Source organism: Pseudomonas sp. B19125 (genome assembly GCF_044218855.1).
GTDB classification, from domain to species: Bacteria; Pseudomonadota; Gammaproteobacteria; order Pseudomonadales; family Pseudomonadaceae; genus Aquipseudomonas; species Aquipseudomonas edaphica.
In genome coordinates, this window is the sequence record NZ_CP162589.1 from 3,958,106 (window position 1) to 4,073,448 (window position 115,343).

The following is a 115,343-nucleotide window of genomic DNA, read 5'->3' on the forward strand; positions in this document are numbered from 1 at the left end:
CCGTTGAGGCAATAACCGCATTGTGCCGCCTGCTCCTCGATAAAGGCTTGCTGCACGGGGTGCGGCGCCTGGCGTGTGCCGAGCCCTTCAAGGGTGACAATCTCGCGCCCGGTTGCACCCGCCAGCGGAAACACGCACGAGCGCGCCGCCACACCATCGATGATCACGGTGCACGCACCGCACTCGCCCAGGCCGCAGCCGTACTTGGGGCCGTTAAGCTGCAAGTCATTGCGCAACACCAGCAGCAGCGGCGTATCCGCCATCGCACTGACTTCGCGGATGTGGCCGTTGACCTTGAGGGCAACGGTGATGGGTGGGCTGATCATTCGCTTCGCCTGTATCAGTTGATGAAGCAATCACTACACGAAACAGCCAAAAAAAAGCGCCGCGGAGTTGGGGCCTCGCGACACACTTGGCACGTGAAGTGACTACTACATGAACTCAGAGCAAAAACGATGCCAGCGCCGGTTTATTCCTGCGGGTCGTCGATCATCTTGCGCAGCAGAAACAGCACCGCCACGCGCTCGGCGGGGTTGAGGTTGCTCATGGTCAGCTCGCTGATCTGCGCGGCGCGCGGCGCGGTTTGCGCGACCAGTTCGGCGCCGGCTGGCGACAGGTCAACCACCACCTTGCGCTTGTCCTGGGGGTCTGGTTCCAGGGTAATCAGCGCCTTGGCCTTGAGCCGCTCGACGATACCGCGAATGGTCGCCTGGTCGACGGCCGTGGCCTTGACCAGTTCGGTGAGGGAACTTGCACCGTGATCGCGCAGCGCACACAGGGTGACGAACTGCACGGCGGTGAGTTGTGAGTCGCCGACATTCTGCTGAAAAATCGCCAGGTGGCGCTGGTAGGCCTTGCGCAGCAGGTGGCCAACTTGTTCAGAGAAAACGTAGGAATCAGGCACGGCGTGGCTCGGTGGGTGATTAGCGATGGTGGGCATGATGGCGGGGATAGTGAACGGACTCAAGCCTCAAACTAAAGGAGCACGCTCAAACTGTGGGAGCTGGCTTGCCTGCGATAGCGCCGGATCAGCCAGCCGTGATGTGCCTGCCAAACCGCTATCGCAGGCAAGCCAGCTCCCACACTTGAACACTCAGCGTGCCAGGGAGGCTTGCGGTGCAACGACATCGCCGCCGATCACCACCGCCTCATCATTCAGGTACACATCACAATTACGCAGCGGAATATCCATATGGCATGGCGTCTTGCGTGTGCCGCCCACTTCGGTATTCGGCCCGGTGGAGAACAGGAAGTTGCCGTAGAACGCCCGCGCATCCATGCACATGCCATCGTTTTTGTCGTGCAAGCCCATGGCCGTCCACTGCGCCTTTGGCTGCAAGCCCCAGCCGATATGAGAGATGCCATACACCTCCGGGTCATTGAAATACTTCATGTAATCGCGCAGGTACTCGGCCTCGAAACCGCCGTGGATCTTGGTGATAAAGCCCTTCTCGATCTCGAGGGTGATCTTCTCGCGGGTGTAGGTCTTGAACGGCAGCAGGATGTCACCGATATCCAGCACCAGCACACCTTCGGCGGTTTCTTCGTTGGGCCAGGAGAACAGGAAACCACTCGGCCAGTGGTCCCAGCGCCCAGGCTCGTCGGCAAAACCGTACTCGGTGACCGACGGGTATTGGCCCAGCGCTGCACGGAAATCACTGCCTGCGCGGGATTTGACGTGGATCGAGCGCGCCTTCTTCAGCAACTGCTCGGCCGCCAGCACACGCACCTTGTCGGCTTCGGTGGGCAGCATGCGCGCCAGCACTTCCGGCGGTTCCACCGCCAGCAGGATACGCGTGCCGGTCTTGAGGATCTGCTCCTGCTCCGGCGAGTGCAGCAGCATCATGGTGTCGACGATCAGGTCGGCGGCCTCCAACGCGCGCTGGGCAGCGATATTGCCGGTGAGTGCGGTGTCGCCGCAGTAGGCGGTCATGTCGTTGCCCATCGCTTTGGGATGGTTGAACGACGGCAGTTCCACCGCATACACCTTGGCCCCCAGGCGCTGCGCCGCGTCCATCGCAGCACGCACAGTGCGCGGGTCCGAGTAATGGCTCTTGAGCACGGCGACGCTCTGGGTCGGGTCGACCTTCGAGAGTTTCAACACGTGTTCAAACATCTGGGTCAGTTCGCAATCGCTTACCGGCATTTTCCTGTCTCCTGTGGGGCTGCACCAAGTTCAAGCACCGCGCTTCACTCCAGTGCATTTTTATAGTGTATACGCCAATTAATACCGATAAGACCCGAATTGAAGACGAACTGCAAGTAGCACACCAAAACGTTACCAAACCACACAAACACTACAGATAAAGGAAAAAACCCGTTACACAGGATAAATACGGCCAAAAAATAAAATTATGAACGTAGGCTTCCCATTTCAAAAAATGAGCGTATACACTTTAAAAACCTTGCGGACAGATGCCGCCAAAAATCAAAAAGAGAGAGGTTCACGCCCCATGGGAAGCACACAAAAAATCGCCATCGTCGGTGCCGGCCTGGGCGGCGCGGCGGCGGCCACACTGCTGCAGCAAGCCGGTTTCGATGTCGATATCTATGAACAGGCACCGGAGTTTTCCCGCTTGGGTGCAGGCATCCACATGGGGCCTAACATCATGAAAATCTTCCGCCGCATGGGCATCGAAAAACAGCTGGACCTGATGGGCTCGCACCCCGAGCACTGGTTCAGCCGTTGCGGCGAAAGCGGTGACTACCTCTCGCGTATTCCACTCACCGGCTACGGCGCTTCCTACATCACCGTGCACCGTGGCGACTTGCATGCACTGCAGATGTCGACCCTCAAACCTGGCACCCTGCACTTCAACAAGCGCCTGGAAAACCTCGAAGAAACCGATACCCAAGTGCGCCTGACCTTTGCCGACGGCGAAGTGACCTACGCCGATATCGTGATCGGCGCCGACGGCATCAACTCCAGGATCCGTGAAGAGCTGCTCGGCGTGGAAAAACCGCTGTACAGCGGCTGGGTCGCGCACCGTGCGCTGATCCGTGGCGACCAGTTGGCCAAGTACGACTTGAAGTTCGAAGACTGCATCAAGTGGTGGACCGAGGACCGCCACATGATGGTCTACTACACCACCGGCAAGCGTGACGAGTACTACTACGTGACCGGCGTGCCCCATGCCGAATGGGACTTCCAGGGCGCGTTTGTCGACAGCAGCCGCGAAGAGATGTTTGACGCCTTCAAAGGCTACCACCCCACCGTGCAGGCGCTGATCGAGTCCACCGAAAGCGTGACCAAATGGCCGCTGCGCAACCGTAACCCGTTGCCGCTGTGGAGCCGTGGCCGCCTGGTGTTGCTGGGTGACGCCTGCCACCCGATGAAACCGCATATGGCCCAGGGTGCCGGCATGGCCATCGAAGACGCGGCCATGCTCACCCGCTGCTTGCAGGAAACCGGTATCAGCGACTACCGCACCGCCTTCCAGCTCTACGAAGCCAACCGCAAGGAACGTGCGTCCCGCGTACAAGCGGTGTCCAATGCCAACACCTGGCTGCGCACCCAGGAAGACCCGGCCTGGGTCTACGGTTATGACCTGTACGCCCAGGAACTGAAATCGGGGGTGGCCGCGTGAGTACCTTCCTGTATGGCGCCAATGTGCAAGCCAATGGTATTCGCCAGCACTACCTGCGCTACGGCGGCAAAGGCCCGGCGCTGATTTTGATCCCGGGCATCACCAGCCCGGCGATTACCTGGGGTTTTGTGGCTGAGCGCCTTGGCACCCGGTTCGACACTTACGTGCTGGATGTGCGCGGGCGCGGCTTGTCGTCCACAGGGCCGCAATTGGACTACAGCGCAGACACCTGCGCCGAGGACATTGGCGCGTTTGCCGATGCGCTTGGGCTGGACAGCTACGACCTGGTTGGCCATTCCATGGGCGCGCGGTTTGCCGTGCACAGCGCGGTCATGCACCCCCAGGGTGTAAACCGCGTGGTGCTGATCGACCCGCCAGTATCCGGCCCCGGCCGGCGTGAATACCCGAGCAAGCTGCCATGGTACGTCGACTCGATCCGCCAATCGCGGGTCGGCATGGACGCTGACGCGATGCGCGCCTTCTGCGCCACCTGGACCGTCGAGCAACTGCAGCTGCGCGCCGAATGGCTGCACACCTGTTATGAGCCCGCCATCGTGCGTGCTTTCGATGACTTCCACACGGTCGACTTCCACCAGCACCTGCCCAAGCTCAAGGCCCCTGCCCTGTTGATGGTGGCCGGGCGCGGCGGCGTGATCCTGGATGAAGACATCGCCGAAATCCAGGACCTGCAGCCCGCTATCCAGGTCGCCCGTGTACCGAACGCCGGGCACATGATTCCGTGGGATGACCTTGAAGGCTTTTTTGCCGCCCTCGACGGCTTCCTCACACAAGAATAAGGGAACCACCATGCTCAAGCCTTACCGTATCGGCCAGATCGTGCCGAGTTCGAACACCACCATGGAAACCGAGATCCCGGCGATGCTTAACGCGCGCCAGGCGATCCGCCCCGAACGCTTTACCTTTCACTCCAGCCGCATGCGCATGAAGCAGGTGCGCAAGGAAGAACTGGCGGCCATGGACGGCGAGTCCGACCGCTGCGCCATCGAGCTGTCCGACGCCAAGGTCGACGTGCTGGGTTATGCCTGCCTGGTGGCGATCATGGCCATGGGTCTGGGTTATCACCGCAACTCCGAACAGCGCCTGCGTCAAGCCACCGCCGATAACGACGCCAACGCCCCGGTGATCACCAGCGCCGGCGCCTTGATCGAAGGCTTGAAAGTGATGGGTGCCAAGCGCATCGCCATCGTCGCGCCGTACATGAAGCCACTGACCGAGCTGGTGGTGAACTACATCCGCGAAGAAGGCTTTGACGTGGTGGACTGGCGCGCCCTGGAGATCCCCGACAACCTCGAAGTGGCGCGCCACGACCCGGCCAACCTGCCGGGCATCGTCGCCGGCATGAACCTGGAAGGGGTGGACGTGATCGTGCTCTCTGCCTGCGTGCAGATGCAGTCGCTGCCGGTGGTGGCCAAGGTTGAAGCGCAAACCGGCAAACCGGTGCTCACCGCCGCCATCGCCACCACCTACGCGATGCTCAAGGCGTTGGACCTGGAACCTATCGTGCCCGGTGCCGGTGCCTTGCTGTCCGGCGCTTACTGACACTCGTGGTGAATGAGCTTATGTGGCGAATGAGCTTGTTGTGGCGAGCGAGCTTGCTCGCGCTGGGCTGCGAAGCGGCCCCAAAAAAGCGGGAGCGCTGCGCACTCCAGCGCGAGCAAGCTCGCTCGCCACATAAGCTCGCTCGCCACACAAAAATGAGGGGTTGAGAAGATGAACAACCAATCCGCCGACGCCAACTACCAGGGCGTCTGGGGCAATCGCATCGGCTTCGGCAAAAAATCTGCGCTGCTGATGATCGACTTTATGCAGGGTTACACCACCGAAGGCGCGCCGCTGTATGCCCCCGAAGTAGTGGTGGCCGTAGCTGAAAGTGTCGAATTGCTGGCCACCGCTCGCCGGCACGCAATTACGGTGGTGCACACTAATATCCGCTACCATCCCGGCCATTTCGCCGATGGTGGTATCTGGGTTAAGAAAGCCCCGGTGATGAAAGACATGGTCGAGGGCAACCCGCTCGCAGCGTTCTGCCTCGAGGTATTGCCCCAGGCGGATGAAGTGGTGATCACCAAACAGTACGCCAGCGCCTTCTTCGGCAGCAGCCTGGCCCCGATGCTGCACGCCCAGGGCATCGACACTGTGGTGCTGGCCGGCTGTTCCACCAGCGGCTGCATCCGCGCCACGGCCGTGGATGCGGTGCAGCATGGGTTTCGCACCATTGTCGTGCGCGAATGCGTCGGCGACCGACACCCGGCGCCCCATGCAGCCAACCTGTTCGACATCGACAGCAAGTATGGCGATGTCGTGAGCAAGCAGGAGGCGATGAGCAAGTTCAGGGAGCAATAAAGGTTACGAAGAACTGCGCCATAGAGCGCGGTCTTGCACAAAACTGTGAGCCGCCCCCGCCCAACGGTGGGAGCTGGCTTGCCTGCGATGACGGAGTGTCATGCAGCATAATTGTTGCTGATCCACCGCTATCGCAGGCAAGCCAGCTCCCACATTAAAAAGCCGGTGCAGCTTTCAGTCTTCTGACACTGCCTTTGGATGTCGCTTTTACAGCACTCCGAAGTGCTGGAAAAAAGCGGCTGTATAAAAACCATAAGTCACCGCCAGGAGACACCCCAATGCCCATTGCGAATGCAGCGCCCGCGACCACGGTCGCCGACCCCGTTACCACGCTCTACCACAAGATCACCTGGAAGCTGATTCCGTTCCTGTGTTTCTGCTACCTGGCCGCCTACCTGGACCGCATCAACATCGGCTTCGCCAAGTTGCAGATGCTCGACCAGTTACACTTCAGCGAAACCGCGTTCGGCCTCGGTGCCGGCTTGTTTTTCGTCGGCTATATCATCTTTGAGGTGCCCAGCAACCTGGTACTTGAACGAGTGGGCGCGAAGATCTGGATCGCGCGCATCATGATCACCTGGGGCCTGCTCTCGGCCTGCACCATGCTGGTCACCTCCACCACCCAGTTCTACATCCTGCGCTTTCTGCTCGGCGCCGCCGAAGCCGGCTTTTTGCCGGGGGTTTTGTATTACCTGACCACTTGGTTCCCGACGCACCGACGCGGGCGCATCATCGCGCTGTTCATGATCGGCCTGCCGCTGTCGAGCGTCATCGGCGGCCCGCTGTCGGGCTGGATCATGGGCCACTTCGACAACATGGGCGGCCTGCGTGGCTGGCAGTGGTTGTTCCTGATCGAAGCGGTGCCCAGCGTATTGCTCGGCGTGCTGACTTTCTGGGCGCTGCCCAACACCTTCCAACAGGCCAAATGGCTGTCGGACGAAGAAAAGGCCCTGCTGGAAAGCGAACTGCGCAAGGACGAAGCCGGCGCCACCGGCAGCAAGCACAGCTTCCGTGACGGCTTCTTCAACCTCAAAGTGTGGATGCTCGGCGGTATCGACTTCTCGATCCTGCTCAGCGCCTATGCCATGGGGTTCTGGATGCCGACCTTCATCCGCAATGCCGGGGTCACCGACACCTTCCATATCGGCGTGCTGACTGCATTGCCCAGCGTTGCGGCGCTGCTGGGCATGCTGCTGATCGGCGCCAGCTCCGACAAACACCGCGAACGCCGCTGGCACATCATCGTGCCGTTCTTCATCGGTGCGGCGGCCATGGCCACCAGCACGTTCTTTACCCACAGCGTGGTCGCCACCGTGTTGCTGTTCGCCATTGCCTCAGCCGCGATCATCGGCGCCGTGCCGGTGTTTTTCAGCCTGCCGGCAACCTTCCTCAAAGGCACCGCAGCGGCGACCGGCTTTGCCCTGGCCTGTTCGGTGGCGAATATCGCAGGCTTAGTGAGCAACTCGTTGATGGGAGTTGCCATCGACGTCACCGGCAGCAGTGCGGGTGCCTTGTGGTTTTTCGCCGGCTGCCTGATCCTCAGCAGCTTCCTGGTCATCGCCTTGCCGGCGAAACTGGTGAACCGTTAATAACAACAATTTTTTGCGGATGAATCACCATGCAAGGTTTTCTTAAAAGCTGCGCGTTGCTTGTCGCCGTCGGCCTGTGTGCCGGCACGGCACAGGCAGCGCAAACCGCGCCTGAAAAAGTCATCTTCGACACCGACTTCAACGTGCTCAATGATGACGGCCAGGCCTTTATCATGCTCGCGCAGTTGCACGCGCAAAAACGCATCGACCTGCTGGGCATGACCCTGGTCAGCGGCAATGCCTGGGTCGACCAGGAACAGGTCGACGCCCTCAAGGCCGTAGAGCGCATGGGCGTGGAAAAACAGGTCGGCGTCTACTCCGGCGCCGCCTACCCGTTGCTGCATGACTACGCCACCTACGAGGCAGAAAAAGCCCTGTTTGGTTCGGGCTGGCCGGGCGCGTTCAAACACCCGCGCCCGACTTCACCCGCGCAGCTGGTCGCGCCACCGGATGGCCTGGCCACCCACACCCAGCTGCGCAGTGAAACCGCCGCGCAGTTCATTGTGCAAAGCGTGCGGGCCAACCCGCACCAGGTGACCATTCTGGCCGTCGGCCCGCTGACCAACATCGCCCTGGCGATTCGCTCGGCGCCGGATATCGTGCCGCTGATCAAGCGCATCGTGTACATGGGCGGTGCCCTGGAGATTCCGGGCAACACCACGCCGGCGGCGGAATTCAACTGGTGGTTCGACCCGGAGGCCGCGAAGATTGTGTTGCGCTCACCCATCGAACACGTGATTTTCCCCAACGATGTGTGTGAGAAAGTCACCTTCGACAAGTCGGTGTACCAGCGCGTGATAGCCCACAAAGGTGCGATTGCCGATCTCTACAAGCACGAGTTCGGGCCGCTGTTCGACAAAGACCCGAGCTACCACAGCTTTACCTGGGACAGCTTGCCGGCGCTGTTTCTGGTGAGCCCGGAGATTGTCACTGAGTCTCGCGACCTGTGGGTGGATGTGGACGCCACGTTTGGCGCCGACTACGGCCGGGCGCTGGGCTACAAAAAAGGCGCGCCGGTGGGCACGCAAAAAGCCAAGGTGGTGTTTGGTGTCGACCAGCAAAAATTCTGGGATGGCTACGTCAACCTTGTAACCTTGCCAACACCCGTAAAACCCTGACGTTTTAAAGCTGAACACGATCTAAATGTGTGGGCGGGCTTGCCGTGGCGAGCAAGCTTGCTTGCGCTGGGGTGCGAAGCGCCCCCAAAAAAGCCGGCTCCCACACTTTACGGGTGACATGCCCGCAGTATCTGCAGCAGCCTCAATGCCAGTTCATTGGCCTGTGCGGCCGTCGCCACATTGGTAAAGCCCATCAACAACCCCTGCCCACCTCCCGGCTCAAGGGTCCACGCTGACAATGCGTTAACCGCCAACCCCGCCTCATTGGCTGCCATGGCAACTACCTGATCCGGAACAGGCACCCGCAACCGCGCCAACAGGTTAATCCCCCCGGCCTGTTCATCCACGCGTAAAAAATCCGCGCAATGGGCCTGTAACGCGGCGACCAAAAAGCCCCTTCGCAGCGCATACAACTGACGCATCTTTTTCAAGTGCCGGGTGAAATGGCCCTGCTCGAGAAAATCCGCCGCGGTCAGTTGCAACAACTGCGCACCGCGCTGCTGCAAGGCCTCGGCGCTGCGCCCAAACACCTCCACCAAGGCTGCCGGCACCACCAGATAGCCCAGGCGCAAGCCCGGAAACAGCATTTTGCTGAAGCTCCCGGCATGGATCACTCGGTCGTGCACATCCTGGCTCTTGAGCGCCGCCAATGGCTGGCCCTGGTAGCGAAACTCGCTGTCGTAATCATCCTCCAGCACCCAACTGCCCTGCTTCTGCGCCCAGGCCAGCAAGGCCTGGCGGCGCGTCAGGCTCAACGCCACACCCAGCGGGCTCTGGTGGGCCGGCGTCACAATCGCCAGCCGTGCTTGCCGATCACGCTGGATGCCCTGCTCAACATCCAGCCCTTCACGGTCGACCGGTACCGGCACCAGCTCAACCCCTTGATGCCTCAATAACTGCCGCGCATGCACATAGCCCGGGTCTTCGTACCAGCAACGTTGCCCGGCCATTTGCAGTGCATCGCACAACAGCGTCAGGGAGCCGGCATACCCCGAACAGATAAATACCTGCTGGGGCGTACACTCCACGCCTCGGTACAACGCGAGATAGCTGGCAATCGCCACGCGTAACGCCTGGGCGCCGCGCACATCGCCCATGGCCAGGCTGTCGGCGTCGGTGCGGCGCACTTGCTGGGTGACCAGCCGTGCCCATAGCTTGCGCGGGAAGGCATCCAGCGCCGGCTGGCCCATTTGCAAGGCTGGCGGCGCCGATGTCGGCGGTGGTGCGACGGGCTGGGGCTTCATCGCCACCTGCGGCAATGTCCGCGCAATCACGGTGCCCGCCTGCCCACGCGCCTCAAAAAACCCCTCACTGACCAGCAACTGGTAAGCCGCCTCCACGGTCCCGCGGGCGATCTTGAGTTCCAGCGCCAGGCTGCGCACCGACGGCACCCGATCACCGGGGCCGAGTTGGCCCTGGTCGATGGCCAGCCGGAAGCGGCGGTAGATTTCCTGATATTTGGGCAATGACGACATCACAAGGGGGCTCGGCAGGACGACAAGGTGGAGTCTGATCATGTCCCAACCCACTTGTCCAATCATGCCCCTGTCGAGCAACCCGGCCACCACCGAAAATGGCGCATCTCTTAACGCAACCCAAGGATCACCCATGAAACACCGTCTCGATTACGGCAACGCCGCCCCCGCTGGTTACAAGGCCCTGGGCACCGTGCACAGCTATGTGCATGGCTGTGGCCTGGAGAAAGAACTGATTGAACTGGTGTACCTGCGGGTTTCGCAGCTCAACGGCTGCGCCTATTGCCTGGACTCCCATTCCCGCGGCCTGCTCAAGCAAGGCGCAAGCCTGGAAAAGATCATGCTGCTGGCCGCCTGGCGTGAAGCCTTGCCGTTGTTCACTGTGCGTGAACAAGCCGCCCTGGCCTGGGCCGAAGTGGTCACCCAGGTGGCGCAAACCCACGTGCCGGATGCCGACTACGCCGCCGTGGCAGCGGTGTTCAACGAGAAGGCAGTCGCCGACCTGACCCTGGCCATTTCCTTGATGAACGCCTTGAACCGCGTGGCCATCAGTTTTCGTAAAGTACCGGAGGCGATCAAGGCCCATCTGGAGAACCTTGATGAGCAATGAGCCCATTGAGTTCGCCCTGATGGAAACCGAGACCGACTGCCTCGCAAGCTTTGCCGTGATGCAGCAACTGCGCCCGCACCTGACCGACGCCGCCAGTTTCGCCGCGCAGGTTCAACGCCAGCGCCAGAACGGCTATCATCTGCTGGCCGCACGCGAACACGGCAAAGTCATTGGCCTGGCCGGCTACCGCCTGACGGAAAACACCCTGTACGGCAAGTTCATCTACGTCGATGACCTGGTGGTAGACGCCACCTTGCAGCGCCGACGCCTGGGCGAGCAGTTGCTCGACCGCGTCCGCGAAGAAACCCGCGCACGCGGTTATCGTTACCTGGTGCTGGACACCGGCCTGCATATGGCCCTGGCCCAGCGTTTCTATTTCCGCCAAGGCCTGCTGCCGCGAGGCATGCACTTTTCCCAGGACCTGAGCCAATGACCCGCGCCCTGCTCCTTAGCTTCAGCCCCCACGGCAAGGCCGCGCAGACCTTCAAGCTGGCCCGTGCCTTGCTCAACGACCTGGTGCCTGGCGCAGAGGTCATCGAACGCGACTACGGCAGCCAGGCGCTGGCGCCGCTGACCCGTGAATACGCGAATGCACTCACTACGCCTGGCGGCTTGAGTGGCAGCGCCACGGCGTTGTCGGAACAGCTGATCGTCGAACTGGAAGCCTGCGACCTGTTAATCGTCTGCACGCCGGTGCACAACTTCACCGTACCGGCGGCGCTCAAGGTCTGGATCGACCATGTGGTGCGCATCCATCGCAGCTTTACCATCAATGCGCAGTTCGAAAAAGTCGGCCTGCTCAAGGACCGCCGCACCTTCGTGCTGGTCAGCAGCGGCAATGCGCGCAAGGGGCATGAACCGGACTTTCTCACGCCTTACATGACCACCATCCTGTCTACGGTGGGCATCCACTCGGTGGATTTCGTCTACCTGGGCGCCATGGTGCGCGGTGAAGAAGCGGTCGCTCGGGCCGTGGAACAGGCACACCTGCAGCTATCGGCGGCAATCAGCACTGGCCTATAAAATTAATGGCGCTAGAATCAGCGCCATTCCTGCACCTGCCTCCCTGATACGAGCCACCCATGAGCTTTGATTTCGACACGATCCACCCCCGCCAAGGCACCGGCAGCACCAAGTGGAACCGTTACCCGCAAGACGTTCTGCCGATGTGGATCGCCGACATGGATATCGCCGCGCCACCCGCCGTCCTGCAAGCCCTGCACGCACGCCTCGACCAGCAGGTGCTCGGCTACAGCGTGGCTGGCGCGGATGTGCGCGAAGCCATCATCGCGGACCTGTGGGCCAAGTACGCCTGGCGCGTACAGCCTGAAGAGTTGCTGTTCCTGCCCGGTGTCGAGCCTGGTTTCAATATGGCCCTGCATGCGTTCGTACAGCCGGGCCAGCCCGTGGTGCTGCAAACCCCCAACTACCGGCCGATTCGCCTGGCACCGGGCCACTGGAACCTGCCGCGTATCGAAGTGCCGTTCGAGTTGATCAACGGCGAGTACATGACGCCCATGCCCGCCATGCGCCAGGCGCTGAAGGGTGCCGGTGCGCTGCTGCTGAGCAACCCGCACAACCCAGTGGGCAAGGTCTTTGCGCGTGAAGAACTGTTGGCCGTGGCCAACGCCTGCGTGGAGAACGGTGCACTGATCATCAGTGACGAAATCCACGCCGAGCTGTGCTTTGACGGCCGTCGCCATATTCCCACCGCCAGCCTCAGCCCCGAGATCGCCCAACGCACCATCACCCTGATGTCGGCGAGCAAGGCCTATAACGTCGCCGGCCTGAAGACTTGCTTTGCCGTGGTGCAAAATGCCGAGGTGCGCGAGCGCTTCAACAATGCCCGCTGCGGCATGGTCGACAGCGTCAGCCCGTTGGGCCTGGAAGCCACCCGCGCCGCCTACAGCCAGTGCAGCGAATGGCTGGATGCGCTGGTGCAGTACCTGCAAGCCAACCGCGACTACCTGCTGCACGCCGTGCAAACCCGTTTGCCCGGCGTGGTGATGCACGCGCCACAAGGCACCTACCTGGCCTGGCTGGATTGCAGCGCCCTGGGCCTTGCCGACCCGCAGCAGTTCTTCCTGGAGCAGGCCAGGGTCGGCCTGAGCGCAGGCATCGAATTCGGCGATGACAGCCAGCAATTCGTGCGCCTGAACTTCGGTTGCCCACGATCGATGCTCGAAGAGGGTTTGCAGCGCATGGAACGTGCACTGCGTCACCGCTAAAACGCATTTCACAACGTTTCGCAACGAGTGCCGAACCCCTGCTGTTACTGTTTTTGCCGACCCGTCCCACCGGCAACAGCAGGAGTTCCATGGCATGTCGACCCAGCCGCTTGATCGCTCGTCCGAGCCCAAAAGCCTTCCGCGCACTCTATCAACATCGGGCGAAGCATTTGCTGTGCTGCTCAAGAACAGCGCCCATAAAAAAGTCGAACCCCATGACAAGTCGCCATCGGGGCTCGATGCGAGCAAAAAAGACGGTTATGAACTCGCGGCCAAAGACGCCACGCCGCCTGCTGCCCTGGCCGACTACAAGGCCATCGGCCCGCCCGATGAAGTGGGTCCTGGGTTGATTCGTTATGAAACCCAGGACGGCAAGAAGATCATCGTCAGCGAGCACGACAGCCCGGAGCTGTTCAAGCAGGTCAGCCAGGACTTCAAGTCGCTCTCTGGCGTGGTCGCCAGCCAGAACGCCGGTTATCAGAGCCTGGGCGCCGAGGGCACAGCGCCGGGTGCATTGGCCGATTACAAAGCCCTCGGCCCGCCCGATGAAACCGGCCCTGGCGTGATCCGCTACGAGACCCAGGACGGCGGCAAGTTCGTGATCAGCCAGCGTGACAACCCCGAGGCTTTCCAAAAGGCCAAGGAAGCTTATGAAAGTTTCTCCGGCCTCTCCAGCAGTGAAGATGCCGGTTACCGTCGCGCCACCGACAACGAAGTATGGCCACCCTACGGCGGCACTGCGGTAGGCCCGGTGGACGAAGTGGGTCCCGGGCTGATCCGCTACGAAAGCAACGGCGAAAAAGTCGTCGTCGCCCGTGAAGACAACCCCAAGTTGTTCGACTACCTGGCGGGCCTTAACACGGTGTACTCCGACCCCGGCAAAAAAGCCGTGATTGAAGGCGAACTGAACAACGGTGCAGCCCTGGCCGACGCCAACACGCCCGTGCCCGGGCTCAACGACTACAAGAACTTCAGCTGGAACAACGACCAGAAAGACAGCGTCCTCACCTACGAACTGCAGGATGGCACCAAGGTGGTGGTGTCTGCCGACGTCAGCCCCGAGCTGTTCAAAAGCGTGGCCACGGCGAACGATACCTGGGCCAAGATCCACACCAGTGAAGACGCCGGGTACAAACTGGCCGGGCCGAATGACTTCCTGAAAAACACCGACATCACTTTCGGCTCTCCCGATGAGCTGGGCGACGGCCTGATCCGCTATGAAACCAGCGAAGGCAAGGTCATCGTCTCCAAGGAACTGAGCCCACAGCTCTATGATGACGTGCTGGCCAAATGGGAAGCCTTCAGCGCCAGCTCCATCGACGACACCCGCGCCAAGCACAACCTGCCCAAGGCCGGTGACCTGGATGTGTTGAACATGGACACCGGCGTGCATTCGGACCCCAAGGACGACAAGTCGCCGACCATGAGCGTCAGTGAGTTGGCCACCACCCAACTGATCGACACCTACCGCGCCGGCGTCAAGGACGGCTCGATCCCCAAGGATGACCCACGGGCCAAGCTGGTGCGCGCCCTCGAAGCCCAGGCTGCCTACCAGAACGGCCATGGTATCACCGGCTATGAAGAAGCCAAACGCCCGTTCAACACTACTTGGCGCGAGTCGGATGACAAGCAAACCGAGCTGAGCGCGGCCGACATGCACGACATCATCGACGGCAAGGCCGTGCAAAAGCAGATCGGCGAGCTGTTCAACGACCCGACCATCCAGGCTGACTACAAGTCGAAAATGGACGACGCGCTCAACAAGTTGCCCAACAAGGATGAGGTCAAGCAGAAGCTGCTCGATCTCACCGCCAACCCCGACTACGTGCTGTACCTCAAAGACCTGCAAAACCAGGGCAAGTCCAGCGACGCGCAAAAGGACTTGAGTGACACCCTCACCTCGCTGTCGCTGTTCGACCCCGAAGCCGCCAGCAAGGCCGCGCAAAATATCCAGGCCGACGGCTTGACCACCGACCTTAATGCGATCCTCTCGGACCCGAGCAAAATCTCCGACGACAACAAGGAGCTGGCGACCAAAGACTTGTTCGGCCTGCTCAAGGGCGTGCTCAAGGGCAACCTGCTCGACCTGCCGCGCCGCACCCAGGAAACCCTGGAGAAGTTCCTCAACGAGGGGTTGCAAGGCAAGGAGAAATCGGCCGGTGTCACCAAGGCCCTGGAAGAACTCGGCGAGGTCTACAAGAACAGCGGCACCATCAGCGAAGCCGACGTCAAAAAGGCCCTGAGCAAACCCTATATTGCGGTAGCGGATCGCGGCATGCTCGGTGAGGTGTTCAACACCCTTAACAGCAAAGGCATCCTGGGCTCCCTTGGCGCGGGTGTGACGCTGTTTTCGGCGATTTACCAACTGGTGGGCAAAGGCGGCAAACTCGGCGAAACCCCGGCGCAGCGCATGAGCATCGCCAAGGACTTCCTGAGTTTTGCCGGTGGTTCCAGCCACTTCGTGCGCCTGGGTGACAAGATCGGCGAGACCCTGGGCAAGGGCGGCCTGGTGGACTTCCTGGGCCTGGACAAAACCTTGCCGGAAATCTGGGGCAAGGAAGGCGTGACCGGCAAAATGCTGGATTTTGGCCCCGGCGGCGAGATCGACGCCAAGGTCAGCAAGGAAATCTCCGCGGCGCTGGATGCGGTGCCTGACAGTCAGTACGACGGCATCGGCAAGTTGTTTGGCGAAGGCGATACGGCGGTCAAGCAAGCCACCGATGGCCTGGCCACGCACCTGGATGACGGCCTGGCTGCCGCCGGTGCGGCCAAGTTGGGCGCGTCCAAGTCTGCGAAAATCGCCGGTTCCGTGATCAAGGTGCTCGGCCCGGCCACGGACATCGTCGGAGGGTTTGCCGATATCGTGCTCGGCGCCTTGGCGATCAAGAGCGGCGTCGACAGCAAAGACCCGCTGGCTCAGGCCGCCGGTGGCCTGCAAGTAGCCGGGGGCGCGTTCGGTGCCTCGGCCGGGGTCCTCGGGGCGGCGGCACTGTTTGGCGCAGGCACCGCAGCGGCATTGACCGGGCCGCTGTTTCTGGTCGGCGTGGTGCTGGCGGTGGTGGGCGGGATCATCGGCTACTTTGTCGACCACAACAAAAAGCAGAAGGCCACCAACGCGGAAAACGATTGGTATCGCGGCTTGGCCAACGACGGTTTATTGCAAAACGACTGGGCGGAAAAGGTCGAGTACGCCCACTACGAAATCCACCACTATCACGGCCGCGACACGCCGACCGATGACAGCATCTTTCGCTTCCAGCAATCGGAATGGCAGCACTTTGAGGAGACGCCGAGCAAAGGTGGCTCCTCGAGCAATCGGCTGGATGGGGATTTGCACAAGCACTACGAAGACCCAAACACACCGCCAAAGAACCTGCCCAGCGATGCGCCACCGGACAAACCGCAGCCGCACCCGCCGGGCGGTGGTGGGCCGCGCATCAACTGATGCATTGGGCAGGCTCCCACACATCAATGTGGGAGCTGGTTAATGTGGGAGCTGGCTTGCCTGCGATGCAGACACCTCGGTGTGTCAGGTACACAGAGTTGATGGCATCGCAGCGGTGCGACGATTCGACAAGCCAGCTCCCACATTAGTCCGAGTATGGCTTTGCTGTTGCAGTGGCCCTTACATCCTTTTCGATGACGAAGTCAGCGGTCTTTTGATCTGTGCTTTTGATCTTGATCTGAAATCGCCCCCCAAATCACTGGCGGATTGCGGGCATGCCGAGCCATAGCGAGGCACCGAGTGTTGGGGCGAAGACTTTTTGGTTACTTTTGACTGGGCCGGCATTCCGGTCCTTGCAAAAGTGACCCGCTGTAAGAGCTGAACCATAGGCAGCCGTTACCGCAGCAACAGATATGTACCCCGCCAAAAGACCGCCATCACAGGCACCCCAGCTCTCACACTTGCGAACACATTTACAGCTTGGCAATCGACACTTCAGTCGACTTCACAAAGGCAATCACTTCACTGCCCACTTTTAATTCCAGGTCACGCACCGAGCGGGTGGTGATCACTGATGTGACGATACCGGACGCGGTTTGCACATCAATTTCGGACACCACTTCCCCCAGCAAAATTTCCTTGATCACGCCCTTGAACTGGTTGCGCACGTTGATCGCTTTAATGGTCATGTCGGCTTTCCTTTTGGCTGTTGGGTCAATCCGCACGAATGCGCAGGCCCTCAAAATGCGTTATCGGCACCAACATTAAAAGGAATAAATAAGTCTTTATTTATACGATAAAGGTATATATGAGGTGTTCGCCTGCCAACAGCCATTCAACACTTTGCCCTCTCCCGCCACAGCCGCCCCCATAGAAACCCGCGTAAAGACGCTGCGCACAAGGTGGCACAGAGACTGCATATTCCTTTAAAGCATGATGGAACATGCCGTTTCAATTTTCTGAATATAAGAAAAGCCTTCTCTCAACGCCTTGTCTGGAGCTGTTCCATGAAACCCTTTGCTTTATTGAGTGCCTGCGCCCTCGCCCTGTGCCTGCAACCCCAGGCCTTTGCCGCCGAAACCGACCCCGCCCAGGTCAACCTCGATTACGCCTACTATTCGCCCGTGAGCCTGGTGCTCAAGCATTTCGGCTGGCTCGAACAGGCGCTTCCCCACACCAAGGTCGGCTGGGTGCTGAGCCAGGGCAGCAACCGCTCGCTGGAATACCTCAACAGTGGCGGCGTCGACTTTGCCTCGTCTGCCAGCTTGTCGGCGGTGTTGAGCCGCGCCAATGGCAGCCCGATCAAATCGGTGTACGTCTACAGTCGTGCTGAATGGACCGCACTGGTGGTGCGCAAAGACTCGCCGCTCAACACCGTCACGGAACTCAAAGGCAAAAAAATCGCCGCCACCAAAGGCACCGACCCGTACCTGTTCACCCTGCGCAGCCTGCAACTGGCGGGGCTGAAAAAGGATGATGTGGAGTTGGTGCATTTGCAGCATCCGGACGGCCGCACCGCCTTGGAGAAAGGCGACGTAGACGCCTGGGCCGGCCTTGATCCACACATGGCCGCGAGTGAAATCCAGGCCGGTTCGCGCTTGCTGTATCGCAATAAAGACTTCAACAGCTACGGCGTAATCAGCGTCACCGAGCAATACGCCAAACAGCACCCACAAACCATCACCAAGGTCCTCGGGGCCTATGAGAAGGCGCGTGATTGGGCCGTGAAGCACCCGGATGAATTCGTCAAATTGCTCGCAGACGAAGCCGGCTTGCCGCTGGAAGTGGCCAAGCTGCAATTGTCGCGCACCGACTTGAGCAACCCGCTGCTGAGCGCCAGGGACGTGGCGTCATCCAAGGCCGCCGCGCCGATCCTGGTGTCTGAGGAATTAGTCCGTCGTGGCGTGGATGTCGACCCCGTGATCGATCAGTTGATCGACACTTCGTTTGGCCAAACCCTGCCCAAGCCTTAAGGGAGGCGTGATGACCGATAAAAGCCAAGCACTGCCGCTACCGGCACCCGTGGTGATCAACCGAAGCGCCTGGCCAAAACGGCTCAAGGGCCTGGTGCTGCCGGTACTGATCCTGCTGGTACTGGAGGGCGTGGTACGCATCGGCTGGCTGCCGTCCTACCAGATGCCGGCCCCCAGCGACATCGCAGTGACCCTCACCGACCTGGCCGAAGGCGCGTTGTGGAAACACATCAGCGCCAGCCTGCTGCGGGTACTAGCGGGGTTTGCCATCGGTGCCAGCCTGGCCCTGGTGTTTGCCACCTGGGTGGGGTTGAGCCGTGAAGCCGAAGCGTATCTGGAGCCGACCTTCGCCGGGCTGCGCTCGATTCCGAGCCTGGCCTGGGTGCCGCTGTTGCTGCTGTGGCTGGGTATCGATGAAACCTCCAAGGTCGTGCTGATCGCGATTGGCGCGTTCTTTCCGGTGTACCTCAACGGTGTCGCGGCGATTCGCGATATTGATCGCAAGCTGGTGGAAGTCGGGCAAATGTACGGTTTCAGCCGAGCACGCCTGGTGCGCCGGATTCTGCTGCCCGCCGCCCTGCCCGGCCTGTTCACGGGGCTGCGCAGCGGCTTGAGCCTGGCGTGGATGTTCCTGGTGGCGGCCGAACTGATCGCGGCCACCAAGGGTCTCGGTTACTTGCTCAGCGATGGTCGGGAAACCTCACGGCCAGACATCGTGCTGGCCGCCATTACCGTGTTGGCACTGCTGGGCAAGCTCAGCGATGGCCTGCTCGCAGCCTTGGAGAAACGCTGCCTGGCCTGGCGCGACACCTTCACAGGCGAAGGCGCGGAGCAATGAGTATGAAAGCGTTATTGGAGCTTCGCGTGGCGCGCAAAAGCTTTGCCGGCATTACGGTGCTGAACAACGTGCAGTTGGCGCTGCAACCGCGCGAAACCGTCAGCCTGCTCGGGCCCAGCGGTTGTGGCAAAAGCACGTTGTTGCGCATCGTCGCCGGCCTGGAGACCGACTTCCAGGGCGAACTGCGCAGCCCCGAAGGCGAAGTTGCCTTTGTGTTCCAGGAACCACGGCTGATGCCCTGGCTGACGGTGGAACAGAACATCGGTTTGCGCGATGACAACCACTATGACAAGGCCTGGGTTACCCAGTTGATCGCAGAAGTCGGCCTCACCGGCTTCGCCCAGGCGCTGCCCAAAGCCTTGTCCGGCGGCATGGCGCAACGCGTGGCCATTGCACGCGGGCTGTATTCACGCCCGCAGGTGTTATTGCTTGATGAGCCGTTCAGCGCAGTGGATGCCTTTACCCGCATGAAACTGCAGGACTTGCTGCTGCAACTGGCCGAGCACCATGGGATTGCCTTGCTGCTGGTGACCCACGATGTCGACGAGGCGCTGTACTTGAGTGACCGGGTGCTGGTGATGGACAACCGGCCGAGCAGTATTCGCCGGGAACTGGCAGTCGACCTGCCACACCCAAGGGACCGGCGTGACCCGGCGCTGGCGCAACTCAAGGCACAGTCTTTGACCGAATTGCAGCGCGCGCATGTGATTTAGGTCCCTGGAAATGGATTAACTTCCTGTGGCAAGCAGGACTGTTATGCCAAGCCCACCTGTTGTGGCAAGCCTCTGCCACTAGGAGCCTGATGGCCAGCGTGAAGCGTCAAGCCAGGGTTCGGCTGAGTGTCACCCAATACCGCGTGCGCGCTCGCACCTCAAACCCCAGGGTCTGGGCCAGCAGTGTGAGGATGCGGTCGGTGTCATCCAGGCGAAAGCTGCCGGTGACCCGCAGCGTTTCCAGGCTCGGGTCCCAGCGCAACACGCCAGGGCGGTAACGTTCCAGCTCACGCAGGAAATCCCCAAAGGGTTGGTTCTGTGCGGTCAATACACCGTCACGCCAGCCCAGTTGCTGCACATCAAACGCCGCCCTGGCACTCAGCCCGTGAGGCTTTAACGAGGCTTGCTGACCGCTGTTCAACGTCGTCAATTGCCCGGCCAGATCACGCACCTGCACCGCGCCCTTGAACACCGACACGCGGCAGCCGGACGCCAATTGCCGTACGCACACTTCAGCCTGGCTCACCTCTACCTGGCCGTAGCACGTGTGCACACTGATCGCTGCCGCGCCCGGCACCGTCAGCGCCAACTCGCCGTCCACCAGCGTGATGCGCCGCTGCGCCAGGTCAACATCCACCGCCGTCGCCGTGTTGAGTTGCAAGCTGCTGCCATCGGCCAACGGCAGGCGTTTGCGCTCGCCGGTGGCGGTGTGCAAATCAGCCCGCCACGCCTCGATGGGCAACTGACGGCTGATCAGCCAGGCGGTCGGCACCAGCGCCGCTACGCCCAAGGCCCGCTTGAGCAACGCACGTCGCCCCGGTTGCGGGCGGTCGAGGCTGGCCATCGCCACGGCCTGGGGCAAGTCACGCAAGCGCTGGCGTAGCGACTGGGCTTTCTGCCAGGTCTGTTCGTGCTGAGGGTGGCTGTCGCGCCAAGCCTGCAAATTGGCGTGGTCACGCTCGGTGGCCGCTCCGGACTCCAACAACGCCAACCACTGCGCCGCAGCACGCGCAACCTCGTGACTCATAGGGCCACCAACAGGCAATGTTCATAGGCCTGGGCCATGTAGCGCTTGACCGTGCGCTCAGAGACGTCGAGCCGCTCGGCAATTTCGCGATAACCCAGGCCTTCCAACTGGCTCCACAGAAACGCGCGCCGCACCACCCGCGGCAAACCGTCGAGCAACTCATCCAGAGCGTGCAAGGTCTCCAGCACCAGCCAGCGTTGCTCGGGCGACGGCACGCAGGTTTCGGGCAAATTCGCCAGCGCCTTCAGATAGGCTTGCTCAAGGCTGCGGCGCTGATGAAAGTTGGCCAGCAAACGCTTGCCGACCGTCACCAGATACGCCCGTGGCTCCTGCATCTGCGCAATCGGCTGGGCACTGGCCAGCACCCGCACAAAGGTGTCCTGGCTCAGGTCCGCCGCATCCCAGGCATTGCCCAGGCGCCGCCGCAACCAGCTTTCGAGCCAGCTGCGATGGTCGCGGTACAAACGCGACAGGGTCATTTCGCCAGTGTGGGTCGGGGCAACAGCATCAGTCATGAAAAGCAACCTGCGCAGCGCGAGTGAGTCTCAAATGAGATTCATTCTATTTAATATCGCTGCTGATCACCACGCTCTTTTCAACATTGCGTTTATGCACTGGGTGACAAGCCGACCTTTACTATTTGTCTTGATATAGATATTTTATCCAAGTCCGCCCACGAGGTCCGCCCATGCAATTGCCTGACTATTCAGATGTCGTCGCCGCCGCCCAACGCCTGCAAGGCTTTGCCCATCAAACGCCGGTGTTTACCTCACGCACCCTCGACGCTGAAACCGGTGCCCAGGTATTCATCAAGTGTGAAAACCTGCAACGCGCTGGCTCGTTCAAGTTTCGCGGTGCGTTTAATGCCCTGTCGCAGTTTGACGCACACCAGCGCAAGGCCGGGGTGGTGGCGTTCTCTTCCGGCAACCATGCTCAGGGTATTGCGCTGGCCGCCCAATTGCTCGGCATGCCGGCGACCATCGTGATGCCCGCCGACGCGCCCGCCGCCAAGGTCGCCGCCACCCGGGAATATGGCGCCAGCGTGGTGCTGTATGACCGCTTCAACGAGGACCGTGAGCAAATCGGCCGCACCTTGGCGGTTGAGCATGGCATGACGTTGATCCCGCCTTACGACCACCCACACATCCTCGCCGGCCAAGGCACGGCCGCCAAGGAACTGCTGGAATTCACCGGCCCTCTGGACGCCCTGTTCGTCGGCCTGGGCGGTGGCGGCATGCTCTCGGGCACCGCGTTGTCGACCCGTGCGCTGGCACCCGATTGCCAACTGTTTGGCGTTGAGCCCGAAGCAGGCAATGACGGCCAGCGTTCATTCCAGACCGGCAGCATCGTGCACATCGACACCCCGGCGACCATCGCCGACGGTGCGCAAACCCAACACCTGGGCAACTACACCTTCCCGATCATCCGCGACAAGGTGACCGACATCCTCACCGTCTCCGACGCGCAATTGGTGGCCTCGATGAAGTTCTTTATGCAACGCATGAAAATGGTGGTCGAACCCACCGGCTGCCTGGGCCTGGCGGCGTTGCGCCAGCTGGGCGAGCGGTTCAAGGGCCAGCGCGTGGGCATTATCGTCACTGGTGGCAATGTCGACATCGCGCGCTACGCCGCGTTGCTCAGCGAGGCGTCATGAACATCATCCACACCGAGGCCGCCTCGGCGCCCGCCGGGCATTACTCCCAGGCCGTCAGCCACGGCGACACGCTGTATATCTCCGGGCAATTACCGGTGAGCCCGCAGGGGCGCCACAACCTTGAAGCATCGTTTGCCGAACAGGCCCAGTTGGCGCTGGCTAACCTGCTGGCCATCTTGAAAGCCGCCGGCGGCTCGCCCCAGGATCTGGTGAAGGTCACGGTGTATGTGGCCGGGGTTCAGCATTGGCCGCAATTCGACCGTATTTACGCCGCCGCGCTGGGCGAGCACCGCCCTGCCCGCGCGGTGGTGCCGGTGCCCGAGTTGCACCACGGTTATCTGGTGGAGATTGAAGCTGTGGCGCGCTACTTGGCGTAGGTGTAGACCGCCGCCCGTGAAACGCCCAGGTGCGCGGCCACGGTCTCCATGGCCCGGCGAATGTCCATGCAGCCCGAGTCCTTGAGCTCTTGCAGCAACAGCCGTCGATCCGCCGCCTTGAGCGCGCGCGGGGTGGTGGCCAGGCGTGCGGCGAACTGGTCGATGCGGGTGCGAATCACATCGGCGCCGGACGGCTCCAGGGATTCGATAAGGGTGTCGCCAGTGACCGAGCCAAATTGCTCAAGCATGCCCTGCAGGCCACGAAACAATGAGAGATCGACGTTCATGCACAAGGCCGCGACGTACTTGCCACTGGTGTCCTTGATGCCGATCGAGGTGCTTTTGACCTGGCGCCCATCGCTGAATTGGTTGCGGTAGTTGGCAATGATCTGCGGGTAGTCGGGGTCGGCAATCCGCGCCAGGCCCAACTCGGTGGTCGGGTCGCCCGGCGAGCGCCCGGAGAGGTTGTTATGGATCGCCAGGATCGCCTGCTGCGGGTCGCGCAAATCGTGCAGCACGACCTCACAGAACGGGCTGAAGGTTTTGCTTAAGCCTTCGGCAATCTGTTCGAGCTGGCTGATCAGGGTGGTTTCTTCGGGAGAGGTCTTTTTCATGCAAGACAACATATCCAGTCCTGGACAGGCCGTCAATTTGGCCGCTGTCCGCCCTTGTGGAGCGTTAACCATGGACACCCCAGCAGCATTGCTAGACAGCGTGAAAATGCAGCGCAACATCCAGCGCATGCAACAGCGTGCCGACAGCCTGGGTGTGCATTTGCGCCCCCATGTCAAAACCCACAAGTGCGCCGAAGTGGTGGCCGCGCAGATAGCGGCCGGTGCCCGTGGCATCACCGTATCGACGCTCAAGGAAGCCGAATATTTCTTTGAGCTGGGCATCCAGGACATCCTCTACGCCGTCGCCATGGCCCCGCACAAACTGCCCCAGGCCCTGGCGCTGCGCCGCCGGGGTTGCGCGCTGACGCTGATCACCGACAGCCTCGCCGGCGCCCGGGCCATCGTCGATTTCGGCGGCGAGCAGGGTGAAACCTTTGCCGTGATGATCGAGATTGATTGCGACGGCCACCGTTCCGGGGTCAAGCCGCAGGACGCGTTATTGCTCGACATCGCCCGACTGCTCGGTGACAGCCTCGTCGGCGTATTGACCCACGCAGGGGAAAGCTACGGCCTGGATACGCCTGAAGCGTTGCAGGCCATCGCCGAACAGGAACGCGCACGCTGCGTTGAAGCGGCGCAACGTATCCGTACCGCCGGGATGGCCTGCGATCAGGTCAGTGTCGGCTCCACGCCTACCGCGTTGTCGGCCGTAAGCCTTGAAGGCGTGACCGAACTGCGCGCGGGTGTGTATGCGTTTTTTGACCTGGTGATGCACAACATCGGCGTATGCCGCACCGAGGAACTGGCCTTGAGCGTGCTGACCACAGTGATCGGCCATCAAGCGGAAAAAGGCTGGATCATCACCGATGCCGGCTGGATGGCCATGAGCCGGGATCGCGGCACGCAAGCGCAAAAACGCGACTTTGGTTATGGCCAGGTGTGCAATGAGCACGGGGAGTTGATCGACGGCTTGCTGTTGAGCAGCGCCAACCAGGAACATGGCGTGGCGCGGTTCGAAGCGGGCGGCGTGGATGTGGTGACGCAATTTCCGCTCGGTACGCGCCTGCGTATTCTGCCCAATCATGCCTGCGCCACGGGGGCGCAGTTCGGCAACTATAACGCCGTGTTGCACAACGGTGAAGTGCAACGCTGGGAACGCTTGCGCGGCTGGTAGTCGACCTTTCAAGGGCTGCTATAGCCCCTGTGGGAGCTGGCTGTATTTCAAATCAAGCTCGACGCGGCTGTCACAGACCCTGTAGGAGCTGGCTGTATTTCAATTCAAACTCTGCGAGGCTGCCACAGACCCTGTGGGAGCTGGCTTGCCTGCGATGGCGGTCTCCCAGTAGCAAATGGGCCAGCTGACCCGACGCTATCGCAGGCAAGCCAGCTCCCACAATTCTGGCTGTATTTCAAATCAAGCTCGATGCGGCTGTCACAGACCCTGTAGGAGCTGGCTGTATTTCAATTCAAACTCTGCGAGGCTGCCACAGACACTGTGGGAGCTGGCTTGCCTGCGATGGCGGTCTCCCAGTAGCAAATGGGCCAACTGACCCGCCGCTATCGCAGGCAAGCCAGCTCCCACATTCAGGCATCCTCAAGAATGAGGTCGGCGCCCTTCTCCGCCACCATCAATACCGCCGCATGGGTGTTACCCGAGGTCACATTCGGGAAAATCGACGCGTCCACAATGCGCAAGCCGTGCAACCCGTGCACCTTCAAGCGCTTGTCCACCACCGACATCTGCGGGTCCGAGCCCATCGCACAGGAGCCGCACAGGTGGTAGATCGAGCCGCTGTTTTCGCGGAAGTATTGCAGCATCTGCTCGTCGCTCTGCACGGCCGCGCCGGGCAACACCTCGGCCACCGTGATGCCTTTGAGCGCAGGTGCCTGCATGATCTTGCGCATCAAGCGGCTGCCCTGGATGACTTCGTCAATGTCCTTTTGCGTACTCAGATAGTTCGGATCGATCAACGCCGCATCCCGCGGGTTGTTCGAGGCGATGCGGATGGTGCCACGACTGGTCGGCCGGCACGGGTTGAAGCACAGCAGGAAACCGGAATACGGCTCGGGCTTGAGGCTGGCCTTGTTGTTTTTCGGAATCTGGTACGACAGCGGGTTAAAGTACAACTGCAGGTTCGGGTCCGCCTGCTGGTCGTTGCCGCGAAAGAAACCACCGGCCTGGTTGACGCTCATCGCCAACGCGCCCTTACGAGTGAACAGGTATTTCAGGCCCAGTTTCAGCTGGCCGAACAAAGAGCTGAGTTCGTCATTGAGGGTGGGAATATTGGCCTTGTAGTAGTAGCTGGCGCACAAGTGGTCCTGCAGGTTTTCACCTACGGCCGGCAGGTGCTTGACCAGTGGGATGCCGTGTTCAGCCAGCAGTTGCTGATCGGCCACGCCGGACAGTTGCAGGATCTTCGGCGTGTCGACGGCACCCGCGCAAAGGATCACTTCCTTGCGTGCCTTAAAGGTGCGCACCACGCCCTTTTGGGACACGCGAATCCCGCTGGCGCGTTGCTGGTCATCAAACAGCACACGATCAACCAGTGCATGCAACTCCACGGTCAGGTTCGTGCGACTGAGCGCCGGATGCAAATGCGCAAAGCTGCTTGAGCAGCGCTCGCCATTGCGGGTGTTGACGTCATACAGGCCCGCGCCTTCGAAATGGGGGCCGTTGAAGTCATCACTGAGGCCGTAGCCGAGCTGTTCGCAGCCCTTGAGGAACACGTCACAAATCGGGTGGGTCTGGCCCTTCATCGGTGTGATGCTGATGGGGCCGCTGCCACCGTGGTACTCGGTGTCGCCCAGCGGGTGATTTTCCAGTTTGCGGAAGTACGGCAGTACATCCTTGAAACCCCAACCGTCGTTACCGTTGGCCGCCCAGTCATTGAAGTCATGGGCCTGACCGCGCACGTAGATCATGGCGTTGATCGAACCCGAACCGCCCTGCACCTTGCCGCGCGGCGCATAGATTTCCCGGCCAGCCAAGTGTTTTTGCGGCTGGCTGTAGTACATCCAGTTAAAGGTCGGGTTGTAATACATCTTGGCGAATCCGACCGGGATCTTGAACCACCAGGAACTGTCTTTGCCACCGGCTTCCAGCAGCAACACCGAGTATTCGCCCGAAGCGGAAAGCCGGTTGGCCAGAACGCAGCCGGCAGCACCCGCGCCGGCGATGATGTAGTCATATGTCATTCACGGTTACCGCGTAAGTCGTTTTTATCAGCCCTTGGCGGGCGAAGTGTCTTTGACGTCAGCTGGCGTCGGCGCCATCTGCAGGTGCAAACGCTCGCCGGTGTACGGCGTGTGTTTGCGCACCACGTCCATGTTCAGCTCCACGCCCAGGCCCGGTTCGGTGGACGGGATGATGTAGCCGTCCTCCCATTGCAGCGGCTTGGTCAGCACTTCGGCGTGGAAACCGCCCCAGGTCATGATGCTTTCCTGGATCAGGAAGTTCGGCGTGCACGTGGCCAGCTGGAAACTCGCCGCCGCGCCGATCGGCCCGTTGTACAAGTGCGGCGCGATTTGCGCGTAATAGGCTTCTGCCATGCTCGCGATCTTCTTCGCCTCCAGCAGCCCGCCGCAACGCGCCACGTTCATTTGCAGGATCGACGCGCCGCCGGCCTGCAGCAGTTTGAAAAACTCGTACTTGGTGGTCAGGCGCTCGCCGGTGGCAATCGGGATGCTGGTCTTGGCCGCGACCTGGGCCATCGCGTCTTCCTGGCCAGGCGGCACCGGTTCTTCGAACCACAGCGGGTCGTATTTCTCCAGGCGCTTGGCCAAGCGGATCGCCGATGACGGCACCATCTGCCCATGGGTGCCGAACAACAGGTCGCACTTGTCGCCCACCGCCTCGCGGATCTTGCGGCAGAAAGTCTCGCAACGCTCCAGCACTTCCAGCGAAATCTGGTGGCCGGAGTACGCGGTGTACGGGCCGGCCGGGTCGAACTTCACGGCGGTGAAGCCTTTGTTCATATTCTCGATGGCGCACTCGGCGGCCAGGTCCGGGTCGTCGTAGTCGTACTCGCCCTTGCTGTTGACCGGGTACAGGTAGGTGTAGGAACGCAGGCGCTCGTTGACCTTGCCACCCAGCAGCTCATAGACCGGCTTGTTGGCGGCTTTGCCGATGATGTCCCAGCACGCCATTTCCAGGCCGCTGACCACGCCCATCATGGTCAGGTCCGGGCGCTGGGTGAAACCGCTCGAATAAGCCTGGCGGAAAAACCGCTCGATGTGGTGCGGGTCGTGGTTGAGCAGGTAGCGCTCGAACACATCCTCGATGATCGGCAGCATGGCCTTGGGACCAAAGGTGGCGGCGTAAATCTCACCGACACCTTCAATGCCGCAGTCGGTCTTGAGTTTGACAAACAGCCAATACATGCCACCGATATGCGGTGGTGGGACGGCAACGATATGGGTTTCAAGGGCGACGATTTTCATCTCAGGCACCTGTCTGGTTGATTTTTTTACGATTGATTCGAGCGCGCAGCGTCAGGGCCGCAAGCGTCCCGAGCACGCCGATAAAGGCGATGTAGCCGAAATACAGGTTGTAACCGGCCTTGCCTGGGTAGGTATCGGTCAGGTAGCCATTGATCAGCGGGATAAAGGTGTCGGGCAGGTAACCCACCACCGAGACGATGCCGATGGCCAGGCCGGTGATGCGCAGCGGAATGTCGCAGCTGTCGAGAATCGCCCAGTACAGACCGCGAATCGCATAGGTCATCAGGCCGATAAAGATCACCGTGCCGATCAGCAGGCCGAGGCTGTTGAGCGCCGGGAGCACGATCAGCCCGACCATCGCCAGGGTCACCAGCACCAGCGCGACGATCAGCACCGAGATGTTCGAGAACTTGTCGCCCAGCCAGCCGCCGCCGATGCCGCCGATGGGGCGCATCCACAGTTTGATGGTGGTGATGGTGCCGGCCATCACCGCAGTCATGCCGCTGCCTTGCAAGTAGTCGGAGAAGCTGTAGGTAGCCCAGAACATGTGATAACCGCAGAACACGATGGCGGTCACCAGCCACAGCTCGGGGATTTTCACCAGGGTGGTCAGGTCGGCGATCAGGTTGAACTTGCCCTTCTCTACCGCTGGCGTCTCGGCCAGAGACTTGGGATCTTTGAGCAGTACCAGCCCGCAGCCAATGGCTATACAGATAAACGAGTACAGGTACACCACGTGCTTGAAGCCTTGGGCCGCCGACTGGCTTTGAGTTTCGGTGGCATAGGCAAACAGGCCCAGGGCCACGGTCGCCAGCAAGGCTTCCACCAGCCCGCGACCGCCATCGAGAATGCCGAAGAACCGCCCCTGCTCACTCTGATGAGCAATCATCTTCACGCGCTTGAGCACCGAGGCCCAGAACGTCAGGCCAGTGGTCAGGCCCCAGCAACCGAAAATGATCATCAGGCCGGTCATTGACGGCACGCTGGCGTACCACAGGCCCAGTGCGCCGGTGGCGACCAGCGAGAAGAAGATCAAAAAGCGTGGCGGCAAACGGTCGGCCAGCCAGCCGCTGGGCAGGTAGCTAAGCAAAAAGATCGTGCCGAGCATGGAGTACAGGTAGCCCAGTTGACTGTGGTTGATCTGGAACACGTCGAGCATGGTGGTCTGGTAGACCTGGCGCAGGTAGAGGATCGGGTAGATCGCGCCGGCGGCGAGTACCAGCAACAGCAATTGGAAATAACGGCTGGCAGTGTCGTTTGCCGCGGGCACGGCAACGGAAACCTGGGCAACGGGTGCAGGCTTGGACATCATGTGGACCTCAGGCACCCGCTGCGCGGGCGCCCTGATAATTGTTTTTATTAAAGGTGCAACAGGTGCGCGTGGATCAGTACTTCATGACCACCAGGCGGGTCTGGGTAAACTCAAGCATCCCGTGCTTACCGTCATCGCCGCCCAGCCCTGAGCGTTTCCAGCCGGCGTGGAAGCCCTGATACGGGTCTGCCGGCGTGCGATTGACGTACAGCTCGCCGGCTTCGATGGCATTCGCCACTTTCATCGCCGTGCGGTAGTTCTCGGTGTAGAGCACTGATGACAGGCCGAACTGATGGTCGTTGGCCATGGCCAGCGCTTCGTCGATGTCGCGGTACTTGAGCACCGGCAACACCGGACCGAAGATTTCTTCCTGAATGATTTCCATGTCCTGGCGGCAACCGCTGAGCAAGGTCGGCGGATAGAAATGGCCCGGCCCGGCTGGCAGCACACCACCTGTTTCCAGTACAGCACCGGCAGCGACGGCGCGCTCGACCATGGCGTGGATATTCTTTTGCGAGCTGGCGTTGACCAACGGGCCCATCAGGCTTTCGTCCGTGGAACGGTCACCGAACTTCACCGCGCTGATCTTGGTTTTCAGCAATGCGAGGAATGGGTCGTAAATGCTTTCGTGCACATACACGCGTTCCACCGCCGTACACAGCTGACCGCAGTGGGTGGTCTTGGACGCAACGATAGCGCTGGCGGCTGTTTCCAGGTCGGCATCCGGTTCGATGATTACCGGGGTCTTGCCGCCCAATTCCAGGGATGGCTTGGCGATATTGGCCTTGCAGTAATCCAGCACGATACGCCCGGCGTTCACGCTGCCGGTGAGGGTGATCAGGCCGACGGCCTTGTGCGTGCAGACGCTGGCGGCGGTGGCGTGGTCCATGGTCAGGATGTTGATCACACCGGCTGGAATACCGGCTGTCACCACTGCCTTGGCAATTTCAAACGCCGACAGTGGCGTGTTGTTGCTGGGCCGCACCACCACGGTATTACCCGCGATCAGCGCCGGGGCAATCTTGCGCAACAGCGTGTAGACCGGGTAGTTGAACGGGATCAGACAGGCCACCACACCAATCGGCTCGCGGTGCAGGAACAGGTTTTCGTCCGAGGTATCGCTGGGGATGATTTCGCCTTCGATGCGGCGGGCCCATTCGGCGTGGTAACGGGTAATTTGCGCGGCGTAGCGGGCTTCGTTGCTGGCGTCAGTGACGCTCTTGCCGGACTCGCTGGCCAAAGCCGTGCCGATGGCTTCGGCGTGGCTGTCCAAGGCATCAGCGAAGGCACGCAGGTGCTCGGCGCGTTCGATGCTGGTGAGCGTGCCCCAGGTTTTCTGGGCGCGGGCGGCGGCGTCGACGGCGGCAATGGCCTCATCGGCGGTGGCGGCGCTGACATGGCCGACCAGGGATTCATTGGCAGGGTTGTAGACGGCGATCAGGGCGTCGCTGGCGGGTTCGACGAATTGACCGTTAAAGAAATTGCGCTCGAATTGCATGTGGTTTGCCCAACGTTGTTGTTTTGCGAGTGACATGCAGTTTTGTCGTTGTTAGGGGGGCGGGCAAACGACTTATTGGGTGGGGTAACGTGAGGAAAATGCAGGTTAGCAGTGATGAGTGTGGATTTGAGCGGCGTGCAGATGACTACTGTTCAAGTCAACACTCAACACGGGTTACAAAGCCCAAAACCCCAGACGACCAAGACTGGCCGCCAACCTCAGGCGTGACGTCTGCCAGCGGCTGAGGGTTTGAATATGCTCTTGCTCGGCACCGGAATACGCGGTCAGGGCATTGAGCAACTCAATCATGCTGCCCACCCCGGCGTGATAACGGCCCTGGATGACCTCCAGCGACTGGCGTGATTGATCGACCAACTCGCTGGTGCGCTGCAGACTTTGGGTCTCAATATTCAACGTCTGATAACTGGCCCATAGGTCTAGCGCGACCTCTTGCTCAACCTCAGCCAGTTCTGCTCGGCCCGCGTCGACACGAGCTTGTGCTTGGCGGATCTGGTAGGTCCGGCCAAAACCGTCAAAGATCGGGATGCTCAACTGCAAACCGATACTGCGGTCCCGCTCACGCTCATCGCCATTGAATATCTTCGATTGCTGGCTACGTGCGTACGTCAGGTCGGCGGTCAGTGCCAGGCTCGGAAGGTTGGCAGCGCGTCGCTCATCAACGGCCGCCTGAGCGGCCCTGAGCCTAGCATGTGCGGCGAGTACTGCCGGGTGATCCTGACGCGCCTGGGTCAACAACTCATCGACCGCCTGCAGGAACTGAGTGTCCGGCAGTGGAGTGAGGTCACCCGCCAACTGCAGAGGCGTTTGGGGTGATAGCCCCATGCGCAAGGCAATCACACCCAAAGCGTTATGCAATGCTCCACGGTCGCGGATCTGGCGCAAATTAGCCTGGGAAAACGCTGTTTGCGCCTGCAAGCGATCAGAAAGTGCGGCCGCACCGGCTTTGTATTTGGCATCCGCCGCTTCCAGGTTGCGAGCCGCCAATTCGGTGATCTGCACCGAGGCGGCCAAGCTGCGCTGAGATGACAAGGCATCGTAATAAGCCTGCGCTGCCTCAACAAAAGTACGCTGCAACATGGCGTCCTGGGTAGCGTTGGCAGCCACCAGCAACTGGCGGGCATTGCGCAAGGCGGCCCCGCGTCGACCGAAATCCACCAACACCCAACTGAGCTCAAGACTGGCGCTGTCGCGCCGCCGGTGCCCTTCACCAGAACGTAAGGCCGGTTCATCGTAGTCAACCCGACCATTGCCGCGATTACTGCCAACGCGCCCATCCAGGCGCGGCAGATACGACGACTGGCTGAGCCCAACCTGGGCAGCCTGAGCCTTGGCATTGGCCCAACTGATACGCGTCTGTGGGTCGTGGCACAAAATCCGTTCGACCACCTGCTCTAACGGCAAACGTTCAGGTAACCGGCCAAAACTACACGACAGCTCGCCACGTGCATCGTCATACACCGCTTGCCGGGAAACGTTGCGTGCAGTGTCAAAAACGTCTGGCTCAAAGGCCCATGCAGAACGTGAACAACACAACAAGGCCATCATCAAGATCGAGGATAATTGCTTCATACCTGGCCCTGTTTCATCTCTGGCGAAGTGTTCGCGGTATGTGCGCTATTCGTTGGTCCGTCAGCATCGCCATGTACCACCCTACCGGCCAGAATCCGGATGACACGGTCCGCAGAGGCGATGGTTTCAGGGCGGTGGGCAACCATGATGCGCGTAATTCGCAACCCCTGAATGGCCTGATTCACACGCTGTTCACACGCGACATCCAAGTGACTGGTGGCCTCGTCCAGAAAGAGTATTCGCGGTTTCTTATACAGGGCCCTGGCCAGCAGCACGCGCTGCTTTTGCCCACCGGAGAGCACCGTGCCCATGTCTCCCACCAAAGTGTTGTAACCCATCGGCATGGCTTGGATATCACTGTGAATCGACGCGATCCGGGCACATTCGATCAACCAGGACTGATCCACGTTGAGGTCGAAGAAACTGATGTTATCGCGCAAAGATCCCGCAAACAGCACATCGTCCTGCGTCACAGTACCTACCAGTTGCCGCAAACCATCCAGGCCCAGTTGCGCCAATTCAATACCGGCGATACGAATCTGCCCCCGAGTGGCCGGCAGGATACCGAGCATGACGTTCATCAGCGTGCTTTTGCCGCAACCCGACGGACCAACGATAGCCACCGATTCACCCGCAGCAATGTGCAGGTCGAGGTTGTCCAGCACCCAGGGCTCCTGCTCGGCATAACGGTAGTGCAATCCCTGGATTTCAATGCTCGCATCACAATCCATGAGTGTCTGCAGGTCGACACTGGAAGCGGTTGCTTCCGGTGGGTGCAGAACAATATCTGCCAGCCGTTCGCCCTGCAGTTGCAACATACGCAGCTCGAAAAACTTGTCTATCAAGTTACCTACTCGGGTATCAAACTGCGTTTTATAGGCGATAAACGCGATCAACAGCCCGACGCTGAACTGGCCATCCATCACCATGCTTGCGCCAAACCAAATCACCAACAAGTTCTCAATGCCAAACAGCAACCCATTCAATTGTTGATAGAGCAACCGCAGCTTTTGCGTGCGCAATCCAGCGTTGATCTGCTCCACCAACAAACCAAGCCAGGCTGAACGACGCTCTTCCTGGCGCTGAAACAGTTTCAAGGGGCGAATGCCACGCACCGTTTCCAGAAAATGGCTTTGCTGACGTGCGGCATGGATGATTTGCTCTTCGGTCGCATTGCGCAGCGGTCGATACCAAAGGCAGCGTCCAACGGCATACAGCAGCATAGTGGCGATCGCAATAGCGGCCAGGGCCGGACTGTAGAGCAGCATCATTGCAAGGGTCGCGACGGACATAAGACCGTCGAGAATCGCCGATAGGAACGCCGCCGTCAGCGTCTGCTGAATAGTGTCTACGGCGCCGAAACGCGACACCACATCTCCCAAGTAGCGCTTCTCAAAGTATTGGCTGGGCAACCGTAACAAGTGGCTGAAGACATTCGCACGCCACTGCACGGAAAGCAGCGTACTCAAATGCATCATGACCCAGGCACGCACGCCGCTGACCGCTTGTTGCATCAACAATAACAAGGTAAAGCCCAGTACCAGTGTACTGAGCAGATCGTGGTCGGCGCTGATAATGACGTTGTCGATCGTCCACTGAAGCAAGAACGGGGTGATCAGGGAAAAGACCTCGAGCGTCAGTGCCAGCAGCAGTACTTGCACCAACGAGCGATACAGCCCGCTAATACGCCCCATCATGTTCAGGAGTTTGATTCTTGGTTTGTCTTCTTGCAGCTCGAAACCGCTGTCCGGCCACAATTCCAGTGCTACGCCGGTGAAGCTTTGAGATAAACCTTCATGATTGATCCGGCGCAACCCTCGCGCAGGATCATGTATAACCACGCCTTGCCGATCGACGGACTTGAGTACGACAAAGTGGTTGAAGTTCCAGTGCAGAATACAAGGCAGCTTGAGCTGGCCGAGGCCGTCCACATCCAACGTGACAGCACGAGCACCCAGTTGCAGTTGCTGAGCACTGTTGATCAGTTGTTTGAGGGCAATACCTTTGAGGGAGACGCTGCAACGGCGGCGCAAATCCAGCATATCGACCCGATGCCCGTGGTATCCAGCAATCATCGCCAGGCAAGCCAGGCCGCATTCAGTCGCTTCGGTCTGCAATACCACGGGCAGACGACGCCCGGGACGCAAGGCTATGGCGTCAAGAAAAGTCATGGGAGGGGTTCCTAGAATTTGCCGGTGAGGCTGTAGAGAGGCTCCAGCACCCATTCATAAAGGCGGCGGCTTTCCTGCAGGATGTCGGCATCCAACAGCATTCCGCTTTGCAGCAACTGAGGCTTGCCATAGGCCATAACGGTCTGCTCGTCGAGTTGTACACGCAAGCGGTAGAGCTGTTCGCCGTTGCGCGAAAGCCCCGGTACCTCACCCGTCATAATGGCAAGATCCGCAGAGGGCACGGCAGTGCGCGAAATAGACACCACTTGAGCGTGATATTGGCCAAACTTCTGATAGGGATAGGCCTGATAGCGGATCAGCACGGCGTCCCCCGGCCTGATAAACCCCACCGCTTTGCTCGGGGCGTAGAGCTCAGCCTGCAGTTGGGCGTCACGGGGCATGATGCTCAACAACGTACGCGACGGGTCCACTGTCTGGCCGACTTCCGTCAGAACTGCCGTTGCCACACCGTTTCCTGGAGCGGTGATCAATACCGTACGCTTGGCTTCACTCTCTGCCAGCTCTTGTTCGATACCCGACAGTTGTCGATGTATCGGCGCCAGTGCATTGGCTTGGCGTGTTTCAAGCCCCGCCAACTCGTTGTTGCGCTCGGTGAATTGTTGGGTGATTGAACTGCGCTCGCGATCCAGGCCCTGTAGGGCTTGACGCTGTCCCAAAAGCTCGGCTTGCCGCTGCTGGAACTGGTCCATAGAGATATAGCCCTTTTGCATCAATCCCTGATAGCGATTTGACGCATCCCCCGCCAGCGCCACGCGCTCGCGCTGGCTGACCAATTGCGCAGCCAGGTTGGCTTGCTCATCACGCAGTGTGCTCACCTTACTGGTCAAACTGTCGCGCTCGGCCTGTTGCAGTTGCCGGGTTTTATCGAGTTCCTGCTCCAGTGACTCCCTCCGTTGCTTGAGCTGATAACTCACGCGTGCCTGCACCGGGTCGGCGCCGGCATCATAACGTTCACTGGAAATAGTCAGCAGAGGATCACCCATGACAACGGACTGCCCTTCGACGACAAACTTTTGCAGCACCACTCCGGTTTGCGGCGTCCGGACCTTTATCTGGCCGTTGGCTGGAACCAGTTGACCACTCACCGTGCTGCGCTTGGTGTAAGAGCCCCAGATAAAAAAGCTGCTTACCAAGACCAGCATTCCCAAGGCGAACATAATGAGAAAAGTGAAGGATGTCGGCCGGATCAGCACAATCTCCCCCAGCCATTTGACGCGCTGCGCTTCAGACGCGGCCCTGCGAAATATCCTGTCGCCCACAAATCACTCCTGACACCCCTGCACGCCCGATGCTTTACTCAGCATCCGTTCATGGTTGCTTTCACTTATTGATCATTAGCCCGCGCCGGTTATTGTTATCGTTGATGAACATTTGTATTTGCTTTCGCCATGCAGCTTTGGTCTGCTCGTCGGCAGCATCACTGAGAGTGGGCATTTGTTTCTCGATAACTTCCAGGCGCTTGCCGGCTTCGGGAACCCGTGCACTGGCTAGCCAATACCACTTGTAGGCTTCGGGTAAATTGACTGCCTGACCAAGCCCTTTCTCGAAGATATAGCCAAGATTCGCTTGCGCCTGAGGCACGTCAAGCATCGCTGCCTCTGTGTACCATTGGGTGGCCATGGGCAGGTTTTTGGGCATGCCAACACCCGTGGCGAAACATTTACCAGTTAGAAAAGCGCCTTCACCAAGTCCGGCTTTCGCTGCCTTTTCATAGTATTGACAAGCCGACTCAGGGCTAGCGTCCGCGATCAGGTGGTTAGCACTCAAGGAGCCCAAGCGAAATAATGCTTTTGAATAATTTAGTTGTGCCGATTTTTTATAGTACTCAATGGCTTGGGGCATGGACTTGCTTACCCCCAGACCGGACTCATACATAAAACCTAAATTGTAGATAGAGGTCGGGTCTTCATGTGCTGCCGAAAGTTCCAGATAATGCTTGGCCTTAACATAGTCAGTTGCGCCAATCGCCTGTCCGTCCAGATACAAGGCGCCCAAAGTCGCTTGTGCAGCGGCATAGTTTTGCTGGGCCAAGTCAGTCCATAAGTTTAGGGCGGCGTTGACATCGCGGTTGTGCCCCTTTCCCGTGAACAGCAATCCGGCGAGCATATTTCTAGCATCAGGATCGTTAGCTTGCTTGGCTAGCGTAGAAGCCAGAGAATAGGCACTTGCATAGTCATCACGGTTATAGGCCGCCCGCGCGTCATCTATATTTGCCGCGTGCGCGACTGAAAGAAACAGGGCACAGCAGGCAGCCATCAGCCGCTTATTGAACTGGGATTTTTTGTTTGTAGCAAGCTCTTGATTCATGTGTATTCCATATCAATTCGTAGTCTTGAAACGCTGGCCATCCCAAGACATAGGGCGTCAGGTACTTTTGCTCGGCCAGTGTCGTATAGGAAACATCTTTCGCCCCCCCTCCAATGTTCAGATTGATTGTGGCCTGGGTGATGGTTCGGGGAGAGGTACCACTCACATCGGTCATTATTTTGCTTTGCTGATCATTCCCCGCTGAACCGACCTTGGCTTCGCCACCACTTAAGTAGTAAAGATTACCGGTATCAAGGGAAGCAGCGGTTTGTTGACCGTCCACATTAGCGAGCACATATAAAAACTGAGTTTGTCGTGAATAAGAGCTGCCTAGAAATACGCTGCCCACGCACTGTTTTTCAAGTGCCTCTATTTCCGCTGGGGTTACGTTCAGTGTGATATGCTCACTTCCAACAATGACATTGTCGAAGCCAGACATCAGGTCCAAACCAAACAAACTGAGCGACCCGCCCACTACAACCAGAACGTTCCTGAGTTCAATGCCCGAAAGGTTAATCTCCCTGATCAAGCCGTACTGGGCATTCACCGATTGCCGGCTGTAATAACTATTGATTTCCACCGGCAACTTAATCAATTCAACGCCATATCGGAGGGCATCAGACTCGCTGATAACTGTCACGCTCGCGCCCGTATCAAACAAGACCTTTGCCGCGTGGCCATTGACTTCAACTTCAAGCAAAGGGTCGGTAGCGCTTTTGAGATAATCATTTTCTTCACTACTTAATACTATTTGAGTGCGCTTCAATAAGCCGGCTTGCCGATCGCCCACACGTTTGAGCGTATCGACATCCAACTGAGCAATAAACTGTTCGGCTCGGCGACGCTGTTCAGCAGTCATGGACGCCAGGACCTGCGCATAAGCCGCGAAGTGCCCATCATTCAAGTGATTACCGAGCAGTATGAGTTTGCAGGCGGTCGCCGTATTTTCCACATTGAGGACTGCGCAATCAGCAAGGCTGACTTGCGTCGCGGGCTTCTTGGACTGGGCCCTGGCCAGAACGGCGGAAAGCAGCGTATTAGCGTCTATTCTTGATGCTTCCAGACCGCGTAATGGAATAGAACTCGGGGCATACAGTTTGGCTTGTATGTCCTGCAACTCGACAGCACTCACTGGGTTCGACAGCAAGAGTGCGACCACGCATAGAGTGAGGCTATTGCGGCACATTCTTTAGTCCAAATGATCGCTCGAGCCTTTTAATTTCGTCTTCCGACAGCAGCGGCTTCGGTGGCACGGTGAACGCCTTTTCCGGCGACGGCAGCGGGTTGACCAGAGTGGTCTTTTTTACTTTTGATGCAATTTCTCCGCTGCTCACGGGGTACAAGGCCTCATCCAAACACTTATCCCGCATAGTCTGGCTGGACAAGCCATAGCAACCCTTTCCATTTGACAGTGCCCTGGCTTCACAGGTACTGCGGCCATCAGGATCCTCCTGCTCCACACAGCTCAAAGAACCGAATGCGTGGCCTAGCACACTGGCCGGGTCAGCAGCATGAGCGACGGTGTAAAACAGCAACGGCGCCAAGGCGAATAAGGTATTTTTCATATTCGGTCACTCATAGAAAGTGTGCCAATCAAGGCACACTTTTTAACTTAGAACTTAACAGTTACACCTACTCCCCCCGACAGCTCGCCTCCCGAAGCAGAGCCGCCTACGGTGACGCTGGTATTACCCGAAGTCCAGGTCGGTCCTGTGTAACCGCCATTTGATCCCAACCACTCAAACTCTCCTGGGTCCCAATCAGTAACAGGCTCAACCGTCGTCTGGCCGCCCGATACAAGCGCCAATTCTTTTTCCGTCAGTACACGCATTTGATAACTCCCTGGTGACGGAAAGAGCCTTCCATGACCCGCCCGTTGGTTATTTGCCCTGATGGGCGCCTCAACTCCCTCTGAGGAAATAAACCTAGTGCCCGGCCATAAAGCCAATGATGTCGCAATGGAAGCGCACCCAATCATCCCACTCACCAAATAGCTCAGCCTGCCGGATACGCAATACATGAGCGCCGGGCGAACAGTTATAAAAGTCATATAAGGGAATGTAGTTTTGCGATGTACGCCCCATCAGGGCATTGAACAACACGCGTGCCAACCGCCCATTACCATCCAAGAATGGATGACAATTCATCAACCCTACGGTAGCAACGGATGCACCCAATAAGTCTTGGCGACTGCTCGGTAAATCGGCCATATACTTCCAAAGCGCCATAAGTGCCGCTGGTATATCAGATGGCTGAACAAACTCTACTGTGCAGCCACGCTTATCAGGCCTGACACCCACTCGCGTCGCTCTGATTGTCACAATGGTGCCTGTGAGTGCGCAGGCAGCGGCTTCCAACATTTTACAAATCGTCGAGTACTTCAGAGTGACCAGAGACTGTTCAAGTGCTGATGAAAACACCTCAACATACTGTTGTTCAGTAGGCGTTCTATTGCTCAAGGGCTCCAACGCATTATTCGTTGCATAATGCTCGAACAGCGGATGTTGGAAGCACCGCGATTTACTTTCGCGCGCCAACACAACCGATACCGATCCGGGCGAAACAGGCCATGGCTTATGCTTATACATCTCAAGCCTAGCCTGAGCGTTAAACACCGATTTAACCGTTTCCTCAGTCAGCACCGCTCCAACTGGATAAATCAGGGACTTTCTAAAATGTGCTTTTACTTTTGCCATGACAAAATCCATTTCATTTCCGCCCCTGTGCCTCATGCACAAATAACGCTTGCGACAACGCCACTTGGAAATAGCTATTTCCTCAGGAACGATCACGCTACCAACGAAATGTGACATTTTGCCAAAATCCGTGTGAAGCTTTTATTGATCCGTTACTTTGTTAGTCTCCCCGGTTTAACACGTTGCGCCCTTCAGCAGACACGTAATACATTGTCCACTCCCGCAGCCCCACCCAATTAAAACAAAAACAGTCTTCACCTCACACAGCGTCTTTTATTAAATGGGAAAATTCAGAATGACCCACACCGACTTAGACTCGATTTTTTCACAGCATTACGCCAACGCCAAGACCCTGGAGTTCCCAGCGTTCATAGGCAATAAGTCCACCTGCAACCCAATCAATTCAACACCTTATATAACGTCCCTTTCACGCTTTTTTGCAGAGCCTAAAGATCCTAAAAGGCGCTTGCTCTGCGCACGGCTTAAGGCTGCTATAGCAGAGTTGGCGATGGCTGATATCAGCGTTGAAATCATACTGATAGGTGGAAGTTTTCTGGACTCAACAGTCATCCCAGGCGATTTGGATTGCGTACTGTTCTACTCGATGAACGCCGAAACAAGCGTGCTTGACCTTCAACAATGGCAACGGCAGATGAAAGCGCAGGACCTGGATGCCAGATTGATCCCCATGGATACTCACCCACTCATCATGTGGAAATCCGCGTTGTTTTTTTCGGTGCTGTATACCCAGAGGAAAAATGGCGACGGCGTACCGACCGGTTTGATTCTACTCGACTGTAAGCACTGAGAACGCACCCGAGCTATTTTAAATAAACTGTAACTCCCATCGCACATTTCAGAAATATAAATGTATTTAAATCTCAATAGCCCGCCCTCAAAAGCAGGTTTAGTCGCTCGTACCGTGCATACTTAATCTTAAACGTTCAACTTGACTGCACATAAAATACCTGCGATCAGACACCATGAAAGTCTATAAAACGGAGTGAACAATGCGAGAATTGACAGCGAAAGAACTTTTGCTCGTTTCAGGCGGTTCCAACACCGACCCGATATCACATGACCCAGGCCCTCATCCTGATGACGGTTCGGCCCATGACCCCGACGATGTGCATTCTCCAGAGTCATGGACGATGTAATTAACACTGCCCGGCTCACCGCGTGAGCCGGGTGACAACGTTCTCTACAGTTATCCAATTCAAAACTCTTTTGCGGAGGGCATCGGCGTGGGTGCCCGTTTAAAATTCGCCATCACATCCCACGCCGCCAAGTGTGCTGATTTAGTGCGCAAGGAATATAAACATAGCTCTGCCCCCAATTGATTTTTCATCGAAGGTGGCGGCTTCATACCCTGAATCAGAAAGGCGACAACTTCGTCAGGCGCAGGAAAATAAGCGGATGATTTCAGTATTGAAGGACTCACCAGGCTTGTGACCAGCCGGCATGCCGTTATAGCCTCCTCGTCCACCTGTTCTCTACTCGCGGAGCCTGCGTTCACCAGGCTGCTGGAAATACTCAAAACCACAAACGCCAACCCTAACGATTTCAATAGCAGGCTCCTTATCCTTAGCAGCGATCAACAGTACTCTAATACACTATTGTGACTGTTCTTCAGGCGCTAAACCGCCGCCGTAGAAGGCTCCAACTGCCGCTGCGCCAACCAGATCTCCTCCTGCAACCACCGCCCGAAGACCTGCAACTGCGGCATATCCGTCTGCTCCGGCCGGGTCACCAGCCAATAGGACTGATGCCCTTCCACATGCACATTCAGCACCTGCGTCAACTGCCCACTGGCCAGTTCCGCTGCGACCATGTGCCAGTCGGCAATGGTAATCCCCAACCCATCCGTTGCCGCCCGAATCGCCAGGTCCAGCAAGTCGAATTCATAGCCGCCCTGGGTATCCACCCCATGAATCCGCGCCGCGTCCAGCCAATGCTTCCACGTCAAGTAACGCTGATCTTCACTGGCCAACACATGCAACAAGGTCATGCGATTCAGATCCACGCCATCGCTGCATTCCCGGGCATACAGCGACGGCGCGCACACCGCGATGTGCCGCTCCTGAATCAGCAACGAACTGTCCAGGCCATCCCACTCGCCATTGCCGAACCGAATGGCGCAATCGAGCGTGCTGGTCTGCGCCAAGCTGTCTTGCAGGCACGTGGTGATGCTCAGCTCCAACTCCGGATGCGCCTCGCGCAAACGCCCCAAACGCGGCATCAACCAGCGGCTGGTAAACGTCGGCGGCGCGTTGATGTGCAACCGGTTGGAATGGGTTTTCTGCTGGATGCTGCGCACTGTCAGCTCGATCTTGTCGAACGACTGGTGCAACGCCCGCAACAACACGCGCCCGGCGCTGGTGAGCTCGAGGTGATGGTGGCGCCGTTCCAGCAGGCTCTCCCCCAATTGTTCTTCCAACTGGCGTACCTGGCGACTGACCGCGCTCTGGGTCACGTTCAACAGCTCGGCAGCCCGGGTAAAGCTGCCGGTGCTGCCGGCGACTTCGAAGGCTTTGAGGGCATTGAGACCAGGCATTTTGCGTTTCATGGAGAGCACTCGACAACGATCAACAAGGAAGATTGAGCAGAGAAATACCCGTACAACATACCTTTTTGTATTGGGCCAGCGGTAGCACTCCCCCCACAGAGAAAAATACTCGACCGAAATCAATCATGTCGTTTTTGGACTAAACACGTCGCTGACGAATAAATAGCACGCGTATAACGCATGCACACTAAGACAATTAAGCATTGGCTGCCCGCGCACTACAAAAGTTAGTCTTCCCTCCAACTAAGTCTATTGACTCTTCGCCAACTAAATCGAGGCCGCGCCATGTCTAGCACCCCTATTTCAACGCGGCGAAGTATCGGTTTACTGGCATTGGTATTTACCGCCTGTAACGCGACCACCCACGGTTTCAGTATTTTTCTGTACTCCGCCTTATTGCCGCAGATCCGTGGGGTATTTGAACTGAACTACAGCCAGGCCGCCTTGATTGCAGCCGTGCTGCAGCTGTTCTACATGGGTGCCTCGATTGCCAGCGGCATCGCCGCGGCCTGGGTGAGCCCACGCAATATGGTGCGCCTGACCATCGTGTTAAGCCCGGTGTTGCTGGCACTGGCCGTCGCCACGCCTTGGGTAGTGCCGTTTGCGCTATGCCTGGCGCTGGTGTCGGCCTGCGCGGTGTCGAACTGGAACGCGATTGCCGCATTGGCCCGAGAAGTGATCCCGGCGACTCATCGCAGCCGCGTGCTGGGGTTGGCGTCGTCGGGGGCCGCTTTTGCCATTTGCTTGAATGGGCTATTGATCGCACTGTTGCAAGGTCTGTCATTGCGCCAGTTTTGGTTGATCTGTGCAGGCCTGACGCTGCTGGTCACGCTGCTGACCTTGTGGACCTTGGCTGCGCACGTCGAACAAGCGCCCCGCTCTGTCCAGCCGCCCGCATTCACCCAAGTGCTCAAACAATGGCTGCAACTGTGCGTCGACCAGCCAGTGGCCTTGCACATTGTGTTACTCAGCGGATTTATCGGCGCAATCAGTGGACCGTTCCTCAACTTTTTATCGGCCTTTGTCAGTGACCGCCTGCACGCCGGTGCGGCGGTTACGGGCTCGATGTGGACGTTGATCGGCATTGGCGGCGCCATCGGCGGGCTGCTATTGGGCTCGCTGGCGGATCGCTGGGGCGCACTGCGGGTGCTGGCGCTGAGCATTAGCGCATTCGGCCTCGCCATGCTCGGCCTGCTGGGGCATCCCAGCCTATTACTGAGCTGGTGCGCTGCCGGATTTTTCGCGCTGTTCTATTTCCCTTCATGGGGTTTGATGGCCGCCTACCTCAGTGCACGCCTCGATCCGGTGCAAAGCCTGCAAGTGGTGAGCCTGAGCATGGTCAGCTACGGGCTGGCCAGTGCTTCGGCCAATGGGCTGTGCGGTTGGCTGTTGCAGGTCAGTGGCGAATTTACCGTGGTACATGCCTGGATTGCCGGCTGGGTACTGGCAAGTTTGCTACTGCTCAAGCGCATGGCCCATCGGCAGGCCGTGGACGCGTTGGCCGTGCAAATACCCTGAACGTCCCAACTGGCGCTGCAAAATTTCCACCAGCGCCTCCACCTCCGGAACCTGGCAACCCACCGAGCGCCAAAACATCAGGCGCGCCGGTGCAATGGCTGGGAAGCCTTGCTGCTCATCCAGAATCTGCCAGCCCTCCGGCACCAGCCGCCGTGCCATCACGCCCACCGACAAGCCTTGCTCGATGGCAATCGCAATGCCGCGCGGGCTCTGACTCGTATAAACCACCTGCCACGAACGCCCGGCCTGGGCCAGCGCTTGCACGGCATTGGCACGGAACGCACACCCTTCGGCGTACACCGCCAGCGGCACCGACTGGCGCCCTACGCCACTCCAACTCGGCGCCGCCACCCACACCAACGGCTCATCACACAGGTATTCCCCCGGCTGCAGGCCCGCATGCTCAACACCCAGCACCAAGTCCAGCTCGCCGCGATGCAAGCGGCTGACCAGCGCGGTAGACATCTCACAGCAAATATCCGGGCGCACCTGGGCAAACTGCGCCTGAAAGTCCTTGAGCATCCCGCCCAGGCAGTATTGAGCGTAGTCCTCGGGCATACCCAGATGGATACACACCTGCTCATTGGGTAATTGAGCCGCGCTGACCGCCTCAAGGTGCAGCTTGATGATCTGCCGCGCATAGATCAGAAAGGTTTCGCCGCTCGGCGTGAGGCCGATGGAGCGGCTGGTGCGGTGAATAAGCGGCGTTCCCACGATCTCCTCCAGGCGCTGCAAGTTCTGGCTGACGGTGGACTGGGTTTTATGCAAACGCTCAGCAGCCGCCGAAAACCCCTGGCATTCGATAATTGCCACAAACACTTTAAGTAAGCCCCCATCCAGTTCGCCTGACATAACTATCGCCCCTGCCGATGGATTCGATCACAACTTGTAATTTCCACTTCAAACCGGTTTACGCAACTATCGACTCAACACAACAGCCTACTTCAGGAGCCGTGTATGAGTCTTAAACTTGCCGATGCCGAAACCGGTGATATCAGCGATATCATTAATACAGCGCTGTATCCCATACATGATTCGGGCCATGTTCAACTGCGCGCATTAATTGAACATGCGCGTGCCGAACTGGCCGAAGACGGTTGCTGCCTGCTGAAGAACTTCCTGCGCCCCGAAGTGCTGGAACAGGCGCGCCTGGAAGGCCAGGCGCTGTCGGGCAAGACGTTCTATTCAGTACGCAAGGTCAACCCCTACTTCACCGAAGACGACCCCAGCCTGCCCCAGGATGACCCGCGCCGCACGTTCATGGAGCGCACAAGTGGATTCGTGACCCGCGACATGATCGCCCCCGACGCGATCATCCATCGCCTGTACGTGTCGCCAATGATGAAGCGCTTTATCGGCGCCTGCCTCGACGAACCGGAGATTTTCGAATACGCCGACCCTTTCGCCGGCCTGGTGATCAACGTGATGCCCGAGGGCACCGAGCAGCCTTGGCACTTCGACACCAACGAATTCATCGTCAGCATGATGACCCAGAAGCCCGAGGCCGGTGGCCTGTTCGAGTACGCGCCGATGATCCGCTCGCGCAGCCAGGAGAACCTCGGCGCCGTCGGCAAAGTGGTGCGTGGCGAAGACCGCTCACGGGTGCAGAATCTGGCGCTCAACCCCGGTGATTTGCAGATCTTCAAGGGCCGTTTCTCAGTGCACCGCGTCACCCGCGTGGAAGGCTCAACCGAGCGCAACACCGCGATCTTCGCCTACTCCGAGAAACCCGGAATCATTGGCCGCGCCCAACGCACCAAACAGCTTTACGGACGTTTGTCCGAAGCCCACCTGCAAGCCGAACGCAACCTGGTGCGCAGCGACCAGTTGCTCGACTGATTCACCCCATAAAAAACCAAAAAACTGTCTTTGCCCTGCGAGGAACACCCATGAGTCTGTCAGGCCCCAACCGCAACCCCGCCGACTGCGAGCCCACTTATGACGAAATCCAGCAAATCCAGCTGGACCGCCTGCAACGGGTACGCAACGAACTGAAAAAACGTGACTACGCCGCTTGTGTGCTGTTCGACCCCACCCATATGCGCTACGCCACCGGCTCACGCAACATGCAGGTGTACTCGGCACGCAACCCGGCGCGTTATGCCTTTATACCGGCAGAAGGCCCGGTGGTGATCTTCGAGTTCGGCGGCTGTCTGCACCTGGCCGAAAGCCTGAATACCGTGGATGAAGTGCGCCCGGCCAAAGCCATTTCCTACTACTTCTGCGACAGCTTCTTGAACAACGTCACCGCCGACTGGGCCGCCGAGATAGATGAACTGGTGCGCCAGTGCGGCGGCGGTAAACGCATTGCCATCGAAAGCGCCACCTCGGCCGCCGCGTTCGAACTGCAACGGCTGGGTTACCAAGTGTTTGACGCCCAGGAACCGCTGGAGCGTGCGCGCTGCATCAAGGTGCCCAACGAACTGAAAATGATCCGCGCCAGCCTGCGCGCCACTGAAACGGGTGTGCGCCTGATGGAAAGTAAACTGGTGCCGGGCATCAGCGAGAACGAACTGTGGTCGCATCTGCACCAGCATGTGATCGCCACCGATGGTGATTACGTCGAGACTCGCCTGCTGTCCTCCGGCCCACGCACTAACCCGTGGTTCCAAGAGTGCAGCACGCGGCCTATTGAAGCCGGTGATCTGGTCGCGCTGGACACCGACGTGGTCGGGCGCTTCGGCTACTACGCCGACTTTTCGCGCACCTTTCTCTGTGGCGACCAGGCCGCCACCGCCAAGCAACAGGAACTGTACAAACTCGCCTACGAGCAAGTGCAGACCAACGTAGAAATGCTCAAGGCCGGGCGCAGCTTCAAGGAGTACGCGGAGATGGCCTGGAAAATTCCCGAACATTACAAAAACAACCGCTACTTCGCCCTGGCGCACGGGGTTGGCATGACCGGTGAATACCCTTACGTGGTACACCGCGAAGACATCGACGCGCTGGGCTATGACGGCGTGTTCGAAGCCGGCATGACCATCTGCGTGGAAAGCTACATCGGCCACGATGACGGCGGCGAAGGCGTGAAGCTCGAAGAACAGATCTATATCCACGAACACGGTATCGAGTTGCTCTCTGATTACCCGTTCGACCCGCGCCTGTTGCCACGCTGAACACGTCTAGCTCGAGAGGTGGCCTTGGGAAGGATCGGTAACATGCATTTATAGAAGGTTACTGCGCAGAATTTGTCGTTTGTCCATCTTTGCGCAAATGACAAAACTGCGGGCATCTCTAATAAAAACAACATGAGAGCTGCCCCTATGTCCTATCCCATTGCCCGCCTTCTGACTTCGTTGCGCCTTGTTCTTCTGCCGGTTTCACAGCGGTTCGTGCTGCGCCGTTGCTGCGCTTGCCACTGACCCTTGCGGTTCAACAAAAACGCATATTCGCAAGTACCGGAGAGGCTTATGAAAGACTTGACTACCCTGGACGGCGCCCCGCCGCATCCAGCCATCAACGACCTGTGTGTGCAAGTTAAAAGCGCTGAAATCAACCGCCGCCAGTTCCTGCGCACCGCCGCGCTATTGGGCGTCACCGTCGCCAGCGCCAGCACCTTTCTGGGCTCTGCTTTACTGGGCAGCGACGCCCAGGCCGCCGACGCCACACCGGCCCGCCAGGGCGGCAGCCTGCGCTTTGCCTGCGCGATCCAGGAAATCCAGGACCCGATGCTGATCACCTGGATCGAAGCCTCGAACCTGTTGCGCAATTCACTGGAATACCTGACCTGGGTCGACGCCGACAACATCACCCACCCGTACCTGGCAGAAAGCTGGAGCCCGTCCGACGACCTCACCACCTGGACCTTCAACCTGCGCCAGGACGTGAAATGGAGCAACGGTGACAGCTTCAACGTCGACGACGTGCAGCACAACATCGAACGCTGGATCGCTGCCGACTCCAAGTCGGTCAACCGCACCGCGTTCCAGGACATCAAGGCCTTCGAAAAAGTCAGCGACTACCAGTTCCGCCTGCAACTGAAACGGCCGATCCTGGCGATTCCGGAAATGCTCAACGCCTTCACGTGCGCCATCGTGCACCGCAGCTTCAAGGCCGGCGACGACTGGTCCAAGAACCCGCTGGCCACCGGGCCGTTCAAGCTGGTGGCGTTCGCAGTGAACAAGCAGGCGACCTTCGCCAAGCGCGCCGATTATTGGGGCAAACCCGCCAACCTCGACGAGCTGCGTTACATCGACATGGGCACCGACGTGTCTACCCACCTTGCCGCACTGCAAGCCGGGCAAGTCGACGTGCTGTACCGGGTGACGGTGGCCGAGCTGGACCTGGCCAAGCGCCTGCCGGGCGCGCAGTTGCTGACCTGCAAATCCGCGCAAACCGTGGTGATGCGCATGGCCTGCGACCAGAAGCCCTTCACCGACCTGCGCATCCGCAAAGCCGTGGTGCTGTGCGCTGATAACGCGCAGATGCTCAAGATCGCCTATCGCGGCATGGGCACCTTGGGCGAAGACCACCATGTGGCCCCCTCCCACCCCGAATATTTCCCGCTGCCCAAGCGCGAGCGCGACGTGGCGGCGGCAAAAAAGCTGCTGGCCGACGCCGGTTTCCCCAACGGTCTGGACATCGACTTGATCGTCGGCAACACCCAGGGCCGTTATGAGCAGGACTGCGCGCAGATCCTGCAACAGAACTGCCTGGAAGCCGGGATTCGCCTCAACCTCAAGGTGATACCTGCCGCTCAATACTGGCCAATCTGGGACAAAGCCGCGTTCAGTCTCACCTACTGGGCCCATCGCCCACTGGGCGTGATGTCCCTGGAGCTGGCCTATCGTGGCGGCGGCGCCTGGAACGAAAGCCACTACAGCGACCCGGCGTTCGACGCCGCGCTGGACAGGGCCATGGGCATCATCGACCCCAAGCAACGCGCGGTGGCGATGCAAAGCGTCGAGCAGATTTTGCAGGACGCCTGCGTGATCGTGCAGCCGTTCTGGGGCGACAAGTTCACCGCCGTGAGCAAAAAAGTCCAGGGCTTTGAGGTGCATCCTTCCGACTTTTACCCCATGGGGAACGTGTGGCTGAGCGCCTGAGTCAAGGCGCGCGTTTCCTGCCCACATGGGCAGGCATTCCAACCTTCGTCGGAGCATGCACCCATGGCTCATTTTCTATTGCGCAAACTACTGGCGCTGCTGGCGACCTTGCTGTCAGTGTCCTTGATCGTGTTCCTGGCCCTGGAACTGAACATCGAGGACGTCGCCATCAACGTCCTCGGCCCCTACTCCGCCGCAGACCAGCGTGCGGCGTGGCTGGTGGAACATGGCTACAACCAACCCTTCGTGTGGCGTTATCTGTTGTGGCTCAAGGACTTTGTCAGCGGCGACTGGGGCACCTCGGTGTATTTTCGCGAATCGGTGATCAAACTGCTGCTGCCCAACCTGGCGCAAACCCTCACCCTGGCCGGCCTGGCCCTGCTGGTGATGGTGCCCGTGGCGTTGACCTTAGGCATTCTCGCCGGCATTCGCCAGGGTTCGCTGCTGGACCGGCTGGTGTCGTTCCTGTCGATCGTCACCACCTCGATCCCCGACTTTGCCAGTGCAGTGTTCGTCTCGGCGATCTTTGTGTTCTGGCTCAACTGGCTGCCAGGCGTGAGCAGCATGAGCGATGGTTTCAGCGCCGTGCAACTGGTCTTGCCGTTGATGGTGCTGTGCCTGTTCGGCATCGGCTACCTGGCGCGGATCACCCGGGCGTCGATGGTCGAAGTGATGCAGTCGCCCTACATCCGCACCGCGCGGCTCAAAGGCGCCTCCACCGCGCGCATCGTGGTACGCCATGCCCTGCGTAACGTACTGATCGCGCCGATCACGGTGATCATGCTCTACATCCCGTGGCTGCTGTCCAACGTGATCGTGGTCGAGGTGTTCTTCGCCTACAAGGGCTTCGGCTCGCTGCTCTACACCGCATCGCTGAACCATGACGTGTACCTGATCGAAGCCTGCGCGATGGTCAGCGCCGTGGTGGTGGGCATCACCAAGATCTTCTCGGATCTGGCCTACACCTGGCTCAACCCGCGCATCACCCTGCGCAGTCTCGGCGGAGGTGCTCAATGAATCGCCTGCAAGCCTTCAAACATCCCCTGGCGTTACTTGGCTTGTTGCTGGTCGGCGGCTGGGTGCTCATCGCAGTGTTCGCGCCTTGGCTCGCGCCCCATGACCCACTGGAAAGCTTCACCCCATTGCTCACGCCAATGACCACCGGCGACAACGGCCAGAGCTTCCTGCTGGGCACTGACATGATCGGTCGCGACATCCTCTCGCGGCTGATCTGGGGCACCCGCACGGTGCTGTTCTGGTCGATCCTGGCCACGCTCACGGCGTTCGCCGTCGGCATCGCCATGGGCCTGTGTGCCGGTTACTTCAACGGCTGGGTCGATGCGCTGCTGTCGTATGTGGCCGACACCGTGCTGTCGTTCCCGGTGCTGGTGTTGTACATCGTGATCATCATTGCCCTCGGCGCCTCGGCGCTGAACATCCTGATTGCGGTGACGTTTACCAGTGCGCCAGCGATCTTTCGCATCATGCGTGCGCTGACCATCGATATTCGCTCGCGCGACTACGTGCTCAGTGCAATCACCCAGGGCGAAGGCTCGCTGCGCATCATGCTGGTGGAGATTTTACCCAACTGCGGTGGCCCGTTGATCGTGGATTTTTGCCTGCGCATCGGTTACACCGCGATCATGATTGGCGCCCTGGGTTTTCTCGGCCTCGGCCTGCCGCCGCCCACACCCGACTGGGGCGGCATGATCAACGACGGCCGCGCCATGGCCATCGCCTTCCCGCACCTGGTGATCTTCCCGTGCATTGCCATCTCCACCCTGATGCTGGGCTTGAGCCTGCTGGCGGACGGCCTGGATGAAAACGCCCAGCAAGGCGCAAGGAATTGAGCATGAACCCACAACCTGTATTGCGCGTGCAAAACCTCTCGATTGAACTGCCTGTCGGCGCAGACCGCAGCCATGCCGTGCAAGGCATCAGCCTGGAGGTACGCAAGGGCGAAATCCTCTGTGTGATCGGCGAATCCGGCTCCGGCAAATCGGTGCTGTCGGCGGCGATTATGGGCGACTACGCCAAAGGCTTGCGCCACGCCGGTGGGGTGATCGACTTTCTTGGCGATGATATTTGCAGCCTCGACGAAACCCGCCTGCGCCAGCTGCGCGGCAACCGTATCGCGATGATTTTCCAGGAGCCCATGGCAGCGTTGAACCCGGCGATCCGGATCGGCAAGCAAGTCGAAGAAATCTTCGATATCCATGCGCCGCAGATGCCCCAGCGCGAACGCCGCGAACGCATGCTCGCACTGCTGGAATCCACCCAGTTGCCCGACCCGCCGCGCATCGCCAACAGCTTTCCCCATCAACTCTCCGGCGGCCAATGCCAGCGGGTAGTGATCGCCATGGCCTTGGCGATGAACCCCGACTTACTGATCGCCGACGAACCGACCACCGCCCTCGACGTCACCACCCAGGCTCAGGTGTTAAAGCTGGTGCGCGACCTGCGCGGGCGCGGCCAGCATGGCATTTTGTTTATCACCCACGACTTCGGGGTGGTAGCGCAGATTGCCGACCGTATTGCGGTGATGGAAGGCGGCCGCCTGGTGGAAATCGGCGAGCGCGACCAGGTGCTCAACGCCCCGGCCCACGCCTACACCCGCAAGTTGATCGCGGCGGTGCCGGCGCTGCATCCTGAACTGCACACACCCAGTGCCGACGGCGAGCTGGCGCTGCGCATCGAGAACCTGACCAAGACCTACACCGTCGGCGGCAGCTCGGTCGCGGCCTTGCGTAACGTATCGCTGAACCTGCCACGCGGCAAAACACTGGCGATTGTCGGCGAGTCCGGCTCGGGGAAAAGCACGCTGGTCAAGGCTGCAATCCGCCTGGTGGACAGCGACAGCGGGCATGTATGGGTCGGTGATACGGACTTCCTGGCCTTGCGCGGCTCAGCGTTGGCGGCCAATCGGCGGCGCATCCAAATGATCTTCCAGGACCCGTATGGGTCGCTCAACCCGCGCCATCGAGTCGGCGACATCATTGCCCGTGCTGCGCAACTGCGTGGTTTATCGGCCAAGGACGCCTGGGCCGAGGCCGGTGATTTGCTTGAACAAGTGGGCCTCAAGCGCGATGCGCTCAAGCGCAAACCCCGGCAGTTTTCCGGTGGCCAGCGCCAGCGCATCGGCATCGCCCGCGCTCTGGCCATGCGCCCGGAAGTGTTGATCGCCGATGAAAGCGTCTCGGCGCTGGATGTGTCGGTGCAAAAGCAGGTGCTGGAGCTGCTGGCCGATCTGCAAAAGCAACTCAACCTGAGCATCCTGTTTATTACCCACGACCTGCGCGTGGCGGCGCAGATCAGCGACCACATCGCCGTAATGCGCCAGGGTGAGGTGGTCGAATACGGCAGCGCCGAACAGGTGCTGTTGCGGCCCCAGAACAGCTACACCCAGGCGCTGCTTGCCGCCGCACCGGGCGCCACGCAATTACCGGCTGCCGGGCCGCCATTGAGGTTGATCCGCCCCGCGGCTCACTGAGTTTTCCCTTTCCCTGCGTCGCAGCGTCCGCTGCGGCAACGGGCTGCTGTTGCCAAAAATAACTAATAACGAGAGTAAAACCATGCGACCAACCCTACGTTTTATTGCCCTGGTCCCCGTGCTCGGCACCCTCGCGGCGCCTGCCATGGCCATCCAGGTCACCGACAACCTCGACCTCGGGGGCGCCGTACGCGCGCGCTGGGACTATGACCCGGATCGTGGCATCCAGAAGTTCGGCCTCGACACCGCGTTCCTCAGCGCCAAGTACAACTCCGACACCTGGATCGGTGAAGCGCAGTACCGCTTCTACGGGCGTTCGTACCCGTACCAGTACACCAAGAACTACGGTGATATCCAGTTCGCCAAATTCGCGTGGGTGGGCTACAAGTTCAATCCCGACCAGCAAGTGCAAGTGGGTCTGAACACCGTGCCGTTCGGCTTGCAGCCCTATTTCGGCAGCACCTTCTACGAAACCCTGGGCAATGTGATTGGTCTGGAAGACGTGCAACAGGTCGGCGCCAAATACATCCAGCAAAGCGGTGACTGGAATATTCAGGCCGGTTACTACCTGCGGCCGGCGTGGCAAGGTAAAGGCACCAGCAAAGGCGTGACCTATTCCAGCGTGGTCTCCGAAGCCGACAGCTACGTGGCCGACGGCAGCAACAACCAGGAACGCAACACCGTGGTGGTACGCGTGGCCAAGGCTATGGACCTGGGTAACTGGAAATCCGAAGTCGGCCTCTCCGGCTTGACCTCGACCCTGGAGAACAAAGACACCGGCAACGACGGCCGCCGCAACGCTGTGGCCATTCACTACCTGGGCAAGAACGGCCCGTGGGGTGTGCAACTGCAGGCGGCACGCCAGCAAATGTCGCCGCGCAACGAAGGCACCGACGGCGTGGTGACGCTGGGCGGGTATGACGGCACCTTCAACGTCGCCAGTCGCGGCAACTTGTATGTGGCGGATTTGAGTTACGACGTGGGCGGCAAGTACCTGTTCGATCAGATCAGCGGTGTGAAGCTGTATGCCAACTACAGTGCCTTTGACAAGTCTGACAATGACTTCAAAACCTCACAGCGACTGATCCTGGGTACATCGTTTTCGGTCAGTAAATTATGGGTAGCGACGGAGTGGCTGATCGGCAAGAACGACCCGTACATTGGCGGCAGCAGCTACACCCAGAGTTTGGGCGCAGGCGGCAGTAATCAGTTGGAAAATCAGCTGTACATGAACATCGGTTACTACTTCTAATAGGCCACTGACGCTATCGCAGGCAAGCCAGCTCCCACATTGAAATGCGTTGCCAGTTTGGGAGTGGGCTTGCCTGCGATGAGCATAGGTATCTACACAACCGGTTAACACGAAGTCTGTGGCCAGTGAGCTGTTGTGGCGAGCAGGCTTGTCCTGCGTTGGGCCGCGAAGCGGCCCCAGTAAAGGCACTGCAATTTTCCTGAAAGTTCTCAGTGTCAGGGTTTGGGGCCGCTTCGCGGCCCAACGCAGGACAAGCCTGCTCGCCACAGGAGAAAGTGGCGGCCTTCAAAAGTTGTGTAGATACCTATGCTGCGATGAAGCCAGCAAAGACACCATAAAAATAACAAGTATGGACTCCACCCATGCGCCACCTGCCTGCCCTCAACATGCTACGCGTCTTCGAAGAAGTCGCCCGCCATCGCAGTTTCAGCCAGGCCGCCGTGGGCCTCAACGTTACCCAGGGCGCGGTCAGCCGCCAGATCAAGCAACTGGAAGACTACCTCGGCGTCGCCCTGTTCATTCGCACGCCCCAGGGCCTGTCCCTGACCGAAGCCGGCTTTGCCCTCTCGCCGCACCTGAGCGACGCCTTCGACCATATCGAGCGCGCCCTGCAAGCCGTACGCGTGCCCAACCTGCGCCAGCGCCTGCGCGTGGTCGCACCGCCTACCTGGGCCACGCGCTGGTTGTCGGCGCACTTGCGGCGTTTCTGCGAGCGCTACCCGGATATCAACCTCAGTGTCACCCACCAAAACACCCACGACAGCCTCGCGGAGATTGACTGCCGGATTCGTTTCGGCCTGCAGGCGGACCCGCATTGCAGCAGTGAGCTGTTGGTGATGGAGCGGCATATCGCCGTAGCCAGCCCGGAGTTGTTCGAAGGTGACCAGCCGCCGGATCTGCGGCGTTTCCCACTGCTGCATATCCTGCACGACGGTAAGCGTTTGAAGGTTTGGGAGAACTGGCTGGCGGCCATGGGCCGAGACGACATCGCTGCGGGCCAGGGCCTGGAATTCAGCACTCTGGACCAGGTGATCCATACCGCCCTGGCCGGCGGTGGCCTGGCGGTGATCGACCGGCAGATGATCGAACGTGAATTGGCCAATGGCAGTTTAGTGCCGATCACTCCCGTGGAAGTGATCGGCCCCTATGGTTATTGGCTGGATGTGGCGGCAGACAAGCAGGGATTATCCAAGGTTCGCTTGTTTACGCAGTGGCTGGGCCAGGTCAGCAATCCCTGACACCGACGGCGCTTGGGCTTTGCACGCCTGGCTCAAGGTCAACGCCTTGGTCTCTGGCGCCCATGCCCAAGAGATGATCGCACCCAACATCAGGATAGCCGCGAGAATCCCCATGGTCGGGCTCAAGCCAATGCCCGCCACACTCAACGGCAGCAAAAACGTGCTGACCGCCGACCCCAAGCGGCTTACCGCTGTCGCCAGGCCAATACCGCTGGCACGCACTTCGGTAGGAAAGCTTTCGGCCGGGAACACGCCAACCAAATTGCTCACGGCCGACAACACCAGCGTGAACACACCAAAGGTCAGCACCATCAACCACGCCATACTCCCCGGCAACACCGCCAGTAGAAACAACGCCGCCGCGAGAATGATGAACGAATTGATCAAAAAACCCCGCCGCGAGAACTTCACCGTGCACCAAATACCAATCAACGCACCGACAATCAGCAACAGGTTAAGCAGCAACTCAGTCCCAAATCCCTGGGACAACCCCATCTTCTGCAGGATCGACGGCAGAAAGGTATAGATCGCGAAATACGGCATCACAATGCAGACAAAAAACAGGCAATTAAACGCGGTGCGCTTACGGTACTCACGACTGAACAACACGCCATAACCGGAACGGGTCTGCGTCGGCGGCTCTTCATCCAGTACCACATGCTCGCCCAAGTGCTTTTTGACGATGGCACGAGCCTCGGCGATGCGCCCACGGTTGACCAGCCAACGCGGTGATTCCGGTGTGCCGATTCGGGCGATCAGGATCAACCCGGCCGGAATCGCCGACGACGCCAGCATCCAGCGCCAGGCGTCGTCGCCGAGGCTGAGCATCGCGGTACCGACAAAGGTTGCCGCCACATAACCAACGGTCCAGACCACGCTGAAGGAGCCGAGCAACACGCCGCGATGCTTCTTCGGCGCGAACTCGGCGAGCATGGCGTGACCCACGCTGAAATCACCGCCCAGGCCAATGCCGATGAGGATGCGGCACAGCAACAGGCCCATGGCCGTTTCAGCGTAGAACTGCATCACTGACGCGACGGTAATCAGTACAAAGCTGACCAGGAAGATTTTCTGCCGGCCGAGGCTGTCGGAAATCCAGCCGAAAAACAGGCTGCCCACAAACAGCCCGATCAGCGCCGAAGCGCCGATGAGGCCTTGCCAGAAGGCATCCAATTGCATCTGTGGGCTGAGCAGGGTGAAAGCGATACCGATCAGGCCAAGGATATAGCCGTCAGTGAAATGCGCGCCGAAGGTGAGGCCGGCGATTTTCAGGTGAAAACGGCCGATGGGCAGGTCGTCGATTTTGACGGGTTGAGCGGTCATGGTGTTCTCCATTTTGTTGTTCTTGACGGAGTAACAGCGGGCTTATGCCGAATAATTGCTCTATGTGGGAGCTGGCTTGCCTGCGATAGCGGTGGATCAGCTAAATGATCGGGAACTGACCCACCGCTATCGCAGGCAAGCCAGCTCCCACATTAGGACTGCGTGGTCTTACAGCCCTCCCATCAACAGGTATTTGATCTCCAGGTAATCATCCAGCCCATACTTGGAACCTTCACGGCCCAGGCCTGATTCCTTGATCCCACCAAACGGCGCAACCTCGGTGGAGATGATCCCTTCGTTGATGCCGACCATGCCCGCCTCCAGACCTTCGGCCATGCGCCACACCCGGCCGATATCGCGACTGTAGAAGTAGGCGGACAAGCCGAACGGCGTGTCATTGGCACGTTGCAGCACCTCGGTCTCATCCTTGAAGCGAAAGCACGCGGCTACCGGGCCAAAGGTCTCTTCCTGGGCGATCAGCATCTCGCCATGGGCTTCGGTGAGAATGGTCGGTTCGAAAAAGGTGCCGCCCAATGCATGGCGACGGCCGCCGCAGAGCAGTTTGGCGCCCTTCTCCAGCGCATCGCCCACATGCGCTTCAACCTTGGCCAAGGCCGCCGCATTGATCAGCGGGCCTTGCTCGGTGTCGCCGTCCAGCGCACTGCCCACACGCATGGCGCTGACGGCTTCGGCCAGTTTGCGCGTGAAGGCGTCGTAAACGCTGTCCTGGATAAAGAAACGGTTGACGCACACGCAGGTCTGCCCGGTGTTGCGGAACTTGGACGCCATGGCGCCTTTGACGGCGGCGTCCAGGTCGGCGTCGTCGAACACGATAAACGGCGCGTTGCCGCCCAGTTCCAGCGAGACTTTTTTCAGCGTGTCGGCGGCCTGGCGCATCAGCAGTTTGCCGATGCGCGTGGAGCCGGTGAACGACAGCTTGCGCACTACGCTGGAAGCTTGCAGCGCGCCGCCGATGGCCACAGCATCGCCGGAGACAATATTGAACACCCCGGCCGGAATGCCCGCCTGCTCGGCCAGTACCGCGAGGGCAAACGCCGACAGCGGCGTTTCTTCCGATGGTTTGAGAATCATCGTGCAACCGGCCGCCAACGCCGGGCCGACCTTGCGGGTGACCATGGCCAGCGGGAAGTTCCACGGCGTGATTGCCGCGACCACGCCGATGGCTTCCTTGGTCACAATAATGCGCGCGTCGGCCTTGTGGGTCGGTATCACGTCGCCATAGGCACGCTTGGCCTCTTCACCAAACCACTCCAGAAAGCTGGCGGCGTAGACCACTTCGCCCATGGCTTCGGCCAAGGGTTTACCCTGCTCCAGACTCAGCAGCCGGGCCAGGTCTTTCTGATTGCTGAGCATCAACTCGCTCCAGCGCTTGAGGCGCTGGCTACGCTCCTTGGCGGTGAGCTTGCGCCAGGCCGGCAGTGCGCGGTTGGCGGCGTCGATGGCCAGGTGGGTTTCTTCAGCGCCAGCGCGTTGCACCTCAACGATCAGCGCGCCATTGGCCGGGTTGACCACCGGATAACTCGGCCCACCGCTGGACCATTGGCCATCGATGTAGTTGCCAGTACGGATCAGCGGGTTCATGCCACGGCCTCGATCAGGTTGAAACGGTCCAGGCCCGGGCGGGCCGCGCGCAGGATGCGCTTGCCGGCGGTGTAATCATTGATCACGTCGCACGGCGTGTAATTGCGTTCCAGCTCGTGCAGTTCTTCGGCGTCGAGCTGGGTGTCCAAGGCCGCCAGCGCGCTGTCGAACTGCGCGGTGGTGTCGGCGCCCACCAGCATCACGTCGACGCCTGGGTGATTGGCGACCCAGGCCTGGGCGATCTGTGCATTGGACACGCCACGGGCACGCGCCACACGCTGAACCGAATGGGCGATGTCGAACGAAGCCTGGTCGCTGTACATCTGCTGGGTGAAAAAGTCGGTCTGGTTGCGCGTCGACTGCACTTCGCCGGTCAACAGGCCACGGGCCAGCGGGCTGAACACCGAGACGCCCAGGCCCTGGTCGCGGCAGAACGGGATCATCTCGCGCTCTTCTTCGCGGTAGGCGCAGTTCAGTTGCAGCTGCATATTGATCGGCTTGACCCAACCATTGCGTTCGCAGGCCATGAGGATTTTCGCCAGTTGACCGGTGAGCATGGTCGACACGCCGATGTAGCGAGCCTTGCCGGAACGCACGATGTCGTTCATCGCCGCCATGGTTTCTTCGACCGGGGTGTTCACATCGAAGTAATGCAGCATGAACACGTCGACGTAATCCATGCCCAGACGGCTGAGGGATGCGTCAATGCTGTCCATGATGTGCTTGCGCGAGTGGCCGCTGGCATTGATGCCACTGCGGGTGCCGTAGCCGACCTTGGTGGTGACCACAATGTCTTCACGCCGTGCCACGCGCTTGAGGATGCGCCCCACCACTTCTTCGCCGACGCCTGCGGAATAGAAGTCGGCCAGATCGATGAAGTTGACCCCGTTGTCCAGGGCGTGGGCGACGATCGGTTCGCTTTGCTTTTCATCGAAAATCCACGGTTTCCAGTCCGGGGTGCCCATGTTCATGGTGCCCAGGCACAGACGCGAGACTTGCAAGCCGGAGTTGCCCAAACGAATGTATTGCATGGCAGTCTCCTCAGGCCTTTGGCGTGTAGAAAGGGTTGCTGATGTGGTTGACCACATCCGCCAGTTGCTCGGTGTACGGCGTGCCATTGAGGGCCGCGCGGATGGCGGTGCGGCAGGCGTTGTAGTTGTTCAGGTAGACCGCATCGAGGTCGTCGCAGCCTGGGTTGACCCAGTTGGCGGTGACAATCGCCCACTCGTCTTCGGCTTCGGGCGGCAAGGTGCCGTCCAGCAAGGCTTCGAGCACCGCCTTGGCGATGCCGGCCTGGGACGCGCCCCAGGTGGCGTTGCCGTGCAGGTCGCTGCCGATCGCGGCTTTGTTGACGTAGAGGGTCATGGGTTTGACCGGGATATTCGGCTGGGCGATCACCATAAATGGGCAATGGCCCTGGCTTGGGGACGCCAGGCTGTTGGCGAACGCTTGGCCGGCAGGGCCGTTGCGGGGGCCGATCAGAATATTGATGTGGGCAGCATTGACGCCTGGGCCTTCGAAGCCTTCGCCGATGTACAGATCAAGTGCTTTCATTTTCGCAAACGCTCATTGTTGTTATGGGGAGCTGGTTGGCGAATTTTTAGCACTGACGGCAAAAGCGCCCGTAACCATTAAAAGTCATGGGGCTGTGAGTTTTTATCATGCCCCCGCTACAGCGCGAGCTCCATCTTGATAATCTCGATGGACACCGGGCTGTTGCCCCGACTGAAGGTGCCCTCGCCGACCTTGCGAAACCCGAAGGCGGCATAGAAGTTTTCGGCGTTGAGGGTCGCTTCCAGACAGGCCTTGGCATGGCCGGCGTTCTTGATGCGCTGCAAGGCCTCATTGAGCAGGCGCGCACCAATGCCCTGCCCGGCGGCATCGCCGCGCACAAACAGTTTGCTGATTTCATGGCCGTCGATTTCGATAAAACCCTGCAGCCTGTCGGTGTGTGCCAGCCACAGGTTGCCGGCAGCAATGGCCTCGCGGTAGGTGGCGGGTGAGCGGCCGTTGAGCCACATGGCGATCTGCTCGGGGCCGTAGTCGCCCGTGCAGAGGTTTTCGACGGAATGCTTATGCACCTCGAAGATGCTTTGCGCGTCGTCCAGCAGGGCGGATCGGATCAGTACGTTTTTCATTCCCTTGAAATTCCACCGGCAGCCAATGAACCCAGGTTTTATAGCTCAACCGGCGATGTGCCGCGACCCAAGACCGCACATCTTGTGCGTTGACCTGTTTTGTTACACACCATATAGTGTGCCCACAAACACAAATCACCACTACATAGTGTGCAGTATCGGTATTTACCGACCACACTCTGCGCAGTATTTCAATGCCTTGAAGCCTGCAAAAACCTATTTTTCGAGTACCAGGAAGGAGAATTTCAATGTTGAGTTGGGATGAAGTCGACAACGAAGACACCGGTGCAGCGGTGATCAAAGGCGCCAACGCCGGCCACGCCAGCGAAGCCAACATGGACCGCCTTGACGGTGCCGGCGCCGCTGCTGCTCTGGAAGCGCGCAACGTGACCGCCAACGACTCGGCCGCGATCATCCGCGCCAAGGCCGCCCTCGACAAACTCGACGTCGCCGAAGGCCTCGCCGAGCTGGAAGGCTCCGCCGCCCGCGTCGCCGTTGACGAAAAGCGCATGATCAACTGCCGCGCCGACCTCAACCAACTCGTACCTTTCAAGTACGACTGGGCCTGGCAGAAGTACCTCGACGGCTGCGCCAACCACTGGATGCCGCAAGAGGTCAACATGACCGCCGACATCGCCCTGTGGAAAACCCCCGAAGGCCTCACCGACGACGAACGCCGCATCGTCATGCGCAACCTCGGCTTCTTCTCCACTGCTGATTCGTTGGTCGCCAACAACCTGGTACTGGCCGTGTACCGCCTGATCACCAACCCGGAGTGCCGCCAGTACATCCTGCGCCAGGCCTTCGAAGAAGCGATCCACACCCACGCCTACCAGTACTGCATCGAATCCCTGGCCATGGATGAAGGCGAGATCTTCAACATGTACCACGAGATCCCATCGGTGGCTAAAAAAGCCGCCTGGGGCCTGAAATACACCCGTTCGATCTCCGATCCGAAGTTCGAAACCGGCACCGTCGAAACCGACAAAGAACTGCTGCGCAACCTGGTCGCCTACTACTGCGTCCTGGAAGGCATCTTCTTCTACTGCGGCTTCACCCAGATCCTGTCCATGGGCCGTCGCAACAAAATGACCGGCGTGGCCGAGCAGTTCCAGTACATCCTGCGCGATGAGTCGATGCACCTGAACTTCGGTATCGATGTGATCAACCAGATCAAAATCGAAAACCCGCATTTGTGGGATGCCGAGATGAAGGAAGAAGCGACCCAGATGATTTTGCAGGGGACGCAGCTGGAGATTGAATATGCGCGGGATACCATGCCGCGTGGGGTGTTGGGCATGAATGCGGCGATGATGGAGGATTACCTTAAGTTCATCGCGAATCGTCGTCTGTCGCAGATCGGCCTGAAAGAAGAGTACCCAGGGACGACTAACCCGTTCCCGTGGATGAGCGAGATCATGGACTTGAAGAAAGAGAAAAACTTCTTCGAAACCCGTGTGATCGAGTACCAGACTGGCGGCGCGCTGAGCTGGGATTAAAAATGTAGGAGCGGGCTTGCCCGCGATGGCGGCGGGTCAGTTAAGCATATATTGGCTGACACTCAGCTATCGCGGGCAAGCCCGCTCCCACATGGGTTAGCGGTTTTTTTTAGACTTGCGTACAAACTTTATGCCCAACCAAACCATCAAAACGCCCTGCGTCGGCCTGTGTTCCACCGTTTACGGCGACCTGGTCTGCCGGGGCTGCAAGCGTTATCACCATGAAGTCATCCAGTGGAATGGCTACAACGCCGACGAAAAGCAGGCGGTGTGGCTGCGCCTGGAACAGTTGCTGGTGCAGGTGATGGCCAGCAAGCTTGAGGTGTTTGACCCGCAGCTTTTGCGCCAACAACTTGAAACCCGCAAGATTCGCTTTATGCCACACCAGTCGCCGTACTGCTGGGCGTACCAGCTGATTGCCCGGGGCGCGCGGGTGATTTCCAAACTGGACGCGTATGGGCTGGCGCTGCTGCCGGAGTTTCGCGAGCGTCACCTGGCGGATTTGCGTGATGCGATTGACCGCGAGTTTTTCCTGCTGTCCGAGGCGCATTACGAGCGCTATATCGCGCCGGGCTTTTTGAAAGAAGCCTTTGGGCCATCACTGATCGCCACCTTCTAGACTTGCCGTCAGCTATGGACAGGCAGCGCTAACCCGAACAGCACAAAAAAACCACCGCAGACTTTATTGAATCGGCGTCCGGTTCGGGCTAACCAGGGCCTGACCCGATGTGCTGCGCTGGCCACCAGATATTCAACAACAAACTCCACCACGGCGTAGGTCAGCGCAATAGCGGCCGTCTGCGCGATGAGGCTTCGGTGTGGGTCCAGAAAAGGTGGAATGAAGGCGGTGAACAGCAGCAGCGCCTTGGGGTTTGAAATCGCCGATACCAGCCCTTGGCGAAACAGCGGCCAGCTTCGCAGGCTGGTCGTAACGGCTGCCTCAAGACTCACAGGCGCCGAGCGCCACAACCCAAACCCCAGCCAGATCAGGTACAGCCCGCCAACCACCTTCAATGCCGTGAACCAGGTGGCAGACGCCTGGATCAGTGCCCCCAAGCCTAAAGCGCAAAACGACAGCACCACGGCAAAACCGAGCACGCCGCCCGAAATCGTGAAGAGTGTTTTGCGACGCCCGTGAATGGCGCCATGGGTCAGCACTAATAACGCATTGGGCCCTGGCACTATAGCGATGCCGCAGCAGGTAACCAGGTAGAGCAACCAGGTGTCGAATGGCATGGTCAAATCCAGCAGGCAGGGGTTGAGGCGAGGATTTTGCGAGTGAACAAACCTCTTGAAAAGCGCATAATTTACGTCACAGCCATTCGATTAACGAATAGAGGTCACCTGGATGCCTGCCAGCAATTTGCAGATCGATTGGCTCAAATGCTTTGTGGCCGTGGTGGATGCCGGCTCGCTCTCTGGCGCGGCCCATGAGGTCAACCGCTCGCAGTCCGCCGTCAGCATGCAAATGAAAAAACTGGAGGCAGCGCTGGGGCGGCAGTTGTTGAGCCGTGGCCCGCGTCACCTTCAACTGACGGCGGACGGTCAGTTACTGCTGGGCTACGCCCGGCGCCTGCTCGCACTGCACGCCGAGACCCAAGCGGCCTTTCACGGTGAAGAATTGACCGGACGCATCCGCCTTGGCGTTGCGGAAGACTACGCGGCGATGTATCTCACGCCGGTGCTCAAGCGTTTTTTGCCGCGCTATTCGGGTGTGGAAATAGAACTGACTTGCGAACAGTCGGCCGCACTCATCCCGCGTGTGCGCAGCGGCGACCTTGATCTTGCACTCGTGTCGCGTGACGCCCCTCAAAGCGGCACTTTTCTGTTTAAGGAACCCATGGTATGGGTCGGTTCGCCCCAGTTCGAACTGTGGAGGCGCGATCCGCTACCTATCGCCGTCTACGAAAGTGCAAGCCTGGCCAGACGTTATGCGGTGAACTCACTGAGCCAAAAGGGACGTGAATTCAAGGTGGTTTACAACAGCTCCAGCCTTGCCGGCCAACTAGCCGCCGTTGAAGGTGGGCTGGCGATTGCCGCAATCACCCAATGTACCGTGCAGGCATCGCTTCAGGTTCTGGGCAGCGAGCACGGCTTGGGCAGGATTGAACCCATGGAGGTTTCAATCCTGCGAAGCCGGGCCTCGCGCGGGTCTGAAGCGGTTGATAGCCTGCATGCATTCATCATCAGCTCACTGAGGCAGCAGGCTTAACAGGGGTTCAAGAGGTCCAGGAAGGCTCGCGCTCCGCCTGTACGCCATACCGCTCGATCGCCTGCTGACAAACCTCGGGTTCCAGACGGCCCTGCTCCACCAACGCCGTCAGCGCCGCCAGCACAATGTGATAGCGATCCACCTCAAAGAAATCACGCAACGCTGCCCGAGTATCGCTACGCCCAAAGCCGTCGGTGCCCAACACCGTGTAGCTGCTGTCCAGATACGAAGCGATCATCTGCGGCACCGCCCGTACATAGTCGGACACCGCAATCACCGGTACACCTTTAGGCAAACATGCATTCACATGACTGGAGCGCTTCATATCCTGAGGATGCAACCGATTCCAGCGCTCCACCTGTCGCGCATCCCGTGCCAGCTCGCTGAAACTGGTCACGCTGAACACCTCGCTCGCCACCTGCCAATCCTCCTCCAGTAACTGCGCGGCCGCCTGGGCCTCACGCACCAGCGTGCCCGAGCCGAGCAGGCGCACCTTGGCATCCGCAGCACCTTGCAACCGATACATGCCCTTGATAATCGCCGCCTCCACGCCCGCTGGCAGCGTCGGTTGCGGGTAGTTTTCGTTCATCAGGGTCACGTAGTAGAACTCGTCCACATCGTGCTCCAGCATCTGACGCATACCGTGGTCGAGGATCACCGCGAACTCGCCGGCAAACGCCGGGTCGTAGGCGCGGCAGTTGGGCACCGTCGCGGCTGCCAAGTGGCTGCTGCCGTCCTGATGCTGCAGGCCTTCGCCGCCCAGGGTGGTGCGCCCGGCGGTGGCGCCGAGCAGGAAACCACGGGCGCGCTGGTCGGCGGCAGCCCAGATCAGGTCGCCGACGCGCTGGAAGCCGAACATCGAGTAATAGATATAGAACGGCAACATGCGCAGCCCATGCACCGAATAACTGGTGGCCGCCGCCACCCAGGAACTGATGGCGCTGGCCTCACTGATGCCTTCTTCGAGAATTTGCCCGTCGGTGGCCTCGCGGTAGCTGAGGATCGAGCCAATGTCTTCCGGTTCGTAACGTTGCCCAACACTGGAATAGATGCCGATCTGCTTGAACAGGTTGGCCATGCCGAAGGTACGCGCTTCATCCGCCACAATCGGCACGATGCGCGGGCCGAGAGCCTTGTCCTTGAGCAGGTTGGTGAGCATGCGCACAGACGCCATGGTGGTGGACATTTCCTTTCCGGCGGCTGCGATGGCGAACCCGGCGTAACCCGCCACCGGCGGCACGCTGACGGGTGCGGCCAGCGGGCTGCGGCTTGGCACATAACCGCCGAGTTTGTGCCGACGTTGATGCAGGTAACGCAGTTCAACGCTGTCCTCGGCGGGTTTGAAAAAACTTAAGGATTCGGTCTGCGCATCCGTGAGCGGCAACTGGAAGCGATTGCGAAAAGCGAGCAGCGCGTCGCGATCGAGCTTCTTCTGCTGGTGCGTGGTCATCTTGCCCTGCCCGGCTTCGCCCATGCCGAAGCCCTTTTTGGTCTGGGCCAGGATCACCGTGGGCTGGCCTTTTACCCGGCGCGCGGCATGGTAGGCGGCGTGGATCTTGACCATATCGTGGCCACCGCGCTTGAGGCGGTCGATTTGCTCGTCGCTCATGCCCGCCACCAGGGCCGCCAGCGACTCGCTTTGGCCGAAGAAGTGCTCGCGGTTATAGGCGCCGTCTTTGGCGGCAAAGGTCTGGAATTGCCCGTCGACGGTGTTCGACAAGGTTTCCACCAGTGAACCGTCAGTGTCCTTGGCCAGCAAGGCGTCCCAGTCCGAGCCCCACACCAGCTTGATCACGTTCCAGCCGGCACCGGCAAACAAGGCTTCGAGTTCGTCGATGATGCGCCCGTTGCCGCGCACCGGACCGTCGAGGCGCTGCAGGTTGCAGTTAACCACCCAGGTCAGGTTGTCCAGGCCTTCGCGGGCAGCCAGGGTCAGGGCCGACATGCTTTCCGGCTCGTCCATTTCGCCATCGCCGAACACACCCCAGACGTGCCGGTCGGTGGTGTCCAGCAAGCCGCGATGTTGCAGATAGCGCATGAAGCGCGCCTGGAAAATCGAGCTGATCGGGCCGATGCCCATGGAGCCGGTGGGAAACTGCCAGAAGTCCGGCATCAGCCACGGGTGCGGGTAGCTGGAAAGGCCGCGTGCGCCGGCTTTTGGCCCGCCGATTTCCTGGCGGTAGTGCGCCAGGTCGTTTTCCGTCAGGCGCCCTTCCAGATAAGCACGGGCATATATACCCGGTGCGGAATGCGGCTGGTAGAACACCAGATCGCCACCGAAGGTGTCGCTGCGCGCCCGGAAGAAGTGATTGAAGCCGACTTCGAACAAGTCCGCCGCACTGGCATAACTGGCGATATGGCCACCGAGTTCGCCATACGCCTGGTTGGCGCGCACCACCATGGCCAAGGCGTTCCAGCGCACCAGCGAGGCGATGCGTTCTTCGGTGGCCAGGTCACCGGGAAACGCCGGTTGCTGCTCAACACTGATGCTGTTGATATAGGGCGTGCCGTGGCGCGGTTTCCAGTCGATGGGCGCAGCGCTGCCTTCGCGGGCCAGCAGGTCGAGGATCTGGCGCGCCCGTTCTGGCCCGGCATTGGCCACCAGCGAGGCCAGGGCGTCGCGCCACTCATCCAGTTCTTGCGGGTCTTGGGCTGTGTGATTGACTGCACTCGCGAAACCGTTCATGGGCACCTCCGGGCTTTTTTTCCAGTTTATGTCGGTGCCTGAGGATTTTTTGCCTGTTATCAAGCGCAGGCTCAAGCATTTTGAGCATGAATCACTGCCAATCATCTTTTTTGCAGCACGTTGTGCTCAAACACGACGAAGCACCGCAACTGTGTTTAAAATGCCGCCCGCTCAACGACTGACGCTCAACGATGAACCCAGACGCACTCGCTACCCTGCACGCCCATTTGCTCACCGCCCTGGCTAACCCGCCGAGTGAAACCCGGCGCCTGTTCCACGGCCGTGGCCGCTGCTGGCCGGGCCTGGAGCAACTGACGGTGGACTGGTTGCAGGGCGTGCTGCTGGTCTCGTTGTTCAAGGAACCCGAGCCTGCGCAGCTCGAAGCCCTTAAACAACTGCTGCAAACGCAGTTCAGCGCTTACACCGTTGCCCTGCAACACCGCTACCTGCCGCAAAGCACCACCGAATGGCTCTCGGGCGAGGCCGTTGACGAGCTGACCATTACCGAAGGCGGCCTGCGTTACCTGATCGACCTGGGTAAAAAACAGAACAGCGGCCTGTTCCTCGACATGCGCTACGGCCGCAACTGGGTGCGCGAACAGGCCAAGGGCCAGCGCGTGCTCAACCTGTTCGCCTACACCTGTGGTTTCTCGGTGGCCGCCATCGAAGGCGGCGCCGACCATGTCGTAAACCTGGACATGGCCCGTGGCGCCTTGAGTCGCGGGCGCGACAACCATCGCCTCAATGGTCATGACCTGAGTAACGTCAGCTTCCTGGGCCACGACCTGTTCAAATCGTGGGCCAAGGTGACGAACAGCGGCCCTTACGATCTGGTGATCATCGACCCGCCGTCGTTCCAGAAAGGCAGCTTTCTGCTGACCAAAGACTACCAACGCGTGCTGCGCCGCCTGCCGGATTTGCTCACAGCCCACGGCACGGTGTTGGCCTGCATGAACGACCCGGCCTTCGGTGAAGACTTCCTGATTGACGGCGTAACCCGCGAAGCACCGGGCCTGCGCTTTGTGCAGCGATTGGAAAACCCGCCGGAATTTCCCGATGTCGACCCGCAAAGCGGTTTGAAGGCATTGGTGTTCCGTCAGGGTTGATGCCGAAACGTCTGACCCTTGCTACGCTAAGTGATACACCGGGGCGGTGAACCTTATTCCCTCCTTCCCGGTCGATACCTGCATTCCCTGGTCAGACTCGACGGCGTTACGTCGTCGGCTGCCCTGTTTCATCTTTTGGAGAGCCGCCCGTGATATCGACCCTGCATGTAGCCAGACTCAAAGCCTGGGGCGCCCACGGCTTTACCGCCACCGGCGTGGTGCTGGCGTTCCTGGCCACCCTGGCATTGCTGGAAAACTCACCCAAGGCCTGCCTGCTGTGGCTGGGCCTGGCGCTGGTGGTCGATGGCGTCGATGGCTCGCTGGCGCGACGGGTGAACGTCAGCACGGTACTGCCCAGCTTTGATGGCTCGGTGCTGGACCTGGTGATTGACTACCTGACCTATGTGTTTATTCCGGCGTTGTTTATCTACCGCTATATCGACCTGCCGGACTTTACCCACCTGTTTACCGTGTCGGTGATCCTGGTGTCGTCGCTGTTCTGCTTCTGCAATGTGAACATGAAGAGCAAGGACAACTATTTTGTCGGCTTTCCCGCGGCCTGGAATGTGGTGGCCTTGTGCGTTTACATCATCCAGCCGGACGCCTGGGTGACCCTGGCCACAGTGATCGGCCTGGCGCTGCTGACCGTGACACCGATGAAGTTTCTGCACCCCTTCCGGGTCAAGCGCTTTATGCCGATCAACATCGCCGTGACCACCATCTGGTTGCTGTGCAGCTTTTTGATGGTGGTGGATTACCCCAATACCAACCCATGGACGTTCGGGTTGTGGTCGGTGATGTCGGCGTATTTTCTGGGGATTTGTGTGTGGCGCACGGCGTTGGAGTGGCTGGACAAACGTCACAGCTGAAGATCCAGAGCAGACGCAGAGCGTCAGAGGCGGCATTCCCACGCAGAGCGTGGGAACGATCACAGCCAGGCGGGCACGATTTAAAGGTGGGAGCTGGCTTGCCTGCGATGGCGTCGGGTCAGTTACAGCAGTTGGGCCTGCCCTGCCGCTATCGCAGGCAAGCCAGCTCCCACATTTGGATCGCGTAGAACAACAAGATCCAAGTAAGATACCGGTCTTTGGCGCAGCCCTTTTCTGCGCCCTGCCAATAATAAGCCCTGCCCATGCCCTTCGAACTCAGCGTTGACCTGACCACCCTCGCCATTCTTGCCTGCGTGGCCTTTATTGCCGGCTTTATCGACGCCATCGCCGGCGGCGGCGGGCTGCTCACCACGCCGGCCCTGCTTACCGCCGGCATGCCACCGCACCTGGTGCTGGGCACCAACAAGCTCAGCTCGACCTTCGGCTCCGCCACCGCCAGCTTCACCTTCTACCGGCGCAAGCTGTTCCACCCGCGCCAATGGGTACACGCCATTGTCGGCACGCTGGTCGGCGCATTGGCGGGTGCCGTGGTCGCCCACTACCTGCCCGCCGAAACCCTGAACAAAATGCTCCCGGTGATCGTGTTCGCCTGTGGTGTGTATTTGCTGTTTGGCGGCACGCCCAAGGCGCCGCTGGACGCCGATGCACCGATCAAGAAGAAATGGCAATCGACCCAAGGCTTCGGCCTGGGCTTCTACGACGGCGTGGCCGGCCCCGGCACCGGCGCGTTCTGGACGGTGAGCACGATGCTGCTGCACCCTATCGACCTGGTCAAAGCCAGCGGCGTGGCGCGCAGCATGAACTTCGTCAGCAACGCAGCGGCGCTGTCGGTGTTTATCTTCAATGGCTCGGTGGACTGGATCGTCGGCCTGGCGATGGGCTTCTCGGTAATGTGTGGCGCGTTCTTTGGCGCACGCAGCGCAATCAGCGGCGGCGCCAAATTCATTCGCCCGGTGTTTATCACCGTGGTCCTCGGCCTGACGGTGCGCCTAGCCTGGCAACACTGGTTCAGCGTGACCTAAACGGCGCGCCAGGTAGAGGTCGATCAGGTAACGCGCGATCGAACGTGACGCCGGCAACGGCGGCAAGTCGTGGATGTTGAACCACTGCGCGTCTTCGATCTCATCAGCCTGGGGCACGATGTCACCCCCGGCGTATTCGGCATGGAAGCCCAGCATCATCGAGTGCGGGAACGGCCAGCACTGGCTGCCCATGTACTGGATGTTCTTGACCTCCACCTGCACTTCTTCGCGCACTTCACGGATCAGGCAGTCTTCGGCCGACTCCCCCGGCTCGGCGAACCCCGCCAGCGTGCTGTAGACACCCGTGACAAAACGCGGCGACCGCGCCAGCAGAATCTCGTCGCCACGGGTCACCAGCACAATCATGCTCGGCGAAATGCGTGGGTAGCTGCGCAGGTCGCAGGCCTGGCAATACATCGCACGTTCGCGCGGCACCTGGACCATGGCCTGGCCGCAACTGCCACAGAACCGATGCTCCCGCGCCCAGGTGCCGATCTGCGCGGCGTAGCCCAGCACTTTGTACAGGGTGTGGTCGCCCTGCAACATAAAGCCGCGCAAACCCTGCCAACTGCAACCTGGCACCTCGGCCGCCGCGTTCAGCTCCAGCAAGTAAACAGGCTCACCGTCAAGGTGGCCGATGCCGTGTTCGGCGAACACCGACAGGTCCTGGCGCTTGAGCCATTCACGCGGGAACAGCGGCCCGTTGGTGTCATGCAAAAAGCCCTCGCGGCTGCGGGCGACGGCCCAGCCGCCAGGGGCGTCGTTGTCCAGCAGCGTTGTGGTAATCCAGCCTGGGGTCATGTCAGTCAATCCACGAATTCGGGTTTCTGCTTACTCATATGGGCCGCGATGGCCACGCGCAGGTCGTTGGATTGCAACATAGCCGAGTTCCAGGTGGCAACGTATTCCAGACCATCATTGACTGTGTGGTCACGCATATAACTGATCATGGCTTTGGTGCCGGCCACGGCAATCGGTGATTTGCTCGCGATTTCATGGGCGATTTCCATTACACCGGCCAACAGGCTGTCCTGATCGGGATACACACGATTGACCAGGCCAATGCTGCGCGCTTCTTCTGCGCCGAACGGGCGACCGGTGTAGGCCAGTTCACGCAACATGCCGTCGCCAATGATGCGTGGCAGACGTTGCAGGGTGCCGACGTCGGCGGCCATGCCGATGTCGATTTCCTTGATCGAGAACTGCGCGCCTTCGGCGGCGTAGCGCATGTCACAGGCGCTGATCAGGTCAATGGCGCCACCAATGCAGTAACCCTGGATCGCCGCCAGCACCGGCTTGCGGCAGGTGTCGACGGCATTGAACGAGGCTTGCAGCTCGAGGATCTTGCGCCGCAGCAAGCGTGCATTGCGGCCCACGTCCTTGCCGAAGCTATTGGCCACCGAGGCCATCATCATCAAGTCGATACCGGAGGAGAAATGCTTGCCGGCGCCGCTGAGCACCACGGCGCGCACGGCGTCGGTGTCTTCGACCCATTGGAAGATGTCGATGATCTCGGTCCAGAACGCCGCGTTCATCGCGTTGATCTTTTCCGGGCGGTTGATCTGCACATGGGCAACGTTGCCGGTGAGTTCGACGATGAAAGCTTGGTATTCGGACATGGCAGTGATCCCTGACTGGCGAGTAATAAGGCTCGAACTATAACAAGGGAGCATGACGGCGCATCGGCCAAAAACGGGACTGGCAAAAGTAATGAAATGTTGTGGGCGCGGGGTTTATGACCTGCCGATACATTTCACCCAGGCACCGCACTTTATCGGCTATACACTCAGGGCCATTGCCTGGAGCCCGCTATGCCGCCCACCTTTCGTTCATCATTGATTCTGGCCCTGGTGGTCGTGCTGACCGGCATTGGCGCCGGGCTGGGCGGGATGCTGCTGGCGTTACTGCTGCATGGCATCCAGCACCTGGCCTACGGTTACAGCCTCGACAGCCTGGTCAGCCACGAAACCTTTTTGTGGGGCGTCACCGCTGCCGCACCGGAGCGCCGTCTGCTGGTGCTGGTGGTGTGCGGCCTGGTCGCCGGGCTGGGCTGGTGGACGATTTATCGCTATGGTCGCCCGCTGGTGAGCATCAAACAGGCCGTGTCTGAAAAGATGCCGATCATGCCGCCCAAGACCACCCTCGCCCACGCCGTGCTGCAGATCATCACCGTGGCGCTTGGCTCGCCATTGGGCCGTGAAGTGGCGCCGCGTGAAGTCGGCGCGCTGGCCGCGACCTGGCTGTCACAACGCGCGCGCCTGGAACCGCACATGCACCGTTTGATCGTGGCCTGCGGTGCCGGTGCCGGGTTGGCGGCGGTGTATAACGTGCCCTTGGGCGGCGCTGTCTTTGTGCTGGAAGTGCTGGTGGGCGCCTTCAGCTGGCCGGCGGCGGTGATTGCGCTGGCGACCTCGGCGATTGGCGCTTCGGTGGCGTGGATCGGGCTGGGTGCGGAATCGCAATATGCAGTGCCGCACTTTGTGCTCAGCCCGGCGCTGATCGCCTGGGCGGTAGTGTGCGGGCCGGTGTTTGGCGTGGCCGCTTATGGGTTCAGCCGTTTTACCGGCGCCGCCAGGGCCAACGCCGCGCGCGGCTGGCGCCTGCCAGTCATGTCGCTGATCAACTTCACCATTATCGGCGGGCTGGCGATGCTGCTGCCGCAGATACTGGGCAATGGCAAAGGCCCGGCGCAACTGGGCTTCGACAATGAGCTGACGATAGGCCTGGCCGCCATCCTGCTGCTGGTCAAGGTGCTGATCACTGCGAGCAGCCTGCGCGCGGGCGCCGAGGGTGGCCTGCTGACGCCGGGCCTGGCCAATGGCGCGCTGCTGGCGATTCTGCTCGGCGGTGCCTGGAGCCTGGTGTGGCCCGGGGTGCCGCTCGGCGCGTTTGCGATTATCGGCGCGGCGGCGTTTTTGGCCTCCAGCATGAGCATGCCGCTGACCGCGATTGTGCTGGTGGCCGAATTTACGCGCATCGAGCATGACTTTCTGGTGCCGATCATTCTGGCGGTGGTGGGTTCGATGTGCGTGAGCAAGCTGTGTCAGCGCTGGGAAATAAGTGGAAAAAAGCCCGCCCAAGCGCCATCCTCTGCGCTTTAAGCCGCCCACTTCGCGGCGCTCGACGTTTAAAGGATATGCCCATGCTCGCCCAACCCCTCACCCCTGCCGATTTCGACTTCATCGACGAAACGCTGTTGAAATACGGCGACGATCATTCGGTGCTGAACCTGGCTGAACTCGACGGCTACTTCACCGCGCTGGTCTCCAGCCCGGCACAGGTGGACGTGGGTGAGTGGTTCCCGGCGATCTGGGGTGGGCAGAACCCGGAGTGGGAAAACGTCGAAGAAGCCCAGCGCTTCCTCGAGCTGTGCGTGCACCATATGAATATGCTGGCGGCGCAATTGGCCACCAATGCGCAAGGCTTCAAGGCGCGCTTCGATGACACCGAGCACCAAGGTCAAACCGTCACGCTTGCCGAGGAATGGTGCTTTGGTTATATCCGTGGCGCCGCGATTGGCAACTGGCCAGAACTGCCGGCCGAACAGGCGGCGCTGCTGGAGAAGATTTCCTGGTGCGCCGAGCAGGACAACTTCGAACTACCGGCCGACCTGGATGTAAACGCCCACCAGCAGCGGGTTCGAGCCATCGAACCCGCCGCGCGGGCGCTGCATGACTACTGGTTGGCCCAGCGGTAACAGCGCTTATTTGAAGTCCAGGTCAAACGCCTGGTAGAACGCGTTGCCGGTGTTGGCCACGATCCACATCAACACCACCACATGCCGGCCTTTCTTGCCCTTGGGCAGCGTGACCTGGTGTTCGACCTTGGCCTTCATTTCATCGGCGTGCTGGTAGTACGGCACCTGGGTGTAGAAGTCTTCGAAAAACGGCTTGGCCTCAAGTTGCGCACGGCTGATGCGTTGCTTGGGGTCCCAGCCATCCTTGGTGATCAGCCAGCGATAACCACGGGTGACGTGGGCGGCGGTGTACTCCCACTGCACCTTGAACACCTGGCCAGCCTCGACATTCAGCAACGGCCAAGTGAAGGGGCTATTGAGCTTTTTGCTCATCTCCTCGTCGGTGAAGTTGATGCAATCGCGGTCGTCGGTTTTGCCGCCGCTCAAGATATGCCCGTCGCCAGGCGGTGTGACGCTTTGATCATCGGTTTCATAAGGTGCCGGGAATGGCCCGGCGGCGAGCGATGGGAAGTTTTTACCGCCTTCCATCTCGTTGACTTGCCAGTTGCCGAGCAGCCCACGCTCCACCGCCACTGAACCACGGCTGGCCGGGGTCACCACGCGACCGTGACGAAGTTGGGTCTGGGGTTTGTTCATTTCATTCACTCCTTGATTGAATGTGCCCCGTCATGGGGCACGCCTTGAACTTACCTTGGCGGGCTTTATTGTCCAGTCGCCACTTCTCTCGGAAAGATCTCACGTCGCCCTCGTTTCGCTAAGTGAGCGCCGTTGTCCTGCATCAGATTTGCTGCTTGTCCTACGCCCGCAGGAGTAGTTCGACTACAGGAGCAGTCCATTCCCCGGACAAGTCGGCGACCGCCTCGAAATACGCGCCCTACCACGATCCCTGCTCGACAAGGGTGGCGTGTTTAGCTGATTATTCGGGTCCGCCCGTCGGCCACTCCCTACCGCCTTGCCTTGATCAGGAGCCTTGTACCTTGAGTTCGCAGAAAACCGTGACCGTTACACCGCCCAATTTCGCCCTGAACGGCAAGGTCGCGCCCCCCGGCTCCAAATCCATTACCAACCGCGCCCTGCTGCTGGCCGCCCTGGCCAAGGGCACCAGCCGCTTGAGCGGCGCACTGAAAAGCGATGACACCCGCCACATGTCGGTGGCCTTGCGCCAAATGGGCGTGAGCATCGATGAACCGGACGACACCACCTTCGTTGTGACCGGCTCCGGCAAGTTGCAATTGCCGTCGCAGCCGCTGTTCCTCGGCAATGCCGGCACCGCGATGCGTTTTCTGACTGCCGCCGTGGCGACCGTCGAGGGCACCGTGGTGCTCGACGGCGACGACTACATGCAAAAACGCCCGATCGGCCCGCTGCTGGCCACCCTCGGCCAGAACGGCATCCGCGTCGACAGCCCGACCGGCTGCCCGCCGGTGACCGTACACGGCGTGGGCAAGGTGCAGGCCAAGCGTTTTGAGATTGATGGCGGCTTGTCCAGCCAGTACGTGTCAGCCCTGTTGATGCTCGCCGCCTGCGGCCAGGCGCCGATTGAAGTGGCGTTGACCGGCAAGGACATCGGCGCCCGTGGCTACGTCGACCTGACCCTGGACTGCATGCGTGCGTTCGGTGCGCAGGTCGAGGTGGTCGACGACACCACCTGGCGCGTAGCCCCCACCGGCTACAGCGCCCATGACTACCTGATCGAACCCGACGCCTCCGCCGCCACTTACCTGTGGGCTGCCGAAGTGTTGACCGGCGGGCGCATCGACATCGGCGTGGCCGCGCAGCACTTCACCCAGCCGGACGCCAAGGCCCAGGCCGTGATCGCGCAGTTCCCGAACATGCAAGCCACGGTAGTCGGCTCGCAGATGCAGGACGCAATCCCGACCCTGGCCGTGCTGGCTGCGTTCAACAACACCCCGGTGCGCTTCACTGAACTGGCCAACCTGCGCGTCAAGGAATGTGACCGTGTACAGGCGCTGCACGACGGCCTCAACGAGATTCGTCCAGGCTTGGCGACCATCGAGGGCGACGACCTGCTGGTGGCCAGCGACCCGGCGCTGGCCGGCACCTCTTGCAATGCGCTGATCGACACCCACGCCGACCATCGCATCGCGATGTGTTTTGCCCTGGCCGGGCTGAAGGTGGCGGGAATCCGCATTCAAGACCCGGACTGCGTGGCCAAGACCTACCCTGAATACTGGAAGGCCTTGGGCAGCCTTGGGGTAACGCTCAGCTACTGAGCCAGCACGTCGGCGTAGGGAGGGAATGCACATGTCAATTCGCCAACCCTGCCCACCCGGCGTCTGCGCTTGCGACCGCGAACAGCTGTTACAAGCGCCCGGCGCCGACCTGCGCATTCTCAGCCTGACGCGTCAGGAAGAAAAAAAGCTGGTCGAGCGCCTGGAAAACCTCCAGAGCCTGCAAGACCTGGAATACATGCAACAGAAGATGTTCGAACTATTGGGCATCCGCGTGCAGGTAGCGCCGGGGCACACCGAGGTCAAGAGCATGCGCGGCATTCAGATCAACATCGATGAGCAGCCCGGCCTGTGCCGCAAAACCCGCCAGGCGATTCCGGCAGCGATTCGCCGTGGCATGGAGAAGCGCCCGGAAATCGCCTACCGCCTGTTGGATGCTCACGATCTGTTTCGCGAAGGCTGACTAACCAGCCACCGTTTCGTGTGCAAACAAGCCCTGCCCTATGGCTTTCGCGGTGTGCAAGTGCGCCTGCGCAGCGCCGCTTTCCGAATCCAGCAGCAGCTTTGACGTCACCACCTGCGCCCCACAGTAATCAAAAATCCCGTAGTCGATTTGCGTGCGCATGGCCTTGGCATAACCGTGCCGATCAAACGCGCTTTCATCTGCCGCACCCAACGCCAGCAGGTGCACCTGCAAGTGCCGCAGTTTTTTCACCACCGGCGTATCGGGGCCGTAATCAATCGCCCAACCGTTGACGAACACGCGGTCAACCCAACCTTTGAGCAGCCCCGGCAGGGACCACCAATAAATCGGAAACGCCAGCACCAATGCATCGGCGCGGTCGATGCGCGCCTGCTCGGCGAGCACATCGGCGGGCGGCTCAGCGCGAGTGCGGTGTACGAGGTGGTCAGCGCCGGTATAGCGCGGATCGAAGCCTTCGGCGGCGAGGTCGGCAACCTCATAAGTGTGGCCGCCCGCCGTGAGCCCGGCCGCCACTTGCGCGGCGAGGCTATGGGTGAGGGATTGCGGGTCGTGATGGGCTACAACGATCAGTGCGTGCATGACATTGACTCCATTTCGAGCTAGGCTGGGCGCTAGCTACTTTTAGTAGGTTACGCACCTTAAGTTACTTTTGGTATATAAGCATGTCAAGCGCTGAATCCCCTGCCCCACGCCGCCGCCTGTCCCGCGAGGATCGCCTGCGCCAATTGCTCGACATGGCCTGGCAACTGGTACGCGAAGAAGGCACCGAAGCCCTGACCCTGGGCCGCCTGGCCGAGCTGGCGGGCGTCACCAAGCCGGTGGTCTACGACCATTTCGTCACCCGCGCCGGCCTGCTGGCCGCACTGTATGAAGACTTCGATAGCCGCCAGAACCAGGTGTTTGCCGATGCGCTGGACACCAGCACCGCGACCCTGCAGGAGCAAGCCTGGGTCATCGCGTCGTGCTACGTCGATTGCGTGTTGTTGCAAGGGCGGGAAATTCCGGGGGTGATTGCCGCCTTGAGCAGCTCGCCGGAACTGGAAACGCTGAAGCGCAAATACGAGGCGATCTTCCTGCAAAAGTGCCGCGACGCACTGGCGCCGTTCGCGCCCAACGGCACTGTTTCCCAGGCAGGCTTACGCGCCATGCTGGGTGCCGCCGAGGCCTTGTCCCAGGCGGCCGCCAGTGGTGAGATCAGCCGTGAGGAGGCGCAGCAGGAGCTGGTGGCGACGATTCTGGCAATGGTCAACCGCGGCACGGTGAACTGATTCATCATGTGGGAGCAGGCTTGTCGAATTATCGTACCGCTGCGATACCGAGGTGCCTGCATCGCAGGCAAGCCAGCTCCCACAGAAAGGCAGATCTTCGGTGCATGCAGATCCGCTTTTCGCTTTTGATCTAACCACTCAGGTCGGTTACTAGGCCGCCGTGCTCTGCTTTTGATCTTGATTTTGATCTGAGGCGCCCCGTTAACCACGATGGCCGAACGCAGGCTTGAATCCGTGGGTAACCCGGCAGGACGCCGGGTTAGCCGCGCTGGGCCAAGGATGGCCCATCGCGGCGGCCCACGGATTCAAGCCGGAGTGCGGGCATGCCGAGCCTAAGCGAGGCACCGAGTGGTGGGGCACAGACCTTTTGGTTACTTTTGGCTGGGCCGGCATTCCGGGCGTTTGCCAAAAGTGACCCGCCGTCAGGGCGGAACCCTAAGCCGCCGTTACCGCAGCAACGGATATACACACACCCCCTCTACCCAAGGAAGGTCTTTTACATTCAGGCCTGATGCTCGCTTAAAAATAGCTGCACCTTACGCGCAAGGTAATCCAAGTGCCGATCCCGCTGCTTCTCGGCATCAACCATCGCGCGCTTGCCGTGTTTTTGCAGCAAGTACGTATGAATCTGCCGCACCTCCAGCGAGCTGTAGATCGCAGCCACGTCCAGCACGCCCATCAAACCATCGGTGCCGTAATCGCGGGTGTTCATCAACACTTGGGTGCCGCGTGCGCCACGCACCTGAAAGCCCAGCGCTTGGAACGCCGGCACTTTTTCCACTGAGCAGGCCAGTTCTGCGTGGGGATAATGCGCCAGCACCTCGCCAAGCATGGCGCGGGCCACGCCCTGGCGCCGGTGCCCGGCTTGCACCGCCATGAAGGCGATGCCACAGGCGTGCGGATCGTCCTTGACGGGCAGGTACAGGCAAAAGCCGATCACCTGTTCGTCCCGCATCGCCACCACCAGTTCAACCGCGATGCCCTTGGCGCCATTCAGCGCTTCAAGGTACAGGTGCACCTCAAAGCCGACGGCATATTGATAGATGTTGTAGAGCAGGTTGCTCGGCGGCAACGCCACACTGCTGATGTCGGTGAGGTTGTCCACCACCATCTGCAGGATCTGGCTGTTGATCGGCTCGGGGCACGCGGTGGTGTAGCGGGTAAGGCTGAACATGCAAATTCCTGGGTTTAGCGTCAAGGCAGCGGTGATTGTACCTGCTGCCCGCACACCTGGCGCAAACAGCCGCGCAACCAGCGGTGGGCCACATCGGCATCCAGGCGTGGGTGCCAGAGCATGGCCACGGTGAACGGCGGCACGACTATCGGCAGCGCGAAGCTGTACAGCCCGTCGCGCTGATGGGCGGTGTAGCGTTCGGGCACGCTGGCGATCAGGTCGGTGTCGCGGGCCAGGGCGATGGCGGTGGCAAAGCCGGCGACGATGGTGCTGATCTCCCGCGTCAGGCCCAGCGCTTGCAGGGCGTCGTCGACCTGGCCACGGTCCAGCCCACGGCGTGACACGTAGACATGCTGGCCCTGGGCAAAGCGCTCGGCGCTGACTTCACCCTGGCTCAGCGCATGGCCGCTGCGGACCACACCGATCAGTCGGTCACGGAACAGCGCCTGGGTCAGCAGTTCGGGACTGGCGCTGGCGTCGACCACGCCAATCGACAGGTCAATACTGCCCTCGCGCAGCAGCGCCGAGTCCTTGTCGCTCTTGTCGACGAAACGCAGGCGCACGCCCGGCGCTTCCTGGGCGATACGCGCGAGCAACGCCGGGCCGAGGTTTTCGACAAACTCCTCGCTCGAGCGCAGCGTGAACGTGCGTACCACCTGGCCCATGTCCAAGGTTTGCGCAGGGCGCAGCACCGCCTGGGCCTCCTGCACCAAACGGCTGACGTGTTCACGCAGTTCGACCGCCCGCGGGGTCGGCACCAGCCCGCGCCCGGCGCGCACCAGCAAGGGGTCACCGGTGGTTTCACGCAGGCGTGCCAGCGCGCGGCTCATGGCCGAAGGGCTCAGGCGCAAGCGCCTGGCGGCAGCGGCGACACTGCCCTCGCTAAGCAACGTATCCAGGGTAATGAGCAAATTCAGGTCGGGCATACGTGCTCCTTATCAGGCGTTTGATGCAGGTATTAGCTGCAACCCATGCGTCTTCCGCCATATTAGGCCACGCCGTAGAGTTGTGTCAGTTGCCTTCACTCCAGGAATCGTCCATGCACAACTCTTCACGCGCCGCGCTCGTCAGTCTGTCGCTATCCATGTTGCTGGCCGCTTTGGGCACCAGCATCGCCAATGTCGGCCTGCCCAGCCTGGCCCAGGCATTTGATGCATCCTTTCATGCCGTGCAGTGGGTGGTGCTCGCCTACCTGCTGGCGATCACGGCGGTGATTGTCGGTGCCGGCCGCCTGGGCGATCGTTGGGGGCGCCGACGCGTATTGCTCGCTGGCTTGCTGCTGTTCGCCGTGGCGTGTGCACTGTGCGCGGCAGCACCTTCGCTTAAATGGCTGATTGCCGCGCGCGCCCTGCAAGGCCTGGGGGCGGCGAGCATGATGGCGATGACCCTCGGGATGGTGGGCGACACGGTCATCAAGGCGCGTACCGGGCAGGTGATGGGTTTGCTCGGAACGATGTCAGCAGTCGGCACCGCCATGGGCCCCAGTGTCGGCGGGGTGTTGCTGAGCCTGTGGGGCTGGCGCGCGTTGTTCGCGGTCGGCGTACCGTTGGGCCTGTTGGCCGCCGCCCTCGCCTTTTATTACTTACCGGCAGACCGCCAGGCCAGCGCCCGCGAATCGGCAGGTGCTTTCTGGCAGCCTTTGCAAGACCCGACGCTGCGGGCCGGGTTGGCGATGAGCGCACTGGTGGCGGCAGTGATCATGGCCACGTTCGTGGTCGGGCCGTTTTACCTCTCCCGTGGCCTGGGGCTCGACCCCGCCTGGATGGGCCTGGCCATGGCCCTCGGCCCCTGTGTTGCGGCGCTGACCGGTGTGCCGGCGGGCCGCCTCACCGATCGCCTGGGCAGCCATCGCATGAGCCTCGCGGGCTTGGGGCTGATGGCCCTGGGTGCCCTGTCGCTTTCGCTGACGGCGGGACTGCTCGCTTACCTCGGCGCCCTGATCCTGCTCACAACAGGCTACAGCCTGTTTCAAGCCGCCAATAACACCGCGGTGATGAGCGATGTCGCGCCGACACGCCGAGGAACCGTCTCTGGCCTGCTGAACCTGTCGCGCAACCTGGGACTGATTTTCGGTGCCTGGGCCCTGGGCGCGGTATTTGCCTGGGCCAGCCCCGATGTGGCCCACGCAGCGCCGCTCAGTGTTGCCAGTGGCTTGCACGTGACCTTCGCCATGGCGTTGGTCCTGATCGTCACCTCCAGCACGTTTGCCTGGGGCCGCAACCGCGCCACGATCTGCCCGCAGAACACCCGCTGAGGCAAAAAAACAAAAAAGGCGTTGCCCCAAACCGGGTTACTTCGCGCATCATGGGCACTTTCAAGCTCAAGGGTAACGTCCATGCGCGTGCTGTCATTGATGATGGGTCTGACGACGCTGGCCGCCAATGTGGTGTTCTGCGCCAGCGCGATGGCGAATGAAGAAAGTCAGTTAGTGCAACAGATCAACGAATACCGCAGCCACGTACAACGCTGCGGCAACCAGGGTTCCCAGGAACTGCCACCGTTGGCCAGCGATACGCGGCTGGTGCTGCCGGCCACCAATGTCGGCGACTTGCAGCAGGCGCTCGCGCGGGCCGCGTACCCGATGGTGAATGTGCAGGCCATCAGCCTCTCCGGCCCCAAAGACGCCGAGGCGGCGATGAAGGCCGTGCGCGAAAGCTTCTGCCGCGTGGTGCTGGACCCGCAATTTGTCGATATTGGCGTGAGCAACAGCGGCCAGGACTGGCGCATCGTGCTGGCACGCCCGCTGCTCACCAGCGGCCTTGGCGACTGGCAGACCGAGGGCAAAAAACTTCTCGACCTGGTCAACACCGCCCGTCAACAACCACGCCAATGCGGCACCCAGGCGTTTAGCGCGACCACGCCGCTGTCGTGGAATGACGACTTGGCCAGCGCCGCCAACAGCCATTCGCGCAACATGGCTAATGGCAATTTCTTCGACCACCTGGATCATGACGGCCGCACGCCTGGCGATCGTGCGGAACTGGCCGGGTACATCGCAAAAAACATCGGCGAAAACATCGCCGCCGGCCTCGACAACCCGCGCAAGGTCGTGGACGGCTGGCTCGCCAGCCCCGGGCATTGCGCCAACCTGATGAACCCGCAATTTCGTGAATTGGGCGCGGCCTACGCCATGGACCCCAAAAGTGATGCCGGCATTTATTGGACGGGGGTTCTCGGCGCGCAATAGGCGTCTTAGGCCCGACTGCAGGCCTATTCATTTGTATAGAACATCAAATTGCTATCACCTGAATAATCGTGCTGAACTGGCAGCATTCATTCCGGTCTGTTGCTTGTTAGCCTGACCGCTTCAGGCCCTCGACAGACCGTGGTAAACAAGGTGTTCTCGCAATGATGAATTGGCTGCAAAGCAGCAGCGAAATGGCTGAGCGGGTTCGCCAGCATGACTGGGCGAACACGCCACTAGGCCCGCTGGAGCAGTGGCCCGACGTGCTCAAGACCACCGTAGCGCTGTGCTTCGCATCGAGCTTTCCCCAGGCGATTGTCTGGGGGCCGCAGTTGATCACACTCTACAACGATGCATTCATTCCGATCCTGGGCACCAAGCCCGACCCGTTGGGGCGCCCGTTCAACGAGGTGTGGCATGAGGTGTGGGCGGATATCAGCCCCATCGCCGATGCCGCCTTCCAAGGCCATGCCACCTACATCGAAAATTTCCCCCTGATGATTGAACGCGGCCCGACGCGGGAACAGGCGTACTTCACCTTTTGTTATAGCCCGATTCGCGACCCCGAGGGCAAGGTGGTCGGCATTCTCGACACCGTGTCGGAAACCACCACCACAGTATTCCTCGCCCGTCGCCTGGCGGTATTGGAAGCCATCAGCCACACGGTGGCCAATGCGGCAGATGCCGAAACCATTCTGAGCAGCACCACTCAATTGGTCGCCGAACATCTGCAGGTGAGTAACTGCGCCTACGCCGATATGGACGCCGATGAAGACGGCTTCACCATCCGTGACAATTGGACAGCCCCCGGTTCGCCCAGCATTATCGGCTGCTACAGCCTGGCGGCTTTCGGTGAAACGGCCGTCAACTGCCTGCGGGCCGGTGAGCCACTGGTGATCCATGACAACCTGCGCGAGCTGCCACCAGAAGAGTCAGCGTCCTTTCAGGCATTGGGCGTCAGCGCCACGATCTGCATGCCACTCATCAAAAATGGTCGGCTGACGGCCTTGATGGCGGTACACGATAAAGTCCCACGGCTGTGGTCGAGCTACGACCTGGCTTTGCTGCGCGAAGTCACCGAGCGCTCCTGGGCGCATATCGAGCGCGTGCGCGCCGATGCCCATGTGCGTGAAGGGCTGGCAGCCTTTGCCGAACTCAACACCACCCTGGAGCAGCGTGTCGAAGAACGCACCCTGGCGCTGGCCCAGGCCGAAGCCGCTCTGCGCCAGTCGCAGAAACTCGAAGCCATCGGCCAGTTGACGGGTGGCGTGGCCCATGACTTCAACAACCTGCTGACCATCATCCGCTCCTCGGTGGATTTTCTACGCCAGCCGGGGTTGTCCGAAGAGCGCCGCCAACGCTACATGAGCGCGGTGTCCGACACTGTCGAGCGGGCCAGCAAACTCACCAGCCAACTGCTCGCCTTTGCCCGCCGCCAACCGCTGAACCCGGAAGTTTTCGATGTGAGCCTGCGGGTCAAGAACATCGGCGAGATGCTCGAAAGCCTCACCGGTGCGCGTATCCGCGTGCAGTTGGAGTTGCCGCAGCGACCGTGCCATGTGCGCGTCGACTCCAGCCAATTTGAAACCGCCCTGATCAATATCGCGCTCAATGCCCGCGATGCCATGGAAGGTCAAGGCACCCTGACCCTGCGCGTCGCCCACATTGCCAGACTGCCGCGTATCCGTGGCGATGCCGAATCAAACCAGCCCTTTGTGAGCATTGCCTTGGCCGATACCGGCAGCGGCATTGCCGTTGACACCGTCGAGCGCATTTTCGAACCCTTCTTTACCACAAAGGCGGTGGGCAAAGGTACCGGGCTTGGCTTGTCCCAGGTGTTCGGGTTTGCCAAACAGTCCGGTGGCAACGTCGACGTCACCAGCAACCTCGGCCAGGGCAGCGTGTTTACCCTGTATCTACCCGAGGCCGAGCCTGTGGCGGTGCAGGCCTGCCCGGTCCAGGAAGATCAGAGCCCGCTGCCCGCCACTGCGGCGCGCCACATCCTGATAGTCGAAGACAACCTCGAGGTCGGCCGCTTTGCCAACCAGATCCTGCAGGACCTGGGTTACCGCACCACCTGGGCCACCCATGCCGAGCAGGCACTGGCACTGGCCGGCCCGGACGGCATGGCGTTTGACGCGATTTTCTCGGATGTGGTGATGCCAGGCATGACCGGCGTGGCCATGAGCAAACTGCTGCGCCAGCGCCGCCCCGACTTGCCGGTGGTTCTCACGTCAGGCTACAGCGAAGAACTGGCCGACAGCGGTTATGAAGGCTTCGAATTCCTCCCCAAGCCCTACTCCGCCGACCAAGTGGCGCGGGCATTGGCCAGGTCGATGCTCAAGGAGTGAGGCGCTACTGCGCGACGGCCACCTGATTACGCCCCATAGCCTTGGCGCGGTACAGCGCTTTGTCGGCGTTGTTCATCAGGCTGTGCAAGTCCTGATCAAGGCTGCGGGTAGTGGCCACACCGAGGCTGGCGGTCAAGCCCTTCACCGGTTCACAGGTCAGGCCCGAAATCGCCTGGACCAGTTGCTCGGCGATGCCTCGCGCGGTTTCCAGTGAGGTGTTGGGCAGCAACACCGCGAATTCTTCACCACCGAGCCGACCATAAACATCGGCCTGGCGAAACGACGTGCTGATCACCCCGCCAATCTGGCGCAACACCTGGTCGCCGGCCTGATGGCCGTAGGTGTCGTTGATGTCCTTGAAATGGTCCATGTCCATCATCAACGCGCTCAGCGGCTGCTGGTGGTGGTGGCAATGCGCGTACAGCAGGTGGGCCTGTTCGAAAAACGCGCGACGGTTCATCAGCCCGGTGAGCTCGTCGGTCTGGGCAGCACGCGTGGAGATATGGTGAGCACGTTCCATCTGTCGGGTCAGTCGGAAGGCTTTTTCCAGCGCATCCGAGAGCTTGCGCGTGGCACTGACCACAAAGGTCGAGAACACCAGCACCGCAATTGCCACACCTACTTGCATCGGCGCCGGCTGGAACAGCAACCACAGGGTACACGGCAACAGTACCAGCGCCATGGAGCCCAGGGTCATATAGCGATAGGCCGAATAACACGAAACCGCGCTCACTGACATGCCCACGGTAAACAGCATGACCAGCACCTGGGAGACACGATCATCCGTCGGCATCACGGCCAGGGCGCCAAGGCCCCAGGTGCCGGCTGACAGCATCAGCGTGACCCAATAGCGGCGCTCCCAGCGCCGGGGCGTGCGCTCGCTGTCGGGGCAGCGAAACCAGTCGGTGAACAGTTTGACGCGCACCAGCGATGTCACCGCCAGCAACCCCAGCCAGACCAGCATGACCTTGTGGTCAAACCGGCCCCAGCACAGCCAGCAGAGCATGACAGCGCCCAGGTAGCTGCCGAAAATAGCCGAGAACGATTGGCGAAACAGCTGGTGCAAACGGTCGGTTCGCACCTGCTGTTCGATGAGTTCATCCGGGTCTTGCCCACGCCCAAGGCCGTTCATGAAATGCGCCTGCTTCGACTGCCACGACAAAGGCGCCATTGTGGCACCCTGCCAGTAGTGCGGACAACAGAATCCACCACACTAGAGCCGTTACAGCGCTTGCGGGCGAAGAATCAACACGCCCAAAGGCGGCAGATTCAGCGACAGCGACACCGGCTGCCCATGGCGCGGCTCCTCTTGGGTGAGCACTTCGCCGCCGTTGCCATAATTGGAGCCGGCATAGGTGTCGGCATCACTGTTGATCACCTCGCTCCAGCGCCCGGCAAACGGCACGCCGACCGCATAGCCCTCACGCGGCACCGGGGTGAAGTTGGCCACCACCAGCACCGGTTTGCCGTCCTTGCTCCAGCGTAGCCAGGCATAGACACTGTTGATCGCATCGTCGCCAATCAACCACTGGAACCCTTGGGGCGCATCGTCCTGCTCATGCAGCGCCGGTTCCTCGCGGTACAGGCGGTTAAGGTCACCGACCAGTTTCTGCACGCCTCGGTGTTCGGGGTATTGCAGCAAGTACCAATCCAACTGCTGATCGTGGTTCCACTCGCGCCATTGGCCGAATTCGCAGCCCATAAACAGCAGCTTCTTGCCGGGGTGCATCCACATAAAGCTCAGATAGGCGCGCAGGTTGGCGAATTTCTGCCAGCGATCGCCGGGCATCTTGTCGATCAGTGAGTGCTTGCCGTGCACCACTTCATCGTGGGAGATCGGCAGGATAAAGCGTTCGGACCACGCATACACCAGGCCGAAACTCAGCTCATTGTGATGATGGGCGCGGTACACCGGGTCTTGCTGGATGTAGTGCAGCGAATCGTGCATCCAGCCCATGTTCCATTTGTAGTTAAAACCCAGGCCGCCCTGCTGCGTGCTCTGGCTGACGCCCGGCCAGGCTGTGGACTCTTCGGCAATCACCAGCGCACCCGGCGCTTCCAGCGCGACCACATCATTGAGATGGCGCAGGAAGTCGATGGCCTCCAGGTTTTCGCGGCCGCCATGGCGGTTGGGCACCCACTCACCGGCTTTGCGCGAATAATCGCGATACAGCATTGAGGCCACGGCATCTACGCGCAAACCGTCGATGTGGAAGTGCTTGAGCCAATGCAACGCCGAAGCGAGCATAAAGCCGTGCACTTCGGTGCGGCCCAGGTTGTAGATCAGCGTGTCCCAGTCCTGATGGAAGCCTTCCAGCGGGTTGGCGTATTCGTACAAGGCCGTGCCGTCGAACTGGGCCAGGCCGTGGGTATCGGTGGGGAAATGCGCCGGCACCCAGTCCAGAATCACACCGATGTCGGCCTGGTGCAGGGCGTTGACGAAAAACCCGAAGTCCTCCGGCGAGCCAAAGCGTGCGCTCGGCGCAAACTGCGACAGCGCCTGGTAACCCCAGGAGCCACCGAACGGGTGCTCCATGATCGGCATCAGCTCGATATGGGTAAAGCCCAATTGCTGCACATAAGGAATCAAGCGCTCGGCCAGTTCGCGCCAGCCATATTGGCGCGACACTTCACCGGCCTCGTCGAGTTCACACTGCCAGGAACCGACATGCAGCTCATAGATGGATAATGGCGCCGAGGCCTTTTGCTTGTCGGCACGCGTCTGCATCCACTCATGGTCTTGCCAGTCCACCTGCAACGGCGCGGCGACTTTTGAGGCAGTGTCGGGCGGCAGTTGAGTAGCAAGCGCCATGGGGTCGGCCTTGAGCGGCAGAATCCCATGGGCGCCGAGAATCTCGTACTTGTAGGCCGCGCCCGTTTGCAGACGTGGGATAAAGATCTCCCACACGCCCGACGGATGCCGCAGTCGCATCGGATGGCGGCGGCCATCCCAGATATTGAAGTCACCCACCACCGATACGCGCCGCGCATTCGGCGCCCACACCGCAAAACGCACGCCTTGCACGCCGTCGACGCTGGTGACCTGCGCACCCAGGCAACTGCTGAGGTCACGGTGATTGCCTTCGGCGAACAGGTACAAATCCATCTCACCCAGCAGTAACTGGCTGAAGCTGTAAGGGTCTTCGGTGATCTGCTCGCCGCCGGCCCACTGGATCTTCAGCAGGTAGCCCTGGCGCGTGGAAAAATGCCCGACAAACAAACCCGGCACCTGGGTCGCGTCCAGGCTGCCGATGGCTTCACCGCTTTCGCGGGCCAACACCTGGACGCTCAAGGCTTCGGGCAGGAACGCGCGGATAAATTGCCCGCCCTGCTCGTCATCGTGCGGCCCCAGGATGGAAAAAGGGTCCGGGTGTTCCGCGCGCACCAGCGCTTCTACATCTTTGGGCGCCGGCATGGCGGTCAACTTCGCTTGCAGCGGTTCTCTCTGTGTAAAACTCATGACGTCTCCCCACCGCGTGCATTATTCGCTTGAGATAGCAGCCCGCTGAGTAAACCGTGCAGCCCTTGCAGGGGCACCGGCAACCAGGTCGGGCGATTTTCTGCTTCGTAAGCCACTTCGTACGCGGCCTTCTCCAGGCTGAACAACGTCAGCGCTGCGTCCTGCCCATTGGCATCCTGCCAGTCATGCGCCAGTGTAGACGTAGCCTGATGATAAGCCTGGATAAATGCCTTGCGCGCTTCACTCAGGTAACGGTCAGTCACACGCTTGCGGGCGGTATCCGCTTGCGGCGAGTGATCCACACCTTGCACATTCAGGGCCATGGCGGCGGCGTAATCAAACGAGCGCAGCACGCCACTTACATCTTTATACGGGCTGTGCTTGCCGCGCCGTTCATGCAGCGGGCGCGCCGGCTCGCCTTCAAAGTCGATCAAATACGCATCGCCCTTGACCACCAGGACCTGCCCCAGGTGCAAGTCACCGTGGACCCGAATGCGCAAACCGCCGGCCGTGGCTTTCGCCAGAGCCTGGACACTGCTGGCCAGCGCTTTTTTCTGCCCCAGCATTTCACTGACCAGCGCCTGATCGGCGGGGTTCAACTGGCTTTGATGAAGTTTTAACAAATGCAGCGCGCGGTCGATCTGCGCGCCGACGTCCTTGGCCCAGGCCTGGGTGTCCTTGGCCGTGGTGGTCTCGGGCTTGAAGTCTTGGTTGGTGGTTTGTGCTGCCAGCACCCCGTGCATTTCGCCCAGGCGCTGGCCGAGTAAACCGGCAAAATCCTGCAGTTCACCCAAGGCATTGTAATGCTGCTCCTGCTCGGAAATCGCTTGGGCCAGCTCGTCGCGAATCGCGCGCTCCAGGTTGTTCTGGGTCCAGCTCCAGGCGTCGCCCTGGTTGCTCAGGTAGCCTTGGGCAATCATCAGCAGGTTGTCCTGCCCCTGGCCATCGCGACGAATCATCGAGCCCAGCAACGGCGAAATATTCGGGTAATCGGCGGCCGTCAGGTAAGCGCTCATTTCCAGCTCCGGGTGCACCCCGGCGCTGACTTTGCGGATCAGCTTGAGCACCAGGCTCTCGCCCACCACCACCGAACTGTTGGACTGCTCGGCCGACAGGTAGCGCACCTGCGCCTCATCGGTCAGTTGCAGCGCGGCTAAGTGCGGCGTGGCTTCAAAACGCAAATCACCTTCGTGGGTGTTCAACACCGTGCCCGCCTGCAATCCCTGGATCACCGCCCGGACAAAGTGTTCCAGGCTGAAAGCGTCGGTCACCAAACCGACCTGACGCCCCCGGCGTACGCGGGCCAGCGCCAGTTGCTGGGGCAAGGCACTGGTGAACTGGTCTTCGGCTAAAAAGCCGAACGGCAATTGATAACGACTGACCTGGCCGCCGCTGGTCACCTCGACCTCACTGAGCAGCACCGGATGCTGCGGGTCGCCAAACCGCACGCCGTAGGCAATTTGCACCTGGTCGATGGCCGTGTCTTTACCGGCATACCAGCGCCGCTTGGGCAACCATGCCGGCAGCGAGGTGTGCTCCAGGGTGGTGCGGCACGGCTCGTCGAGTAACTCTTCCATGCGTTGTTTGAGCACCAGCGTGGTGAAATCCGGCATGCTCTGCGCCGGCTCAACATGCCAGCTGGGCATCTGGTTTTCGGCCGCCAGCACAAACCAATAGAAACCGTACGGCGCCAGGGTCAGCAGGAAATTCAGCTGGCCGATGGGCGGGAACGCGTTTCCGCCGAGCATCTCCACCGGCACCATGCCGGCGAAGGCGGATAAGTCCAGCTCGGCCGCCTGGGCGCTGCGCGACACGTTGGCCACGCACAGAATGGTTTCCGTGCGGCCATCGTCGCCGGTGAACTCACGGGTATACGCCAGGATGCGGCGGTTGCTCGGCGAGAGCATTTTCAGGCTTCCACGCCCGAAGGCCTTGGACTGTTTACGCACCGCCAACATGCGCCGGGTCCAGTTGAGCAGCGAATGCGGGTCCTGGGCCTGGGTTTCGACGTTGACCGACAGGTAGCCATATTGCGGGTCCATGATCGGCGGCAACACCAGGCTGGCCGGGTCGGCGCGCGAGAAGCCGCCGTTACGGTCGATGGACCATTGCATCGGCGTACGCACGCCGTCGCGGTCGCCCAGGTAGATGTTGTCGCCCATGCCGATTTCATCGCCGTAGTACAACGTCGGCGTGCCGGGCATCGACAGCAACAAGCTGTTGAGCAGTTCAACGCGGCGACGGTCACGCTCCATCAGCGGCGCCAGGCGCCGACGAATGCCCAGGTTAATGCGCGCACGGCGGTCGGCGGCGTAGTAGTTCCACAGGTAGTCGCGCTCTTTGTCGGTGACCATTTCAAGGGTCAGTTCATCGTGGTTGCGCAGGAAGATCGCCCACTGGCAGTTGGCGGGGATCTCCGGGGTCTGGCGCAGAATATCGGTAATCGGGAAACGATCTTCCTGGGCCAGCGCCATGTACATGCGCGGCATCAGCGGGAAGTGGAAGGCCATGTGGCATTCATCGCCGTCGTCGCCTTTTTTGTCACCAAAGTACAGCTGAGTATCTTCCGGCCACTGGTTGGCTTCGGCCAACAGCATGCGGTCGGGGTAATGCGCGTCGATCTCGGCGCGGATCTGCTTGAGCACGCCGTGGGTTTCCGGCAGGTTCTCGTTGTTGGTGCCGTCGCGTTCGATCAGGTAGGGAATCGCGTCCAGACGCAGGCCGTCGATGCCCATGTCCAACCAGTAGCGCATCACCGAGAGCACGGCTTTCATGACTTGCGGGTTATCGAAGTTCAGGTCCGGCTGGTGCGAATAGAACCGGTGCCAGAAGTACTGGCCGGCGACCGGGTCCCAGGTCCAGTTGGACTTTTCGGTGTCGAGGAAAATGATGCGGGTGCCGTCGTACTTCTGGTCGTCATCGGACCACACGTAGAAGTCCCGTGCCGCCGAGCCCGGCTTGGCCTTGCGCGCCCGCTGGAACCACGGATGCTGGTCGGAGGTGTGGTTGATCACCAGTTCAGTGATGACCCGCAGGCCCCGTTTGTGCGCCTCACTGATAAAGCGCTTGGCGTCGGCCATCGTCCCGTAGTCGCTGTGCACGCCACGGTACTCGGCGATGTCATAGCCGTCGTCGCGGCGCGGCGACGGGTAGAACGGCAGCAGCCAGATGGTGTTGACGCCCAGATCGGCGATGTAGTCGAGCTTGGCGATCAGGCCGGGAAAGTCGCCGATACCGTCATTATTGGAGTCGAAATAGGATTTGACGTGAACTTGGTAGATCACCGCGTCCTTGTACCAGAGCGGGTCTTTGATAAAAGTGGCTGGGGTGGGTTTCTTCGCCATTGGAAACTCCTGGAACACTGAAAATTGTGCAGAAGACATGCAATCAAGGTGGGAGCTGGCTTGCCTGCGACAGCGGTGGGCCAGCTAGCCTTTTCGGTGCTGACATACCGCTATCGCAGGCAAGCCAGCTCCCACCGTTGATCCCTGACAGTTAATCCCTGTCAGGCTCAGGAGACGGTGATACGCCAGATCCCGAATGGCATCTGCGGCTCGATGCGCATCCATTGGTTCTTGCCATACCAGGTCCAGCGATGGCCATTCATCAGGTCTTCGCCTTGGGTCTGGGCATCGTCCGGCAGGCCCAGCTCCCACAGGGGCAATTCGAAATGGGCCTCTTGGGCGTTAAACGGGTCAAGGTTGACCGCCACCAGGATAAAATTGCTGCCGTCATCGCTGCGCTTGCCGAAGTACAGGATGTTGTCGTTCCAGGCGTTATAGAGCTTCAAGCCCAGATGGGTGTGCAGTGCCGGGTTCTGCCGACGAATACGATTGAGCTGGGCGACCTCGGCAATGATGTTGCCGGGCGCGGTGAAGTCCCTGGGGCGGATTTCGTATTTTTCCGAGTCCAGGTATTCCTCCTTACCCGGTACCGGCGCCGCTTCGCACAGTTCAAACCCCGAATACATGCCCCACAAGCCTGAGCCCATGGTGGCCAGGGCGGCGCGGATGAGAAAGCCCGGGCGCCCGGATTCGTGCAGGAAGCCGGGGTTGATGTCCGGGGTATTGACAAAGAAATTCGGCCTGAAGCACTCGCGCCACGGCGATTCGTTCAACTGTGTGAAGTACTCGCTCAACTCGGCCTTGGTGTTACGCCAGGTGAAGTAGGTGTAGCTCTGGGAATAACCGACCTTGCCCAAGCGCGCCATCATCGCTGGCGTGGTGAAGGCTTCAGCCAGGAAGATCACCTCCGGGTGCCTGGAGCGCACGTCACTGATCAGCCATTGCCAAAACGGTAGCGGCTTGGTGTGCGGGTTATCCACGCGAAAGGTTTTCACGCCCTCTTGCACCCAACCTATAACAATGTCGCGCAACTCGGTCCACAGGCTCGGAATAGAGTCGGCGGCATAGAAATCGACGTTAACGATATCCTGGTATTTCTTCGGCGGGTTTTCGGCGTATTTGATCGTGCCGTCCGGGCGCCAGTTGAACCAGCCTGGATGCTGCTTGAGCCACGGGTGGTCCTGGGAGCACTGAATGGCAAAGTCGAGGGCGATTTCCAGGCCATGCTCGGCGGCGGCCTTGACCAGCCGGCGGAAGTCCTCGCGGCTGCCCAACTGCGGGTGGATGGCTTCATGGCCGCCCTCCTCGCTACCGATCGCATAAGGGCTGCCGGGGTCATCGACGCCTGCGGTCAGCGAGTTATTCTTGCCCTTGCGATGGCTGCGGCCGATCGGGTGGATCGGCGGAAAATACAGCACGTCAAAGCCCATGTCATGGATCATCGACAGCCGCGCATGCACGTCATTAAAGGTGCCGTGGCGCGCCGAATCGTCGGTGACCGAGCGCGGAAACAGCTCGTACCAACTGGCAAATTGTGCGGCCTCACGCTCCACGTCGAGCGGGTATACGGTGCTGATGCTCAAGTAAGCGCGGTGGTCGGCCTGGGTCATCAAATGTGCACTGTCTTCGTGCAAGAACTGCGCGACCTGCTCGGTTTCCAGCAAGCCCGACAGCTCGTGGTGCAGCAGCATCAAGCGGTCGCGTAACTCATTGTCGCTGCGCTCGGCGGCCTGCAACACCAGGCTGCGGCCTTCCTGCAGCTCAAGGCTGACCGGCACACCGGCCTCATGTTTTTTGCGCAGTTCGTAGCAGAAGCTCGCAAAGGTATCAATCCAGGCTTCGATGCAGTATTCGTGCGGGCCTTGCTGGGCCACGGTAAACGCGCCCTCCCAGCCATTGTTGCCCACATCCGTCATCACTACGCTGTGCCAGCTTTCGTCCTGCAGCGGGCGCCAGCGGATCAGCACGGCGAGCTTGTCATGGCCGTCGGCAAACACCTTGCTGGTGACGGTGACGCGCTGGCCCACCACGGCCTTCACAGCAAATTCGCCGCCATCAATGACGGGCGTAGTGCTTTCAATCGCGATCCTTGGCAACAACAAGGCCTGGGACAGCGGCAATATGGAGTCTTCTGGAGTCAGTGTTTCAGCAGTCATCGAGCATCTTCCCCTTACGCCCTGTGGACGCTCTTTGCTTGATCCGAATTCTGAGACGGCGACGCTCTCCCTGAGCAGGGCCGTAATAGGTCCGAGCCTGGGCTGCGCGCAAAAGTTCAGGTGGATGTGCCGCCATTGGGCGGGAATCAAACCTGCCCGGCGGTTGTCCACCGATAGAGCAAAGCACAAAGGAGGCCACACCGATGAATATCCCGATCCCGGCTGAAACTCCGGACCCGAATATCGACAACCCAACGCTGCCGCCGAGTGAACCGGAACCGATCCCGGAGAAGGAACCACCGGAAAACCTGCCGCCACCCGTGGAGGAGCCGCCCACAACCATGCCGCCGGTGATTGTTCAACCTTGTTGATCAACGCCATCACTCACACGCGTACTCGCGTCAGGATGCCTGCCTTAAAAACGCATTAACCTGCGCGCACAGGTGAAATAGCCTACATCTCGCCTGTGCGCCTATTGCTACAGTCCCACACGCGCTTACTTGAGCACATTTCATTTACCCCCCTCTTAAACGCGAGCAGGTTAATACCATGTCGGACATTCACGTGAAGCAAAGCCGCCACCAACACGTACATTCAGACGTTTCCGTCAGCCGGCGTTATCTCACCGAGCTTAAAGCAAGCCTCACAGAGGAGGACATCGCCCAGGTCTTGCGTGCGCCCAACGACCTGAAGTCGCGTAAAGTCCTCAATGAAATGCGCATGCATTTCAGCCAGGAAAGTGTCGACTCCATGTTGAAAGAACCAGACGCCGAGGAAGTTGCTCACCTCCTGACGGACATCGGCAAGTTCCTGCAAAAAAATAGTGACGAGGCCTGCGTAAAATTATCCACCCAACTTTATTTCAGCGACTATCAGGCAGCCTATGACAAACAGAAAATCGCCTTACTGTTAAAGTTGATATCGGGTAAGGACGATTATGGCTTTCGCCATGTCTATGAGTTTTTCAAAGGCACGGCCGGAGCATTCGAGCACCTGAATGGGTGCGTGAAGGACACAGCCCAAACGGTGATGGATATGAACACCATCACCGAGGCGCTCAACCCAACACACATTAAATCAAGGATGAAGGCTCACTGATCATGGACTCAACGTTCCTTCTCGAAGAGCCTGACGACTTTGGGCATTAAGCCAAGTACAACGAGCGCCAGCAGTGTACTCAATACCGCCGTTGATTCACGCCCAACCCCTGCCGCCACGCCAATGGCGGCGGTCATCCACAACCCGGCAGCGGTGGTCAGGCCTTTGACGTGCTGGCCCTCTTCATCCTCCTTGCCCTTGAGGATAGTGCCGGCACCCAGGAAGCCGATCCCGGCGATAACCCCCTGCAAGACCCTGCTCATGGCGTCCGACTGGCTGCCTGACATCTGCGGCACCAGCACAAACAGTGCAGCGCCCAAGGCCACGAGCATGTGGGTGCGCACCCCCGCCGCCTTGCCCTTTTGCTCACGCTCAAACCCCAGGATACCGCCCAGGATCGCGGCGATAAGCAGGCGAACGGTTATCTGAGTGAGCTGCTTTGCATCAGCGATGTCAGCAAATTCTGCATGCAGGGTTTGAAGCACTTCTTGCCACCAGGCGTCCATGGTCGTTATCCGTTTTAGTGTGGTTAGAGGATGGACAGCGCCGACCGCCAGTCAGTTGCCTGGAACACCTGGCACTGCGCGACGCCCTAACCCATGACTGCCCATAAAAAGGAGAGCACCATGCCTGTACGTATCGACAATCAAACGTGCTTTTTCAAGGTCGCTGACGACGGCCAGGAATACGCCCTGCCCGCCACGGGTGTGACGGTGAGTACCGACAGCGCCAAATCCATGTCTTTTGTAGAGTTACAAGGCGATCGGGTCTACATCACTGAAGCCGAAGCGGACGCACTGACCGTCGCCGGTGCCAGGGACGGTCGCAAACACTTGAAGGCGACCGACAGTGATTCGGTGATTTGATTGATCTGTATCAACCTGCGCACAAGCCAGCTGCACCCCAGGCGCTACGGGGTGCAGCACATTGTCACAGTGACGTATAAAAAGCCCATCTGATCCGCTTTTTATCGACCTACCTGAGTCTGTTATGCAAACAGCGTGAAGTTCATAGTTCATTGGCCTGATGGAGGCTGATGAGCGAACGACCATGAGCGAAAGAATCCCAACCGTGGACACCTTTGAGCCCATACACCCAAAGAAGGTGAAGGCCAAATCCAGTGACAACCTGATCCATACCCGCAGCTTCACCGGCGTGTTCCGCACTTTGCGTGTGGGCGGTGCCGCTGTGCTGTTCCTGGCGTTTTTTGGCACCGTGTGGCTGAACTGGTCCGGGCGCCAAGCCGTGCTGTGGGACTTGGCCGAAAGCAAATTCCACATCTTCGGTGCCACCTTCTGGCCCCAGGATTTCATCCTGCTGTCGGCGCTGTTGATCATCTGCGCTTTCGGCCTGTTTGCCATTACCGTATTTGCCGGCCGCGTTTGGTGCGGCTACACCTGCCCGCAAAGCTCGTTCACCTGGCTGTTCATGTGGTGTGAAAAGGTCACCGAAGGTGAACGCAACCAACGCATCAAACTGCAAGCGGCACCCTGGAGTCTCAACAAACTGGCGCGGCGTTCGGCAAAACATACGCTATGGCTGGGTATCAGCGTGCTGACCGGGCTGACGTTTGTCGGCTACTTCACGCCAATCCGCCCGCTGGCCAGTGAGTTGCTGACCTGGCAGATGGGCGGTGTGAGCCTGTTCTGGGTGCTGTTTTTTACCGCAGCCACCTACATCAACGCCGGCTGGCTGCGCGAAGCGGTGTGCATGCACATGTGCCCGTATGCACGTTTTCAGAGCGTGATGTTCGACAAAGACACCCTGACCATTTCCTACGACGCGGCGCGTGGCGAAAGCCGAGGCCCGCGCAAACGCGAGGTGAAACCGGCGCAGGTTGGCCTGGGGGATTGCATCGACTGCCAACTGTGCGTGCAAGTGTGCCCCACCGGCATCGATATCCGCGATGGCCTGCAAATGGAATGCATTGGCTGCGCCGCATGCATCGACGCCTGCGATTCGATCATGGACAAGATGGGCTATGCCCGTGGTCTCGTCAGCTATACCAGCGAACATCAACTGCAAGGTGGCAAAACGCACCTGCTCAGGCCACGCCTGATCGGCTACAGTGCCGTGCTGCTGGTGATGATCGCCGCCTTGGTGGTGGCCTTGATTGAACGGCCAATGGTGTCACTGGACGTGACCAAGGACCGTGGCATGTTCCGTGAAAACAGCCAGGGGCTGATCGAAAACATCTACAGCTTGAAGGTCATCAACAAGACCCAGCAGCGCCAGGATTACCGCCTGGAACTGGTGGACGCCGAGGGCTTCCAGTTGCAAGGCAAGACCCGGCTCAGCCTGGCGCCGGGGGAAATCAGCGATGTGCCGGTGTCGGTGGCGTTGCTAGCCGATAAACCGGCGAGCAGCTCGCAGACCTTGCGCTTCAAGGTTGTGGATGTGGATGAACCGTGGATTTACAGTGCAGCGGACAGTCGCTTTGTGGCGCCGTTGAATCGTTGATATCCAACACACACAGAAGATCAAGTGTGGGAGCTGGCTTGCCTGCGATGGCGCCCGGTCTGGCACGGATGATGTTGAATGTGCCACCGTCATCGCAGGCAAGCCAGCTCCCACATTTTGCCCTGCGAACACTATTGGAACGTTAATCAGGCCGCCATGAAACGCTACGAAAAATTTGCCGACGACATCGCAGAACTGATTCGCTCCGGCGTCCTCGGCCCTGGCCAGCGAGTGCCCTCAGTGCGCTATGCCAGCCAGACCTATGGGGTCAGCCCGTCCACGGTGTTCCAGGCTTACTACCTGCTCGAACGCCGTGGCCTGATTCGTGCGCGGCCGCGCTCCGGCTACTTCGTCAACACTCACGCGCCCAGCCCGTTTTCCGAGCCGGTGGTGAGTGAACAGGTGCACGAGTCCACCGAAGTCGATGTGAGTGAGTTGGTGTTCTCAGTGCTCGACTCCATCAAAGACCCCAACACCGTACCGTTCGGCTCGGCCTTCCCCAGCCCCATGTTGTTCCCGCTGCCACGCCTGGCGCGCTCGTTGGCCAGTGCCGGCCGTGAGATGGACCCGCGCCTTGTCGTCACCGACATGTCACCGGGTAACCCGCAACTGCGCCGGCAGATCGCCCTGCGCTACATGGTGGGCGGCCTGATGCTGCCGATGGAAGAGCTGCTGATCACCAACGGCGCCCTGGAAGCGCTGAACCTGTGCCTGCAAGCGGTGACCGAGCCGGGCGACCTGGTCGCTATCGAAGCCCCGGCGTTCTATGCCTGCCTGCAAGTGCTCGAACGCCTGAAGCTCAAGGCGGTGGAAATCCCCGTACACCCACGCGATGGCATCGACCTCAATGCCCTGGCGCAAACCCTTGAGCGCTACCCGATCAAAGCCTGCTGGACCATGACCAGCTTCCAGAACCCCATGGGCGCCACGCTGCCAGAGGCGAAAAAACAGGCGCTGGTGGAACTGCTGCGCAGCCATCAAGTGCCGATGATCGAGGACGATGTATACGCCGAGTTGTATTACGGGCAGCACGCGCCAAAACCGGCCAAGGCCTTCGACACTGAAGGGCTGGTGATGCACTGCGGTTCCTTCGCCAAGAGCCTGGCACCTGGCTATCGCGTCGGCTGGGTAGCGGCCGGGCGCTATGCGCAGAAGGTTGAACGCCTGAAGCTGATGACTTCGCTGTGCCCCTCGATGCCGGCCCAGGCGGCGATTGCGGACTACCTGCAACACGGCGGCTATGACCGGCACCTGCGTAAATTGCGCTACGCCCTGGAAGAACAGCAGAGCGCCATGCTGGCCGCCATCGCGCGCTATTTCCCGGCACAGACGCGGGTCAGCCAGCCGGCTGGCGGCTATTTCCTGTGGCTGGAACTGCCGGAGCAAACCGATTCGTTGAAGCTGTTCCAAATGGCCCTGGCCCAGGGCATCAGCATTGCGCCGGGGCCGATTTTTTCGGCGACCCAGCGCTTCAGAAATTGCATTCGCTTGAACTACGGCAGCCCGTGGACCGAGGCATCGGAAAAGGCCATGGAAACACTCGGGCGCATTGTGCGGTCCTTCTAGGCTCGGTTGTTGCCTTATCTGACGCCATCGCGGGCAAGCCCGGCTCCCACAGTGAAATGCGTTCCACTGTGGGAGCCGGGCTTGCCCGCGATGGCGCCTTGACTGGCGCTAAAGACTCAACGGCCACCGCCCAAATCCAGAAAAGTGCCAGTGGTATACGAAGCCTTGTCCGACAACAACCAGATAATCGCCTCCGCCACTTCATCCGGGCGCCCGCCACGGGCCATGGGGATGCCGGACTCCAGCTTGCTGACTCGGTCCGGGTCGCCGCTCAGGGCATGGAAGTCGGTAAAGATGTAGCCAGGGCGCACCGCGTTGACACGGATCCCTTCACCCGCCACCTCTTTGGACAGGCCGATGGTGAAGGTATCCAGCGCGCCCTTGGACGCGGCATAGTCGACATATTCGCCCGGCGAACCCAGGCGCGCGGCTACCGACGACACGTTGACGATGCTGCCGCCCTGCCCGCCATGCCTGGGCGACATGCGCAGCACCGCTTGCTTGGCACACAGGATCGGCCCCAGCACATTGGTCTTCATGATTTTGAGGATGCGGAACTCGGACATTTCATCGACCCGCGACTTGTGCCCCACGGTGCCGGCGTTGTTGACCAGTGCCGTCACGCGCCCAAGCTCGGCATCAACGCGATTGAACAATGCGATCACTTCATCCTCGATGCTGACATCGGCCCGCACCGCAATGGCCTGTGCACCCAAGGCGCGCACCTGGTCCAGCACACGCTGGGCCGCTGCCTCATCAGACTGGTAGTTGATGCAAATGCGGTAGCCCTGGCGTGCAGCCAGCAAGGCCGTCTCAGCGCCGATACCACGGCTGCCTCCAGTGATAATGACGACTTTGTCCATGCGTGCGGTCTCCTGAATAAACCAACGGTTTAAGGTTGGATCCAAGAATACCCGTCATCCACGGCTTTTGTCAGGCGCCAAGGCGTCTTCGGCGCGCTGGATATCGGCCATGAACCCCTCGGCCGGCAATGGGTGGCCCAGCAAGTAGCCTTGCAGCGCGTTGCACCCCAGCCGGGTGAGGAAACTTTGCTGCACATCGGTCTCCACGCCTTCGGCGACAATGCGCAGCCCTAGCGCCTGGCCGAGGGCGACAATGGCCGAGACGATGGCGGCGTCGTCACTGTCGTGTTCAAGATCGCGCACAAACCCGCGGTCGATCTTCAGCTCGTTGGCGGGCAACCGTTTGAGGTACATCAGGCTCGAATAACCGGTGCCGAAGTCGTCGATGGACAGGTCCACGCCCATGTCCGACAGTTGCTGCAGCACCGTCATGCTCGCATCGGCATCGCTCATGGCAGTGGTTTCGGTGATTTCCAGGGTCAGGCTGTTGGCCGGCAAGCGGTGACGCTCCAGCGCCTGCGCGACACTTTTAACCAACCCTGCATGGCAGAACTGCAACGCCGACAGGTTGACTGCAATGCGCCAGTCTTCATAACCCTGCGCGTACCAGACAGCCATCTGGCGGCAAGCCTCGTTGAGCACCCACTCGCCGATGGGAATAATCAACCCGGTTTTTTCCGCCAGCTCGATGAACATCGCCGGCAACAACAGCCCCTGTTGCGGGTGCTCCCAACGCAACAACGCTTCGGCGCCGACCGCAATACCGCTGAGCGCGTCGAACTTGGGCTGGTAGTACAGGCGGAACTGTTGGTGCTCAACGGCGTTGCGCAGGTCCTGCAACAACTGCAGCTGTTTACGCGCATTGGTGTTCATCGACACATCAAAGAAGCTGTAACCGTTCTTGCCCATGCCCTTGGCGTGGTACATGGCGGCATCAGCGTTCATCAGCAGTTCCTGAGGGTTAACGCCGTTACCGGGGAACATGGCAATGCCGATGCTCGCGGAGATCTTCAGTTCATGCTCGGCTACCTTGAACGTACGGTTGATCAAGCCAACCTGGCGCTCGGCCAAGCCCATGGCGTCGTCCGGCTGGGTCAACTGCACCAGCAGCACAAACTCATCGCCACCGATGCGCGCCAGGGTGTCCTGGCTGCGCAGGTCCTCACGCAGACGCAAACCCACCTCGCGCAGTAATTGGTCACCCATGTGGTGGCCAAATGCATCATTGACCGGCTTGAAACCGTCCAGGTCGATAAACATCAACGCAAAACAACCACCCTGCTCCCTGACCGCCTGTATGGCTTGTTGAATGCGGTCGGCGAGCAAGGTGCGATTAGGCAGCCCGGTGAGCATGTCATGCAGGGCCAGATGGGTGAGTTCCTGGTTGGCCAGGGTCAGTGAGTCTGCGAGCACGGCAGTGCGGGCTTCAAGCCGGGCGTCGAGCAATGAGGTCAATAACGCGATGATCAAGACCGCCAGCGAAGTGACCAGCACCAGGTTATCCAGGCCCTTGCCACTCAGTCCCGTCAGCGCGGCGCCGCAGAAACTGTTGTCATCAAAACGCGCGGCAGCCATGCCGGTGTAGTGCATACCAACGATCGCAATGCCCATCACCACCGCGGCGCCCCCCCGCGCCAGGCGTACGTAAGGCGTGTTGCGCCGCAAGTTGAAAGCGATCCACAAGGCCGCGCCGGACGCCAGCACGGCGATCAACAATGAGGCGCCAAACAGCCCGGGGTCGTAATCGATGCCCGGGGTCATGCGCATCGCGGCCATTCCGGTGTAGTGCATGCAGGCAATACCAGCCCCCATCACCAACGCGCCAAATGCCAACTGCCAAGCCGGCAGACGTGGCTGGCTGACCAGCCACAGTGCAAAGCCACTGGATAACACGGCGATCAATAACGACAGCGCGGTGATACCCAGGTCAAACCCGAGAGCAAAGGGCAGGCGCAACGCCAGCATGCCGATAAAGTGCATGGACCAAACGCCCACGCCCATGGCCAATGCCCCGCCGGTCATCCACATGTACGCTGCGCGGCCCCTGGCGGTCGCAATACGGCCGGCCAAGTCCAGCGCGGTATAGGACGCCAGGATCGCGACGCACAGGGAGATGACGACCAGAGAGGGGGAATAACTACCGATCAGCATGGGACTTCTCAAGACTGACGGGCCTGAAAACGCCCGTGCCAAGTGGCAAAGCGGGCGATTGTAGCGAGAATAATTATTGCCGGTTTGATTAATTATCAAGGGGCCATTAGTGGCATTTTGACGCCAATCTACTGACCTTGAAATGCCCCTTGCTTCAGCCCGCTGAGCCGGATCATCTGCTTGAAAATCAGGCCGTGGGCGATTGAACAGGCGCGGGCGGATTTTGATCAGCGATGTGCCGAGGAGTAACAAGTGCGGGCTGTTGTGGCGAGGGAGCTTGCTCCCGCTCGGGTGCGCAGCGCCCGCAAGTGTTATGGGGCTGCTGCGCAGCCCAGCGGGAGCAAGCTCCCTCGCCACAGTGACAGTGCCCAGCCTTGATTGGGAAGGTGCTTGAGTTGTTTTTAATAGCTACTCAGTCACTGCTTCTCAGCCAAAGACGTCTGCCCGTCCCAGCCGCCACCCAACGCCGCAATCAACTGCACACTTGCCACCAACCGCGTCTGCAACAGGGTCAAGACCGTGCGCTCATTGCTCAACGCAGTGGCCTGCACCGTCACCACATCCAGGTAGGCGATCAACCCGGCCTTGTACTGATTCTGCGTCAAGCGCAGGGACTCGCGCGCGGCCTCCAGGGCTTCATTGCTGACCACCGCCTCATCTTCCAGCACCTTCAACTGCACCATATAGTTTTCCACTTCGCGGAAACCATCCAGTACGGTCTGGCGGTACTTGGCCACCGTCTCGTCATAAGACGCCACACTACGATCAACCTCAGCCGAACGCTGCCCACCGTCAAACAAGGTCATCGCAAGCTTGGGCCCCACCGACCAGAACCGGTTCGGCAAACTGATCCAATCAGCATAGGTGCTGCTGGAATACCCGCCCGCCAGGCTCAAGGTCAGGTCCGGGTAATAAGCCGCCTTGGCCACACCGATATTCGCGTTGGCCGCAATCACTGAGCGCTCCGCCGACGCAATGTCCGGGCGCCGCTCAAGCAATTGCGATGGCACACTCAGCGGAATCTGCGGCAAGGCAGGTATGTCTTTGCTCACCGCCAGATTGAAGTTGGCCGGCGCTTCGCCGATCAACACTGCGATGGCGTTTTCCAACTGCGCACGCTGCCAGATCAAGTCGATCAAACTGGCCTGGGTCGTCTTCAGTTGGGTCTGTGCCTGAGCAATCGCGGCTTTGTCGGAAACCCCCGCCCGGTACTGGTTTTCAGTCATCTTCAGGGAGCGCTGATAAGTCTCCAGCGTGGCCTGCAGCAAACGTGTCTGCTCGTCCATCACGCGCAGTTGCAGATAGTCCTGCACCAACTCCGACTGCTGGCTCAAACGCATCGCCGCCAGATCCGCGGAACTGGCCTCAGCCGTCGCCTCATTCGCTTCAAGACCACGGCGCAACTTGCCCCACACATCGGCCTCCCAACTCACGCCCAACTGGGTATTGAGCGTGTCACGAATACCACTGCTGGAACTGCTGAGGCTGGCGTTACTGCTGCCGGTGCCCTGACTGGCACGGGTTTTACCGGCACTGAAGTCCACCGTTGGGAAAAACGCCCCGCGTGCGCTGCGCACCTGGGCCTGGGCCTGGCGAAAGCGCGCTTCGGCCTGGGCCACGGTTTGGTTGGAATTGTTAAGGCGCGTGACCAGCTCGTTAAGTTGACGGTCACCGTACAACTCCCACCAGGCGCCACGGGCCAGGGAATCGCTTGGGTTGGCCTGGCGCCAGCCCTGGGCTTCCTTGAACTGCGCGGGTTCGACCACCTCCGGGCGCTTGTAATCCGGGCCGATGGCGCAGGCACTGAGCAAGGCGCCGCACAACAGCATCGTTACCCCCTTCACACCCTTGCCGATACGTGTGGCGTGGCGAGGTCGACTATCTGGGGCCGCTGCGCAGCCCAGCGGGAGCAAGCTCCCTCGCCACAGTGTCTGGGCATTCGTTGAATCGGTCATAGCGCAGTATCCAAGGCAGCATCGGTACGCACGCCACGCCAGGCGTTGAAGCGATGGCGCGCGCGGTCAAGATAAAGGTAAACCACCGGAGTGGTGTAAAGAGTCAGGATCTGGCTGAACACCAGCCCACCGATAATGGTCAGGCCCAGCGGCTGGCGCATTTCGGCGCCATCGCCGGAACCGAGCAGCAACGGCAAGGCGCCGAGGATGGCGGCGAGCGTGGTCATCAAAATCGGCCGCAGGCGCAACAGGCAGGCGCTGCGGATCGACTCCAACGGGCTCATGCCATCGTGGCGCTCCAGCTGCAGCGCCAGGTCAATCATCAGGATCGCATTCTTCTTCACCACGCCGATCAGCAGGAACAGACCGAGCAAGGATATCAGGCTGAATTCACCGCCCAGCAGGTAGATCGACAGCAGCGCGCCGACACCGGCCGACGGCAAGGTCGACAGGATGGTCAGCGGGTGAATATAGCTTTCATACAGAATGCCCAACACCAGGTACACCGCCACCAGCGCGCCAAGAATCATGAACGGCTGGCCCTTCTGGGTCGCCGCAAACGCATCGGCGGTGCCGGCCATCTTGGCGATCACGTCTTCGGGCAAACCGACCTTGGCAATCGCCCGCTCGATAGCGGCCGTGCCCTGCTCCACCGTTACGCCGGGCGACATGTCGAAGGCAATATTTTCCGAGGCAAACTGGCCTTCATGGCTGACACGGTCGTCGGCCAGGCTGTTTTCGTAATGGGCAATGGTCGACAACGGCACCCGCGCGCCCGTGGAGGTGATCACCTGCATCTGGTTCAAGGTGATCGGGTCCTGGGCGTATTTCGGGTTGACCTCCATCACCACCTGATACTGGTTGAGGCTGTCATAGATAGTAGAAATCTGCCGCTGACTGTAGGCGTTGTTCAACACCGAGGTGACCATGCTCATGTCGATGCCCAGGCGCTTGGCCTGGTCGCGGTCGACCACCAGCGTCACCTGCGCCGCACCGCGACCTTCGCGGGCGTCGATGGCGGTCAGCTCCGGTAGCTCGCGCATGGCAGCGACCACTTTCGGGTACCACAAGCGCAACGCAGCCAGGTCGCCGCTTTGCAGGATGTAGGAGTATTGGGCGCTGGTCTGGTCACGGCTGCCACCAAATTGCAGGTCCTGGTCGGCCATCAGGAACAGCCGTCCGCCCGGCACCAGCGGCACTTCCTTGCGCAGACGCTCGATCACTGCCTGGGCCGAGAGCTTGCGTTCGGCAATCGGCTTGAGGCGCACCAGCATCACCGCATTGTTAGTGCCATTGTTGCCACCGATAAAGCCGGCCACGCTGAGCACCGCCGGGTCTTTGAGGACCGCCTTGCGGAAGGTTTCCATTTTTGGCTGCATCACATTGAACGACAGCCCATCATCGCCGCGCACAAAACCGATCAACTGCCCGGTGTCCTGCTGCGGCATGAAGGTTTTCGGCACCACCACGTACAGCGCGATGTTCACGCCCACGGTGATCAACAGGCTCAGCAGGGTCAGGCGGCGATGGCGCAGCACCCAGTCCAGGCTGGTGGCGTAGGCTGCAACCATGCGGTCGTTGACCTTCTGGCTCCAGCGCTGCAAACCGGTCATGTGCCCTTTGACGTGCGGTTTGAGCCAGCGCGCGCAGAGCATCGGGGTCAAGGTCAGCGAGACGATCAGCGACACTATGATCGCCGCCGACAAGGTGATGGAAAACTCACGGAACAGGTTGGTGACGATGCCGCCCATAAACAGGATGGACAGGAACACCGCCACCAACGACACGTTCATCGACAGCAAGGTAAAGCCCACTTCCTGGGCGCCCAGGTACGCCGCCTTCATCGGCGGCACGCCGTCGTCGATATGCCGGGAAATGTTTTCCAGCACCACGATGGCGTCGTCCACCACCAGGCCGGTGGCCAGGATCAACGCCATCAGCGAAAAATTGTTCAACGAAAAACCAAACAGGTACATCACCGCAAAGGTGCCGACCAGCGACACCGGCACCGCCAGGGTCGGGATCAACGAAGCGCGGAAGTTACCCAGGAACAGGTACACCACCAGCACCACCAGGGCCACGGCAATCAGCAGGGTCATCTCGGCTTCATGCAGGGTCGCGGTGATCACCGGCGAACGGTCCATGGCCAGGTTGAGCTTGACGCTGGACGGCAGCACCGCCTGCAACGCCGGCAACTGGGCCTTGATCTGCCGGACGGTCTCGATAATGTTGGCGCCGGACTGGCGGTTGATGACCAGCAGCACCGCCGAATCATTGTTGAAGAAGCCGCTGTTGTAGCGGTCTTCCACGCCATCGCTGATCTTGGCGACATCCCCCAGGCGCAAGGCCGCGCCGTTCTGGTAGCGGATCAGCAGCGGCTCGTAGTCCTTGGCCTTTTCCAGCTGGTCATTGGCCTGGATCTGCCAGTTACGCTCGCTGTCTTCCAGGGAGCCCTTGGGCCGCCGCTGGTTGGCATTGGCGATGGTATTGCGCACATCGTCCAGGGCCACGCCATATTGGTCCAGGGCCTTGGGTTCCAACTCGATGCGCACTGCCGGCAAGGAGCTGCCACCGATCTGCACTTCGCCTACCCCCGGCACCTGGGACAGGCTTTGCGAAAGAATGGTGGAGGCCAGGTCGTACAGTTCGCCCTTTTGCAACACGTCGGAGGTCAGTGACAACACCATGATCGGTGCCTGGGACGGGTTGATCTTCTTGTAGGTCGGCATGCTGCGCATGCCACTGGGCAGCAGGTTGCGCGATGCATTGATGGCCGCCTGCACTTCCCGCGCCGCACCGTTGATATCACGGTCGGAGTCGAATGCCAGAATCACCCGCGTAGAGCCCTGGCTCGACGAACTGCTCATGGTGGTGATGCCGGCAATCGCGCCGAATGAGCGTTCCAGCGGCGTCGCCACGGTAGACGCCATGACCTCGGGGCTGGCGCCGGGCAAACTGGCCGACACCACGATCACCGGGAAGTCGATCTGCGGCAACGGCGACACCGGCAGCAAGTTGAAGCTCACGCCACCGAGCAACATAATCGCCAGGCTCAGCAGCATGGTGGCTACTGGCCGGCGAATGAAAGGTCCGGACAGGTTCATGACTCAGCCGGCTCCAGGCTTTGTGGCTCTTTGCGCCAGCGACGGCCCAGGCGGTCGAAATACAGGTAGATCACCGGCGTAGTGAACAGCGTCAGCACCTGGCTCACCAGCAGGCCGCCGACCATCACCAGGCCCAGCGGTTGGCGCAACTCCGCGCCGGAACCCGTGGCCAGCATCAATGGCACCGCACCAAACAAGGCGGCCAGGGTGGTCATCAAAATCGGCCGAAAACGCAGCAACGCCGCCTGATAAATTGCCGTTTGCGGGTCCAGACCCTGGTTGCGTTCGGCGTCGAGGGCAAAGTCGATCATCATTATCGCGTTCTTTTTGACGATACCGATCAGCAGGATAATGCCGATGATCGCGATCATGCCCAGGTCATTGCCACTGAGCAGCAACGCGAGCAAGGCGCCGACTGCGGCGGATGGCAACGTGGAGAGAATCGTGATCGGGTGAATGTAACTCTCATACAACACGCCGAGCACGATGTACATGGTCACCACCGCCGCCAGGATCAGCAGCAAAGTGCTCGACAGCGAGGCTTCGAACGCCTGGGCCGCGCCCTGGAACTGGGTCTGCACGCCCACCGGCATGCCGATGTCCTTCTGGGTCTGGTTGATCAGCTCCACGCCTTTGCCCAGCGCGACGCCAGGCGCCAGGTTGAACGACATCATCACCGCCGGGAACTGGCCGATATGCGCAATTGCCAGTTGTGCCTGACGCTGCTCCACATGCGCCAGGCTCGACAGCCGCACCTGGCCGCCGTCGGTGGTTTTCACATAAATCTGGTTGAGCGCCGCCGGCCCCAGGGTTTCACCCGATTGCGCCTGCAATACCACGCGGTACTGGCTGGCCTGGGTGTAGATGGTGGAAATCTGCCGCTGACCGAAGGCGTCGTACAGCGCATCGGTGATGGTCGACACACTCACGCCCAGGCGCGAGGCCGCATCACGGTCAATCACCAGAAACACTTGCAGACCCTTGTCCTGCAGGTCGCTGGCTACATCGGTGAGTTCCGGCAACTGGCGCAAGGCGTGCACCAGTTTGTCGCTCCACAGCGCCAGCAGGTCGGCGTCCGGCGAGGACATGCTGAACTGGTACTGGGTACGGCTCACGCGGTCTTCAATGGTCAGGTCCTGCACCGGCTGCATGAACAGGCGAATGCCCACCAGCTTGTCGATCTGCGGTTGCAGGCGCGTGATGACCTGGGCCGCGCTCACGTCGCGCTGGCCGTGGGCCTTGAGGTTGATCAGCAAACGGCCGCTGTTGAGGGTGGCGTTATCACCATCCACACCAATGTAGGACGACAGGCTTTCGACCGATGGGTCGGCCAGGATCACCTTGGCCAACTCCTGCTGGCGCTGGCTCATGGCGGCAAACGAAATCGACTGCGGTGCTTCCGATATGCCCTGGATCACGCCGGTGTCCTGCACCGGGAAAAAGCCCTTGGGCACCACCAGGTACAGCACCACGGTAAGGCCCAGGGTGGCGATGGCCACCAGCAGGGTCAACGGCTGGTGCTTGAGCACCCACTGCAATTTGCGCCCGTAGGCTTCGATCAACCAATCGATCCAGGCGCCGCTGGCCTTGTAGAAACGGCCTTGTTCTGCTTCCTTGGGTTCGCGCTTGAGCAGGCGCGCGCACATCATCGGCGTCAGGGTCAGTGACACCACCAGGGAAATCAGGATCGCCACCGCCAGGGTGATGGCAAATTCGCGGAACAGCCGCCCGACCACATCGGCCATGAACAGAAGCGGAATCAGTACCGCGATCAGCGACAGGGTCAGGGAAATCAGGGTGAACCCGATTTGCTTGGCGCCCTTGAGCGCAGCCGCCATGGGCGTCTCGCCTTCCTCGATGTAGCGCGAGATGTTCTCCAGCATCACGATGGCATCGTCCACCACAAACCCGGTGGCGATGGTCAGTGCCATCAGCGTCAGGTTGTTGATGGAGAAGCCCGCCAGGTACATCACGCCAAAGGTGCCCACCAGCGACAGCGGCACGGCGATCGACGGAATGATCGTGGCGCTGACCCGGCGCAGGAACAGGAACGTGACCATCACCACCAGGGCAATGGCGATCAGCAATTCGTGCTGTACGTCCTTCACCGAGGCGCGGATGGTCTGGGTACGGTCGGTAAGCACCGTCACATCCAGGCCCGCGGGCAGGTTATCGGTGATGCTCGGCAGCAGCGCCTTGATACGGTCCACCACCTCGATCACGTTGGCGCCGGGCTGGCGCTGGATATTGAGCAGCACCGCCTGGTTTTCATTGGCCCAGGCAGCGAGGCGCTCGTTTTCGGCGCCGTCGACGATCTGCGCCACGTCTTTAAGGCGCAGCGGCGCGCCGTTGTTGTAGGCCAATATGAGTTCGGCGTATTGCTCGGGCGAGACCAACTGGTCGTTGGCATCGAGCATCGATACCCGTGTGGGGCCGTCAAAGTTACCCTTGGGCTGGTTGACGTTGGAGGCGGCGATCAGGGTGCGCACGTCCGACAGGTTCAAGCCGTTGGCCGCCAGGGCCTCGGGGTTGACCTTGATGCGCACGGCCTGGCGCTGGCCACCGGCGATGCTGACCATGCCTACGCCGCTGATCTGTGCAATTTTTTGCGCCATGCGCGTGTCAACCAAGTCGTTGAGCTTGGGCAGCAGCATGGTCTTGGAGGTAATTGCCAGGGTCAGCACCGGGGTGTCTGCCGGGTTGACCTTGTTGTACACCGGCGGCGCCGGCAAATCCTTGGGCAACAGGTTGGTCGCGGCGTTGATCGCGGCCTGCACCTGTTGCTCGGCGACATCCATATTGATGTCGAGGTTAAAGCGCAGGGTCAGCACCGAGGCGCCGCCCGAACTGGTGGACGCCATCTGGGTGAGGCCGGGCATTTGCCCGAACTGACGCTCCAGCGGCGCAGTGACCGCGCTGGTCATCACGTCCGGGCTGGCGCCGGGGTACAGGGTCATCACCCGGATCGTCGGGTAATCCACCTGGGGCAAGGCCGAGACTGGCAACAAACGGTAAGAAATGATGCCGGCCAGGACAATGGCCAGCATGCTCAGCGTGGTGGCAACCGGGCGAAGGATAAACAGTCGCGACAGGTTCATGAACCGACCTTTTGCGCCTTGCCGGCGTTAGCGCCGGTCTCCCCTTTTGCCGCAGGCTTGCCTTGCAGGTGTTCGGTCGGCGTGGTCGGCACTTCGCTGCTGGCGTTGACCACTTCAATGTCGCTGCCGTCCTTGAGGCGGTCGGTGCCTTCCAGCACCACGCGATCACCGGCCACCAGGCCTTCCTTGATGACGGTGTTGTCGCCGTCGGTATCGCCGACCACCAAGGGTTGCATCTTGACCTTCTTGTCGCCATCGAGCTTGTAGACGAAGGTGCCGCTGTTGCCGAACTGGATCGCGGCGGACGGTGCCAGCACCACGTTGTGCAAGGTGTCGGCCAGCAGGTGCACATTGACGAACTGGTTGGGGAACAGCGCCTGGTCCTTGTTATCGAAACGGCCCTTGAATTTGAGCGTGCCGGTGGTCACGTCGATCTGGTTGTCCAGGCTCTGCAGCACGCCGAGCGCCTGCTGCTTCACATCGCCACGGTCCCAGGCTTCCACGGGCAGCTTGTTGCCGGCGTGGTAACGGGTGAGCACAGTGTCGAGGGTGTTTTCCGGCAGGGTGAAGACCACGCTGATCGGCTGGGTCTGGGTGATCACCGCCAGAAAGGTGGTGTCATTGGCCGCCACCAGGTTGCCGACGTCAACCTGACGCAGGCCGACGCGGCCGCTGATCGGCGCGCGGATCTTGGTGAATTCGAGGTTAAGCTTGGCGTCGTCTACCGCGCCCTGGTTGGTCTTGACCGTGCCTCGGTACTGCATGACCAGGGCTTCGGCGGTGTCCAGGGTCTGTTTGGCGATACTGTCCTGGGCATACAGGTCACGGTAACGTTGCACGTCAACCTGGGCGTTTTTCAGTTGGGCCTGGTTCTGCAAGAGCGTGCCTTGGGCCTGGAGCAAGGCGTTCTGGTAGCTACGCGGGTCGATCTCCGCGAGCAGGTCGCCTGCCTTGACCATCTGACCCTCTTCAAACGCGATCTTGACCAGCTCACCGCCCACCCGGCTGCGTACATTAATGGTGTTGAGCGCGGTCACCGTGCCCAAGGCCTTGTAGTACACCGGGAACTCGCCCAGTACCGCTGGCGCCACGCGCACCGGGATCGGGCCGGTGGAACCCCCGAAACCTGGGCGCGCCATCCCCGTCTTGCCGGTATGCCCGGCCGGTTTCTGCGCGCTGGCATCTGTATGGCCTGCGGGCCAGAATTTCCAGCACAGGCCGGCGATAACCAACAGCACGAGCAGGCCGAACAGCCAGCGGCGGGAATTGCGGGGGGAGGATTGCATGGAGTGATCAACCATTGGGCGCGAGAGCTTCTTCTTTGGGAGGCTGAAAGATAAGCACTGGGGCGCATTAAGAAAAGCGCCTTTACCGGCTATTTACCTTGGATTACAACTTTTAACTTCTGAGCTTAGTCCGTTGGCTATTTCGCTAAGCGTTTGAGCCGCAAATAAAAACGGCCTGGACTAGGCCAGGCCGCAATCTTGCATCAAGCGTGCTACTGCAAAATGACAGTAATGCGCCGAAACAGTTACTTCAAAACAGCCAGGGCTGCTTCGTAGTTTGGCTCTTGGCCGATTTCAGGCACCAGTTCGCTGTGCAGCACGTTGTTGTTTTCGTCCAGTACCACCACGGCACGGGCGGTCAGGCCTTGCAGCGGGCCATCGGCCAGGGATACGCCGTAGTCTACGGCGAAGTCGGCGTTGCGAAAGTCCGACAGGCTCAGCACGTTGTCCAGGCCTTCGGTGCCGCAGAAGCGCTTCTGGGCAAACGGCAGGTCAGAGGAGATGCACAGTACAACGGTGTTGCTCACGTCGTTGGCCTGGGCGTTGAATTTGCGTACCGAAGTGGCACAGGTCGGGGTGTCGACGCTTGGGAAGATGTTCAGCACTTTGCGCTTGCCGGCGAACGTTTCCAGGGTCGCCTCTGACAGGTCGACGGCGACAAGATTGAATTCTGGAGCGGTGGAACCGGTTTTCGGCAATTCGCCTTCAACCTGGACAGGGTTACCACGAAGGGTGACTTGAGCCATGAACGGAATCCTTATGCTGGGTTTTGGTTAAACGAATTCGAGAGGCCGAAGTTAACCACAAAGTGCAGTGACTACCTACCACCGGACACAAATTGTCATGCCCCGCAGGTGTGGTTTAATTGCGCGTTTTTTGCCCGCCCTTCAAGGATCTGCTTTAGATGAATCAGCCCGCCACCAAAGTCCTGGTCATAGGTTATGTCTGGCCGGAGCCCCGCTCCTCAGCCGCCGGCGGGCATATGATGCAGATTCTGCAGAGCTTCCTGGACCAGGGTTGGGACATTACCTTCAGCAGCCCGGCGACTATTGGTGAACACAAGGCCGACTTGCCTGCCCTGGGCATCGCCGAGTGCGCCATCGAGCTCAACAACAGCAGCTTCGACGATTTTATCCGCGCGTTAGCCCCGGATATCGTGTTGTTCGACCGTTTTATGATGGAAGAGCAGTTCGGCTGGCGTGTGGAGCAATGCTGCCCCGATGCCCTGCGCGTGCTTGAAACCTCCGATTTGCAAAGCCTGCGCGATGCGCGCCATCAGCGTTTCAAGGCCCACCTCAAGGCTCACCCCGACAGTGACGACTTCAGCGCACTGTTCAAGCCGGCCCTGCAGGAAGCGTTCCAGTGGATGGCCGACACCGACCTCGCCAAGCGCGAGATCGCCGCCATTTACCGCTGTGATATCAGCCTGATGATTTCCGATGTGGAAATCCGCCTGCTCACCGAACAATTCAAGGTGCCGGCCGCCCTGCTCCACTGGTGCCCATTGATGCTGGAACCACCGGTTGAAGCCTTTGCGCCGTTTGAAGACCGCGCGCACTTCCTGAGCATCGGCAATTTCCGCCACGCGCCCAATTGGGATGCGGTGCTGTGGATGAAGAGCAGTTTGTGGCCGTTGATCCGCCAGCAACTGCCGGGCGCACAGCTGCATATCTACGGTGCCTACACGCCCCCCAAGGCCACCGCCCTGCACAACCCGGCGCAGGGTTTTCACGTGATGAATTGGGCTGAAGATGCGCTGCAGGTCATGGCCGCGGCCCGTATCTGCCTGGCGCCACTGCGTTTCGGCGCCGGCATCAAGGGCAAACTGATGGATGCCATGCTCTGCGGCACGCCAAACATCACCACGCCGATTGGCGCCGAGGCCATGGGCGACGATCAGCCATGGCCCGGTACCATCGAGCAAAGTGCCGAGGCCCTGGCCGCTGCCGCCGTGGCGCTGTATCAAGACCGCGAGCGTTGGACCCAGGCCCAGGAAGACGGCCGCCGATTGCTGGCTCGGCGCTACGACCAGAGCCTGCATGGCCCCGCCCTGGTGGCTTGCCTGGAACACTGCCGCAGCCGCCTCGCCGCCCATCGCCGGGACAACTTCACCGGCAGCATGCTGCGTCACCATGCGCATAAAAGTACCCAGTACATGTCGCAGTGGATCGAGGCAAAAAACCGCAGCGTATAAAGGATGACGCTAGCGAGGTTGCGCGCAAGGGGGCATTATCCTGTGCAGCAACCACAATAAAGCGACGGCAGCATGACCCGAGCAATGCGCATTACCGACCCTTCCTACGAGTTGATGGACGATCACAACGGTCTGTCCATCATCTATCGCCAGCATGGTTTCCCCTGCCCGTTGGTGCGCTGGCACTTCCACAAGGAATACGAGCTGCACCTGATCGTCGCCAGCTCGGGCAAAGTGTTTATCGGCGACTACATCGGTAACTTCTACCCCGAAAGCCTATTCCTTACCGGCCCCAACCTGCCCCACAACTGGATCAGCCAGGTGGAGGAAGACGAGGTGGTGCCCAAGCGCGACATGCTGGTGAATTTCACCGACGAACTGTTTGAACAGGGCAGCCCCGTGTTTGCCGAACTCAAGACGCTGGCGCCGATGCTGGAACGGGCGCAGTACGGCATCGAGTTCCGTTGCAAAAAAACCATCGCCCAAGCCATGACCTTGATGCAGCGCATCGAAGACGCCCAAGGTATAGCGCGCCTGGGGCACTTCTTTATTCTGCTGGAGGTGTTGAGCGCCTGTGAGGATTACCAACTGCTGTCCGGCGGGACGACACCGCAAGTGGCCGACGAGCACAGCATCGATCGCACCAACCGCGCGGTGGACTATATCTTTGCCCACTACGCCCGCGAATTGTCGCTGGAGGAAGTGGCGCAGTACCTGGGGATGAAGCCGACGTATTTCTCACGGGTGTTTAAACAAGCCACTGGGCGCACGTTTATAGAGTTTGTTAACCGGCTACGCATCAGCAAATCTTGCGAGCTGCTGGCCGATGGCGACAAAGCCGTGACGGATGTGTGCTTTGAGTCGGGTTTTAACAATATTTCCAACTTCAACCGGCGTTTTCAGCAGCTCAAGGGCATGACGCCGTCCCATTACCGACGTCTGGCGGTGCAACGGCTCACGGATCAGAACCTGACGCCGATAGGCGCTTAGCACTTCAATTCGAGGGCAGCAGGCCTTAATGGGCCATTTGCTGAGATACGCCTCCCGCCCGTCTCGTTTAAATCCCGCAATACAAGGGGCGGAACACATTCCTTCTCGCGACCAACAAGCTACCAGCCCGCAGCCTGACTGCTTGCTCACCCAACGTCGCCAAATCGGAATGCCCCATGAGAAGTTACCTGACGCACTCACCCCTGACCGTTGCTGCCCACCCCCCAAGCCCATCCCCTGCGCCCGTTGAGGGGCAACCGAATAAAGCGCGGATACGGCGCAGCACATCGGCTGACGTAATCTCCCTGGAAGTACAAAAAGCCGCCCAGACCTTGGTACGCCAGGCGGACGCCGACCTGGCCGGAAAATTCGCCACCGCCTTGATGGAACAGGTCAATTCAAATAGCACAGGCCGCCAGCAGCCCATCGCCTCCGGGGTAGTCTCTGCTATTCCCGCCAACTCCACGTTCGGACAACTCTGGGCACAGCTTACTCACACACTCAAGAGCGAGCCGTTTGCCACGTTTGCAAAAAATAACCACATTGATCTTTCAAACCTGAAAGTGACGCCCAGCGGCTGGCTGGATTGCACCGTTAACGGCAAGCGCAGGACCTTTTCCAATTACGAAACAGGCTTTGAGCAAGCCACTGTCGACGTTTTGATCGCTGCCCGCAAACTGAGCCCTGACAACAAGTCGTTTGTATACGTAGACGAACACAGCGCCACTACGCGTGCTGTCGGTAATTTTTACGGCGTGCAGGTTCCCAATACAAAAGCCGCGACGCTCGCGGATATCCGTCAATTGCAGGAGAACATGAGGTTCCCCTCCGTGTTTTCTCCTGACGCCAACGCACCACGCCCCCGCCGACACGAATACCGGCACGCCAGGCAAATGCAGGACGAAGCAGAGCAGGACCTCGCACTTCAGATGGTTCGGGAGCCGGGGAAATTTCCTCCCCAGCAGGGTCAAGCTGGCATTCCTCAGCTCGCGCCGCCAAACCCTGCCCAACCGGCCACAACGCCGGTGCAAACGCCAACCGCCACCACTGAGCCGGTGGCCGCCATTGCGCGCCGTCAGTTTGCCGGTGAGCCCAATGTTTACTCGGTGGTCGCGCGCGCGCTAAGCGATAGGATAAAGGACGCGGCCCCCGCACTGGACGTCGACGTCAACCAGATCTCTATTGAAACGCCCGATCCGGACACCCCTGGTGCATTCAAGCGAACACAATTAATGGCACGTGTCTTCGACTACTTGACGGGTGGGGAGGCCCCGCGCTTCACAGGCACCGATAGGGCTTTTGACACACGTCCTGATCTATTGGCACGGACGGGCAACTCTGCCGACACCCCGCTCGATCTGGATTTGTCAGCGTTGAGCAGTATCATAAATGCATTGCCGGCTCGACTGAACCACTACTACGAAACGGCCATGGGTGAATATTGGGATAAGCCGGCCTTCGCTGGAGGCACTGATGCGGGTGCTGCCTTTACCGGCAGCCACAGGGCATTAGTTAGTCGAATTCTGCGAAGCAACTTGCAACTGGCCAGTCTGAAACAACCCGGCCTGGATGATGAGCAGCGCAAGACCATAGACATGGTCGCAAGACATCCCGAAGAAGCCACACGCCCCGCCCCAACTGACCCCAACTCATCAGGGGCCACCGTCTATAGCCTGGTCGGTACAGCGCCAAAGATGGTGATTCATCGCTACTTGGCGAACATAAATCGCGACATTCTTCTATTAGTGGAGCCCAGCGGGAAAATCACCCCGTTTAAGAGCTGGGATGAACTCAACGGCTTGGGTGCTCTGAATGACAGGCTGACCGGCAATATGTTCAGCGCCCAGGCCGACATCATCATCGATCAGCACCTGGGCGACAGTTTGTCTGCGCCTTCAACGCCCTCAGGCACAGACGACTCGACGAAGGAGACCATCCCTCTGCCCGACTGGATGAGCAAAGCCGGCGAAGCCGAACGTTTTGTCATGCATGAACTCAGCCTGGGATTGGCAAGCACTCACCAAACTAACCAAG

At 60.2% G+C, this 115,343-nt stretch carries 97 protein-coding genes (2 of these 97 running past the window's edge); 49 read left to right on the forward strand and 48 right to left on the reverse strand.

Translation table 11 applies throughout. The annotated features are described in order from the left end of the window. The 3 genes from AB4P96_RS17890 to AB4P96_RS17900 all read right to left on the reverse strand — a co-directional run. A protein-coding gene (locus tag AB4P96_RS17890; RefSeq protein WP_017135477.1) for a (2Fe-2S)-binding protein crosses the window boundary here: on the reverse strand, positions 1-326 show its 5' portion. 166 nt of this gene lie to the left of the window's left edge; only the first 326 of its 492 coding nucleotides appear in the window; the start codon lies at positions 324-326; the stop codon falls past the left edge of the window. Between the two features lie 143 nt (positions 327-469). Beyond that, positions 470-904 (reverse strand): MarR family winged helix-turn-helix transcriptional regulator, encoded by a 435-nt coding sequence (locus AB4P96_RS17895; protein ID WP_026013564.1) that lies wholly within the window; start codon positions 902-904, stop codon positions 470-472. 189 nt (positions 905-1,093) lie between these two features. Further along, positions 1,094-2,146 carry a 2,5-dihydroxypyridine 5,6-dioxygenase gene (locus tag AB4P96_RS17900; protein WP_395599879.1) on the reverse strand — a complete coding sequence of 351 codons (1,053 nt, stop codon included), beginning with the start codon at positions 2,144-2,146 and terminating at the stop codon, positions 1,094-1,096. A gap of 307 nt (positions 2,147-2,453) precedes the next feature. On the opposite strand from AB4P96_RS17900, the gene AB4P96_RS17905 reads away from it, so the two are divergent. The 6 genes from AB4P96_RS17905 (at position 2,454) to AB4P96_RS17930 (ending at position 8,658) form a co-directional block, all read left to right on the forward strand. Beyond that, entirely contained in the window at positions 2,454-3,587 is a 1,134-nt protein-coding gene (locus AB4P96_RS17905; protein ID WP_017135474.1) for an FAD-dependent monooxygenase, read from the forward strand. Then, complete coding sequence (locus tag AB4P96_RS17910) at positions 3,584-4,384, forward strand: alpha/beta fold hydrolase (protein WP_395599880.1); 801 nt, start codon at positions 3,584-3,586, stop codon at positions 4,382-4,384. Before AB4P96_RS17905 ends, AB4P96_RS17910 begins: the two co-directional genes overlap by 4 nt. 10 nt (positions 4,385-4,394) lie before the next feature. Then, on the forward strand, positions 4,395-5,147 hold the full coding sequence (locus AB4P96_RS17915) for an Asp/Glu racemase (RefSeq protein ID WP_170038376.1): 753 nt from the start codon (positions 4,395-4,397) through the stop codon (positions 5,145-5,147). Between the two features lie 171 nt (positions 5,148-5,318). Then, positions 5,319-5,951, forward strand: a complete 633-nt coding sequence (locus tag AB4P96_RS17920) for an N-carbamoylsarcosine amidohydrolase (protein ID WP_138454287.1) — start codon at positions 5,319-5,321, stop codon at positions 5,949-5,951. A gap of 278 nt (positions 5,952-6,229) precedes the next feature. After that, positions 6,230-7,540: an MFS transporter gene (locus AB4P96_RS17925; RefSeq protein ID WP_017135470.1), complete on the forward strand. Its 1,311-nt coding sequence runs from the start codon at positions 6,230-6,232 to the stop codon at positions 7,538-7,540. Between the two features lie 29 nt (positions 7,541-7,569). Continuing rightward, entirely contained in the window at positions 7,570-8,658 is a 1,089-nt protein-coding gene (locus AB4P96_RS17930; RefSeq protein ID WP_017135469.1) for a nucleoside hydrolase, read from the forward strand. 107 nt (positions 8,659-8,765) lie between these two features. Here AB4P96_RS17930 and AB4P96_RS17935 read toward each other — a convergent pair whose 3' ends face one another. After that, positions 8,766-10,133, reverse strand: coding sequence for a PLP-dependent aminotransferase family protein (locus tag AB4P96_RS17935; protein WP_176992275.1), 1,368 nt, complete (start codon positions 10,131-10,133; stop codon positions 8,766-8,768). A 133-nt stretch (positions 10,134-10,266) separates the two neighbouring features. On the opposite strand from AB4P96_RS17935, the gene AB4P96_RS17940 reads away from it, so the two are divergent. The 5 genes from AB4P96_RS17940 to AB4P96_RS17960 all read left to right on the forward strand — a co-directional run bounded on the left by AB4P96_RS17940 (position 10,267) and on the right by AB4P96_RS17960 (position 16,416). Then, positions 10,267-10,743, forward strand: coding sequence for a carboxymuconolactone decarboxylase family protein (locus AB4P96_RS17940; protein WP_099549884.1), 477 nt, complete (start codon positions 10,267-10,269; stop codon positions 10,741-10,743). Next, positions 10,733-11,176 carry a GNAT family N-acetyltransferase gene (locus AB4P96_RS17945; protein ID WP_138453358.1) on the forward strand — a complete coding sequence of 148 codons (444 nt, stop codon included), beginning with the start codon at positions 10,733-10,735 and terminating at the stop codon, positions 11,174-11,176. The genes AB4P96_RS17940 and AB4P96_RS17945 overlap by 11 nt, the downstream gene beginning before the upstream one ends. Next, complete coding sequence (locus tag AB4P96_RS17950) at positions 11,173-11,766, forward strand: FMN-dependent NADH-azoreductase (protein WP_017135465.1); 594 nt, start codon at positions 11,173-11,175, stop codon at positions 11,764-11,766. Before AB4P96_RS17945 ends, AB4P96_RS17950 begins: the two co-directional genes overlap by 4 nt. Before the next feature lie 59 nt (positions 11,767-11,825). After that, the gene (locus tag AB4P96_RS17955) at positions 11,826-12,971 is read left to right on the forward strand and encodes a MalY/PatB family protein (protein ID WP_169985881.1); all 1,146 of its coding nucleotides are present in this window, start codon (positions 11,826-11,828) and stop codon (positions 12,969-12,971) included. Positions 12,972-13,065: 94 nt separating this feature from the next. After that, positions 13,066-16,416, forward strand: a complete 3,351-nt coding sequence (locus tag AB4P96_RS17960; protein WP_176992276.1) for a hypothetical protein — start codon at positions 13,066-13,068, stop codon at positions 16,414-16,416. A gap of 473 nt (positions 16,417-16,889) precedes the next feature. On the opposite strand, the gene AB4P96_RS17965 is transcribed toward AB4P96_RS17960, so the two are convergent. Continuing rightward, positions 16,890-17,105: a molybdopterin-binding protein gene (locus AB4P96_RS17965; protein WP_003173733.1), complete on the reverse strand. Its 216-nt coding sequence runs from the start codon at positions 17,103-17,105 to the stop codon at positions 16,890-16,892. 318 nt (positions 17,106-17,423) lie between these two features. On the opposite strand from AB4P96_RS17965, the gene AB4P96_RS17970 reads away from it, so the two are divergent. Genes AB4P96_RS17970 through AB4P96_RS17980 form a run of 3 tightly spaced genes read left to right on the forward strand, consistent with a single transcriptional unit; the run spans position 17,424 to position 19,940 of the window. After that, on the forward strand, positions 17,424-18,389 hold the full coding sequence (locus tag AB4P96_RS17970) for an aliphatic sulfonate ABC transporter substrate-binding protein (RefSeq protein WP_395599881.1): 966 nt from the start codon (positions 17,424-17,426) through the stop codon (positions 18,387-18,389). Positions 18,390-18,399: 10 nt separating this feature from the next. Further along, complete coding sequence (locus tag AB4P96_RS17975) at positions 18,400-19,227, forward strand: ABC transporter permease (RefSeq protein ID WP_395599882.1); 828 nt, start codon at positions 18,400-18,402, stop codon at positions 19,225-19,227. Then, complete coding sequence (locus AB4P96_RS17980; RefSeq protein WP_017135460.1) at positions 19,224-19,940, forward strand: ABC transporter ATP-binding protein; 717 nt, start codon at positions 19,224-19,226, stop codon at positions 19,938-19,940. The genes AB4P96_RS17975 and AB4P96_RS17980 overlap by 4 nt, the downstream gene beginning before the upstream one ends. A gap of 106 nt (positions 19,941-20,046) precedes the next feature. Here the strand turns inward: AB4P96_RS17980 and AB4P96_RS17985 are convergent, their stop codons facing one another. Further along, entirely contained in the window at positions 20,047-20,967 is a 921-nt protein-coding gene (locus tag AB4P96_RS17985; RefSeq protein ID WP_395599883.1) for a FecR domain-containing protein, read from the reverse strand. Continuing rightward, entirely contained in the window at positions 20,964-21,482 is a 519-nt protein-coding gene (locus AB4P96_RS17990; RefSeq protein ID WP_138453395.1) for a sigma-70 family RNA polymerase sigma factor, read from the reverse strand. Before AB4P96_RS17990 ends, AB4P96_RS17985 begins: the two co-directional genes overlap by 4 nt. Before the next feature lie 173 nt (positions 21,483-21,655). Here AB4P96_RS17990 and AB4P96_RS17995 point away from each other — a divergent pair, with 173 nt between their 5' ends. After that, positions 21,656-22,621, forward strand: coding sequence for a threo-3-hydroxy-L-aspartate ammonia-lyase (locus AB4P96_RS17995; RefSeq protein ID WP_395599884.1), 966 nt, complete (start codon positions 21,656-21,658; stop codon positions 22,619-22,621). Further along, positions 22,618-22,998 carry a RidA family protein gene (locus AB4P96_RS18000; RefSeq protein WP_017135456.1) on the forward strand — a complete coding sequence of 127 codons (381 nt, stop codon included), beginning with the start codon at positions 22,618-22,620 and terminating at the stop codon, positions 22,996-22,998. Before AB4P96_RS17995 ends, AB4P96_RS18000 begins: the two co-directional genes overlap by 4 nt. Here the strand turns inward: AB4P96_RS18000 and AB4P96_RS18005 are convergent. Beyond that, positions 22,986-23,612, reverse strand: coding sequence for a transcriptional regulator (locus AB4P96_RS18005; protein WP_017135455.1), 627 nt, complete (start codon positions 23,610-23,612; stop codon positions 22,986-22,988). The two genes, AB4P96_RS18000 and AB4P96_RS18005, sit on opposite strands and share 13 nt — an antisense overlap. A 70-nt stretch (positions 23,613-23,682) precedes the next feature. On the opposite strand from AB4P96_RS18005, the gene AB4P96_RS18010 reads away from it, so the two are divergent. Further along, entirely contained in the window at positions 23,683-24,786 is a 1,104-nt protein-coding gene (locus tag AB4P96_RS18010; protein ID WP_099549893.1) for a DSD1 family PLP-dependent enzyme, read from the forward strand. A gap of 410 nt (positions 24,787-25,196) precedes the next feature. Here the strand turns inward: AB4P96_RS18010 and AB4P96_RS18015 are convergent, their stop codons facing one another. The 12 genes from AB4P96_RS18015 to AB4P96_RS18070 form a co-directional block, all read right to left on the reverse strand. Further along, positions 25,197-26,807, reverse strand: coding sequence for a GMC family oxidoreductase (locus AB4P96_RS18015; RefSeq protein ID WP_395599885.1), 1,611 nt, complete (start codon positions 26,805-26,807; stop codon positions 25,197-25,199). Positions 26,808-26,834: 27 nt separating this feature from the next. Beyond that, positions 26,835-28,052 carry a mandelate racemase/muconate lactonizing enzyme family protein gene (locus tag AB4P96_RS18020; protein WP_017135452.1) on the reverse strand — a complete coding sequence of 406 codons (1,218 nt, stop codon included), beginning with the start codon at positions 28,050-28,052 and terminating at the stop codon, positions 26,835-26,837. 1 nt (position 28,053) lies between these two features. Further along, on the reverse strand, positions 28,054-29,361 hold the full coding sequence (locus AB4P96_RS18025) for a nitrate/nitrite transporter (RefSeq protein ID WP_395599886.1): 1,308 nt from the start codon (positions 29,359-29,361) through the stop codon (positions 28,054-28,056). A gap of 76 nt (positions 29,362-29,437) precedes the next feature. Then, a complete protein-coding gene (gene aldA, locus AB4P96_RS18030; RefSeq protein ID WP_017135450.1) occupies positions 29,438-30,862 on the reverse strand; it encodes an aldehyde dehydrogenase in 1,425 nt (474 codons plus the stop codon). Positions 30,863-31,036: 174 nt separating this feature from the next. Then, positions 31,037-32,452 (reverse strand): TolC family protein, encoded by a 1,416-nt coding sequence (locus tag AB4P96_RS18035; RefSeq protein ID WP_395599887.1) that lies wholly within the window; start codon positions 32,450-32,452, stop codon positions 31,037-31,039. Next, positions 32,449-34,623 carry a peptidase domain-containing ABC transporter gene (locus AB4P96_RS18040; protein ID WP_395599888.1) on the reverse strand — a complete coding sequence of 725 codons (2,175 nt, stop codon included), beginning with the start codon at positions 34,621-34,623 and terminating at the stop codon, positions 32,449-32,451. Before AB4P96_RS18040 ends, AB4P96_RS18035 begins: the two co-directional genes overlap by 4 nt. Positions 34,624-34,634: 11 nt before the next feature. Further along, a complete protein-coding gene (locus AB4P96_RS18045) occupies positions 34,635-35,891 on the reverse strand; it encodes an HlyD family secretion protein (protein ID WP_236460962.1) in 1,257 nt (418 codons plus the stop codon). A 73-nt stretch (positions 35,892-35,964) separates the two neighbouring features. After that, positions 35,965-36,951 carry a tetratricopeptide repeat protein gene (locus tag AB4P96_RS18050; protein ID WP_236460937.1) on the reverse strand — a complete coding sequence of 329 codons (987 nt, stop codon included), beginning with the start codon at positions 36,949-36,951 and terminating at the stop codon, positions 35,965-35,967. Then, positions 36,908-38,137, reverse strand: coding sequence for a retropepsin-like aspartic protease (locus AB4P96_RS18055; protein ID WP_138453462.1), 1,230 nt, complete (start codon positions 38,135-38,137; stop codon positions 36,908-36,910). The genes AB4P96_RS18050 and AB4P96_RS18055 overlap by 44 nt, the downstream gene beginning before the upstream one ends. Further along, a complete protein-coding gene (locus tag AB4P96_RS18060) occupies positions 38,124-38,516 on the reverse strand; it encodes a hypothetical protein (RefSeq protein WP_138453463.1) in 393 nt (130 codons plus the stop codon). The genes AB4P96_RS18055 and AB4P96_RS18060 overlap by 14 nt, the downstream gene beginning before the upstream one ends. A gap of 47 nt (positions 38,517-38,563) precedes the next feature. Then, positions 38,564-38,782: a bacteriocin gene (locus AB4P96_RS18065; RefSeq protein ID WP_138453464.1), complete on the reverse strand. Its 219-nt coding sequence runs from the start codon at positions 38,780-38,782 to the stop codon at positions 38,564-38,566. A gap of 94 nt (positions 38,783-38,876) precedes the next feature. Beyond that, on the reverse strand, positions 38,877-39,764 hold the full coding sequence (locus tag AB4P96_RS18070) for a Fic family protein (protein WP_138453465.1): 888 nt from the start codon (positions 39,762-39,764) through the stop codon (positions 38,877-38,879). A gap of 178 nt (positions 39,765-39,942) precedes the next feature. Here AB4P96_RS18070 and AB4P96_RS18075 point away from each other — a divergent pair, with 178 nt between their 5' ends. After that, positions 39,943-40,455, forward strand: coding sequence for a DUF6932 family protein (locus AB4P96_RS18075; RefSeq protein ID WP_138453466.1), 513 nt, complete (start codon positions 39,943-39,945; stop codon positions 40,453-40,455). Between the two features lie 408 nt (positions 40,456-40,863). Here the strand turns inward: AB4P96_RS18075 and AB4P96_RS18080 are convergent, their stop codons facing one another. Both AB4P96_RS18080 and AB4P96_RS18085 read right to left on the reverse strand, forming a co-directional pair. Continuing rightward, positions 40,864-41,214, reverse strand: a complete 351-nt coding sequence (locus AB4P96_RS18080) for a hypothetical protein (RefSeq protein WP_138453467.1) — start codon at positions 41,212-41,214, stop codon at positions 40,864-40,866. A 69-nt stretch (positions 41,215-41,283) separates the two neighbouring features. Next, positions 41,284-42,213, reverse strand: coding sequence for a LysR substrate-binding domain-containing protein (locus tag AB4P96_RS18085; RefSeq protein ID WP_176992280.1), 930 nt, complete (start codon positions 42,211-42,213; stop codon positions 41,284-41,286). Positions 42,214-42,498: 285 nt separating this feature from the next. Here AB4P96_RS18085 and AB4P96_RS18090 point away from each other — a divergent pair, with 285 nt between their 5' ends. Beyond that, complete coding sequence (locus tag AB4P96_RS18090; RefSeq protein WP_395599889.1) at positions 42,499-43,731, forward strand: MFS transporter; 1,233 nt, start codon at positions 42,499-42,501, stop codon at positions 43,729-43,731. Here AB4P96_RS18090 and AB4P96_RS18095 read toward each other — a convergent pair. Then, positions 43,669-44,583 (reverse strand): LysR family transcriptional regulator, encoded by a 915-nt coding sequence (locus tag AB4P96_RS18095; protein ID WP_395599890.1) that lies wholly within the window; start codon positions 44,581-44,583, stop codon positions 43,669-43,671. The genes AB4P96_RS18090 and AB4P96_RS18095 overlap by 63 nt on opposite strands. A 105-nt stretch (positions 44,584-44,688) precedes the next feature. Here AB4P96_RS18095 and AB4P96_RS18100 point away from each other — a divergent pair, with 105 nt between their 5' ends. The 8 genes from AB4P96_RS18100 to AB4P96_RS18135 all read left to right on the forward strand — a co-directional run bounded on the left by AB4P96_RS18100 (position 44,689) and on the right by AB4P96_RS18135 (position 54,756). Continuing rightward, on the forward strand, positions 44,689-45,570 hold the full coding sequence (locus tag AB4P96_RS18100) for a hypothetical protein (RefSeq protein ID WP_017135445.1): 882 nt from the start codon (positions 44,689-44,691) through the stop codon (positions 45,568-45,570). Between the two features lie 50 nt (positions 45,571-45,620). Further along, the gene (locus AB4P96_RS18105; RefSeq protein WP_017135444.1) at positions 45,621-46,847 is read left to right on the forward strand and encodes a Xaa-Pro peptidase family protein; all 1,227 of its coding nucleotides are present in this window, start codon (positions 45,621-45,623) and stop codon (positions 46,845-46,847) included. A gap of 294 nt (positions 46,848-47,141) precedes the next feature. Further along, on the forward strand, positions 47,142-48,776 hold the full coding sequence (locus AB4P96_RS18110) for an ABC transporter substrate-binding protein (RefSeq protein WP_395599891.1): 1,635 nt from the start codon (positions 47,142-47,144) through the stop codon (positions 48,774-48,776). 63 nt (positions 48,777-48,839) lie between these two features. Beyond that, entirely contained in the window at positions 48,840-49,793 is a 954-nt protein-coding gene (locus AB4P96_RS18115) for an ABC transporter permease (RefSeq protein WP_395599892.1), read from the forward strand. Further along, positions 49,790-50,626 carry an ABC transporter permease gene (locus AB4P96_RS18120; RefSeq protein ID WP_099550110.1) on the forward strand — a complete coding sequence of 279 codons (837 nt, stop codon included), beginning with the start codon at positions 49,790-49,792 and terminating at the stop codon, positions 50,624-50,626. Before AB4P96_RS18115 ends, AB4P96_RS18120 begins: the two co-directional genes overlap by 4 nt. Positions 50,627-50,628: 2 nt before the next feature. Next, a complete protein-coding gene (locus AB4P96_RS18125; RefSeq protein WP_236460945.1) occupies positions 50,629-52,266 on the forward strand; it encodes an ABC transporter ATP-binding protein in 1,638 nt (545 codons plus the stop codon). 82 nt (positions 52,267-52,348) lie between these two features. Further along, a complete protein-coding gene (locus AB4P96_RS18130) occupies positions 52,349-53,518 on the forward strand; it encodes a hypothetical protein (RefSeq protein WP_017135439.1) in 1,170 nt (389 codons plus the stop codon). A gap of 362 nt (positions 53,519-53,880) precedes the next feature. After that, the gene (locus tag AB4P96_RS18135) at positions 53,881-54,756 is read left to right on the forward strand and encodes a LysR substrate-binding domain-containing protein (protein WP_395599893.1); all 876 of its coding nucleotides are present in this window, start codon (positions 53,881-53,883) and stop codon (positions 54,754-54,756) included. Here AB4P96_RS18135 and AB4P96_RS18140 read toward each other — a convergent pair. The 5 genes from AB4P96_RS18140 to AB4P96_RS18160 form a co-directional block, all read right to left on the reverse strand. Continuing rightward, entirely contained in the window at positions 54,703-56,079 is a 1,377-nt protein-coding gene (locus tag AB4P96_RS18140) for an MFS transporter (RefSeq protein WP_236447565.1), read from the reverse strand. The two genes, AB4P96_RS18135 and AB4P96_RS18140, sit on opposite strands and share 54 nt — an antisense overlap. Positions 56,080-56,247: 168 nt before the next feature. Then, positions 56,248-57,681 carry an NAD-dependent succinate-semialdehyde dehydrogenase gene (locus AB4P96_RS18145; RefSeq protein ID WP_169988489.1) on the reverse strand — a complete coding sequence of 478 codons (1,434 nt, stop codon included), beginning with the start codon at positions 57,679-57,681 and terminating at the stop codon, positions 56,248-56,250. Then, on the reverse strand, positions 57,678-58,712 hold the full coding sequence (locus tag AB4P96_RS18150) for an aldo/keto reductase (protein WP_017138436.1): 1,035 nt from the start codon (positions 58,710-58,712) through the stop codon (positions 57,678-57,680). The genes AB4P96_RS18145 and AB4P96_RS18150 overlap by 4 nt, the downstream gene beginning before the upstream one ends. Before the next feature lie 10 nt (positions 58,713-58,722). Further along, positions 58,723-59,235: a formaldehyde-activating enzyme gene (gene fae, locus AB4P96_RS18155; RefSeq protein WP_099550115.1), complete on the reverse strand. Its 513-nt coding sequence runs from the start codon at positions 59,233-59,235 to the stop codon at positions 58,723-58,725. 116 nt (positions 59,236-59,351) lie between these two features. Continuing rightward, a complete protein-coding gene (locus tag AB4P96_RS18160) occupies positions 59,352-59,819 on the reverse strand; it encodes a GNAT family N-acetyltransferase (protein ID WP_017138438.1) in 468 nt (155 codons plus the stop codon). A gap of 248 nt (positions 59,820-60,067) precedes the next feature. Here AB4P96_RS18160 and AB4P96_RS18165 point away from each other — a divergent pair, with 248 nt between their 5' ends. Together AB4P96_RS18165 and AB4P96_RS18170 are read left to right on the forward strand one after the other, a co-directional pair. Next, positions 60,068-61,318 (forward strand): ribonucleotide-diphosphate reductase subunit beta, encoded by a 1,251-nt coding sequence (locus AB4P96_RS18165; RefSeq protein ID WP_395599894.1) that lies wholly within the window; start codon positions 60,068-60,070, stop codon positions 61,316-61,318. A 130-nt stretch (positions 61,319-61,448) separates the two neighbouring features. Further along, positions 61,449-61,937, forward strand: coding sequence for a DUF1289 domain-containing protein (locus AB4P96_RS18170; protein ID WP_017134687.1), 489 nt, complete (start codon positions 61,449-61,451; stop codon positions 61,935-61,937). Positions 61,938-61,945: 8 nt separating this feature from the next. Here AB4P96_RS18170 and AB4P96_RS18175 read toward each other — a convergent pair whose 3' ends face one another. Then, positions 61,946-62,554, reverse strand: a complete 609-nt coding sequence (locus tag AB4P96_RS18175; RefSeq protein WP_017134686.1) for a LysE family translocator — start codon at positions 62,552-62,554, stop codon at positions 61,946-61,948. A gap of 112 nt (positions 62,555-62,666) precedes the next feature. Between AB4P96_RS18175 and AB4P96_RS18180 the strand changes: the two genes are divergently transcribed. Further along, positions 62,667-63,530: a LysR family transcriptional regulator gene (locus tag AB4P96_RS18180; RefSeq protein WP_099548300.1), complete on the forward strand. Its 864-nt coding sequence runs from the start codon at positions 62,667-62,669 to the stop codon at positions 63,528-63,530. A gap of 7 nt (positions 63,531-63,537) precedes the next feature. Here the strand turns inward: AB4P96_RS18180 and mdeB are convergent, their stop codons facing one another. Continuing rightward, complete coding sequence (gene mdeB, locus AB4P96_RS18185; protein ID WP_395599895.1) at positions 63,538-66,216, reverse strand: alpha-ketoglutarate dehydrogenase; 2,679 nt, start codon at positions 66,214-66,216, stop codon at positions 63,538-63,540. A 191-nt stretch (positions 66,217-66,407) separates the two neighbouring features. On the opposite strand from mdeB, the gene AB4P96_RS18190 reads away from it, so the two are divergent. The 3 genes from AB4P96_RS18190 to AB4P96_RS18200 all read left to right on the forward strand — a co-directional run bounded on the left by AB4P96_RS18190 (position 66,408) and on the right by AB4P96_RS18200 (position 69,234). Continuing rightward, on the forward strand, positions 66,408-67,322 hold the full coding sequence (locus tag AB4P96_RS18190) for a class I SAM-dependent methyltransferase (RefSeq protein WP_017134683.1): 915 nt from the start codon (positions 66,408-66,410) through the stop codon (positions 67,320-67,322). Positions 67,323-67,471: 149 nt separating this feature from the next. Then, positions 67,472-68,191 carry a phosphatidylcholine synthase gene (pcsA, locus tag AB4P96_RS18195; RefSeq protein WP_017134682.1) on the forward strand — a complete coding sequence of 240 codons (720 nt, stop codon included), beginning with the start codon at positions 67,472-67,474 and terminating at the stop codon, positions 68,189-68,191. Between the two features lie 263 nt (positions 68,192-68,454). Beyond that, positions 68,455-69,234, forward strand: a complete 780-nt coding sequence (locus AB4P96_RS18200; RefSeq protein WP_395599896.1) for a TSUP family transporter — start codon at positions 68,455-68,457, stop codon at positions 69,232-69,234. Here the strand turns inward: AB4P96_RS18200 and nudC are convergent. Beyond that, positions 69,202-70,035 carry an NAD(+) diphosphatase gene (gene nudC, locus AB4P96_RS18205; protein ID WP_017139108.1) on the reverse strand — a complete coding sequence of 278 codons (834 nt, stop codon included), beginning with the start codon at positions 70,033-70,035 and terminating at the stop codon, positions 69,202-69,204. The two genes, AB4P96_RS18200 and nudC, sit on opposite strands and share 33 nt — an antisense overlap. 5 nt (positions 70,036-70,040) lie before the next feature. Beyond that, the gene (locus AB4P96_RS18210; protein ID WP_017139109.1) at positions 70,041-70,853 is read right to left on the reverse strand and encodes a crotonase/enoyl-CoA hydratase family protein; all 813 of its coding nucleotides are present in this window, start codon (positions 70,851-70,853) and stop codon (positions 70,041-70,043) included. Positions 70,854-71,045: 192 nt separating this feature from the next. Between AB4P96_RS18210 and AB4P96_RS18215 the strand changes: the two genes are divergently transcribed. Together AB4P96_RS18215 and AB4P96_RS18220 are read left to right on the forward strand one after the other, a co-directional pair. Then, complete coding sequence (locus AB4P96_RS18215; RefSeq protein WP_017139110.1) at positions 71,046-72,335, forward strand: chloride channel protein; 1,290 nt, start codon at positions 71,046-71,048, stop codon at positions 72,333-72,335. A 41-nt stretch (positions 72,336-72,376) separates the two neighbouring features. After that, positions 72,377-72,931, forward strand: a complete 555-nt coding sequence (locus AB4P96_RS18220; RefSeq protein WP_170038394.1) for a UPF0149 family protein — start codon at positions 72,377-72,379, stop codon at positions 72,929-72,931. 6 nt (positions 72,932-72,937) lie between these two features. Here AB4P96_RS18220 and AB4P96_RS18225 read toward each other — a convergent pair whose 3' ends face one another. Further along, on the reverse strand, positions 72,938-73,567 hold the full coding sequence (locus AB4P96_RS18225; protein ID WP_138450233.1) for a lytic polysaccharide monooxygenase auxiliary activity family 9 protein: 630 nt from the start codon (positions 73,565-73,567) through the stop codon (positions 72,938-72,940). Between the two features lie 341 nt (positions 73,568-73,908). Here AB4P96_RS18225 and AB4P96_RS18230 point away from each other — a divergent pair, with 341 nt between their 5' ends. Both AB4P96_RS18230 and AB4P96_RS18235 read left to right on the forward strand, forming a co-directional pair. After that, positions 73,909-75,165, forward strand: a complete 1,257-nt coding sequence (locus AB4P96_RS18230) for a 3-phosphoshikimate 1-carboxyvinyltransferase (RefSeq protein ID WP_017139113.1) — start codon at positions 73,909-73,911, stop codon at positions 75,163-75,165. A gap of 31 nt (positions 75,166-75,196) precedes the next feature. Beyond that, the gene (locus AB4P96_RS18235) at positions 75,197-75,586 is read left to right on the forward strand and encodes a hypothetical protein (protein ID WP_017139114.1); all 390 of its coding nucleotides are present in this window, start codon (positions 75,197-75,199) and stop codon (positions 75,584-75,586) included. Here AB4P96_RS18235 and AB4P96_RS18240 read toward each other — a convergent pair whose 3' ends face one another. Further along, positions 75,587-76,186: an NAD(P)H-dependent oxidoreductase gene (locus AB4P96_RS18240; protein WP_170038396.1), complete on the reverse strand. Its 600-nt coding sequence runs from the start codon at positions 76,184-76,186 to the stop codon at positions 75,587-75,589. Positions 76,187-76,269: 83 nt separating this feature from the next. On the opposite strand from AB4P96_RS18240, the gene AB4P96_RS18245 reads away from it, so the two are divergent. Then, positions 76,270-76,875 (forward strand): TetR/AcrR family transcriptional regulator, encoded by a 606-nt coding sequence (locus AB4P96_RS18245; RefSeq protein ID WP_395599897.1) that lies wholly within the window; start codon positions 76,270-76,272, stop codon positions 76,873-76,875. A gap of 502 nt (positions 76,876-77,377) precedes the next feature. Here AB4P96_RS18245 and AB4P96_RS18250 read toward each other — a convergent pair. Further along, the gene (locus AB4P96_RS18250) at positions 77,378-78,049 is read right to left on the reverse strand and encodes a GNAT family N-acetyltransferase (RefSeq protein ID WP_177034859.1); all 672 of its coding nucleotides are present in this window, start codon (positions 78,047-78,049) and stop codon (positions 77,378-77,380) included. Between the two features lie 20 nt (positions 78,050-78,069). Beyond that, positions 78,070-78,975: a LysR family transcriptional regulator gene (locus AB4P96_RS18255; RefSeq protein ID WP_176992290.1), complete on the reverse strand. Its 906-nt coding sequence runs from the start codon at positions 78,973-78,975 to the stop codon at positions 78,070-78,072. 113 nt (positions 78,976-79,088) lie between these two features. Between AB4P96_RS18255 and AB4P96_RS18260 the strand changes: the two genes are divergently transcribed. From AB4P96_RS18260 to AB4P96_RS18270, 3 genes are all read left to right on the forward strand, one after another. Next, the gene (locus tag AB4P96_RS18260; RefSeq protein WP_395599898.1) at positions 79,089-80,303 is read left to right on the forward strand and encodes an MFS transporter; all 1,215 of its coding nucleotides are present in this window, start codon (positions 79,089-79,091) and stop codon (positions 80,301-80,303) included. Between the two features lie 81 nt (positions 80,304-80,384). After that, on the forward strand, positions 80,385-81,236 hold the full coding sequence (locus tag AB4P96_RS18265) for a CAP domain-containing protein (RefSeq protein WP_017139121.1): 852 nt from the start codon (positions 80,385-80,387) through the stop codon (positions 81,234-81,236). Between the two features lie 161 nt (positions 81,237-81,397). Continuing rightward, positions 81,398-83,584: a GAF domain-containing protein gene (locus AB4P96_RS18270; RefSeq protein ID WP_395599899.1), complete on the forward strand. Its 2,187-nt coding sequence runs from the start codon at positions 81,398-81,400 to the stop codon at positions 83,582-83,584. 4 nt (positions 83,585-83,588) lie between these two features. Here AB4P96_RS18270 and AB4P96_RS18275 read toward each other — a convergent pair whose 3' ends face one another. The 4 genes from AB4P96_RS18275 to AB4P96_RS18290 form a co-directional block, all read right to left on the reverse strand. Beyond that, positions 83,589-84,755 (reverse strand): GGDEF domain-containing protein, encoded by a 1,167-nt coding sequence (locus tag AB4P96_RS18275; protein ID WP_017139123.1) that lies wholly within the window; start codon positions 84,753-84,755, stop codon positions 83,589-83,591. A gap of 51 nt (positions 84,756-84,806) precedes the next feature. Continuing rightward, on the reverse strand, positions 84,807-87,044 hold the full coding sequence (gene glgB, locus AB4P96_RS18280) for a 1,4-alpha-glucan branching protein GlgB (protein WP_017139124.1): 2,238 nt from the start codon (positions 87,042-87,044) through the stop codon (positions 84,807-84,809). Next, positions 87,041-90,388: a maltose alpha-D-glucosyltransferase gene (treS, locus tag AB4P96_RS18285; protein WP_395599900.1), complete on the reverse strand. Its 3,348-nt coding sequence runs from the start codon at positions 90,386-90,388 to the stop codon at positions 87,041-87,043. The genes glgB and treS overlap by 4 nt, the downstream gene beginning before the upstream one ends. 167 nt (positions 90,389-90,555) lie before the next feature. Beyond that, positions 90,556-92,544, reverse strand: a complete 1,989-nt coding sequence (locus AB4P96_RS18290) for an alpha-1,4-glucan--maltose-1-phosphate maltosyltransferase (RefSeq protein WP_395599901.1) — start codon at positions 92,542-92,544, stop codon at positions 90,556-90,558. Between the two features lie 203 nt (positions 92,545-92,747). Here AB4P96_RS18290 and AB4P96_RS18295 point away from each other — a divergent pair, with 203 nt between their 5' ends. Together AB4P96_RS18295 and AB4P96_RS18300 are read left to right on the forward strand one after the other, a co-directional pair. Continuing rightward, positions 92,748-92,915, forward strand: a complete 168-nt coding sequence (locus AB4P96_RS18295) for a hypothetical protein (protein WP_017139127.1) — start codon at positions 92,748-92,750, stop codon at positions 92,913-92,915. A 178-nt stretch (positions 92,916-93,093) separates the two neighbouring features. Beyond that, entirely contained in the window at positions 93,094-93,642 is a 549-nt protein-coding gene (locus AB4P96_RS18300) for a hypothetical protein (RefSeq protein WP_017139128.1), read from the forward strand. An 8-nt stretch (positions 93,643-93,650) separates the two neighbouring features. Here the strand turns inward: AB4P96_RS18300 and AB4P96_RS18305 are convergent, their stop codons facing one another. Then, entirely contained in the window at positions 93,651-94,148 is a 498-nt protein-coding gene (locus tag AB4P96_RS18305; RefSeq protein ID WP_017139129.1) for an MgtC/SapB family protein, read from the reverse strand. A gap of 120 nt (positions 94,149-94,268) precedes the next feature. Here AB4P96_RS18305 and AB4P96_RS18310 point away from each other — a divergent pair, with 120 nt between their 5' ends. From AB4P96_RS18310 to mapR, 3 genes are all read left to right on the forward strand, one after another. Beyond that, positions 94,269-94,508 carry a DUF3203 family protein gene (locus tag AB4P96_RS18310; protein ID WP_176992295.1) on the forward strand — a complete coding sequence of 80 codons (240 nt, stop codon included), beginning with the start codon at positions 94,269-94,271 and terminating at the stop codon, positions 94,506-94,508. Between the two features lie 184 nt (positions 94,509-94,692). Next, the gene (ccoG, locus tag AB4P96_RS18315) at positions 94,693-96,102 is read left to right on the forward strand and encodes a cytochrome c oxidase accessory protein CcoG (RefSeq protein WP_099548274.1); all 1,410 of its coding nucleotides are present in this window, start codon (positions 94,693-94,695) and stop codon (positions 96,100-96,102) included. 156 nt (positions 96,103-96,258) lie between these two features. Then, positions 96,259-97,668: a GntR family transcriptional regulator MpaR gene (gene mapR / locus AB4P96_RS18320; RefSeq protein WP_017139132.1), complete on the forward strand. Its 1,410-nt coding sequence runs from the start codon at positions 96,259-96,261 to the stop codon at positions 97,666-97,668. Positions 97,669-97,784: 116 nt separating this feature from the next. Here the strand turns inward: mapR and AB4P96_RS18325 are convergent, their stop codons facing one another. The 7 genes from AB4P96_RS18325 to tpx all read right to left on the reverse strand — a co-directional run bounded on the left by AB4P96_RS18325 (position 97,785) and on the right by tpx (position 110,871). Continuing rightward, positions 97,785-98,531 (reverse strand): SDR family oxidoreductase, encoded by a 747-nt coding sequence (locus AB4P96_RS18325; RefSeq protein WP_017135063.1) that lies wholly within the window; start codon positions 98,529-98,531, stop codon positions 97,785-97,787. Positions 98,532-98,585: 54 nt separating this feature from the next. Further along, on the reverse strand, positions 98,586-100,682 hold the full coding sequence (locus AB4P96_RS18330) for a bifunctional diguanylate cyclase/phosphodiesterase (protein WP_017135062.1): 2,097 nt from the start codon (positions 100,680-100,682) through the stop codon (positions 98,586-98,588). A gap of 416 nt (positions 100,683-101,098) precedes the next feature. Then, complete coding sequence (locus AB4P96_RS18335) at positions 101,099-102,511, reverse strand: efflux transporter outer membrane subunit (RefSeq protein WP_050547726.1); 1,413 nt, start codon at positions 102,509-102,511, stop codon at positions 101,099-101,101. Positions 102,512-102,633: 122 nt separating this feature from the next. Continuing rightward, positions 102,634-105,741 carry an efflux RND transporter permease subunit gene (locus AB4P96_RS18340; RefSeq protein WP_099548270.1) on the reverse strand — a complete coding sequence of 1,036 codons (3,108 nt, stop codon included), beginning with the start codon at positions 105,739-105,741 and terminating at the stop codon, positions 102,634-102,636. Continuing rightward, positions 105,738-108,839 (reverse strand): MdtB/MuxB family multidrug efflux RND transporter permease subunit, encoded by a 3,102-nt coding sequence (locus tag AB4P96_RS18345; protein ID WP_395599902.1) that lies wholly within the window; start codon positions 108,837-108,839, stop codon positions 105,738-105,740. The genes AB4P96_RS18340 and AB4P96_RS18345 overlap by 4 nt, the downstream gene beginning before the upstream one ends. Continuing rightward, positions 108,836-110,140 (reverse strand): MdtA/MuxA family multidrug efflux RND transporter periplasmic adaptor subunit, encoded by a 1,305-nt coding sequence (locus tag AB4P96_RS18350; RefSeq protein WP_395599903.1) that lies wholly within the window; start codon positions 110,138-110,140, stop codon positions 108,836-108,838. The genes AB4P96_RS18345 and AB4P96_RS18350 overlap by 4 nt, the downstream gene beginning before the upstream one ends. 230 nt (positions 110,141-110,370) lie before the next feature. Next, on the reverse strand, positions 110,371-110,871 hold the full coding sequence (gene tpx, locus AB4P96_RS18355; protein WP_017135058.1) for a thiol peroxidase: 501 nt from the start codon (positions 110,869-110,871) through the stop codon (positions 110,371-110,373). Between the two features lie 158 nt (positions 110,872-111,029). Between tpx and AB4P96_RS18360 the strand changes: the two genes are divergently transcribed. From AB4P96_RS18360 to AB4P96_RS18370, 3 genes are all read left to right on the forward strand, one after another. Continuing rightward, on the forward strand, positions 111,030-112,319 hold the full coding sequence (locus AB4P96_RS18360; protein ID WP_170038431.1) for a glycosyltransferase: 1,290 nt from the start codon (positions 111,030-111,032) through the stop codon (positions 112,317-112,319). Between the two features lie 72 nt (positions 112,320-112,391). Continuing rightward, positions 112,392-113,309: an AraC family transcriptional regulator gene (locus AB4P96_RS18365; RefSeq protein ID WP_099548264.1), complete on the forward strand. Its 918-nt coding sequence runs from the start codon at positions 112,392-112,394 to the stop codon at positions 113,307-113,309. Positions 113,310-113,485: 176 nt separating this feature from the next. Beyond that, positions 113,486-115,343, forward strand: partial view of a dermonecrotic toxin domain-containing protein gene (locus tag AB4P96_RS18370; protein ID WP_395599904.1) — the 5' portion only. The gene runs 2,480 nt beyond the window's last position; only the first 1,858 of its 4,338 coding nucleotides appear in the window; it begins with the start codon at positions 113,486-113,488; its stop codon lies beyond the right edge, outside the window.

Bases quoted from the DNA above. Each gene is read 5' to 3' on its own strand.
- AB4P96_RS17900 (WP_395599879.1), bottom strand. From the start codon at position 2,146: ATGCCGGTAAGCGATTGCGAACTGACCCAGATGTTTGAACACGTGTTG.
- AB4P96_RS17905 (WP_017135474.1), top strand. From the start codon at position 2,454: ATGGGAAGCACACAAAAAATCGCCATCGTCGGTGCCGGCCTGGGCGGC.
- AB4P96_RS17915 (WP_170038376.1), top strand. From the start codon at position 4,395: ATGCTCAAGCCTTACCGTATCGGCCAGATCGTGCCGAGTTCGAACACC.
- AB4P96_RS17920 (WP_138454287.1), top strand. From the start codon at position 5,319: ATGAACAACCAATCCGCCGACGCCAACTACCAGGGCGTCTGGGGCAAT.
- AB4P96_RS17925 (WP_017135470.1), top strand. From the start codon at position 6,230: ATGCCCATTGCGAATGCAGCGCCCGCGACCACGGTCGCCGACCCCGTT.
- AB4P96_RS17930 (WP_017135469.1), top strand. From the start codon at position 7,570: ATGCAAGGTTTTCTTAAAAGCTGCGCGTTGCTTGTCGCCGTCGGCCTG.
- AB4P96_RS17935 (WP_176992275.1), bottom strand. From the start codon at position 10,133: ATGTCGTCATTGCCCAAATATCAGGAAATCTACCGCCGCTTCCGGCTG.
- AB4P96_RS17940 (WP_099549884.1), top strand. From the start codon at position 10,267: ATGAAACACCGTCTCGATTACGGCAACGCCGCCCCCGCTGGTTACAAG.
- AB4P96_RS17945 (WP_138453358.1), top strand. From the start codon at position 10,733: ATGAGCAATGAGCCCATTGAGTTCGCCCTGATGGAAACCGAGACCGAC.
- AB4P96_RS17950 (WP_017135465.1), top strand. From the start codon at position 11,173: ATGACCCGCGCCCTGCTCCTTAGCTTCAGCCCCCACGGCAAGGCCGCG.
- AB4P96_RS17955 (WP_169985881.1), top strand. From the start codon at position 11,826: ATGAGCTTTGATTTCGACACGATCCACCCCCGCCAAGGCACCGGCAGC.
- AB4P96_RS17960 (WP_176992276.1), top strand. From the start codon at position 13,066: ATGTCGACCCAGCCGCTTGATCGCTCGTCCGAGCCCAAAAGCCTTCCG.
- AB4P96_RS17965 (WP_003173733.1), bottom strand. From the start codon at position 17,105: ATGACCATTAAAGCGATCAACGTGCGCAACCAGTTCAAGGGCGTGATC.
- AB4P96_RS17970 (WP_395599881.1), top strand. From the start codon at position 17,424: ATGAAACCCTTTGCTTTATTGAGTGCCTGCGCCCTCGCCCTGTGCCTG.
- AB4P96_RS17975 (WP_395599882.1), top strand. From the start codon at position 18,400: ATGACCGATAAAAGCCAAGCACTGCCGCTACCGGCACCCGTGGTGATC.
- AB4P96_RS17980 (WP_017135460.1), top strand. From the start codon at position 19,224: ATGAGTATGAAAGCGTTATTGGAGCTTCGCGTGGCGCGCAAAAGCTTT.
- AB4P96_RS17985 (WP_395599883.1), bottom strand. From the start codon at position 20,967: ATGAGTCACGAGGTTGCGCGTGCTGCGGCGCAGTGGTTGGCGTTGTTG.
- AB4P96_RS17990 (WP_138453395.1), bottom strand. From the start codon at position 21,482: ATGACTGATGCTGTTGCCCCGACCCACACTGGCGAAATGACCCTGTCG.
- AB4P96_RS17995 (WP_395599884.1), top strand. From the start codon at position 21,656: ATGCAATTGCCTGACTATTCAGATGTCGTCGCCGCCGCCCAACGCCTG.
- AB4P96_RS18000 (WP_017135456.1), top strand. From the start codon at position 22,618: ATGAACATCATCCACACCGAGGCCGCCTCGGCGCCCGCCGGGCATTAC.
- AB4P96_RS18005 (WP_017135455.1), bottom strand. From the start codon at position 23,612: ATGAAAAAGACCTCTCCCGAAGAAACCACCCTGATCAGCCAGCTCGAA.
- AB4P96_RS18010 (WP_099549893.1), top strand. From the start codon at position 23,683: ATGGACACCCCAGCAGCATTGCTAGACAGCGTGAAAATGCAGCGCAAC.
- AB4P96_RS18015 (WP_395599885.1), bottom strand. From the start codon at position 26,807: ATGACATATGACTACATCATCGCCGGCGCGGGTGCTGCCGGCTGCGTT.
- AB4P96_RS18020 (WP_017135452.1), bottom strand. From the start codon at position 28,052: ATGAAAATCGTCGCCCTTGAAACCCATATCGTTGCCGTCCCACCACCG.
- AB4P96_RS18025 (WP_395599886.1), bottom strand. From the start codon at position 29,361: ATGTCCAAGCCTGCACCCGTTGCCCAGGTTTCCGTTGCCGTGCCCGCG.
- aldA (WP_017135450.1), bottom strand. From the start codon at position 30,862: ATGCAATTCGAGCGCAATTTCTTTAACGGTCAATTCGTCGAACCCGCC.
- AB4P96_RS18035 (WP_395599887.1), bottom strand. From the start codon at position 32,452: ATGAAGCAATTATCCTCGATCTTGATGATGGCCTTGTTGTGTTGTTCA.
- AB4P96_RS18040 (WP_395599888.1), bottom strand. From the start codon at position 34,623: ATGACTTTTCTTGACGCCATAGCCTTGCGTCCCGGGCGTCGTCTGCCC.
- AB4P96_RS18050 (WP_236460937.1), bottom strand. From the start codon at position 36,951: ATGAATCAAGAGCTTGCTACAAACAAAAAATCCCAGTTCAATAAGCGG.
- AB4P96_RS18055 (WP_138453462.1), bottom strand. From the start codon at position 38,137: ATGTGCCGCAATAGCCTCACTCTATGCGTGGTCGCACTCTTGCTGTCG.
- AB4P96_RS18060 (WP_138453463.1), bottom strand. From the start codon at position 38,516: ATGAAAAATACCTTATTCGCCTTGGCGCCGTTGCTGTTTTACACCGTC.
- AB4P96_RS18065 (WP_138453464.1), bottom strand. From the start codon at position 38,782: ATGCGTGTACTGACGGAAAAAGAATTGGCGCTTGTATCGGGCGGCCAG.
- AB4P96_RS18070 (WP_138453465.1), bottom strand. From the start codon at position 39,764: ATGTCACATTTCGTTGGTAGCGTGATCGTTCCTGAGGAAATAGCTATT.
- AB4P96_RS18075 (WP_138453466.1), top strand. From the start codon at position 39,943: ATGACCCACACCGACTTAGACTCGATTTTTTCACAGCATTACGCCAAC.
- AB4P96_RS18085 (WP_176992280.1), bottom strand. From the start codon at position 42,213: ATGAAACGCAAAATGCCTGGTCTCAATGCCCTCAAAGCCTTCGAAGTC.
- AB4P96_RS18090 (WP_395599889.1), top strand. From the start codon at position 42,499: ATGTCTAGCACCCCTATTTCAACGCGGCGAAGTATCGGTTTACTGGCA.
- AB4P96_RS18095 (WP_395599890.1), bottom strand. From the start codon at position 44,583: ATGTCAGGCGAACTGGATGGGGGCTTACTTAAAGTGTTTGTGGCAATT.
- AB4P96_RS18100 (WP_017135445.1), top strand. From the start codon at position 44,689: ATGAGTCTTAAACTTGCCGATGCCGAAACCGGTGATATCAGCGATATC.
- AB4P96_RS18105 (WP_017135444.1), top strand. From the start codon at position 45,621: ATGAGTCTGTCAGGCCCCAACCGCAACCCCGCCGACTGCGAGCCCACT.
- AB4P96_RS18110 (WP_395599891.1), top strand. From the start codon at position 47,142: ATGAAAGACTTGACTACCCTGGACGGCGCCCCGCCGCATCCAGCCATC.
- AB4P96_RS18115 (WP_395599892.1), top strand. From the start codon at position 48,840: ATGGCTCATTTTCTATTGCGCAAACTACTGGCGCTGCTGGCGACCTTG.
- AB4P96_RS18120 (WP_099550110.1), top strand. From the start codon at position 49,790: ATGAATCGCCTGCAAGCCTTCAAACATCCCCTGGCGTTACTTGGCTTG.
- AB4P96_RS18125 (WP_236460945.1), top strand. From the start codon at position 50,629: ATGAACCCACAACCTGTATTGCGCGTGCAAAACCTCTCGATTGAACTG.
- AB4P96_RS18130 (WP_017135439.1), top strand. From the start codon at position 52,349: ATGCGACCAACCCTACGTTTTATTGCCCTGGTCCCCGTGCTCGGCACC.
- AB4P96_RS18135 (WP_395599893.1), top strand. From the start codon at position 53,881: ATGCGCCACCTGCCTGCCCTCAACATGCTACGCGTCTTCGAAGAAGTC.
- AB4P96_RS18140 (WP_236447565.1), bottom strand. From the start codon at position 56,079: ATGACCGCTCAACCCGTCAAAATCGACGACCTGCCCATCGGCCGTTTT.
- AB4P96_RS18145 (WP_169988489.1), bottom strand. From the start codon at position 57,681: ATGAACCCGCTGATCCGTACTGGCAACTACATCGATGGCCAATGGTCC.
- AB4P96_RS18150 (WP_017138436.1), bottom strand. From the start codon at position 58,712: ATGCAATACATTCGTTTGGGCAACTCCGGCTTGCAAGTCTCGCGTCTG.
- fae (WP_099550115.1), bottom strand. From the start codon at position 59,235: ATGAAAGCACTTGATCTGTACATCGGCGAAGGCTTCGAAGGCCCAGGC.
- AB4P96_RS18160 (WP_017138438.1), bottom strand. From the start codon at position 59,819: ATGAAAAACGTACTGATCCGATCCGCCCTGCTGGACGACGCGCAAAGC.
- AB4P96_RS18165 (WP_395599894.1), top strand. From the start codon at position 60,068: ATGTTGAGTTGGGATGAAGTCGACAACGAAGACACCGGTGCAGCGGTG.
- AB4P96_RS18170 (WP_017134687.1), top strand. From the start codon at position 61,449: ATGCCCAACCAAACCATCAAAACGCCCTGCGTCGGCCTGTGTTCCACC.
- AB4P96_RS18175 (WP_017134686.1), bottom strand. From the start codon at position 62,554: ATGCCATTCGACACCTGGTTGCTCTACCTGGTTACCTGCTGCGGCATC.
- AB4P96_RS18180 (WP_099548300.1), top strand. From the start codon at position 62,667: ATGCCTGCCAGCAATTTGCAGATCGATTGGCTCAAATGCTTTGTGGCC.
- mdeB (WP_395599895.1), bottom strand. From the start codon at position 66,216: ATGAACGGTTTCGCGAGTGCAGTCAATCACACAGCCCAAGACCCGCAA.
- AB4P96_RS18190 (WP_017134683.1), top strand. From the start codon at position 66,408: ATGAACCCAGACGCACTCGCTACCCTGCACGCCCATTTGCTCACCGCC.
- AB4P96_RS18200 (WP_395599896.1), top strand. From the start codon at position 68,455: ATGCCCTTCGAACTCAGCGTTGACCTGACCACCCTCGCCATTCTTGCC.
- nudC (WP_017139108.1), bottom strand. From the start codon at position 70,035: ATGACCCCAGGCTGGATTACCACAACGCTGCTGGACAACGACGCCCCT.
- AB4P96_RS18210 (WP_017139109.1), bottom strand. From the start codon at position 70,853: ATGTCCGAATACCAAGCTTTCATCGTCGAACTCACCGGCAACGTTGCC.
- AB4P96_RS18215 (WP_017139110.1), top strand. From the start codon at position 71,046: ATGCCGCCCACCTTTCGTTCATCATTGATTCTGGCCCTGGTGGTCGTG.
- AB4P96_RS18220 (WP_170038394.1), top strand. From the start codon at position 72,377: ATGCTCGCCCAACCCCTCACCCCTGCCGATTTCGACTTCATCGACGAA.
- AB4P96_RS18225 (WP_138450233.1), bottom strand. From the start codon at position 73,567: ATGAACAAACCCCAGACCCAACTTCGTCACGGTCGCGTGGTGACCCCG.
- AB4P96_RS18235 (WP_017139114.1), top strand. From the start codon at position 75,197: ATGTCAATTCGCCAACCCTGCCCACCCGGCGTCTGCGCTTGCGACCGC.
- AB4P96_RS18240 (WP_170038396.1), bottom strand. From the start codon at position 76,186: ATGCACGCACTGATCGTTGTAGCCCATCACGACCCGCAATCCCTCACC.
- AB4P96_RS18245 (WP_395599897.1), top strand. From the start codon at position 76,270: ATGTCAAGCGCTGAATCCCCTGCCCCACGCCGCCGCCTGTCCCGCGAG.
- AB4P96_RS18250 (WP_177034859.1), bottom strand. From the start codon at position 78,049: ATGTTCAGCCTTACCCGCTACACCACCGCGTGCCCCGAGCCGATCAAC.
- AB4P96_RS18255 (WP_176992290.1), bottom strand. From the start codon at position 78,975: ATGCCCGACCTGAATTTGCTCATTACCCTGGATACGTTGCTTAGCGAG.
- AB4P96_RS18260 (WP_395599898.1), top strand. From the start codon at position 79,089: ATGCACAACTCTTCACGCGCCGCGCTCGTCAGTCTGTCGCTATCCATG.
- AB4P96_RS18265 (WP_017139121.1), top strand. From the start codon at position 80,385: ATGCGCGTGCTGTCATTGATGATGGGTCTGACGACGCTGGCCGCCAAT.
- AB4P96_RS18270 (WP_395599899.1), top strand. From the start codon at position 81,398: ATGATGAATTGGCTGCAAAGCAGCAGCGAAATGGCTGAGCGGGTTCGC.
- AB4P96_RS18275 (WP_017139123.1), bottom strand. From the start codon at position 84,755: ATGGCGCCTTTGTCGTGGCAGTCGAAGCAGGCGCATTTCATGAACGGC.
- glgB (WP_017139124.1), bottom strand. From the start codon at position 87,044: ATGAGTTTTACACAGAGAGAACCGCTGCAAGCGAAGTTGACCGCCATG.
- treS (WP_395599900.1), bottom strand. From the start codon at position 90,388: ATGGCGAAGAAACCCACCCCAGCCACTTTTATCAAAGACCCGCTCTGG.
- AB4P96_RS18290 (WP_395599901.1), bottom strand. From the start codon at position 92,544: ATGACTGCTGAAACACTGACTCCAGAAGACTCCATATTGCCGCTGTCC.
- AB4P96_RS18295 (WP_017139127.1), top strand. From the start codon at position 92,748: ATGAATATCCCGATCCCGGCTGAAACTCCGGACCCGAATATCGACAAC.
- AB4P96_RS18300 (WP_017139128.1), top strand. From the start codon at position 93,094: ATGTCGGACATTCACGTGAAGCAAAGCCGCCACCAACACGTACATTCA.
- AB4P96_RS18305 (WP_017139129.1), bottom strand. From the start codon at position 94,148: ATGGACGCCTGGTGGCAAGAAGTGCTTCAAACCCTGCATGCAGAATTT.
- AB4P96_RS18310 (WP_176992295.1), top strand. From the start codon at position 94,269: ATGCCTGTACGTATCGACAATCAAACGTGCTTTTTCAAGGTCGCTGAC.
- ccoG (WP_099548274.1), top strand. From the start codon at position 94,693: ATGAGCGAAAGAATCCCAACCGTGGACACCTTTGAGCCCATACACCCA.
- mapR (WP_017139132.1), top strand. From the start codon at position 96,259: ATGAAACGCTACGAAAAATTTGCCGACGACATCGCAGAACTGATTCGC.
- AB4P96_RS18325 (WP_017135063.1), bottom strand. From the start codon at position 98,531: ATGGACAAAGTCGTCATTATCACTGGAGGCAGCCGTGGTATCGGCGCT.
- AB4P96_RS18330 (WP_017135062.1), bottom strand. From the start codon at position 100,682: ATGCTGATCGGTAGTTATTCCCCCTCTCTGGTCGTCATCTCCCTGTGC.
- AB4P96_RS18335 (WP_050547726.1), bottom strand. From the start codon at position 102,511: ATGCTGTTGTGCGGCGCCTTGCTCAGTGCCTGCGCCATCGGCCCGGAT.
- AB4P96_RS18340 (WP_099548270.1), bottom strand. From the start codon at position 105,741: ATGAACCTGTCCGGACCTTTCATTCGCCGGCCAGTAGCCACCATGCTG.
- AB4P96_RS18345 (WP_395599902.1), bottom strand. From the start codon at position 108,839: ATGAACCTGTCGCGACTGTTTATCCTTCGCCCGGTTGCCACCACGCTG.
- AB4P96_RS18350 (WP_395599903.1), bottom strand. From the start codon at position 110,140: ATGGTTGATCACTCCATGCAATCCTCCCCCCGCAATTCCCGCCGCTGG.
- tpx (WP_017135058.1), bottom strand. From the start codon at position 110,871: ATGGCTCAAGTCACCCTTCGTGGTAACCCTGTCCAGGTTGAAGGCGAA.
- AB4P96_RS18360 (WP_170038431.1), top strand. From the start codon at position 111,030: ATGAATCAGCCCGCCACCAAAGTCCTGGTCATAGGTTATGTCTGGCCG.
- AB4P96_RS18365 (WP_099548264.1), top strand. From the start codon at position 112,392: ATGACCCGAGCAATGCGCATTACCGACCCTTCCTACGAGTTGATGGAC.